Here is a 112338-nt window from a genome sequence, read left to right as displayed (position 1 = left end):
GCGTGCCATTCCTGCCCGGCACCGCCAATGCCGCCGACATCATGCTCGGCCTGGATCTCGGCCTCACGCATTTCAAGTTCTTCCCGGCGATGGCGGCCGGCGGCCTGCCCGCGCTGAAGGCGCTCGCGGCGCCGTTCAACCAGTGCAGCTTCTGCCCGACCGGCGGCATCACCGAAGCGACTGCGCCCGAATGGCTGGCGTTCGATCCCGTCCTGTGCGTCGGCGGAAGCTGGGTGCTCGGCGGAACACCGGCCGAAATCGAAGCCAAGGCCCGCGCGGCGGTCGCGCTGCGCGGCTGACCCGGCCCCGGCGGGCGTTTAGATGCCGTGTTCCTTACGGAACGCCCGCCACTTCATCACATTGGCGTTATGCTGGTCGAGCGTGTCGGCGAACACATGCCCGCCCGATCCGTCCGCCACGAAGTACAGCGCGTTCGACCGTGCCGGGTTGAGCACCGCGTCGATGCTCGCCCGACCGGGATTGCAGATCGGTCCGCTTGGCAGCCCCACCATCGCGTAGGTGTTGTAGGCATTGACCTCATGTATCCACGGCGGCGGGATGCGCCGTCCGAGCGGGCGGCCGAAGGTGTGCGGATAAATGATGGTCGGATCGGCCTGAAGCATCATGCCGCGCTTGAGTCGGTTCGAATACACCGCAGCGACCATGCTGCGCTCGCTCGGCTTGCCGGTCTCCTTCTCGACGATCGACGCGAGGATCAGCGCCTCACGCGGCGTCTTCACGACGATACCGGGCGCGCGCTTCGCCCACGCGTCGGCAAGGTAACGGTTCATCGCCTTCTGCATCCGCGCGACGATCCCGGCGCGGGTATCCCCACGATCGAAGCTGTAGCTGTCGGGCATCACCGAGCCTTCGGCCGGCGCGGCGATATTGCCCTTGAGTTCGGTCGCCTTCATCAGCACGTCGCGGACGATCACCGAGGGAAGCCCCTCGGGGATCGTCACGAAGCGCTGGAGCGTGCGACCGCCCTGAAGCAGCTTCAGGATATCGGCCTGGCTGAGATGCGCCGGTATGCGATACTCGCCGGCCTTGATCGGCGCGCTCGCCCCCAGCACTTTCGCGAGGATGCGAAAGCGGCTCGCCGAGGTGATCGCCCCGGCCTTCTGCAATTGCTCGGACGCGCCCGCCAGCGTGCTGCCCTGCGCCACCGTTACGGTGACGTTGCGGGTGAGCGGGCCGCGCCCCGACCACATATGCAGCACGCCGAAGAACCCGATGATCGCCGCCAGGACGATCAGCAGCGTGAAGCAGCCGAGCTTGCGCACCTTGCCTAGATCGCCTTCATCACCAGCGAGGCGTTGGTGCCGCCGAAGCCGAACGAGTTGTTCAGCACCGCCTTCACCTTACGCTCCTTGGCCTTGTGGGGCACCAGATCGACGCCCACGCAATTCTCGCTCGGATTGTCGAGATTGAGCGTGGGCGGCACGATCTGGTCGCGCATCGCGAGGATGCAGAAAATGCTCTCCACTGCGCCCGCACCGCCGAGCAGATGCCCGATCGCGGATTTGGTCGACGACATCGAGACGCCATCGAGCGCGCTGCCGAACAGCCGGCGCACCGCGCCGAGCTCGAGCTCGTCGCCGAGCGGGGTCGAGGTGCCGTGCGCGTTGATATAATCGATGTCCTCGAGCGCGAGACCCGACTTGCGCATCGCCATCTGCATCGAGCGGAACGCGCCCGAGCCCTCGGGATGCGGCGCGGTGACGTGGTACGCGTCGCCCGACAAGCCGTAACCGATCACTTCGGCGTAAATCTTCGCGCCGCGCGCCTTGGCGCGTTCATACTCCTCGAGCACGACCACGCCAGCGCCCTCGCCCATCACGAAGCCATCGCGGTCGCGGTCGTAAGGACGGCTGCCGCGCCATGGCTCGTCGCGAAAGCCGGTCGAAAGCGCGCGCGCCTGCGCGAAGCCGGCGATGCCGATCGGGCAGATCGCGCCCTCCGAACCGCCCGCCAGCATCACGTCGGCATCGTCCATCGCGATCATCCGCGCGGCATCGCCGATCGAGTGCGCGCCGGTCGAGCAGGCGGTGACGACCGCATGGTTCGGCCCCATCAGCCCGTATTTGATCGACACCTGACCCGAGATGAGATTGATCAGCCGGCCATGCACGAAATGCGGGCTGACCCGCTTCGGCCCCTTGGCGGCGAGCACCAGCGATTCGCTCTCGATACCCGGCAGACCGCCGATCCCGGCGCCGATCGAACAGCCAGCGCGGAAACGCTCTTCCTCGGTCATGTCGAGAAGGCCCGCGTCCTCGATCGCCTGCCCGGCGGCATCGATACCGTAGATGATAAACGGATCGACCTGGCGCTGGACCTTGTGATCGACGCGCTTGCCGGGATCGAAGCCATATTCGTGACCGGCGGGCTTAACCTCGCAGGCATAATTCATCTGGAAATCGGTAGCGTCGAAGCGCGTGATCGTGCCCGCGCCCGATTTCGCGGCGATGAGGTTGCTCCACGCGGTCTCGACATCCGCGCCAAGCGGCGTGACGAGGCCCAATCCGGTTACGACGACACGGCGCATGGCCATCTCCGTTTCTTATTTGCTCTTTAAAACGAAACGGCTCCCCGCCCCTATATGAACCCTGGGACGGGGAGCCGATCCTATATCCTCAAGGCCCCGATGCGGGCCGGGCACCGCGCGCTGGCGGTACCCGCTCGATCAGCCCTTGTGCTCGTCGATGAAGGTGATCGCATCCTTCACGGTCGCGATCTTCTCAGCGGCGTCGTCGGGGATTTCGACTTCGAACTCCTCTTCGAACGCCATCACGAGCTCAACGATATCGAGGCTGTCGGCGCCCAGATCATCGATGAAGCTCGCATCCTCCGTCACCTTGTCGGCTTCGACGCCGAGGTGCTCGACGACGATCTTCTTTACGCGATCGGCAGTCTCGCTCATGTTCATGTCCCTCTCATGAAGTGTGGGGTCTAAATACCGGTTTGCACGTAGAGCGCGGTTCCGGCCCGCGCAAGGGGCTGTGACGTTTCGGGGCAGCGCCGAAGCGCAACCCGACCCGTCAGATCATCGCCATGCCGCCGTTGACGTGCAACGTCTGGCCGGTGACGTATCCCGCTTCCTTGCTGGCCAGGTAGACGACGGCGGCGCCGATGTCAGCCCCCTCGCCCATCTTGCCCGCCGGTATCTTCGCGTTGAGCGCATCCTTCTGCGCGTCGGGCAGCACGTCGGTCATCGCGGTGCGGATGAAGCCGGGCGCGACGCAATTGACGGTGACGTTGCGGCTAGCCAGTTCCTGCCCGATCGCCTTGGACATGCCGACGATGCCGGCCTTGGACGCAGCATAATTCGCCTGGCCGGGGTTGCCGGTCGTGCCGACGACCGAGGTGATCGAGATGATGCGGCCGAAGCGCGCCTTCATCATCGGCTTGGCGGCAGCGCGCATCAGCCGAAACGCGGCCTCGAGATTGACGCGGATCACCTGATCCCACTCATCATCCTTCATCCGCAGGATGAGGTTGTCGCGCGTCACGCCGGCGTTGTTGACGAGAATGTCGAGCTTGCCGAGCGCGGCCACGGCCTGCGGCACCAATCCATCCACCGCCGCGGCATCGGACAGATCGCAGGGCAGCGCGACATGCTCGTCCCCCAGGCTGGCGCGAAACGCTTCCAGCTTGTCAGCATTGGACCCCGAGACCGCCAGCCGGGCGCCCTGCCCGGCCAGTGCCTGCGCGATCGCCGACCCGATTCCCCCGCTCGCACCGGTCACCAGCGCCGTCATACCTGTAAGGTCGAACATCAATTCCTCCGTCGCCCCGGCGAAGGCCGGGGCCGCTATGTTGTAGAGCGCGCGTTCGCCACGCAGCGACCCCGGCCTTCGCCGGGGCGACGCTTACAAGCTTTTCGCCAGCGCTTCGATATCGGCCATCGTCACGACACTCATGGTATCGACATCGGCGGCGGTGCGCTTGACCATTGCGGTCAGCACCTTGGCGCCGAACTCGACGAAACGTTCCACGCCGGTATCGGCCATCGCCAGCACCGATTCGCGCCAGCGCACCATGCCCGTCACCTGCTCGACAAGAAGCCGGCGGATCGTGTCGGGATCACCGACCGGGCTTGCCGTCACGTTGGCGAACACCGGCACCAGCGGCGCGTCGATCCGCGCCTCGGCGAGCGCCTTTTCCATCGCGTCGGCGGCAGGCTGCATCAGCGCGCAGTGGAACGGCGCGGAGACCGGCAGCAACACCGCCTTCTTCGCCCCGAATTCCTTGGCAATCGCAATCACGCGGTCGATCGCGCCCTTCGCCCCCGACAGCACGACCTGCGAAGGATCATTGTCGTTGGCGACTGTACAGATCTCGCCTTCGCTCGCCGCGTTGGCGATGATGCGCGCTTTCTCCAAGTCGGCACCAAGCAGCGCCGCCATCGCGCCCTCCCCCACCGGCACCGCCGCCTGCATCGCAAGGCCGCGATGCTTGAGCAGCAGCGCGGTGGTCGGCAAATCCAGCGCCCCCGCCGCGCAGAGAGCGGTGTATTCGCCGAGCGAATGGCCCGCGACATAATCAGCCTTGTCGGCGAGGCGGATGCCGCCTTCCTTCTCAAGCACGCGCAACGTGGCGATGGCGTTCGCCATGATCGCCGCCTGAGAATTTTCGGTCAGCATCAGGTCTTCCGCCGGCCCCTCGGTCATCAGCCGGAAGAGATGCTGGCCGAGCGCGTCATCGACCTCCTGGAAGACCTCGCGCGCGACCGCGCTCGCCTCGGCAAGCGCCTTGCCCATGCCGACCGCCTGGCTGCCCTGCCCCGGAAAAATGAATGCCCGCATCGTTCATGTCCTTCAGATCAGGCGCGTCGCCCTAGAAACCTGAACGAACTTACGCAAGCGGGCACACTTTGCGACCCTTTACCGTTCTTGTCGGGACGGGCCTGATACAATCGCACCCTAGATTGCTCTCGACGCCGGGAGAAGGCGCCGTTGAAAAACAGGAGCTGAAACGTGAAAAAGTTCATCCTCGCCGCGCTGGCAACATCGATCCTCGCCAGTCCGATCGCGATGGCACCCGCCGAGGCGCAGGGCCGTCAGGATCACCAGGAGCGCCGCACCACCATCGTCCGCGAGGGACCGCATGGCCGCACCGTCACGCACCGCACGGTCGTCAACAACCGCAATCCGTATCGCCGCTGGAACAAGGGCCAGCGCTTCGATCACCGCTATGCGCAGAACTATCGCGAGATCAACGACTGGCGGGCCTATCGCGGCCGTCGCCTCTATGCGCCGCCGCGCGGCTATCATTGGGTGCGTTCGGGCAATGACGCGGTGCTCGTCGCCGTCTCAGGCGGGCTGATCGGCGCGGTGCTGGCGGGCGCTTTCAACTAAGGAACACTTGCTTCCTGCGCCAAAATCGCTAAGGAACCACGCTCCGGGGTGGAAGGCGCACGCTTTCCGCCCCGGTTGCTATTGAAGACGACAGTCGGAGGGGCGTTCGCATGGTGCGGGCGTCAGCGATCGGCCAAGATAAAGGTAATGCACGCATGGCTCTGTACGAGCATGTGTTCCTTGCGCGCCAGGATCTGGCACAGGCGCAGGTGGATGCACTGGCGGAAATCGCCACCAAGATCATTCAGGACAACAATGGTCGGGTCGTCAAGACCGAGACCTGGGGCCTGCGCAGCCTCGCGTACAAGATCGCGAAGAACCGCAAGGCGCATTACGTGATGCTCGAGATCGACGCCCCCGGCTCGGTCGTCGTCGAGCTGGAACGCCAGATCCAGATCAACGAAGACATCATCCGCTACATGACCGTCAAGGTCGACGAGCTGGAAGCCGGCCCGACCGTGATGATGCGCAAGAGCGAGCGGGACCGCGAACGTCGTGGCGACCGTGAAGGTGGCCGTGGCGGTGATCGTCCCGACCGTGGTGAGCGCAGCGAGCGCCCGCGTCGCGATTTCGACGGCGAATAAGGAGTTATAGACAATGGCACGCCCATTTTTCCGCCGCCGCAAGAGCTGCCCGTTCTCCGCAAAAGACGCTCCCCGGATTGATTACAAAGACGTCCGGTTGCTCCAGGGCTTCGTGTCCGAGCGCGGCAAGATCGTCCCCTCGCGCATCACCTCGGTGAGCGCGAAGAAGCAGCGCGAGCTCGCCCAGGCGATCAAGCGCGCCCGTCATCTGGGCCTGCTGCCCTACATCGTTAAGTAAGGAGCGACCCACATGGATGTGATCCTGCTGGAACGAGTCGAAAAGCTCGGCAACATCGGCGACGTGGTGAAGGTGAAGGACGGTTTCGCCCGCAACTTCCTGCTGCCGAACAAGAAGGCGCTTCGCTCGAACGAAGCCAACCGCAAGGTGTTCGAAAAGAACCGTGAGCGCATCGTGGCCGAGAATGCCGCGAAGCGTGGCGAGGCCGAGAAGGAGTCGAAGACGATCGACGGCCTGACGATCACGCTGATCCGTCAGTCGTCGAACACCGGCCAGCTCTACGGTTCGGTCGCGGTGCGCGATCTGATCGAGGCGCTCGAGGCCGAGGGCCACAAGGTGCCGAAGGCGGCGATCGTGCTCAACAAGCCGATCAAGGCGATCGGGCTGTACGAGGTCAAGGTCGCGCTGCACCCCGAGGTGTCGGTGACGGTCAAGATCAATATCGCGCGTTCGCCCGAAGAAGCCGAAATGCAGGCGCAGGGCGTCGATGTCATGTCGGCCATGTTCGAGAAGGACGAGGCCGGCTTCGTCGAAGCCTATGATCCCAACGCAGAACCAGGCGCGACCGCCGAGGTTTCCGCCGAGGAGCCGACCGAGGGCTGATCGCCTTCGCCGTCAGGTACAGAAAAGGGCCGTCCGGAGTGATCCGGGCGGCCCTTTCCTTTTGACGAACGTTCACCACCCAAACGTCATGCCAGCGCAAGCTGGCATCTCTCCCAGCGGGAGCGCTCGCCATCACGAGAATACCCCAGCTTTCGCTGGGGTGACGCATAGAGGCGATCCGCGCTCACCACAGCACGCCGTCCTTATCTGGAGCGAGCGGCTCCGGCGCCTCGTCGCCGATCGCCTGCAACAAATCGATCTCGATCGTGCGGCACATCGCCGAGAGCGGAACATCGTGCAGCGTGTTGGCGAATGGATCGACGAGATCGTCGCCGATCGCCAGAATCGCAAGGAACATCAGCCCCGCGATCGTCGATCCAAGCGGGGTCGCGAAACCCAGCGTCTCGACCAGACCGATCGGCAGCAGGATGCACAGCATATGCGTGAACACCATCGGGAAGAAACGGTACTGGTTGGGCAGCGGCGTGTTCTTCAGCCGTTCCATCCCGCCTTGCGCGTTGGCGATATCGACCAGCACATTTTCCATCGCGGCCTGCTGGATCGTGTCGATCAGCCCCTGACGCCGGGCGATGTCGATGCGCCGCCCGGTGCCATCGACAATGCCATTCGCGACGTTGGTACGCTTCAGCGCCGGCGTTGCTTCGCCTTCGGAGAGGAAGCGCAGTACGTCCGTGTCCGGCTTCTGGCGGCGCAACTGGCAGCGCAGCGCGTTGACATAGGCGATCTGGCGCAGGACGATCGTCCGCTTCAGGTCCGTGGCCTCTTCTGGCAGGAAGTTGCGCGCCTGCCGCGCCAGGCTGCGGCTGGCGTTGATCATCAGCCCCCACATCATGCGCCCTTCCCACCAGCGCTGATAGGCCGAGTTGCTGCGGAAACCCAGCACCAGCGCCAGCGCCGAGCCGAACAGGGTCAGCGGCAGCGACGGCGCGGTGAAGGGCAGGACATAATAGGTCGCGGTGACGGTGACGTCCCATACGAACAACACTGCGAGCGGCTTCCAGATTTCCCGGATCACCTGTTTGGCGCCGGGGACGGCAGTAACGATCATAGAGCCTCAACCTGCGAAACAAACTGGACGTGCTTTGCCTATCACGGCTTCGCCGGATCGGCGTCGCCCTTCTTCGCGGCGCCGGCTTCGGCGGAGCTGGCAAGCGCGATCGCAGTGCCCGTGGCAGGACGCAGGACGAACCATTGCGGCCGCTCGATCGCGACGAGATAGGCGAGAACGACCAGACCGAAGGCGAGAAATTTCCACGACCCGCGCCAGGTTTCGAGGGCGGCGTGATGGTTACGATCGTCGGGTTGGTGCATGAATGTCCTCCATTGTCACGGCACCGCCAAGCTAGGGAGGACCGTCGGGCCGCGCATGAACCAGGCGTAACGTTATATTGCTGCACCGCAGCATTGCGACAAAACGCAATGTATTCAGGTCGAACCGCGACAAACCGCAACCGAGGCCGGTTCGGGAACCGTTGTGCGCTCCCCGAACCGTCACACCCGCTCAGGCCGGCGCATGTTCCTCGGCCAGCGCGGCGCGGACCGCAGCGACAGCGTCGACCGCTTTTGCGCCATCCGGGCCGCCACCCTGCGCCATGTCGGACCGGCCACCACCGCCCTGCCCGCCCAGCACCGCGACTGCGATACGCAGCAGATCGACCGCGCTGCGCGATTCGGCCACATCCGCCGTCAGCCCGACGGCAACCGAGGCACGGCCTTCGTTGACCGCTACGATCATCGCCACGCCCGAACCGATTCGTCCCTTAACATCGTCGACCGCGCCGCGAAGCGACTTGGGATCGAGGCCTTCGATCACCTGCCCCACGAAATTGACGCCACCGATCTGCTCCGGCCCCGCCGGCGCGGCGCCAGCACCGCCGCCGAGCGCGAGCGCCTTCTTCGCCTCAGCCAATTCGCGTTCGAGCTTACGGCGCTCCTCGACCAGCGCCGCCACGCGGGCGGGCACGTCGTCCGGCGTCGCCTTGAGCGCTGCAGCAGCTTCGCGCAGTTTCTCGTCGCGCGCGCTGAGATAGGCGCGTGCCGCCTCGCCGGTCAGCGCCTCGATCCGGCGCACCCCGCTCGACACCGCGCTTTCCGAGACGATCTCGAACAAGGCGATGTCACCGAGCGCGTTGACGTGCGTGCCGCCGCACAGTTCGACCGAATAGCTGGCATCGGCGTCGCGGCCCATCGACAGCACGCGAACCTCGTCGCCGTACTTTTCGCCGAACAGCGCCATCGCACCGGCAGCGATCGCGTCGTCGGGAGTCATCAGCCGCGTCGTCACCGCGTCGTTGCCACGGATGTGCCGGTTCACATCGGCCTCGACATCGGCGATTTCCTGCGGCGTCATTGCACTGTTGTGCGAGAAATCGAAGCGCAGCCGATCCTCGGCAACGAGGCTCCCTTTCTGCGTGACATGCCCCCCGAGCCGCCGTCGCAGCGCCGCGTGCAGCAGGTGAGTCGCGCTGTGGTTGGCGCGGATGCGGGCACGACGATCGACATCGATCGCCAGCCGCACGGTATCGCCGACCGCGACCGCGCCGCTGTCGATCCGCGAGCGATGCGCGAACAGCCGGCCGAGCGGCTTGGCGGTATCTTCGACGGTGATCGAGACGGCATCGCCGGTGATCGTGCCGGCATCGCCCATCTGGCCGCCGCTCTCGCCATAGAACGGCGTCTGGTTGACGAGGATGTCGACCGTGTCGCCCGCCTCGGCTCGTTCCACCCGCGCGCCGTCCTTGATGATCGCGATGACCTGCCCCTCGCCGGCATCGGTCGCATAGCCGATGAATTCGGTGCTGCCGAACGCCTCGGCGATGTCAAACCACAGATCGTCCGAAGCGCGCTGGCCCGAACCTTTCCAGGCAGCCCGCGCCGCACGCTTCTGCTCGGCCATCGCCGCATCGTAGCCGGCGCGATCGACGCTGATCCCCTGCGGACGCAGCGCATCCTCGGTGAGATCGTAAGGGAATCCGAACGTGTCGTAGAGCTTGAACGCGGTTTCGCCGGGCAGGACCGCGCCTTCGCCGAGCCCGGCGGTCGCCTCGTCCAGCAGCCGCAACCCGTTGGTCAGCGTGCGGCGGAACTGCGTTTCCTCCTGGAGCAACGTCGCCTCGATCAGCGGCTGCGCGCGCACCAGCTCAGGGAAGGCTGCGCCCATCTCCGCGACGAGCGACGGCACCAGCCGATGCATCAGCGGGTCTTTCGCGCCGAGCAGATGCGCATGCCGCATCGCCCGCCGCATGATCCGGCGCAGCACATAGCCGCGCCCTTCGCTCGCCGGCAGCACGCCGTCGGCGATCAGGAATCCCGACGAGCGCAGATGATCGGCGATGACGCGGTGGCTGGCCTTGGCGTCGCCCTCTGCCTGAGTGCCGGTCAGCGCGACCGAGGCGGCGATCAGCGCCTTGAAGGTGTCGGTATCGTAATTGTCGGTGACGCCCTGCAGGACAGCGGCGACTCGCTCCAGCCCCATGCCGGTGTCGATCGACGGGCGCGGCAGTGGATTGCGCGTCTCCTTGTCGACCTGCTCATATTGCATGAACACCAGGTTCCAGATCTCGACGAAGCGGTCGCCATCTTCCTCGGGGCTACCGGGAGGACCACCCCAGATGTGGTCGCCGTGATCGTAGAAGATCTCGCTGCACGGCCCGCACGGCCCGGTGTCGCCCATCGACCAGAAATTGTCGTTGGTGGCGATGCGGATGATGCGATCCTCGGGCAGACCCGCGATCTTGCGCCACAGATCGAACGCCTCGTCATCGGTATGGTACACCGTGACGGTCAGCTTCTCCGCCGGGATACCCCATTCCTTCGTCAACAGGTTCCAGGCGAGCGTGATCGCACGCTCCTTGAAATAATCCCCGAACGAGAAATTGCCCAGCATCTCGAAGAACGTGTGGTGCCGCGCGGTGTAGCCGACATTGTCGAGATCGTTATGCTTGCCGCCGGCGCGCACGCATTTCTGCGAGGAGGTCGCGGTCGAGTAAGGCCGGCTCTCCAGCCCGGTGAACACGTTCTTGAACGGCACCATGCCGGCATTCACGAACATCAGCGTCGGATCGTTCTGCGGCACCAGCGGCGCGGACTGGATGCGGGCGTGCCCCTCGCGCTCGAAATAGTCGAGGAAGCTGCGGCGAATGTCGTTTGTCGAGATCATCCCGCCGACTTAGGCGAGGCCGCACATCTTCTCAAGCGTGGCGCTGTCGCGACGAGCCGTGCATCTTCGCTTTGCTGGCAACGGCAATCCACCGGCTGTAAGGCCAAGCCGCCACCCGACGACACCAGGCGCACAGGGAGAAGATCTTGCGAAAATTGGCAGTCCTGCTTGCGATCACGATGCCATTTGCCGTCGCGGCCGCCCCCGTCGCCGCGCAAGCGCCGCTACCGGCCCCGACCGAGCGGCAACGCCTGATCGTGCTGAGCGACATCGAGGCCGATCCCGACGATACGCAATCCTTCGTTCGGCTGTTTCTCTATTCGAACGAGATCGACCTCGAAGGTTTGGTCGCGACGACCTCGATCCACATGAAGACGGCGATCCATCCCGACTCGATTCGCCGCATCATCGCGGCCTATGCCAAGGTGCAGCCCAACCTGTCGAAGCACGAGGCCGGCTATCCGACGCCCGACCGCCTTCGCGCACTCGTGCGCGAAGGCCAGCCCGGCTATGGCATGGCGCTGGTCGGCGCCGGCAAGGACACGACCGGGTCGCGTCTGATCGTCGAGGCAATGGAGCGCAACGACCCGCGCCCGCTGTGGATTTCGGTGTGGGGCGGCGCCAACACGCTCGCGCAGGCGCTGTACACGATCCGCGAAACGCGTTCGCCGGACGTGGCGCGGCGGTTGATCGCGAAGCTGCGGATCTACACGATCTCCGATCAGGATGATGCCGGCGCGTGGCTCCGCAAGACCTTCCCCGATCTGTTCTACGTCGTCAGCCCGGGCGGCTATGGCGCCGGCACCTGGACCGGCATCCACACGCTGATCGACGGCGCGGACAACCACACGATCAGCAATGCCTGGCTGCGCGACAACATCCAGCAAGGGCATGGGCCGTTCGGCGCGATCTATCCCGATGTATCCTATGGCATGGAAGGCGACACGCCTGCTTTCCTGTCGCTGATCCCCAACGGCTTGAGCAATCCCGATCACCCCGATTGGGGCGGCTGGGGCGGCCGGTACGAACTCTACACCCCTCCTGTCGCGACGACCGATCCGAGCGGGTTCAGCGGGGTGACGATCGCGCCGGAGACGCGTCCGATCTGGACCAACGCGATCGACAGTTTCACGCCGCAGGTCGCGCGCGAATTCGGTCGCGCAACCACCCCCGGCGACCGGCAGATCAAGGATTTCCGCGCCGGGCTATGGCGCTGGCGCGACGACATCCAGAACGATTTCGCCGCGCGCATCGAATGGACGGTGCGGCCGTTCTCGCAAGCGAACCACCCGCCGGAAGTACGGCTCGCCGGGCCGGATCGGCTGACCGTGAAGTCGGGCCAGCGCTTCGTGTTGAGCGCGGCCGACAGCACCGACCCCGATGGCGACAGCCTGAGCTTCCAATGGTTCCACTATCAGGAGATCGGCCATTGGCAGACGCCGATCCTCAACGGCATCGCCGCCAACATCCACACGGTCGACTTCACCGCGCCCACCGTCACCGAACCGCGCGAGGCGCATTTCATCGTGCGCGTGACCGACAAGGGCACGCCGCCGCTATCCCGCTACAAGCGCGTGATCGTAACGATCACGCCCTGATCGTCACCCCAGCGGCTCGTCGATCGAGACGGGCGGGACCGAGAACCATTTCGGCCCCGTCGGGGTCATGTGGAAACAATCTTCAAGCCGAACGCCGAACTTTCCGGGGAGATACAGCCCCGGCTCGTCCGAAAAGCACATGCCGGCCGCGAGCGGCGTCGTCTCGCCGTGGACGAGATTGACCGGTTCATGCCCGTCGAGCCCGATGCCGTGGCCGGTGCGGTGCGACAGCCCCGGCAGGCGGTAGCGCGGTCCGTAACCGAGGCTTTCGTAGAAGCCGCGCACCGCATCGTCGACCGCGCCTGCCGGCGTGCCGATCCGCGCCGCGGCGAACGCCTTCGCCTGGCCGGCGCGGACATGCTCCCAGACCGTGCGTTGCTCCTTGCTGGCGGCGCCGAACACGAAGGTACGCGACACGTCGGACTGATAGCCCTGCACCGTGCAGCCGCAGTCCATCAGCACCACTTGCCCGTCCGCCACAACCTGCGGCGCGCGGCTGCCGTGCGGATAGGCGGCCGCTTCGCCGATCAGCACCAGCGCGAATTCGGGATCGCCGCCAAGCTTGCGCGTGGCGGCGTTCATCAGCGCGGCGATCTGCTCGCGCGTCATGCCTTTCTCGATGCGCCGATGAACCCAGCGGTAGGCGGCGATCGTCACGTCGGTGGCGCGCTGCATCAGTGCGATCTCGGGCGCGGTCTTCACCATCCGGCAGCCGCGCACGACCGGATTGGACGAAACGATCTTCGCATCGGGCAACGCACGCGCGAGGCCATCGACCGCGAAATAGCGCACCGTCTCCTCGATCCCGACCGATCGCCCGGCGAGCCCACGCTCGCGCAAGAAGCCGGCGACCAGCTTGAGCGGGTCTTCATCCTCCTGCCAGACTCGCACATCGCACGGAATCGCGAGCGTCTGGCGGACCGAGGGTTCCTCGAAAAACGGCGTGACGATGCAGGGATCGCCCTCGGCTGGCAGAACCGCAGCCGTCAGCCGCTCGCTGCGGTGCCATTCGACGCCGGTGAAATAGACCAGCGACGATCCCGCCTCGACAAGCACCGCACCGATGCCGTTCGCCTTCATCAGCGCCTGCGCGCGGGCGATCCGCGCGAGCCGCTCGGTGGCGGTGATCGGGGCCACGTCTTTCGTAATGTCGGCGAGACCGGCGAGATCCGGCTCGGCCGCGCGAACGGCATGCGCGGCGGCGAGCAAGGGCAAGGCCCCCGCTATCTTCAACACGCGACGACGGCCTGAGAAACTATCTTGCTGCATCGGAACACGATAGGGCGCTTGACGGCGCCGGGGCAATGCCCTTGCTATGCGAGGGGCTAGCGGGAGAACAGACTTGGCGAAGCGGTTGACGTGGTACATTCTCGGCGGGCTGGTGCTCGGCATCGTGCTCGGCTGGGCGATCCACGCCGGGATCGACAATGGCACGCCGGAAGCGACCGCGCGGCTCAAGGGCATCGCTGGCTGGTTCTCGATCCTGACGACGGTGTTCCTGCGCCTCATCAAGATGATCATCGCGCCGCTGGTGTTCTCGACGCTGGTGGTCGGCATCGCGCACATGGGCGATACCGGTGCGCTCGGGCGGGTGGGGCTGAAGGCGGTCGGGTGGTTCATCGGCGCAAGCCTCGTATCGCTGACGCTCGGGCTGCTGCTGTTCCATCTCACTTCGGACCTCGGCGACATGCTGGGACTCAGCCCGCATCTGACGCCGCCGCCCGTCAACGCCGCGGTCGGGCTCGACGCGAGCGGGTTCGATCTCGCCAAGATCATCACGCATATCGTGCCGAGTTCGATCGTCGAGGCGATGGCGACCAACGAAATCCTCCAGATCGTGATCTTCTCGGTGTTCTTCGGGGTCGCGATCACCGCCGTCGGCGAGCGCGCCGCGCCGTTGGTGACAGCGGCCGAGGGGCTTGCCGCAGTGATGTTGCAGATCACCGACTACGTGATGCGACTCGCGCCGATCGCGGTGTTCTCGGCGATCACGGCGGCGCTGACCGAACATGGCCCGGGGCTGATCTTCAAACTCGCCTATTTTATGGGGAGCGTGTATTTCGGGCTGGCGACGCTGTGGATCGTACTGGGTGTGCTCGCCTTCGCGGTGATCGGGCGGCGTGCGGGCATGTTGTTTCGCTACATCCGCGAGCCGGCGCTGCTCGCCTTCTCGACCGCGTCGTCCGAAGCGGCGTTCCCGCGCACGCTGGAGGCGCTCGACCGGTTCGGCGTTCCTGCCAAGATCGCGAGCTTCGTGCTGCCGCTCGGCTATTCGTTCAACCTCGACGGCTCGATGATGTACATGACGTTCGCGTCGCTGTTCATCGCCAAGGCTTATGGCATCCACCTGGCGCTCGGCACACAGATCGCGATGCTGCTCACGCTGATGGTGACCTCGAAGGGGATCGCCGGCGTGCCGCGCGCGAGCCTCGTCGTGATCGCCGCGACGCTCGGGCAGTTCGGCATACCCGAGGCCGGGTTGCTGCTCATCATCGGTGTCGATCAGTTTCTCGACATGGGGCGTTCGGCCACCAACGTCGTCGGCAATGCGATCGCGGCGAGCGTGGTGGCGCGGTGGGAGGGCGACCTCGATCCGCCCGAGCCGGCCGAGATCGAGCCGCCGCATGCGCCGAGCCACGGCTTCACGCGTCACGCGTAGGCGTAAGGCCCACCCTGGGCGAGCGCGGCCTGATAGGCGGGGCGCGCGTGGATGCGGTCGAGCCAGGCGATCGTCGCCGGGCGTGAGGCGTCGAGGCCGGCGCGGCTGCGGGCGGCTTCGAGCGGAAAACTCATCATGATGTCAGCGCCGGTGATCGTGTCGCCGGCGAACCACGGCTGAGTCGCGAGAACGGTTTCGACATAGTCGAGATGGACGTCGACCATCGGCTGGAAGCGCCGACGCGCGGTGCGGCCGAACAGCGGCACGCGGCTGAGGACGAGCAGCACGAAGAGCGGCGGCATTAGCGAGCCTTCGGCGTAGTGGAGGAATTGGCGGTAGCGAAGCGCCGCATCGCGGTGCGCTGGCGCGGCGAAGCGGCCGTCGCCTTTCTCGACGAGATATTCGACGATCGCGCCCGTCTCGACGAGGACGCGGCCGTCGTCCTCGATCATCGGCGACTTGCCGAGCGGATGGAGGCGTTTGAGCGCTTCGGGCGCGAGCATCGTCTTGGGGTCGCGCGCGTAGCGGCGGACTTCGTATGGCAGTTCGAGTTCTTCGAGCAGCCAGAGGATTCGCTGCGAGCGCGAATTTTCGAGGTGGTGAACAATGATCGTCATGGCGCTCTCAATCGCGGATCGATGCGATCGGTTCCACCACGCTGAAAGGCCCGCGACGTGGGCGGGCCTTTCCGGGCTTTGCGACGCTGGACGAACGCCGCGTTAAAAATCGCTAAGGTTGCTCACATATCGACGTCGTCGTCCTCGGGGCCGGCCATCATCTCTTCGGCGACCTTGTCGGTGCGGCTGCGGATGGCCTTTTCGAGACGATCGCACATCTCGCTGTTTTCCTTGAGGAAATTCTTCGAGTTTTCGCGGCCCTGGCCGATGCGGACGCTGTCGTAGCTGAACCATGCGCCCGATTTCTCGACGAGGCCGGCCTTGACGCCGAGATCGAGGATTTCGCCGATCTTGGAGACGCCCTGCCCGTACATGATGTCGAATTCGACCTGCTTGAACGGCGGCGCGACCTTGTTCTTGACGACCTTGACGCGGGTGGTGTTGCCGATGATCTCCTCGCGATCCTTGATCTGCCCGGTGCGGCGGATGTCGAGGCGGACCGAGGCGTAGAATTTCAGCGCGTTGCCGCCGGTGGTCGTCTCCGGGTTGCCGTACATCACGCCGATCTTCATGCGGAGCTGGTTGATGAAGATCACCATGCAGCGCGAGCGGCTGATCGAGCCGGTGAGCTTGCGCAAGCTCTGCGACATCAGGCGGGCCTGGAGGCCGACATGGCTGTCGCCCATCTCGCCCTCGATTTCGGCACGCGGCACTAAGGCCGCGACCGAATCGACCACCAGCACGTCGATCGCGTTCGAGCGCACCAAAGTATCGACGATCTCGAGCGCCTGCTCGCCGGTGTCGGGCTGCGAGACGATCAGCTCGTCGATGTTGACGCCGAGCTTCTTGGCATAGACCGGATCGAGCGCATGCTCGGCATCGACGAAGGCGGCGGTGCCGCCGCCCTTCTGCGCCTCGGCGATGACGTGAAGCGCGAGCGTGGTCTTGCCCGAGCTTTCCGGGCCGTAAATCTCGATCACGCGGCCGCGCGGGAGGCCGCCGACGCCGAGCGCGATGTCGAGGCCGAGCGAGCCGGTCGAGATCGTCTCGACCTGCATCGTCTCCTTCGATCCGAGCCGCATCGCCGAACCCTTGCCGAACGCACGGTCGATCTGCGCGAGCGCGGCTTCGAGTGCTTTTTGCCGCTCATCAGCGGCCTTTGTGTTGGATGCTGCCATTTTGGTGTCGATGACCTTCAAAGATGCCGCCAAGATAGCCTCCGTCGCTAAACCGATGTGCCTGCGCATTCAATGCGTGTTGGAAGCTGCGTATCCTATTTGTTCTTTTGGAACAAGAGCGGAACGGAGAATTTTGTTGGAAATCGTGCGCGCGCTTGGCGGGGTGGCGCGCAGGGGCACACCCTTCGACTTCGCTCAGGGCGAGTGGGGTGGTGTTTTGCGGTGGTTCCGCGCCACATTCAGCGGCCCCGGCCTTCGCCGGGGCGACGGGATTAGGCCAGCGCTTCCAAAGCCTTTGCCACGCCGTCCATCGTGAAGGGCTTGGCGAGCGAGGGGCGATCACGGAAGCGTTCGGCGACGCTGTCGTGCGAGCCGCCGGTGGCGAACACGAAGGGGATGTTCGCCGCCGCGAGCGCATCGGCGATCGGCAGGCTGGTCTCGCCACCGCGCAGATTGAGATCGAGGATCGCCGCATCGATGCCGCCGGCTTCGATCAGGCTCATCGCGCCCGATACGCAATCGGCACTGCCGACCGCAACCTTGTCGAGAATTTCGAGGAAATCCTCGAGCATCATCGCGATGAGGGGTTCGTCCTCGACGATCAGGATGTTTTTCGGCGCGGTCATGACGGGTCCATAACCATCAACCCCCGCCCGCGCCAAGCCCTTTCGCGGACATCATCGCGCGCACCGCCTCGGCAAGCTGCTGTACCGAAAAGGGTTTGGCGAGAAACGCGACGTTTTCGAGGTCGATCGACTTGCGCAACGTCTCCTCGGCATAGCCCGACATGAACAGGATCGGCAGATCGGGATACAGTTTCCGCGCGCGCCGCACCATCGTCGGGCCGTCCATCAACGGCATCATCACATCCGAGACGAGCAGATCGGGGCGGGGCTGGCTGGCGAGCAGGTCCAGCGCCGCCTCGCCATGTTCGGCGGTGAGCACGGTATAACCCTGGCGGGTAAGCGCGCGCTCGGCGACGGCACGGACCATGTCCTCGTCCTCGACGAGCAGGATCGTACCGCTGCCCCACAGATCGAGCGGCTTCTTCGGCGGGGCGATCACCGTGTCCGCGACGGGCGCGGACGCGGTGTGGACGGGCAGATACATGCTGAACACCGCCCCCTGCCCCGGCTTCGAATCGGCGAAGATGTAGCCGCCCGATTGCTTGACGATGCCGTACACGGTCGAAAGGCCGAGCCCGGTGCCCTTGCCGACATCCTTGGTGGTGAAGAACGGCTCGAAGATCTTGGGCAGCACATCGGGCGGGATGCCGGCGCCGTTATCGACCACTTCCAGCCCGACGTAATCGCCAACCGGCAGGATATCCGATCCCATCCGCCGCACATCGGTCGCGGTCATCGCGAAGGTACGGATCGAGAGCACGGCGCCACCTTTCGGGGGCTTGGCGAGCATCGCGTCGCGCGCGTTGACCGCGAGATTGACGACGACCTGTTCGAGCTGGCCCGGATCGGCGCGCACCGGCGCGAGATTGCGGCCATGCTTGACCTTGAGGGTAATCGATTCGCCGAGCAGCCGCTTGAGCAGTTGCGACACTTCGGAAACGACATCGGGCAATTGCAGCACTTGCGGGCGAAGCGTCTGCTGGCGCGAGAAGGCGAGCAATTGCCGGGTGAGCGAGGCGGCGCGGTTCGAATTGGCGCGGACTTGCTGGATATCGTCGTAATCGCTGTCGCCGGGCGAATGACGCATCAGCATCAGGTCGCAATGCCCGATGATCGCGGTGAGGATGTTGTTGAAATCGTGCGCGACGCCGCCGGCGAGCTGGCCGACCGCCTGCATCTTGGTGGCCTGTGCGACCTCGCGCTTGAGCCGGGTCTCCTCGCCATTGTCCTTGAGGCTGAGCAGCACCGCCGCATCGCCGAGGCCACGCGCGCCGGCGATCGACAGCGCGACCGGCTCGTCGGGATGATCCTTGAGGCGGATGGCGAGATCGGTCGAATGCGTCGCGCCACTGGCGAAGCGGCGCACCGCATCGGCGATGACGCCCTTGTCCTCGCGCACGACGAGATCGCCGGGGTAAACCGGCGGCGCGGCGGGATCGACCAGCGCGGCGCGCGCGAAAGACTCGTTCATCTGGAGGAAGCGCCCGTCGTTGCCGACGAGCGCAACGCCAAACGGCATCAGCGCGACGAGCGTCTGGACATGCGCGCTGGCGCTCGCGCCGACCGGGGGCGCGCCGCTCTGCTCCTCGTCGATCAGCGCGACCAGCATCGGCGCGTCGTCACCCTCCACGAAGGGGATTTGCAACACGCGCAGCGGGTTCTTGAGCATCCCCTCGCGCTCGAAGCGGACCATGCCGCGTTCGTCGGTGATGAGGAAGCGCGCGAAATCGCGGCCGGTGATGGCGGCATCCGCATGCCCCATCGCACGCGCGCGCAGAACGCTGTTGGCGGCGATGACGCGACCGTCGTGCCCGATCAGCGTGACCATGATGCCGGCGCGCCCGAACTGCTCGCCGATACGCCCGGCGACAAGCTCCTCGACCGTGGCGGCGAGGTTGACGCGGACGGTCTGGCGGAAACGCCACACCAGCAGATCGCCATCCTCGCCAGCGCAGGCGATGTCGGCGACGATGCCTGAGCCACGTGCGACGAGCCGGTCGAGCGTGGCGGTGCCGTCTCGCCAGGCATGCCGGCCGGCGACACCGAGCCGCTCCGCACCGTCGCCATCGAGCGGCAGGCCGGGCGGGGTCGGGAAGCCGCCGAACAGCGCTTCATACTGATCGTTGGCGCACACCAGCCGCCCGGCCCGATCGGTGACGGCGACCGCATCGGTGCTGGCCGCGGCGAGCGTGCGGGCGAGCGCCCAATCGGGTTCGCCGCCCTCGCCCGCACTGGACGGGAACAGGCGGCGAAAGGCAATCATCCCGCCAACCGCGACGATCGCGGTGGCGAGGAAGGCGGCGGCGACCACGATGTTGCCGAGCAGCCCGAGGATGACGAGCGCGGCGGCGATGCCGGTGGCGCCGGCGATCAGCGCCGCATCGCGCGCCGGGTGGGAGTCGGGGGACTTGAGGATAGGAAGGCTGGCCATTCGTATCCTTCTTTGGCTGGGGTTGGTCTGCGAGGCTATCACATATCGGCGTGCGATGATCACTCGCTGCCAATACAACTCCGTTCGTGCTGAGTAGCCGCCGAGTAGCCTGCGCAGCAGGCGTATCGAGATGAGCAGGTGAACATGCCCCCGGCATGTTCAGGATCATCCGGGGGATGATCCGACCTGCTCATCGTATCGAAGCACACGCCCCGCGCGCAACCTGTGCTTCGATACGAGCTCTCGATACGGGCCTTCGGCCCTACTCAATCTCTACTCAGCACGAACGGGTGAATGGAACGTCACCGGACTTGAGCAACCTTGTTCTCCCGCGCAGGCGGGAGTCCAGAGCCTTAGGAGCCGCAGGACACGGTTCTGCCTGGCTCCGGGTTCCCGCTTTCGCGGGAACACTGGATTGGGATACGGTGCGTCCTGCTACCAGATCCGCACGCGCTGGTCGGGCGCGAGGTACAGTTTCTCGCCCGGCTTGGGCTTGAACGCTGCATACCACGGATCGAGATTGCGGACGACGGCGGCGCGCTGCTCGGAGGGGCTGTGCGGATCGGTGAGCAGCCGCTGGCGCAGGTTCGCCTCGCGGTAGCTGCGCCGCCACACCTGCGCCCAGCCGAGATAGAAGCGCTGATCGGCACTGAACCCGTCGATCACCGGCGGTTCCTTGCCGGCGAGCGAGGCGCGATAGGCGTCGTGCGCGATCGTCAGCCCGGCGAGATCGGCGGTGTTCTCGCCAAGCGTGAGATGGCCGTTGACGTGCATGCCGGGCAGCGGCTCATAGGCGTCATATTCCTTGGCGAGCGCCTCGGTACGCGCATTGAACGCCTTGACGTCGGCGGGCGTCCACCAGCTCGCGAGCTGGCCGTGTTCGTTATATTTCGCGCCCTGATCATCGAAATGGTGGCTGAGTTCGTGGCCGATCACCGCGCCGATGCCGCCATAGTTCACCGCCGGGTCCGCCGCCGGATCGAAGAACGGCGGCTGGAGGATCGCGGCGGGGAAGACGATCTCGACCATCGGCGGGTTGGCGTAGGCGTTGACCTCCATCGGCGTCATCCCCCACTCCCAGCGCTGGAGCGGCTTGCCGAGGTGGCCGACGTTATAGGCGTGGCTCCACTGGTTCGCGCGCCATGCGTTGCCGAACGCATCGCCCGCCGTGATGGTGAGCCCGCTGTAATCCTTCCACTGGCTCGGATAGCCGATCTTGGGGGTGAAGGCGGCGAGCTTGGCGTGGGCGCGGCGCTTGGTCTCGGGCGTCATCCAGTCGAGCTTGTCGATTCGCGTGTCCATCGCGGCGATGATGTTGTGGACGAGCGCGTCGGCCGCCGCCTTGGTCTCGGGCGGGAAATATTTGGCGACGTAGAGCTTGCTGACCTCGTCGTCGATCGCGCCGGTGGTGAACTGGACGGCGCGCTTCCACCGCGCCTCCTGCTCGGGCGTGCCCGACAGGATGGTGCCGTAGAAGGCGAAATGCTCGTCGTCGAACGTCTTCGGCAGCACGTCGGCATAGGCATCGAGCGAGCGGACCAGCAGTTGATCGCGCAGCACGCCGAGCGGCGCGGCGGCGATCAGCCGGGCGATGCCGGTGACGGCGCTCGGCTGCGCGACGATGACGCTGTCGACGGGCGTACCGAGGCCGGCGAAATAGCCGGCGAAATCGAAGCCGGGCGCGGACTTGGCGAGCGCGGCGACGGTGAGCTTGTTGTAGGTCTTGTCGGCGTCGCGGCTGTCGGTGCGGGTCCAGCTTATCGTGGCGACCTGGGTTTCATAATCGACGATCGCCTTGGCGCGGGCCTCCGCATTGGGTTCGCCGGCGAGCGTCAGCACCTTGGCGATGTGAGTCTGGTACGCGGCCTTGGCTTCGGCGAGCTTGGCGTCCTTGCTCAGATAATAATCGCGGTCGGGCAGGCCGAGGCCGGATTGCTGGAGGCCGAGCGCATAGACTTCGGGGTTCTTGTCGTCCTGATTGACGCCGGCCGCGAACGGGCCGTCGATGCCGGCGCGCGCGGCTTCGGCGACCAGCGCCGCATAGCCGGCACGGGTGTTAAGCGCCTTGATCTTGCCGAGCCACGGCTGGATCGGCGCGAGGCCCTTGGCGTCGATCGCGGGGCGATCGAGGAAGGTGGCGTAGGCGGTGCCGATCTTCGAGCCCGGGTCTTTGGCGGCGGCTTCGAGGATGCCGCGCGTGCGCGCTTCGGACAGGTCGGAGAGCAGGTTGAACGAACCGTAATTGGACTTGTCCGGCGGGATCGGCGTGGTCTTGGCCCAGGTGCCGTTGCTGTATCGGTAGAAATTGTCGCCGGGCGCGACCGAACGGTCCATGCCCGCCTCGTCGAAGCCGAAGGTGCCGAACTGCGGCTTGGCGGTGGCAGGTGCCTGGGTCGGCGTGGCGGTCTGGCTGGCGAGCGGGCTGATCGCGACGCCGGCGAGGATCGTGGCGGACAACAGCATGGCGAGGGAGGAGGATCTAAGCATTACGCACCCCGAAAAGTTTGGATGCGGTGTTCTACGCGAATGTTACAGCGCGGGTCCAGCCCGGCGCAACGCCCGCGCGCGCCACTTGCGCACGATCCACCAGCGCCAGCCGAGCGCGCTCGCCGCGAAACCCGTCACCGCGAACGTCGCCGTGAGGGTGAGCAGGCCGACGACCAGCGACGGGCCAGCCTGCGAGACGAGCCAGTGAAGCCAGGTCTCGCCGACGTGGACGGTCGCGCCCTCGTAGCGGAGCAGGCGGCTGCCGATCCAATAGGCCGCGACCCACAGCGGCGGCGTCGTCAGCGGGTTGGTGATGAAGGTGGTCAGCGCCGCGGTCGGGATGTTGGCGCGCAAGGGGAGCGCGAGCAACGCCGACAGCGGCACCTGCGCGACCGGGAACAGGATGCCCGTCACCATGCCGAGCGCGACGCCACGCGGCACCGATCGGCGCGTGAACCGCCACAACGCTGGCTCCAGCACACGATGCGCGACCGGGCGGAGCAGGCGATTGCGCTCGAGGCTCTCGCGGGTCGGCAGGTTGCGGTGTGCCCAGGCGGCGGCCTTCGCGAACATCGTCAGCCGCGATCGCGCATCAGGCGGCCCTGTTCACGCTTCCAGTCACGCTCCTTGGTGGCCTCGCGCTTGTCGTGATCCTTCTTGCCCTTGGCGAGCGCGAGTTCGACCTTCGCGCGGCCCTTCGAGTTGAAGTAGATCATCAGCGGGACGAGCGTCATGCCCTGCCGCGCGACGGCGCCGTGCATCTTGTTGATCTCGCGTTCGTGGAGCAGCAGTTTGCGTGGGCGCTTGGGCTCGTGGTTGAAGCGGTTGCCGTGGCTGAACTCGGGGACGTTCGAGTTGATCAGCCAGACCTGATTATCCTTCACCTCGGCATAGCTCTCCGCGATCGAGCCGGTGCCAGACCGCAGCGACTTCACCTCGGTGCCGGTCAGCGCGATGCCGGCCTCGTACACCGTCTCGATGGAATAGTCGTACCGCGCGCGCCGGTTCTCGGCGACGATCTTGGTCTTTTCGAAAGCGGGGGGTTTGGGACGGGCCATAAGAGACGGGCATGTAAGGTGCGGTTCGGGGTATGGGAAGGCCGGAGTTGTGGGCGATCCACCCGCTCCCCGATTGAAGGCGACCGTTCGGCAAGGCATAATGAAATGGTGACGATCACCCCCGCCGTCCTCAGCCAGCTACCGCTTTCGGCGATCGAGACTGTCGTCTTCTACAAACGCGACGAGATCACGACGGACCTGATATGCTGCGACGTTGAAGTGGCACGTCGCGTCTGGACGTTCCATGAGGAGGCCACGGGTTGGGCGGGCTTGATCGCGCACCTGTCGGCCTTGCCGGGTTTTCGTGACGACTGGTATGAAGCGGTCGTCAAACCTCCCTTCGCGACCAGCGAGACCGTGGCGTTCAAGCGGCAATGATCGCCCCACTAGCGGACATCAAGGCCCTGGCTATTCGCGCTGCGATCTATGTGTGAGCCTCCACATCCGGCTGGCTCTCCACGAAGTCGTCGTATATTCAACACACGCAACTTCGCGAGTGCACTTCACCGTTTTCCTAACGAGATTACGAAGGGCCAACACTTTCGCGCACGAAGAATGACGATCAAATATAAGTACCATATTTGAAGGGTTCGCGCGGACGAATTCAATGTACTTATTTAGATTTTCATCGCTAACTGGTGACCAGTTCCAAAAGACGGTTAAATTTTTAAGGCTAATCGCGTTAGTCGAAGCCTCATTCAGATATTCTGCGCCAACTCTCTGCCATCCGGCAGGCGCTCCCCCGCAGCGAGCCGAGCCATAGACATCTGCGCTGGCGTGGGCGGCGTTGGCATGGAAACCAGCTAGCGCGATCAAAGCAGCAGCACAGGCACTTCGAACATTTTTGAAGGCGGTGACCATCGCGAAATGTATCACACAACGGCAGCTTGCCACCACCTCCACACGTTCCGCGTTACGCCACCGCAGCCATCGCCGCATCGACGGCCGCGCGGGCGGTTTCGCTCGGCCAGGTCATCGGCAGGCGGAGCGCGGTCGGGAAGCCTGGGATGACCTTCGACACCGCATATTTGACCGGGCCGGGCGAGGCATCGGTGAACATCGCCAGGTGCAGCGCGAACAGCCGGTCGTGCAGGCCGAGCGCGGCGGTGTAATCCTCGTCGTCGGTGGCGGCCTGAAACTCGGCGCACAGGCGCGGGGCGACGTTGGCGGTGACCGAGATGCACCCTACCCCACCCATCGCGTTGAAGGCGAGCGCGGTTTCGTCGTTGCCCGAGAGTTGCACGAAAGCGGGGCCGCACGCAGCGCGCTGCTGCGAGACGCGGGCGAGCGCGCCGGTCGCGTCCTTGACGCCGACGATGCTCTCAGGAAACGCCTCGGCGAGCCGGCCCATCGTCTCGGGCAGGATATCCGTGACGGTGCGGCCGGGCACGTTGTAGAGCAGCACCGGCAGGTCGCATGCCTCGACGATCGCGGCGAAGTGGCGGAAGATGCCCTCCTGGCTCGGACGGTTGTAATAGGGCGGGACCATCAGCGCGCAATCGGCGCCGGCATCCTTCGCCGCCTTGATATTGCGGATCGCGACGCGCGTATCGTTGCTGCCCGCGCCGGCGATCACCGGCACGCGGCCGCGCGCCTGATCGACGCAGGTCTTCACGACGCGGAAATGCTCCTCGAAATCCATCGTCGCGGATTCGCCGGTGGTGCCGCACGGCACCAGACCGGCCGAGCCTTCCACGATCTGCCATTCGACGAAATCGCGGAACGCGCTTTCGTCGAAGCTGCCGTCTTCGGCGAAGGGGGTGACGAGAGCGGGGATCGAGCCTGTGAACATCGCGCCGCCCTACAAGCGCCGGCGGCGAAACGAAAGCCCGTTCGTCCTGGTGACGGTGCCGAGATGCGCACGCTCGCGCATCTTCAAAAAACCTTACGCGGTGAAGCGCTTGGTGAAGCCCTTGGGCGCGCGCTCGGTATCGACGCGGGCCTCGACATTGTCGATCCGCGCCTTCTCCGGTCCCTCGCGAACCGCCTCGACCATGCCGTCGACCGCCTCTTCCTCACCGGCGACGAGCAGTTCGACCCGGCCGTCGCGGAGATTGCGCACCCACCCCGACACGCCGAAATCCCGCGCGCGGCGCACCGCCCAATCGCGCAAACCGATGTTCTGAACCTTGCCACTCACGAAAACGCGCTGAACGACTTGCATTGCGACCTGACTTCCCTTGCACATGGCCCGCACACCGCACGAGCCGCAGGCGACGCCTAGCACGCGCGGCCGACAAGACCATAGAGTGTGTAGCGACTTGTCGCAAAGCGGGGTGCGCCGGTCGCTTGGGTGGCGCTGACGTGTTCGAGCGATGCCTATGGCCGCAGCATGGATCGGCGGAAAATGCGTATGCGTCACAGATACGGAATAGCGGAAATGGTGGTGAGCGGACATTAGCGAGGCCCGGTTTCCCAGCCGATAAATGCAACTTTTACCCGGTTTATTTCGACCCAACGCATCAGGCACGCGCTCTGTGGTCCAGGCATCGGCATGCTATCAGCGCTTTTCCTCCCAAACGCGAAGGTGCCTTCGGCGGTAACCGACCAAGCAATGCTTTCCGGCACGATGCCACATCGAATTAGCGCGGATCTGGCCTCGGCAGCAGTAGTTTCATGGCGCGGAAGCATCACGCGAATGAGATCGCATCCACCGAGGAACAGGGCGACGGCGCCTATGACAAATGTGCGGCTTTTCATTTCGCGAGATTAGCCCAGCGCCCAACGTCTGCAACTGGCGACATCTGCCGGAATAGCAGATCTCCGGCACATGGATTGGCGAATTAGCCGATGGATAGATACCTACGCATATGCAGATGCCTTATACCGAAAATAATGGCAAACTGTTGAGCCTCGTCGAGAACCATGGTATTTTGCGCCTTATGCTTGCGATATTATTCCTTTTTGCCGCTATGGCATCGCCACAGGACATGGTCTCCGCTGATCCTGTTCCTGGCATGTTGCCCAATGGCGTGGGGACCGATGAAGTGGCCATCTCGTCTATTACCGATGCCGCCGTGCAAAGGTGCGTGCAGTTTTTTGAGCGAGAACTGGCTCCCCAGGCAGGAATGCGCATTGAGCGGCGTGCCATGACATCGAGTCCGAACCTCGGACAAATCTGGCGCGCAGATGCGGTGAGTGTGAGCAAACCTATTCGGGCTTCAAGATTTTTCTGTACGAACGCTAGTAAATCAATCGAGCCGCTTGATACGGCAGGCACGGAGTAAGCCAGGCGCCCGCCGCCGTTCGCGCTCATATGGTGGACTGCGGAACGGCTGCTTGTGATGAGGCGGGCGGAGGGTTAGCGGACACGGAACGCGGCGATCAGCACGCAGGCAAAAATGCCGACAAGCGTTATCGCCAGCCACAGCCGCCACGTTCCACGATCGGGGCCGCCAATGGCAATGAGATACTCGAAAATGGCATCGACCAACACGGGGCCTCCGAACGTCCGCTCTTAGGGCTATCGATTAGAAGCAGTTCGACGGCAAGTGGGCGACCCCGGACGGGCTGCTTTTCTGCCCGATAGCCGCCCGGTGGTTTTCGGGCGATGCAATAGGCGCGAAGGCGTCGGAACGGCTTCAGATGGTGGCAAGCCGCCATTGGCGGCGAGCATCCCGCCCGTTATGCTCCAAAGCCCTATCGGAGCGCTGTCGGGCCGGTCACCTCAGTCAAGAAGACCGATTACCAAGCCTGATAGTGCACAAGCGCCTGCCGAAAAAAGCAAGAGGATTCTAAACTCACATTTGTGAAGCTCACCGACTACCCGGTCCATGATCCACTCTCCGCCTGGTTCGCTCTAAGGGCGATCACTCAGTTTCTTGAGGATGATCCTGAATCAGTTAGCGGTCAATGCCTTTCATCTGTCTCAGCAGAGATGTTGCGGGGGCGTATCAAGACCCCTGCTTCAAGCGCAGCCATGAGCTGACATCGCTTAGGCCTGATAATGGGCGGGAGCCGACGGGCCGCTTTAATCCAGCGTCGATCGCCAGCGGGAACGGGGAAAAGTGGTGGAAGGCGGACGAGAAGCGGATTAGCTTGCCGCCAATGCGCAACGCAAAGCGAACAGAAGTTGGAGTGATTTCGGTAGACGGCGAGGACTTCGCGTGGCGGCTGCATCGTGAGCCGCAGTGGTGCACCACCGACGGGTGGCGCGGAATGGTCCTCGCTGTTCGTCATGTGGACGGACAACGCGAGGCATTCGTGGAATGGCCGATGCCAAAGGTCGCGAGCAACAGCGTACCATATCGTAAACGACCGAAGATCGATGCTCCATTGCTCAATCAGGCCGTGAGTGCCGCCATCCAGGCCGGCTGGGAGCCGCTTTCGCGCGGCAGGCCGCTTAGCATACTGGTAGTATAGGTCCGGAGATGGTGGATTGCCGAGAGGCAGCTTTTAATCTCACATCGAGGATAGCTGTCGTTTGAAAGGCATCTGAATGAAGTTGCTCCTTGCGATGATCCTCGTGTTACCATCAATCGACGCCGAATGTGCGGCATCGTTGAAGCTGCGGGGTGTAGGGCAAACGGCGGCCCGCCAAGTACGACCCTACGCCGATTGCTTAAATTCAAGGCTCGGAACGCTGGAACAACTCCGAGCGGCATGCAGCACACCACGGGCGCAAGCCGTGGCTTATCGCGGCTCCAGAACGGGCAACTCCAAGGTCGTCCGCGCCGTCCGATGGCTCGACGCGATGGCGCGCGAGCGAACGCTTTGCGAAACCCACCTCGAAGTAATTGGCTGACGGTTTGCAACATCCGCTAGTGGGATAGGTATCACGCCCGGCAATGTCCGACTTTGGGCGGGCGCTGCCGATCGTGCCGAGGTCGGCGCCGCAAGGAAACGGGCGGTTCCTCGAGGTTAGGCGATGGCAGTCCGGGGAGCCTGAAACCGCCAGAAAACCCGCCGTGAAAATCAGTGCCATTTTGCCGTATGCGAGTGGTTTTTTCTGGGACGCAGTCCGCATCCCGCACGGCTTGGCGAACATCTCGCGTCCGTCGCATCGAAGTGGTTTGCGTCCTTACGAACGCGTGTCGGTCGAGCGTCAGCGCCTCATGTCATCCGAGCCGGAGATGGCCTCCATCGCAGCTCCGGTGTCTCATCATCGCGAACAGCCACATGTACGCGGCGTCGCGCGGCGCAGCGTTTCCGCCGGACGATCGAGACTATTTGCCGCCCTTCTCGAAAGCCTCCATCGCCATGCGATCCTCGTCGGAGACAAGCTCGCAGGCCAGCAGCGTCTTGTCTTTCATCGCCGCGCCTTCCCGAGCGACAATGGAGATCAAGCCGAGCCCCTTCATGGCCTGCTGCGCATCCGGCAGCAGGCGCGCGAAACCTTTGGTCGAAGTGCCCATCACATGGCTTTTCTCGGGCGCCAGCCGATATTGCGCTGCCAGACTGTCGGCGACGTTGCCATCGATCAGCACGCCGATCGCCGAACCCGCGAAGACGACCTCCCGGGTCGTAAAGCCGTCCCGGCTGATGGGGGTTGGCAGATGATAAATCGCCGCACCTAAGGAGGACGTGTCGGGCTTGCCGAGTTTTTCGGCTGCTTCGTAGAGCGCGGTCGCCTCGGCTACTGAATAGGGCGGCTCGCAAACCGCGGCCGCGAAGAAATCCGGCGCCGGCCGGTCGGCTGCGAGCAAAGGCGCCAATGGCGGAACGAGGAGAGAAGCGAGCGCTATGCCGAAGCGAATTGCATATCTTGCCATCGCTTCGCCCTAGGCGATCGATATCCACCCCTCAAGCATCCCGACCCATCGACAAATGGCGATAGCGGCCACTCGTTTGCGGCAGAGTTCCCATGTCATGGTGACGTCAGGATTGATGACGACATCTCCTGCGGGGCGGAGCCGACTCGGGCCGGGTCCGGCGGGGCAGAATGCTCTTAGATCCCCCGCCTAATCGGAACCAACGACACCCCTAACCGCCGGCTCCGGATACGAAATCGCGATCACCTCATATTCGCGCTCGCCCGCCGGCAGCACGACGCGGCGCACATCCCCGACCGCCGCGCCGCGTAAGGCGCGGGCGAGCGGGGCGTTCCAGCCGATCCGCCCTGCCCCGGCATCGGTTTCGTCGTCGCCGACCAGAGTCAGCACACGCTCGGCGTCGTCCTCGTCGGCGATGGTGGCGGTCGCGCCGAACCAGATGCGGGTGCGGTCGGCCTGCGCTGACGGATCGACGATCTTGGCGGCTTTCATTCGCCTTGCGAGGAAGCCAAGCCGCCGGTCGATCTCGCGCAGGCGCTTGCGGCCGTAGATATAGTCGCCGTTCTCGGATCGGTCGCCATTGCCCGCCGCCCAGGAAATGACATCGACCAGTTTCGGGCGCTCATCGCCCAGCAAGGCGTCATATTCCGCGCGCAGCACCGCATAGCCGGCGGGGGTGATGTAATTGGGTCGATCGGTCATCCCGCGATGCGATACCGCAGGATCATGCCGGGTCAACGCGCTGTCGCGCGCGCTTACGGGCTGTACGGGCAAGAATTCCCCTTCGCGCGAGAACAGTCCGGGCGATTGGGGCCGCTCGCGCGCTTCCCCGCGGCGCGGCGGCGCTCGGCTTCCTGCTGGCGGCGTCGGTTGATCGACGCCTGCATCGCCCGAAACATGGCATGATCGACGGCTTTGGCGGGGGCGGGTGGCGCAGCGGCGGGCTTTTGCGCGCCAGCTTCGCCGGTCATCGCCAAGACAAAACTTACGAAAAGTCCCAATTTGGATACAGTGCTCATAGTCATGGCGTGCGCGATCCCCATTTGGAACAAGTCAGGCCGGCGCAATACCAATTAGAGACGCGACGACCCGCCGCGGGGAAGACACTTCTCCTCCCGCGATCTCCCAACAGAAAATTTTTTGCTTATTTACAGATATTCAGCCGTTTAGGCTGCATGTTCATTACTTGAGCGTAACGTGCAGTCAACAGCAGGGTATACGATATTCGTATTTCATTGGCCGTTTCGCGGCGGATATCGCCACAGGTGCGATAAGCCGCGTCGTCAATCAGCCCGGCCGGCCCTTGCCGAGATACCAGCTTATCCGGTTCGCGCCGCGCGAGCGGGCATGCTGGGGATTCATGAGATCGTAGACCACCGCGTTTTCGAGTACGCGCTGGACGTAGTTGCGCGTCTCGTAGATCGGGATCGCTTCGATCCAGTCGACGATATCGACGCTGCCGGTGCGCGGATCGCCGTTGGCGCGGAGCCATTTGTTCACGTTGCCCGGCCCGGCGTTATAGGCCGCGACGGCGAGCGGATAGCTGCCGAACTGATTGTAGATCCGCGCGAAATAGGCCGAGCCGACCATGATGTTGTAATCGGTATCGGTGGTGAGATTGTTCGCGTCATAGCCGACGCCGAGCTTGGTGGCAGTTTCCCGCGCGGTACCGGGCATCAACTGCATCAGCCCGCGCGCGCCGGCATGGCTGATCGCGGCGCGATCGAACTGGCTTTCCTGCCGCGCGATGGCATGGACCATCACCCAATCGTCGTTGGCGCTGGCGGGGACGCGCACGGTCGGGAAGCCGACCGTCGAATAATCGCTAAGGCCGTTCTGGAGAGCGCTGCGGCCGACCATCACGCCGAGATCGGGGCGGCCGAGCGTGCGCGAGAGTTCGGTGGCGAGGACGTGATCGCTGTCGGTCTTGGCGTCGTTGGCGATCTGGCGGACGAAGGCGCTCTGGTCCTGCCAATTGCCGGCGGTGCCGAGATATTGCGCGGCGCGCACCGTCTCGCGGGCGTAGAAGGCCGCGCGCACGGCGGGATCGACGGGGCGCATCACCGGCGCGCCGGGCGCGGCGAGCACACGGCCGAGCCGTTCGGTGGCGAGCTGGCCGTAGAACATGTCGGGGAAGCCGGCGGCCTGGTTGTAATAGCCGGTGGCGAGGTCGCGCTGTCCGGCGGCTTCGGCGGCACGGCCCGCCCAGTAATAGCCCTTCGATTGCGTGGTCGGCGATTTGGAGGCGTGAGCGTAGCGCGCGAACAGGGTGCTTGCGTCGGCGGCGCGGCCGAGGTTCTTGAGCGCGGTCTGCCCGGCGAGCCAGACGAGGCTCGTGTAATCGTCGCGCTCGCCGTAAGGCTGGCCGCTGACATCGGTGCCGGCGGGATAGGCGTCATCGACCTGCCGGGCGATGTCATAGGCGGTGGCATATTGCGCATCCGCCGCCGCGCCGCGCGCATTGGTGAGCAGCGCCTCGTACCACGCCTCGACATTGGCGGGGCGGGTGGCGAGCGCGGGGCGGCGGGCGAGCAGCTCGCGCGCGCCGAAGCCGCCGTTGTTGCGAAGCCACGTCGCGCGATCGGCGAGCCAGCCCGGATCGGCCATGCCCCAGCTCTGCGTCGAAGCGGCTTGCGTGGACGCGTCGGGCGCGTTGGTGCGGAACGCGAGCCGTGCCGCGAACACCGGCCGCCGCGCGGCGCTGGTGAGCGCGAGCTGGCGTTGCGCCGCCGAAGTCGCGCCCTGCCACAGCAGCATGTCCATGCGCGTATCTTGATCGGCCTGGCTCAGCGCGCCCGAAAAGCCGGTGATGACCTTCGCTTCATCAGCGACGGCGAGAGTGCCCGACACCCAGGCGCTGCGCGCGGCGAGATTGGCTTCGTCGCGGTAGCCCGATGCGGCGAGCGCCTCGGCGAAGCGGACCTTGCCGGTGCCGGTGAGCGGCGGGAAACGACGGAAGAATGCGACCGTCGTGGTCGGCGAGACCGGCGTGGTGCCGTCGATCGCGCGCTCGGCGGCGCGGCGCAGCGTCATCTCGGCGGGCCAGCCGGGGTGCGCGATCAGGAAATTGGCGTAGCTTTCGAACGGATAGCCGCTGGTCTGCTGGAGCGACTTCCACTGCGCGATGGCGGCGGAGAGCGCGGCACCCCGGGCGGGGTCTTGCTGGGTGAGCGCCTGCGTGGCGCGTCCCCAGCCGAGCTGATCCTGCGCGACGCCGGCAACGGCGAACGCGCCGGACGCACCGGCCGCCAGCAATACGAATTTCACCACGCCTGGAACCATGCCGATACTATAAAGAAGCGGCGTTAAGTTGTCTCGTATCAAAAGCGAAAATGCGGTGGGCGGTTGGTCTGGCCTGGAATGGCGCGACCGGATTGGTGTCGCGCGGCGGTCGTGATACGATGCGGATCATGACGGCGCAGGATGTCATCACCGTTCCTCAGAAGGCGAAGCTTCGCGTCGCCGATTTCCTGCTGCTCGCGGACGCGGGGGCGTTTCAGGATTATGCGCGCACCGAGCTGATCGAAGGGGAAATCTGGGTCGTGAACGCGATTCATACGCGGCATGCGCGCGCGCATTCGACGCTGACCGTCGAATTGGGGGTTGCGCTGAAGGCGATCGGGTCGCCGCTGTTCCTCTACACCGCACCCTCGACCGAACTGTCGGACGATTCCATGCCTGAGCCGGACATCGCCATTGCCGACCCCAACGATGCGCGGACCTTGCAGGGCGGTTCGGTGAGGATCGCGATCGAGATTTCGGATTCGACGCTCGACATCGACATGGGCCGCAAGGCGCGGCTGTATGCGCGCTACGGTGTGCCCGAATATTGGGTGGTTGATGTCGAGGGGCGCGTCGTCCATCAGATGTGGCGCCCGGAGGGCGACGCCTATGCCGAGCGTCGCGACATCGCGTTCGGTGGACGGATCAGCGCCGCGACGGTGACGGACCTAAGCGTCGACTCCGCGGCGTTATGCTACGGCAACTGACATGCCCTGCCGAAGCTGATACGATGCGTCGATGAGCGAAATCGTGCCTCTCACGATCGAACCCCTGCCCGTCAAGCTGCGGGTCGAGGACTATCTCACGCTCGACGAACTCGGCGCTTTCGACGCTTACGGCAAGACCGAGCTGATCGAGGGGGAAATCGTCTATATCAACGCGCAGCACCGGCCACATGCGCGGATCAAGTCGCGGCTGTATCGCCTGATCGCGGATGCGTTGGATGAGATCGGTAGCGATCTGGAGGCGCTGGTCGAAGGCTCGATCGCGATGCCGCCGCACAATGTGCCCGAACCCGACATCTCGCTGACCGCGGAACCCGAGGGCAAAGGGCTGATCCCGCTTGCCTCGCTCGCGCTCGTGATCGAAGTGGCGGACGCCACCGTGAAGAACGATCTCGGTCGCAAGCTGCGCATCTATGCGCGCGAAGGCGTGTCCGAATATTGGGTCGTCGATGTCAGCAAAGCCCGCATCCATCAGATGTGGACACCCGCCGGCGACAGCTACGCGGAATGCCGGGAGATCGCCTTTGGCGCGCGCATCGTTGCCGCGACGATCGAGGGGCTGGCGGTCGAGACGAACACGCTCTGACCGCCAGCCCGCGCGGTCAGCGGGTCAGCTTCTTGTACGCCAGACGAGTCGGGCGATCGGCGGCGTCGCCCAGACGGCGGCGCTTGTCTTCCTCGTAGCTTTCGAAATTGCCTTCGAACCATTCGACGTGGCTGTTGCCCTCGAACGCGAGGATGTGCGTGGCGAGGCGATCGAGGAAGAAGCGATCGTGGCTGATGACCACGGCGCAGCCCGCGAAGCTTTCCAGCGCCTCTTCGAGCGCGCGCAGCGTCTCGACGTCGAGATCGTTGGTCGGTTCGTCGAGCAGGAGGACGTTGCCACCCTCCTTGAGCATCTTCGCCATGTGGACTCGGTTGCGCTCACCGCCCGAGAGCTGGCCGACCTTCTTCTGCTGGTCCTGCCCCTTGAAGTTGAACGCACCGACATAGGCGCGCGTGCCGAGTTCCTGCTTGCCGAAGCGGAACACGTCCAGACCGTCCGAGATTTCCTCCCAGACGTTCTTGTTGGGGTCGAGATCGTCGCGCGACTGATCGACATAGCCGAGCCGCACCGTCGAGCCGACGTCGAGCGTGCCTTCGTCGGGCTGCTCCTGCCCGGTGATGAGCTTGAACAGCGTCGACTTGCCTGCGCCGTTCGGCCCGATCACGCCGACGATGCCGCCGGGCGGCAGCGTGAATTCGAGATTTTCGAACAGCAATTTGTCGCCGTAGGACTTGGTCAAGCCCTTCGCCTCGATCACCTTGCCGCCAAGCCGCTCGGGGATCTGGATGAGGATCTGCGCCTTGCCGATCGAACGGTTCTCCTGCGCGGCCATCAGTTCGTCGAACGCGCGGATACGCGCCTTGGACTTGGTCTGGCGGGCCTTGGGGGTCTGGCGCATCCAGGCGAGCTCGTCGGCGATCGCCTTCTGCTTGCCCTGCTCCTCGCGTTCTTCCTGACCCAGCCGCTGCGACTTCTTTTCGAGATAACCCGAATAGTTGCTCTCATAGGTATAATAACGGCCGCGATCGAGTTCGAGCACCCAATTGACGACGTTATCTAGGAAATAGCGATCGTGGGTGACGAGGATGACGTTGCCGGTATAATCCTTGAGGTAATTCTCCAGCCACTGCACGCTTTCGGCGTCGAGATGGTTGGTCGGTTCGTCGAGCAGCAGGATGTCCGGCTTTTCGAGCAGCAGCTTGCAGAGCGCGACGCGGCGCTTTTCACCGCCCGACAGGTTGGTGACGGGGCTGTCGCCGGGCGGGCAGCGCAGCGCTTCCATCGCCTGTTCGAGCTGGCTGTCGAGGCTCCAGCCGTCGGCGGCGTCGATCTTGGCCTGGAGATCGCCCATCTCCTCCATCAGCGCGTCGAAATCGGTGTCCTCCTTGGGATCGCCCATCTCGGCCGAGATCGCATTGAAGCGCGCGAGCATCGCCGCGATCGGGCCGGCGCCGTCGCGCACGTTGCCGATCACGTCCTTGGTCGGGTCGAGCTGCGGCTCCTGCGGCAGATAGCCGACCTTGATACCCTCGGCAGCCCAGGCCTCGCCGGTGTAATCGGGATCGATCCCGCCCATGATCTTCATGAGTGTCGACTTGCCCGAGCCGTTGGGGCCGATGATCGCGATCTTCGCGTCGGGCAGGAACTGGAGGTGGATGTTGTTGAGGACGGGCTTGGGCGCGCCCGGGAAGGTCTTGGTCAGGCCCTTCATGACATAGGAATATTGGACGGCCATTCGGGGTCGTGCTCCGGGGCTGAAGATTGCGGGGATTTGGCTGGGTATTTAGGGATGTCGGGGTCGATTGGCAACGGACGCGCCCGGGGCTAGACTGGCGCGATGGAACGGCTCGAATTCCGGTGGACGGTGTGATTGAAAGCTGGCTCAGCGCGATCGACCGTGGCGACGAGGTCGTGTTCGTTCGCGACGGCGAAGCGGTTGCCGAGTTGAAGGCGATTCTGACGGATACTGCGGGATCGCTCGAACGCTAAGCACGAGAAGCGGTACAGTCGCTTCGAGTTTCTGCGGCGCGGCCGGTACGCGCCCCCCCCCCCGTCAGCCGGACTTGTTCCGGCATCCACCGCCGGGCAAACCTCAAGCCGTTGATTTCGCGCCGCCGTGGACCCGGGAACGAGTTCGGCGTGACGTTTGTGGTGATTTCGGCGCCAATTTTACTGGCGCCGTTCACATCACGATTGCCGAATGGCGCGGTCTTCCCTTACTCACGTCCGACCGCCAGCAGTTCGTGGCGGCGCGTTCGCTCGGGCTTTCGCCCATCCTGCCAGCCAATCCGGATTAGCCAATGAACCCCTTGCGTATCGCGCTGCTCTCCTGTGCCCTCACCTTCCCCGCTGCCGCGCTCGCTCAGCGCGTGATGCCGGCTGCGGTCGCGCCTGATGCGAAGGTGGCGGCGCTTCGCGATGCGGCGCTGAAGGACGATGTCGCGTGGGATATCGTGTCGGGCATCACCACCGAGGTCGGGCCGCGTCCCGACGGCTCTGCGCAGGAAGCGCGGGCGCGCGACTGGGCGGTGGCGAAACTCAAGAGTCTTGGCTTCAAGAACGTTCACGTCGAGCCATACGACCTCCAGAATGTCTGGGAGCGCGGCGCCGAGACCGCCGAAGTGGTCGCGCCCTACCCGCAGCCGCTGCGGCTCGCAGCGCTCGGCAATTCGGGCGCGACGCCGCCTGAGGGGCTGACCGCGCCGGTCGTCTATTTCGAAACCGTCAACGATCTGCTGCTCGCGCCCGATGGCAGTCTCGCCGGCAAGATCGCCTTTGTATCGAACGCGATGCAGCCGACTCAGGACGGATCGGGCTATGGCAGCAACGGCCTCGCCCGCTTCCTCGGCCCGACCGTCGCCGCCAAGAAGGGTGCGGCGGCGATCGTAATCCGTTCGATCGGGACCGATCATGGCCGGGGGCCGCACACCGGCGTCACCAATTTCGCGCCGGGCGTAGCACCGATTCCGGCCGCCGCGCTGTCGGTCGCCGATGCCGAAAATCTCGAGCGGATGGTCAAGCTCGGCAAGCCGGTGACGCTGCATCTCACGCTGACGCCCAGGTTCGTCGGCACGCGCGCCTCGGGCAACGTCGTTGCGGAGGTGCCGGGCACAGACCCCAAGGCTGGCATCATCACGATCGGCGGGCATCTCGATAGCTGGGAGCTCGGCACGGGCGCGATCGACGACGGTGCCGGTATCGCGATCACGGCGGCGGCCGCAAAGCGGCTGATGGAAGCGGGCAAGCACCGCCGCACGATTCGCGTTGTGTGGTTCGGCGATGAAGAGACCGGCGGGTTCGGCGGCCTCGCTTATGCCAAGGCCCATGCCAACGAGCGCCACGCGCTCGCCGCCGAATCGGATTCGGGAGCGGATCTGGTGTGGAAGTTCAGCACGAGCTTCGCGCCCGCCGCCAAGGCCGTCGAGGATCGGCTGGCGGTCGCGCTCGCGCCGATCGGCGTGGTGCGCGGGCGCGACGCGGTTCATGGCGGCACCGATGTCGAGCCGACGCTCGCGCTCGGCGTAGCGGGAATCGACCTCCACCAGTCGGCGCTCCGCTATTTCGACTGGCATCATACGCCCGAGGATACGCTCGACCGGATCGACCCGGAGCAGTTGCGCCAGAACGTCGCCGCATGGACCGCGATGCTCGCTGTCGTCGCGGACGCGCCGGAAGAGATTGCGCCGGCGCCCGCAGCGCAATAAAGCCAGCCCGCGCAAGACGTAATGCACCAAACCCGCGATGTTCCGATCGAGGGATATGAATGGGCGTTGGAACGTTACGGCTTCGCGTTGGTTACACTTCGCTTCGCGACGGCATCGGGCTGGCCGCGAAAATACAGACTGCTTTGGGAGCAACCGCATGAAGAAAATCGCCCTTGTTCTCGTCGCCGCCGGCCTGATGTCGCTCGCCGCCTGCAACAAGAACCCGGAAGCCGCCGCCATCGAGAACAACGCCGACATGGTCGCCGACAACATCGATTCGGCTGCCGACAACATGGACGCGATGGCTGACAACACTTCGAACGCCGCCGCTTCGGACGTGCTCTCGAACGCAGCCGACAACGCGCACGACACGGCCGACAACGTCCGTGCCGATGGCGACGCGAAGGCAGACAACGTTACCAAGTAACGGTCTTCCGAGGCTGCCATACGGCAGCTACGGTGATGAGGGCGCTCCGGGTTCGGGGCGCCCTTTTTACGGATAGGTTCTTTTCGCCACTGGGGGGTTCACGATGAAGACAATGATTGCCTTCGATCTCGACGGGACGCTCGCCGAGAGCAAGCAGCCGATTGGCGACGACATGTCCGTATTGCTCAAAAACCTGCTCGACGTGGCGCAGGTCGCGGTGATTTCGGGCGGCGACTGGCCGCAGTTCGAGAAGCAGGTCGTGGGCCGGATGCAGGCCGATGCGAAGCTCGAGCGGCTGTTCATCATGCCGACCACCGGCACCAAGCTGTTCCGGTTCCAGGACGGCGTTTGGAACACCATCTACAACGACGCCTTCTCGCCCGAAGAGCGTGACCAGGTGCTCGACGCGCTGAACAAGGCCTGGGATCAGGCCGGCTTCGGCGGCGAACAGACCTGGGGCGAGCGGATCGAGGATCGCGGCAGCCAGATCACGCTGTCGGCGCTCGGCCAGCAGGCACCGCTCGAGGCCAAGGAACATTGGGACCCCAAGCAGGAGAAGCGCCGCCAGTTGCAGGCGATCCTGCGCACGATGATACCAGACCATTCGATCAACATCGGCGGCGCGACCTCGGTCGACATCACCCGCAAGGGCATCGACAAGGCTTACGGGATGCGCCGGTTGTGCGAGCATGCCGGTATCGTGTTCGAAAACATCCTTTTCATGGGCGACGCGATTTACCCGGGCGGCAACGACGATCCGGTCCGCGCGGCTGGGATCGATTCGATCAAGGTGCGGGACGTCGCGGATACCTCAGTCGCGATCACGGCGGTGATCGCCTGTTTGAAGGCCTGACGCCGTAACCGTCGCCCCGGCGCAGGCTGGGGCGACGATGGTTCCGAAGGAACGCCGATGCCGCTTTACGCCTTCGAGGGGCAGCAGCCCGCGCTTGCCGATACCGCCTGGATCGCGCCGAGCGCTGAGCTGATCGGCGACGTGCAACTCGCGGAGCAGACGAGCGTGTGGTTCGGGGCGGTGATCCGTGCCGATAACACCACGATCGCGGTCGGCGCGCGCAGCAACGTGCAGGAAGGCGCGATGCTCCATTCCGACCCGGACGCACCGCTGACGGTGGGGGCGGATTGCACGATCGGGCATCATGCGATCCTGCACGGCTGCACGATCGAGGACGGCGTGCTGGTCGGCATGGGCGCGACGATCCTCAACCGCGCGGTGATTGGTGCTGGATCATTGGTGGGCGCGGGCGCGCTCGTCACCGAGGGCAAGAGCTTTCCGCCCGGCAGCCTGATCGTCGGCAGCCCTGCCCGCGCCGTGCGCGACTTGGGCGACGAGCAGATCGCCGGACTGCGTGCATCGGCGGCGGGCTATGTCGACAAGGCGCGGCGGTTCGCGACGGGGCTTGTGCGCTGCGGATGATTTCCTGACGGGATATTTGTTTTCCCGGCGTCTGGACAGCCTTACGTTCCTGTGGTGTGATCCGACTCACGGAACCGGAGCGTGCGTAGTGCGACTCCAAGGGGCCGCCGTCCGTTTGGTCGTCGCGGGAGACGCGGCCTGACGACGTGTGAAAACAGGGAGCGCATGATGACGACCGATTTACTCGACCGCGAAGCACGGGAAGACCTTCACGATCGCGGCTATTCGCGCCGCCAGATCGGCCGAATCGCGATGCTGCTCGGCGCGGGGGCGACCGCCAGTCAATTCCTCACCAACGGCGCTCAGGCGCAGCAATCCGCCAAGGCCGTGATCGGCGCGGTGCGGATCGGCTCGAACGAATGCTGGACCGGCCCCTTCCCCGAAGGTGTGCAGGCTGCATCGGCGATCGCGTCGCTCGGCAACCGCTACGAGCCGGATAACGAGCATGCCAAGCTCGCCGCCGCTGTCGCGCAGGTCGAGGGCGTTACGCCCGAGTGCATTCTGGCGTGGCCGGGATCGAGCGATCCGCTCAACCGCGCGGTCATCACCTTCTGCTCGCCGCAGAAGGGGCTGGTGACGGCGAACCCGACCTATGAACAGAGCTGGCGCACCGCGGCGTGGCTGAGCGTCAAGCCGACTCGCGTGCCGCTCACCGCCGATTACCGGCATGACGTGAAGGCGATGCTTGCCGCCGACCCCAATGCTGGCCTCTATTACATCTGCTCGCCCAACAACCCGACCGGCACGCTGACGCCGATCGCGGACATCGAGTGGCTGCTCGCCAACAAGCCGAAGGATTCGGTGGTGCTGGTCGATGAGGCCTATATCCACTTCGCCGGCACGCAGAGCGCCGCCAAGCTGGCCTGCACACGCAACGACGTGATCGTGATGCGGACCTTCTCCAAGCTGTTCGGCATGGCCGGCATGCGGCTCGGGCTGACGATCGCGCATCCCGATCTCTACAAGAAGATGATGCGCTACGACGGTGGCCAGGTGACGAACATGCTGCCGATGACCGCGGTCGCGTGCGGCACGGCCGTGCTGCCGCTCGCCGACAAGATCACCGCGCGCCGCAACGAAATGATCGCGGTGCGCGAAGAGACGTTCGCACACCTCAAGAAGCGCGGGCTGAAGTATATCCCGTCGCAGGCGAACATGTTCATGGTCGATTGGGGTGCCGGCAAAGACCCCAAGGCGATGCAGGCGGCGTTCGTCGCCGAAGGCGTTCAGATCGGCCGTTCGTGGGACGCCTATCCGACGATGAACCGCGTGACTGTCGGCTCGGCGGAGGACATGGCCAAGTTCCGCGCCGCGCTCGACAAGGTCATCAAGGCCTGAACCGATTCGGGCGCGACCGGCGACGGCCGCGCCCGACATTTTATTCCAGAGCGCGCGATTCGAACGCCGCCAGCGCATCGATGAAGGGCAGGTCGGCGGGCGGCATCGCCAAGTCGCGCAAGGCGGACGGGCGGCGCCAGTCGAGCGCGTCGGCGTCGATCGGTTGCGGTTCGCCCTGCCAGCGGTCACAACGGTAAAGCAATAGCAGCAGCGTTCGCTCGCCGACTGGCGCGGTGGCGAAGGCGAGCGGCGTGAGATCCTCCGTCGCTACGTTGACGCCGAGTTCCTCGGCGAGTTCGCGCACCAGCGCCGCCTCGGGCGCCTCGCCCGGCTCGACCTTGCCGCCGGGGAATTCCCATAGCCCCGCCATCGCCTTGCCCGCCGGACGACGCTGCACGAGGATTTGCCCTTGCGGATCGGTCAGCGCTGCCGCGACGACGAGCAGGACGGCCGTGTTGTCGATCACCCGCATCCCTTCGCCATTCGTTAAGACCGAGCTTCTAGCCAGAGCGCGAAATTCGCGCCGGGGGCAAGTCGCATGTTCGCCACGATCGTCAAAAACCTGCGGCGCGACCGGCGTGGGGCGACAGCCGTCGAATACGGCTTTATCCTCGCGCTCATCGTGGTCGTGGTCTTCACCGCAATCGCCGGTCTGGCGCGCGTCACGACGACCATGTGGAACGACGTCGCCAGCAAGGTCGAAGGCGCCACGTCGGGGCGGTGACGGAAATCCGATTTGGTTCCCAGACCACCTTAAACTTTTATCAAGACTGCCCGCGTACACACATCTCGCTGACCCGGTACTTCCGGTTCGGCCGGGTAACTGAAGCTACTGAATCACTGGAGACCGGACGTAATGCAGACCATCCGCAAGTTCATCAAGAACACCAAGGGCGCGACCGCCATCGAATACGGCCTCATCGCCGCTCTGATCGCCGTTGCTGCGATCGTCGCGATGAAGAGCGTTGGCACGACTTTGAACTCGACCTTTGCCAACGTCCAAAGCGCCATGAAAACTTCGTAAGCTCGAAACTTACGAAAAGGGCGGCGGAACCAACGTTCCGCCGCCCTTTTTCTATCGAATTCCCAATACTCCACAGCGCCCTTTGGCCGGTTAGAAGCGGCCCATCGCCAGGAACTTCTCCTGCCGCGCACGGCGCAGCGCAGCGGCATCCAGCCCGCCCAACTCGGCAAGCGATTCCGACAGAGCATTACCCAGCGCGCTGATCGCCGCCGCCGGATCACGATGCGCACCACCGAGGGGCTCGGGAACGATGGTATCGATCACACCCAGCCCTTTCAGATCCTGCGCGGTCACCTTCATCGCCTCTGCGGCATCGGCGGCGCGTTCGTTGGTGCGCCACAGGATCGCGGCGCAGCCCTCGGGCGAGATCACCGAATAGACCGCATTCTCGAACATCAGCACGTGGTTCGCCGCCGCGAGCGCGATCGCGCCGCCGGAACCGCCCTCGCCGACGATCGCGGCGATCATCGGTACGCCGAGCGCGAGGCATTGCTCGGTCGAGCGCGCGATCGCCTCGGCCTGGCCGCGCTCCTCGGCCTGAACGCCGGGGAACGCGCCCGAGGTATCGACCAGCGTCACCACCGGCAGGCCGAAGCGATCGGCCAATTGCATCAGCCGAATCGCCTTGCGGTAGCCCTCGGGTTTGCCCGAGCCGAAATTGTGGCGGATGCGAGTCGCGGTGTCGTGCCCCTTTTCGTGGCCGATCACCATCACGCGCTGGCCGCGAAACCGCGCGAAGCCGCCCAGAATCGCCTGATCGTCGCCGAAGGCGCGATCCCCGGCGAGCGGGATGAATTCGTCGAACAGTCCGGCCACATAATCGCGGAAATGCGGGCGCTCGCCGTGCCGCGCGACCAGCGTCTTCTGCCAGGGCGTGAGCTTGGTGTAGGTGTCGCGCAGCAGCTTGTCCGACTTGGCCTGGAGCCGGGCGACATCGGCGGAAATATCCACCGTACCGCCGTCAGCGGTTGTGCGCAGTTCGTCGATGCGAGCCTGAAGCTCGGCGATCGGCTTTTCGAAGTCGAGGAAGGTTGCCATCAGGCCGTGTCGGTTACGGCGTGAGGGCGAACTTGGCAATGGTTCGTAACGGGCATGTTGCGCGCGCGACCTACTCCCCTCCCTGAAAGGGAGGGGTCGGGGGTGGGTCGGCTGGTGGTTAGCGTAGCGCATCCTCGCAGACCAACCCACCCCCAGCCCCTCCCTTGTTCAAGGGAGGGGAGAGGTCTACATCCGCTTCGCGGTGACCCGCCTTTCATCCGTGCGGGCGCGTGCTTCGGCGAGCGGATGGCGTTCGTTGACGAGCGCGACGAGGCGGCTGGCATCGACATGCGTGTAGATTTCGGTCGTCGCGATGTCGGCGTGGCCGAGCATCGTCTGGAGCGCGCGCAAGTCGGCGCCGCCCGCCAGCAGGTGGGTGGCGAAGGCGTGGCGAAGCACGTGCGGGCTGATCCGGTCGGGCGGGATACCCGCTTCGGCGCCGAGCGCGCGGAGCAATTGGAACAGCCGAACGCGCGACAGGAAACTCTTACCCGAGGGAAATAGCCACGGCTGGTCGGCGGGAACGTGGGCGCGCCACGCGGCGACGGCGGCGCGGGCGCGATCCGAGATCGGCACCAAGCGCTCGCGCCCGCCCTTGCCGCGCAGGATGCAATAGGGCCGGTCGGGCGCGACCGCGTTCCGGGGCAACGAGACCAGTTCGGTCGCGCGCAAGCCCGAGCCGTAGAGCAGTTCCACCAGCGCCGCGAGGCGCAGGTCGCGGATGTCGAGCGGCTCGGTAGCAAGGCGTTCGGCGATCACGGTGAACAGCCGGTCGACATCGGCGAGGCTCAGCACCTTGGGGAGCGGCCGGCGCGTGCCGGGCCGGGGCAGCGCCGCGCCGGGATCGTCGGTACGGTGGCCTTCGTCGGCGAGGAAGGCGAAGAAACGTCGCAGCGCGGCGGATTTGCGCGCGACGGTGGCGTGCGAAAGGTCGTTCCACGTCGCCGACAGCCGAGTCAGATCGTCGGCGGTCGCGGCCACGAGCGCGCCTTTGAGGACTTCGGAGGCGAGCGCGAGATCGCTGCGGTAGGCGGCGAGCGTGTTCCTGGCCGCCCCCCGCTCCGCCGCCATCATCTCGAGGAAGCGCTCGATCAGCGCGCGGTCGGCGCCGGGCTGCGCCGGATCGGTCAAAGCCGGGCGATCGCCTCGGCGGCGATCATCCGCGCCTCGCCCTCAAGCCCGACCGCGCGGAGCGCCGCGATGATATGGTAGAGCGCTTCGGGAGACACGCCCGACCATGCTGGCGTCTGCATGCCGACCGCTGCGAGCAGCACAACCGTGCCGGGCTGGTTCGCCGTCGCGGCGCGCGCAAGCGCGCGGGTCCAGGCGTTCTCCTGCCCGATCCGCACGTCGAGCGCCTGCGCGCCCTGCTCGATATCGCCCGGCGATATCCGGCCAAGCCCGGCGAGGCCGGCGAAGAACATCTTGCGCTTGAGCGTCGCGTCGCCGGTGCCGGCGTAATTGCTCACCGCCGAATAGGCGTAGCGCCGCGCTTCGGGATCGGCGAGCGCGAGCATCGCCCAGGCATCGCTCGATGTCGCCACCGCGCCGCGCCATTTCTGGGCGGTCACATCATGTCCGGCGGCGAGCATCGATGCGACGAGACGGTCGGCATCGGCGCCCTGTGCGCGGACCGGCACGCGCGCCGCCGCGCCCGCGGTGAGCACCAGCCGGGCGTAGCGTGCGCTTGCGCTCTTGGGCGCATCCCACAGCGATTTGATCGCGGCGAGCCGGGTCGCGATATCGCCGCCGCTATAGGCGGTCTGGAGATCGCGCGCGATCGCGGCCTCGGGCAGCGAATCATCGCCTTCCTCCGCCACCGCGCCGTAGAGATCAACGAGCGCGGCGCTCGAGAACACGCCGCGCGCCGCCGCGATCTCGGCGGCGGGTGCCCGCACGTGCGCGGCGAGCAGCGGCGACTGCGCGCGCCACGCCATCACGTTGCGCGAGGCACCATCGAGCAGCGGCGTCGGGATTTCGGTCGCCGAGGCCATCGCGAGGCCATAGCGCCAAGCCGTGAGGCGATCGACGCCGTCCCATTCGATCGTCACCGCTTGCCGGCCGCGCGCGCCCGAGCCGGCGATCTTCTGCGCGAGCAGCAAATCGATTCCGGTCGCGACTCGGTTCTTGCCCGCCGCCGCGATCAGCGGCTGCGCCTTGCCGGGGAGACCGGCCAGCCCGGCGCACATCGCGCGCGCCAGCACCCACCCGCGTTCGAAGCCGAGCGCATAGCCGCCCTCGGCGAGCGGGCACAATTCCGCGGGATCGCCATTGGCGAGCGCGGACTGCATCGCGATTTCGTAGAGCTTGGGCGTGTAATCCTGATTGTCGACGCTCTGCACCACGGCGCGACCGGCGACCGATTCGCCCATCCGCAGCAGCAGCCAGGCACGTTCGGCGGCGAAGTCCGCGCCGTTGATGCCCGGAGGCGTATCGACATGCGACACCAGCGCGCGCCGCAACGCGATCGACAGCCAGCGCGAGGCGATCGGCAGGTTCAGCCCGCGCATCAGCGCTTCGACATAGCGGCCGGGCGCGGTGCCGAACGCGGTCGCGGGCAAGCCGCCGGCGGCGAGATCGATCGGGCCGACCCGGCCGATCCAGCGGCGCGCATAGGACGGCATGTCGTAGCGCACCGGATTCGCGATCACGCCGGGCGTCGGTGTGCCGGTCGGCATTGGCGTCGGTGCCGCAGAGGCGAGCGGCTCCGGCGGCGGCGCGCCATTGCTATCCGGCAGCTGCGGGGCGAGCGGACTCGGCGGCGTGCGGATCACCGCGCTGACGGGTGCCGCGGCGCGAGGAGTCGCGCGCGGCGACGGCGCCGGCGCGGGCTCGCCGAAACCGGGCGGCAGGATCGATTGCGGCGAACTCTGGCCGAGCGCGGGTATCCCCACGCCCAGCGCGATTACCCCCGCAAGTGCCCCGACGAAAACGGGGAGCGCAAGATCAGCCCTGGAGATTCGCAAGCGTGACAACTTTCTCGACATGGGTCAGGGGCTTTTCGTGCGCGCGGCCACTCAACACAAACATTCCGCCGACAACCACGACGACCACGACCAGAAGCACAACCAGCGAGCGGGACATTGGCAAACCTTGTAACAAATGGGCGGAACCGGCCCGGCAGGCCCTTTTGCCCGAGCGGCAGGTGCGCTGTATAGCCCGTTTCCCATGTTGCAAAGCCCCGCCCCAAACCCTGTCTGGCACGGCCAGCCGATCGTCCTCGTCGGACTGATGGGCGCGGGCAAGTCGACCGTCGGCCGCCGCCTCGCGCAGCGGCTGCATCTGCCCTTCGTCGATGCCGATACCGAAATCGAAACCGCGGCGGGGATGACCGTCTCCGACATCTTCGCGCGGTTCGGCGAGGCGCACTTCCGCGACGGCGAACGGCGCGTGATCGCGCGACTCATCACCGGCGAGCCGCGCGTGATCGCGACCGGCGGCGGTGCGTTCATCCAGGACGAGACGCGCGCGCTGATCCTCGACAACGCGCTGTCGGTGTGGCTCGACGCCAGCCCCGAGGTGCTTGTCGCGCGAGTCGCACGGCGCGACACGCGGCCGCTGCTGCGCGAAGGCGATCCACGCGCGATTCTCGAAGCGCTGGCGCGGGTGCGCAATCCGATCTACGCGCAGGCGCATCTCCGTATCGTCAGCCAGCAAGCGCCACACGATGCCACCGTCAACGCCATCCTCAAGGCCATCGGATTATGACGACCGTCCGCGTCGGACTCGGCGAACGCAGCTATGATGTGGTGATCGAGGCCGGGCTGCTCGCCCGCGCCGCCGATCGCCTCCTGCCGCTCGCGCGCGGACGGGTGATGCCGATCGTCACCGACGAGAACGTGCTGCCGCATCTCGAAACCTTGCGCGCGGCGTTGGGAGCGGCTGGCGTCGCCAGCGAGGCGATCGTGCTGCCGCCGGGCGAATCGACGAAGAGCTGGGCGATGCTGGAGCAGCTCAGCGACCGGCTGCTCGATCTCGGCGTGGAGCGTGGCGATCATGTCATCGCGCTCGGCGGCGGGGTGATCGGCGATCTGGTCGGCTTCGCGTGCAGCATCCTCAAGCGCGGCTGCGGGTTCGTGCAGGTGCCGACGACGTTGCTCGCGCAGGTCGATTCGTCGGTGGGGGGCAAGACCGCGATCAATACGCGCGCCGGCAAGAACCTGATCGGCGCGTTCCACCAGCCGGCGCTGGTGCTGATCGATCCGACCGTGCTGGAGACGCTGCCGCCGCGCCAGGTGCGCGCGGGCTATGCCGAAGTCGTGAAATACGGGCTGATCGACGATGCCGATTTCTTCGCCTGGTGCGAGGCGAATGGCGCTGCGCTGCTCGCCGGTGATCTGCCTCTGCGCGAACATGCCATCGCCTATTCGGTCGCGGCCAAGGCGCGAATCGTCGCCGAGGACGAGCGCGAGACGCGCGGGCGGCGGGCGTTGCTCAACCTCGGCCATACCTTCGGGCATGCGCTGGAGGCGGAAACGGGCTTTTCCGAGCGGCTGTTCCACGGCGAGGGCGTCGCGGCCGGGATGGCGCTGGCCTATGGCTTCTCGGCGGCGCAGGGTATCGCGCCGCACGCGGCCGCAGCGCGCGTGACCGAGCATCTGCGCGCAGTCGGGCTGCCCGATGGGCTTGCCACGGCGGGCGTATCGGCGAGCGGCAAGACCCTGGTCGGGCACATGCTCCACGACAAGAAGATGGACGCGGGCACCCTGCCCTTCCTGCTCGCGCGCGACATCGGCGAGAGCTATGTCGACAAAGCGGTCGATCTCGGCGCGGTCGAGGCGTTTCTCGACGCGCAGGGGCGGTGATGCCGGGAACGGGATCTGATCAAACCGATCGCCCGAAATACCCGTTCGCACTGAGCGAAGTCGAAGTGCGTGCCGCAAGCGCTGCGCTCCGGGCACGTGCTTCGACTTCGCTCAGCACGAACGGAGTGGTGGCGATTCGACGGTCATCTCGTGCTATCGCCGCCGCGCTGCTGCTGGCGACAAGCGGTTGCGTTACCATCCCGCGTGAGGATTTCACGCAGGCCGAACACGCCATCGCCTATCCGGTCGGCTTCCCGCACGTCCGCTACGCGATCAACGATCCGGCGGTGCGCGCGATGTTCCGGCCCGATGCCGCGGGCAACCCGCCGACGATGCTGGCTTTGTCCGGCGGCGGCGCGAACGGGGCGTTCGGCGCGGGCGTGCTGTACGGCTGGACCGAGGCGCACACCCGCCCCGAATTCAGCGTCGTGACGGGGGTGAGCACGGGCGCGCTGATCGCGCCGTTCGCCTTCCTCGGGCCGAAATGGGATGCCGAGCTGAAGAAGGGCTTCACCGACGGCACCGCGTCGCACCTGCTGCCGTTTCCATTCGTGCAGCCGCTGTTCCGCGACAGCATCTACACCGGCAAGCGGCTTCGCGGGCTGGTCGACAGCTTCGTCACGCCGACACTTATGGCGGCGGTCGCGCGCGAGCAGGCACGCGGGCGCCGGCTGCTGGTCGCCACCACAGATCTCGATAGCCAGGATCTCGTGGTGTGGGACATGGGCGCGATCGCCGCGCGCGGCGGCCCGGCGGCGCGCGACCTGTTCGCGACCGTGCTCACCGCCTCCGCCGCGATCCCCGGCGTGTTCCCGCCGGTGATGATCGAGGCGCAGATGGGCAACCACACGGCGCACGAACTGCATGTCGATGGCAGCACGATCGGCGCGTTCTTCGCGTTGCCCGACACCGCGCTGATCGCGCCGGTCGGGCGCGGATCGGGCGGAAGCATCTACGTGCTCGTCAACGGCAAGGCCGACGACGAATTCGCGGTAACCAAGCGCTCGTTGATGTCCCTGCTGTCCCGCAGCTTCGACACCGCGAGCAAGGCGACACAGCGCACCTCGCTCGCGACGGTGGCGGCGTTCGGCCAGCAGAACCATGTCGCGACGTGGGTTGCGGCGGTGCCACCCGACGAGACATCCTCCTCGCTCGACTTCCGCCAGCCGGCGATGCAGGCATTGTTCGAGCTTGGCCGGGCGCGGATGGTCGCCGGCACGGCGTGGACGGATCTGCCGACGTCGCTGAAGACTCCCGTAAAGGCGCCCTGAGCCGGTTCAGCCGCGCGCCATCGCCAGCGTGCGCCGTGCCGCCTTGAGATGGGGCAGATCGTACATCTTGCCGTCGATCCCGATCGTGCCGACCGCCGGCGCGGCCTCGAACGCGGCGACGACACGGCGCGCGAAGGCGATGTCTTCCTCGCTCGGCGAGAAGGCGGCGTTGATGCCACCGACCTGCGCGGGGTGAATCGCGAGCCGCCCCGAGAACCCTTCCGCGCGCGCGGCGCGGCTGGCGGCACGTAGCCCTTCGTCGTCGCGGAAATCGACGTATAAGGTATCGATCGCAGGCACGCCGGCGGCGTGGGCGGCGAGCAAGGTCAGCGAGCGCACCATCTGATAGGTGAATGCCCACGCGCCGTCCGCGCCGAGATTGGTGCTGGCGCCGATCGCCGCCGAGAGATCCTCCGCGCCCCAGGTGAGACCCGCGAGTCGCGTCAGCCCGGCGGTGGCGAAATCACCCAGCCGGAACGGTGCGATCGGCGTTTCGGTCGCGACCGGCAGGATGCGGATGACGCCGGGGGCGAGGCCGTGCTCGGCTTCCAGCGTGTCGAGGTGCGCGGAGAGGGTGCGGACATCGTCGGGGCCATCGATCTTGGGCTGCATGATGCCGTCGGGATCGCCGGCCACGATCGCGGCGAGATCCTGAGATGTCAGGCCGGAGTCGAACGGATTGACGCGCACCCACAATTGCACGGTGCGCCCGTCGCGGGGTCGCGCCTTCAGGAACGCGGCGACCAGATCGCGCGCCGCGCCCTTGTTGGCGGGTGCGACCGAATCCTCGAGGTCGAGGATCACCGCATCGGCGCCGCAACCATCCACCTTGGCGAGCTTCTTCTCGCTGTCGCCGGGGACGAACAGGAACGAGCGCAGCGGCCTCATGCCGGCTTCTTTCGTTGCAGGCCCGAACGGCGGCACGTCGCGACCAGTTCGTCGCGCTGGTTGTAGGCGCGGTGGAGGAAGGTGACGATGCCGGCGTCCGGGCGCGACTTCGAGTCGCGCAGCTCGGCCACTTCGGTTTCGATGTGCAGCGTGTCGCCGATAAACACCGGCGCCGGGAAGCGCACCTCGTCCCAGCCGAGATTGGCGATCGCCGTGCCGAGCGTGGTGTCGCCCACCGACACGCCGACCATCAGGCCGAGCGTGAAGGTCGAGTTGACGAGGATGCGGCCGTAATCGCTGTCCTTCATATATTCGGCATCAAGGTGCAGTTGCGCCGGATTGTGTGTCAGCGTCGAGAACAGCAGATTGTCGGTCTCCGTCACCGTCCGCCGAATCGCATGACGGAACACCTGGCCGATGCTCAGTTCGTCGAACCACAGACCGGCCATTAGCGCTTCCCCGTTCTGGCGATCTCGCCCGCGTTGCCGGTCATGGTCCTGCTCCTCATTGATCGTTGACGTAGGGCTATAACGGCGATCGTTCCGGTTCTCCACTACAGGCCCAGTAGCAGCTCGCGATCTGCGGTGGCCGCGCCGACGAGCCAATCGACGAAGGCGCGGGTGCGGGGCAGCGCGATCACGTCGCGGTGGGTGGCGAGCCAGAACGACCGGGTGATGCGGACATCGTCGAGCACGCGGACGAGATTCGGATCGGTGTCTCCGATGAAGCACGGCAGCACCGCCACCCCCGCCCCGGCCGCCGCCATGCGATGCTGTGCGTTGATGCTCGACGAGCGCAGCCGGGGGCTGAGCTGCGGGTCGATCTCTTCGAGATAGTCGAGTTCGGGCGCGTAGAGGAAATCGGGGATGTAGCCGATCAGCGGATGCGCGCGCAGCGCGGCTTTCGAAGCGATCGGGCTACGCTCCGCATAGGCGCGCGATGCGTACAGCCGCAGCGCGTAATCGGTCAGCCGCCGTGAGACGAGCGGGCCTTTGCGCGGGCGCGCCAGCACGATCGCAATGTCGGTCTCGCGCCGCGACGGGCTGAGGAAGCCGCTGTTCGCGACCAGATCGACGTTGAGGCGCGGGTAGTGCGCGCTGAACGCGCCGAGCCTTGGCGCCACGAACCACGTCCCGAACCCCTCCGACGCGCTGACCCGCACCACGCCTTCGAGCGGATGCGCGCCCTGCTCGGTCACGTCGGACATGGCGCGTTCGAGCGCGTCGGCCTTGGCCGCGAGCCGCTCGCCCATTTCGGTGAGGTGCTGGCCGTCGCGCCGCTGCTCGAACAACGTGTGGCCAAGCGATTGTTCGAGCCGCCGGATTCGCCGCGTGACGGTGGTGGCATCGACGCCGAGCTGGACGGCGGCGCGCGCGATCTGGCCGGCGTGGGTGACGGCGAGGAAGAAGCGCATGTCGTCCCAGTTCATGACCTGCGTTATTGCAGCTTAACGATGCAAGTCTACCCGTTGCTTTTGCAGCCCTTGCTGGCAAGGAGGGGCTGCGGCACAAGACCCGCGACCAAGGAGAGCTTCGGCATGGCAACCGCGATCCGCGACATCGACCACCTCATCGTCGGCCAGAGCGCCACCGCATCGGGGCGAACCGGCGATGTGTTCGATCCCAACACCGGCGCGGTGCAGGCGCGCGTCGCGCTCGGCACGCAGGCCGATCTCGACCGGGCGGTCGCCGCCGCGCAGAAGGCGCAGCCGGGCTGGGCCGCGACCAATCCGCAGCGCCGCGCGCGCGTGATGTTCGCGTTCAAGGCTCTGGTCGAGAAGAACATGGAGGAGCTGGCGCATCTGCTCTCCTCCGAACACGGCAAGGTGATCGCCGATTCGAAGGGCGACATCCAGCGCGGGCTCGAAGTGATCGAGTTCTGCTGCGGCATCCCGCACGTGTTGAAGGGCGAATATACCCAGGGCGCCGGCCCCGGCATCGACGTCTATTCGATGCGCCAGCCGCTCGGCATCGGCGCCGGCATCACGCCGTTCAACTTTCCGGGGATGATCCCGCTGTGGATGTCGGGCGTGGCGATCGCGACCGGCAACGCCTTCATCCTCAAGCCCTCCGAGCGCGATCCGTCAGTGCCGGTGCGGCTCGGCGAACTGTTCCTCGAAGCGGGCTTGCCAGAGGGCATTTTGCAGGTCGTCCACGGCGACAAGGAAATGGTCGATGCGATCCTCGACCATCCCGCGATCAGCGCGGTGAGTTTCGTCGGCTCGTCCGACATCGCGCACTATGTCTATCGCCGCGGCGTCGCGGCGGGCAAGCGCGTGCAGGCGATGGGCGGCGCCAAGAACCACGGCATCGTCATGCCCGACGCCGATCTCGACCAGGTCGTCGCCGATCTGGCGGGCGCGGCGTTCGGTTCGGCGGGCGAGCGCTGCATGGCGCTGCCGGTGGCGGTGCCGGTTGGCGAAAAGACCGCCGCAGCGCTGCGCGAGAAGCTGATCCCCGCGATCGAGAACCTCCGCGTCGGCGTCTCGACCGACAGCGACGCGCATTACGGCCCGGTGGTCACCGCGATCCACAAGAAGCGAATCGAGGACTGGATCCAGACCGGCGTCGACGAGGGCGCCGAACTGGTGGTCGATGGGCGCGGCTTCGAATTGCAGGGGCATGAGGGCGGCTTCTTCGTCGGCCCAACCTTGTTCGACCATGTCACCACCGGCATGAGCGCCTACAAGGAGGAAATCTTCGGCCCGGTCCTCCAGATCGTGCGCGCCGACGATTTCGAGCACGCGGTACGGCTGCCGAGCGAGCATCAATACGGCAACGGCGTCGCGATCTTCACGCGCAACGGCCATGCCGCGCGCGAGTTCGCCGCGCGTGTGAATGTGGGAATGGTCGGCATCAACGTGCCGATCCCGGTGCCGGTCGCCTATCACACCGTCGGCGGCTGGAAACGCTCGGCGTTCGGCGACACCAACCAGCACGGCATGGAAGGCGTGAAGTTCTGGACCAAGGTCAAGACGGTCACGCAGCGCTGGCCCGACGGCGGAGTCGGCGATACGGCGAATGCCTTCGTCATTCCGACGATGGGGTGAGGTGCTACGGGAATGAAGCGTCGCGTGAGTAGTAGTTCGCCGCTGGAGCCGATCCTGGGGTTTTCGCGCGCGGTGCGGACAGGCAATCAGATCATGGTCGCCGGCACCGCGCCGATCGAGCCTGATGGGTCGTCCACACCGGGCGACGCGGCGGCGCAGATGGAGCGGTGTTGCGCGATCGTCGCCCAGGCGATCGCCGATCTCGACGGCGATATTGCCGACACGGTCCGCACGTGCATCTATCTGACCGACCGCGCCGACTTCCCCTCGGTCGCGGCGGTGCATGGTCGCTGGTTCGGCACGGCGCGTCCGGCCACGACGACGCTGATCGTGTCGGGATTCATCCGGCCGGAGTGGCGCGTTGAAATCGAAGCGGAAGTGATGTGCGTATGAACCAGTTCGACCTGACCGACGACCAGCGCGAAATCCAGGAGCTGGCGCGGCGCTTCACCGCCGATCGTATCACGCCGTTCGCGGCGGAATGGGACGAAAAGCATATCTTCCCGCGCGACACGATCCGCGCGGCGGCGGAACTCGGCTTCGGGGCGATCTACGTTTCGGAAAGCAGCGGCGGCATCGCGCTGGGGCGGCTGGAGGCGGCGCTCATCATGGAGGCGATGGCCTATGGCTGCCCCTCCACCTCGGCGTTCATCAGCATTCACAACATGGCGTCGTGGATGATCGACACGTTCGGTGGCGCTGACGTGAAGGCGAAGTACCTGCCCGATCTCGTCGGGATGGCGCGAATCGCGAGCTATTGCCTGACCGAGCCGGGGTCTGGATCGGACGCGGCGGCGCTCAAGACGCGCGCGGTGCGCGATGGCGATTCGTATGTCGTCACCGGCTCGAAGCAGTTCATCTCGGGCGCGGGCGAAAACGAAGTCTATGTCGTCATGGTCCGCACTGGCGAGGATGGGCCGAAGGGCATCTCCTGCCTCGTTATCGAGAAGGACATGCCCGGCGTCAGCTTCGGCGCGCAGGAGCGCAAGCTCGGCTGGCATTCGCAGCCGACCGCGCAACTGATCCTCGACTCCGTGCGGGTGCCGGCGGAGAATCTGCTCGGCGCAGAGGGCGAGGGTTTCAGGATCGCGATGAGCGGGCTCGATGGCGGACGGCTCAACATCGGCGCGTGTTCGCTCGGCGGCGCGCAACGCTGTCTCGACGAGGCGGTGGCGTACACGAAGGATCGCAAGCAGTTCGGCAAGGCGATCGCCGAGTTCCAGAACACCCAGTTCACGCTCGCCGACATGGCGACCGATCTGGAGGCAGCGCGCGCATTGCTCTACATGGCGGCGGCGAAGGTGACCGGCGGCGCACCCGACAAGACCCGGTTCGCGGCGATGGCGAAGCGGCTGGCGACCGATACCGGTTCGGCGGTGGCCGATCGCGCGCTGCAACTGCACGGCGGCTATGGCTATCTGATGGACTATCCGATCGAGCGCTTCTGGCGGGATTTGCGGGTGCATTCGATTCTGGAGGGCACCAACCAGGTGATGCGGATGATCATCGGGCGGGATTTGCTGAAGTGACCGACGTCCTCACGCTGACCGAGGGCGCGGTGCTGCGTATCCGCCTCAATCGGCCCAAGGCGATCCATGCGCTCAACACCGGGATGTGCGTGGGCATGCTCGACGCGCTGAATGCCGCCGAGGGCGATCCGGCGATCGAGGCGGTGATGATCGACCATGCCGAGGGGCGCGGGTTTTGCGCGGGCGGGGATATCCGCATGATCGCGGAGAGCGGTGCCGCCGACGGCAGCGCGGCACGGGACTTCTTCCACATCGAATACCAGCTCAACCACCGGCTGTTCACCTATCCCAAGCCGATCGTCGCCTTCATGGACGGGATCACGATGGGCGGCGGGGTCGGCATCTCGCAGCCGGCGCGTTTCCGGGTCGCGACCGAGAACACCAAGTTCGCGATGCCCGAGACCGGCATCGGCCTGTTCCCCGATGTCGGCGGCGGCTGGTATCTGTCGCGGCTGCCGGGTCGGATCGGGCAGTATGTCGCGCTGACCGGCTACCGGCTCGATGGCGCGGAGTGTCTCGCGCTCGGCCTCGCGACGCATTTCGTTCCTGCCGCCGCGCTCGATGCAGTCAAGGCTGCGATCGGTGCGACACCGCAGGCGTTGGCCGCGATCCTCGATGACGCGAGCACGGTCGCCGCCAGCGCGGCGATCCTCGCACACCGCGCTGATATCGACCGCCTGTTCGCCTCGGACCGGCTCGAAAACGTGCTGGCCGCGCTCGCCGCCGATCCGGGCGAATGGGCGGCGGCGCAGCGCGCCACGCTCAGCGCCAAGTCCCCACAGGCGATGAAGGTCTCGCTCCGCCTGCTTGCCGAAGCGTCGGCGATGACCGACTTCGCCGACGAGATGCGGCAGGAATATGCGGTCGCCACCCGGGTTGCGCAGCGGCACGACTTCATCGAGGGCGTGCGCGCGCTGATCGTCGACAAGGACAATGCGCCGCGCTGGAACCCCGCCACGCCCGAGGGCGTGAGCGACGCCACGATCGACGCGATCTTCGCACCCCTCCCCGCACATGAGGCCTGGACACCGGCATGACCTATCAAAACATCCTCGTGGAACGTCACGACGCCGTCACGCTCATCACGCTCAACCGTCCGCAGGCGCTCAATGCGCTCAACACCGCAGTCCTGGCGGATCTGATCGACGCGTTCGCAGCGTTCGACGCCGACCCCGACCAGCGCTGCGCGGTTCTGACCGGTAGCGGCGAGAAAGCGTTCGCCGCGGGTGCCGACATCAAGGAGATGGTCGACAAGCCCGCCGCCGATTTCTTCCTGCAGGATTTCTTCTCCGGCTGGCAGCGCGGCGTGGTCGGCACGCGCAAGCCGTGGATCGCGGCGGTCAACGGCTTCGCGCTCGGCGGCGGGTGCGAACTGGCGATGATGGCGGACTTCATCCTCGCCTCGGACACTGCCAAGTTCGGCCAGCCCGAAATCAAGCTCGGCGTCGCGCCGGGCATGGGTGGCTCGCAGCGGCTGACGCGCGCGGTCGGCAAGGCGAAGGCGATGGAAATGTGCCTGACCGGACGGATGATGGGTGCCGAGGAAGCCGAGCGCTCCGGGCTGGTCGCGCGGATCGTGCCCGCCGCCGATCTGCTCGCCGACGCGCTCAAGACCGCCGCGACGATCGCGGCAATGCCGCCGCTCGCCGCGATGGTGAACAAGGAAATGGTCAACCTCGCGTTCGAAAGCGGGCTGGCGCAGGGCATTCAGAGCGAGCGCCGGCTGTTCCAGCTCCTCACCGCGACCGAGGACAAGCGCGAGGGCATGACCGCCTTCGTGGAGAAACGGCCGGCTGTCTGGGTCGGCCGCTAAGGGGAGAGAGACATGGCACGCGTCGGCTTCATCGGACTCGGCAATATGGGCGGCGGCATGGCCGCGAACCTCGCGAAGCACGGGCATGACGTGCGCGCTTTCGATCTCTCCGCCGAGGCGCTCGATCGCGCCAGGGCGGCGGGCTGCGTGCCGGTCGCCAGCGCAGCCGAAGCGTGCGACCGCGCCGACGCGGTGGTGACGATGTTGCCCGCCGGCCGCCATGTCGAGTCGGTCTATGCCGACAGCGTGTTCGGTGCCGCGCCCGTGGCCGCACTGCTGATCGATTGTTCAACGATCGACGTCGCCACCGCCAAGCGCGTTGCCGAAAGCGCCGCGGCGAAGGGCTTCGCGATGGTCGATGCGCCCGTTTCGGGCGGGATCGCGGCGGCGAATGCGGGTACGCTGACCTTCATGGTCGGCGGCACCGACGACGCGTTCGCGCGCGCGAAAGTCTATCTCGCGCAGATGGGCAAGGCGGTGATCCATGCCGGTGCGAGCGGGGCTGGCCAGTCCGCCAAGATTTGCAACAACATGGTGCTCGGCGCCGAGATGATCGCGACGTGCGAGGCGTTCCTGCTCGCCGACAAGCTCGGACTCGATCCACAGAAGTTCTTTGAGATCGCCAGCGTCAGCTCCGGGCAAAGCTGGTCGCTGACCAGCTACGCGCCGTGGCCCGGCGTCGGCCCGGAGACGCCGGCTGACCGCGACTATCAGGGCGGCTTCGCAACCGCGCTGATGCTCAAGGATTTGAAGCTGGCGATGGAAGCGGCGGCTTCCGTCGGTGCCGACACGCCGATGGGCGCGCGGGCGGCCGACCTGTACCAGCGCTTCGCCGATGCCGGCAACGGCGCGCTGGATTTCTCGGCGATCGTGCGGCTGCTCGACGGCAAGGGCACGGTCAAAGTCTGAAACCTTGGCTCAGCGCGAACGGGTTTTGGTTTGAGGACGGCACGCACATCATGAAGCTGCTCGCGAGCTGAAGCGCGACGAGATCCGGCTGGCTTCCGTTCGTCCCGAGCGCAGGTGCCTCGACTGCGCTCGGCATGAACGGGTGTGATAAACGCCGGAGCGACTTACCTTACCAAGCCGCGCCCCACGCCAGCCACAGCCATCCCGCAATCAGCAGCACGCCGCCGATCGGCGTCACCGCACCGAGCCAGCGCGGCAGGCCGAGCGCCATCAGGTACAATGTGCCTGCAAAGATGAACGCGCCGGCGACGAACAGCCAGCCGGGCCCGCGCGCGCCAAGTTGTGCCGCCACGAGTGCCGCGACCGCGTGGATCAATTGATATTCGCCGCCCGTCTTGAGCCACGCCTGCGCCTGCCCGCTCGCCCCGTGCGCGCCGAAAGCGCCCGCGCCGACCGCGAGCGCCCCCGATAGTGCCGCCGCGATTACCAGCCAGTTCATCAGCCGCCCTCCCGCAATTCTTCCCGGACATCCTGTACCAGCATCCGCGCCGCCTCGGTGCGGAAATCGCCGCTGTCGAGCTGCGCCTTGAGCCGCTCCTTGTCGCGCGCGCGGTAATGCGCCTCGCTGCGGTTGATCTCCTCTTCGTCGATGTCGAGGCTGGCCATCGCCAGCCGCGCCATCTTCACCGCCGATTCGAGCACCTCACGCACCACCGCCGCCGCCGGGCTTCCCTTGAGCTTGATGAGCGAGCGCCGATCATAGGCGCGCACGAAGATACCCGCCTTGGGGAATGCGGTGTGGACTGCCTCGACCAGATCGAGCGTCACCTGATCCTTGTCGATGCAGAACAGGATCAGTTCGGCCTCGCTCGCGCCCGCCTGGCGGAGCAGATCGAGCCGGGTGCCGTCGCCATAATAGACCTTGGCGCCGAACTCGCCGGCGACGTCGATCATCTCGATGTCGGTGTCGATCAGCGTCACGGGAATGCCCTGCGCGATCAGCATCTGCGCGACCGTCTGGCCGAAGCGCCCATAGCCGACGATCAGCGCATTGGCACCATCGGCGCGCGGCCCCTCGCGGTCGCCGGTGGCGACGATCGGCTCGGTACGCAGCCGCTGGGTCAGCGCCATTAGAAACGGTGTCGTCGCCATCGACAGCGTGACGATCGCGCCGAACAGGCTCGCCGCCTCGGGCTTGATGAGCCAGGCGTTCTGCGCCTGCGCGAACAGCACGAAGCCGAACTCACCGCCCTGGCTCAGCAACAGCCCGAGCGCGAACGCCTGCCGCCACGTCATGCGGAACAGCAGCCCGATGCCCATGATGATCGCGGTCTTGGTGACGATCAGCGCCGCCGCCATACCCACCACGAAGAGCGGTCGCGCGGCGATCGCGTGCAGATCGAGCATCATGCCGACCGCGACGAAGAACAGCCCGAGCAGCACCGAGCGAAACGGCTCGACATCGCTTTCGATCTCGTGCCGATAGGGGCTGTCGGCGAGCATCACGCCCGCGACGAACGCACCGAGCGCAGTCGACAGCCCGAGCGATTCCATGATCGCCGCCGCCGCGACGACGGTGAACAGCGCGGCGAAGACGAACATCTCGCGCTCGCCGAGATTGCCGATCACGCGGAACATCGGCCGCATCAGGAAGCGTCCGGCCAGCACCAGCCCGACGATCGCGAGGATGGTGTAGAGGAACAATTGCCAGCCGGGTGGCCCATGCGCGTCGGCAGGATTGCGCGACAGCACCGCGACGATGGTGATGAGCGGGACGATCGACAGATCCTGAAACAGCAGAATCGAGAAGGCACGTTCGCCGAACGGGGTACGCAACCGGCCGGCGGATTGCAGCATCGGCAGCACCTGCGCGGTCGAGGACAGCGCCAGCGGCAGGCCGAGCGCGAGCGCGGAGGCGATCGAGAAGCCGGCGAACAGCCACACCACGCCCGTCACCGCGAGGCCGCAGAGCACGACCTGAAGCAGCCCCAGCCCGAAGATTTCCTTGCGCAGACTCCATAGCCGCGACGGGTTGAGTTCGAGACCGACGATGAACAGCAGCAGGGTGATGCCGAGTTCGGCCACGCCGATCTTCTGCTCGGCATCGCCCACCAGCCCGAGCACCTGCGGGCCGACGACCGCGCCGGCGACGAGATAGCCCAGCGTCGCACCCAGCCCGAACCGGCGGAAGATCAGCACGAACAGCAGCGCGAAGCCGCCGAGCACGGCGCCGGCGCCGAGCAGGCTCTCCGTCATGCCGCGCGCTGCAGCGACGCCGCCGCGGCCGCTTCCGCCGCAGCCTCGAAGGCGAGCCGGATCGAGGCGTGGCGCGCGCTGTGCGGCAAGGCGGGCGTGAAGATATCGAGACCGGGCCAGTCGGGCACTGGCCCGGTGCCCGCGAGCCAATCGGTGAGCGCGTCGCGTGCCGCCGCCAGTTCGGCAGGCGAGCGACCGATGACGCTGGCCGCGAGCAGCGACGAGGAAGCCTGACCAAGTGCGCAGGCGCGCACGAGCATGCCCACTTCGCTGACTCGACCCTCGGCATCGGTGACGACATCGACCGTCACGCGGCTGCCGCAGATCGGCGAACGTTTTTCCGACGACGCCATCGGTTGAGCGAGCCGCTCCTGATAAGGGATGGTCGCGGCGAGGCGGAGAATCTCGGTATTGTAGAGCGGTGCGGTCATGCGCCCGATGTAAGGCGGGATCGGCGGTCCGTCACCCCGCCGCCGGCCATAATGCCGCTGCCGCAACCATTTTCGCAGCGGTCCTCACCACGGCACCGACTCCCGGCGTGACCGGCATCAATCGGTGCGGTTCTCCGCCGTTTCGCGTGTCAGCGGCGCGATCTGGCCGAACACCGGCACCCCCTTACGCCGGCGATCGACGAAATCGGCGATTCCCGCGCTGGTTGCGTTGAGCAGAGGATAGGTCTTCGAGGCCGTCAGCCATTCGGGCCGGTGCGCCGGGCCGCCGTGGACGGTGTCGGTCATCAGCACGATGAGCAGGAAGCCGAGGCTCGTCAGGATCAGCCCCTTGAGCGCGCCGAACCCGAAGCCGAGCGCGCGGTCGAGCGGGCCGACCACCGAATCGCGGATTCGCCCGCCGATTGATCGCGCGACCAGCCGCCCGCCGAAATAGGTGACTCCGGCGAGGATCGCGAACGCCAGCACCGCCGCGCCGGTCACCGTACCGACGATGCCGGTCAGCGCGTGCGCTAAGGGCACATGGAACAGCTTGACCGCGAACACGATCGCCACCCAGGCGAACAGCGACAGCACCTCGGTGACGAAGCCGCGCACCAGCCCGAGCAGCGCCGCGGCGCCGATCGAAATAAGAACGATGATGTCGAGCGCGGTCAGTCCCATGCGGGCGCGCTTACGATGCCGGAGCGGTGTGTGTCGAGTGTGTTGTCTATATATGACACAACGGCGTCGTGGATGCCTATGTTGCGCACTCAGTGTGGTCGAGGCGCGGTACTAGCCCAGTTTTCCAAGGCAGGTTGAAATGCGGGCGCCAGTAAACGCGCCCTTACCGCGAGAGATTCCGCCACAACCGGTCGCCGGAGCGCGGCGGCGACGGTCGCCCGCTCTCGGGCATCGAAGTGGCTTTCGGGCTGCATCAAGACGAAAACGTCAGATAATGGTATTGCCGTTGCGAGTTGTGCGACGAACTCGTCTGCCAGAGAGGCGTCGTCATGCATGCACACAAATCCGTTGATCCTCGCTTGCGCCTCGACCGCCCGATCCGGTGAGCGCGGCGTTCCGGCATCGATCTGCGCCATCAAGGAACGCGCTTTTTCATGTTGCCCTAAGCCATCGAGTGCGCACGCCTTGATCCACGCGAAATTCGCCTCGCTCGACGGAACCTTGAAGGACTCCTCTGCGTCCGCGTTCTGTGCGTCGAACCGGCGCCAGGCATCGTTTATAACGACGAACGCGGCTTGATATTGCCCAGCACGCGCTTGCAACATCGCCTGGTTAACGTCGATGTTGAGCTTATACTCGCCTTCCAACGACGCATCCTGAGCCGCTCGCTCCAACAAGTCGATCGCGGCCTCACGCTCACCGGCATCGAACCGAATGATGGCTTCACGCGCGAGCAGAAATATCCGGGAGGCAGCCTGAGCAGGATCCTTGGTAAAGGTTGCATACCGTTGCTCGAGGAGCGTGACTGCATCTTGTGGTCGACCAGCATCCGCGACGACTTTCGCATAATGCAACACGCCCTCCAAAGCCGGGTCGCCCATCCATTGTTCGTTCGACGTCGCGTTCATCGTCGCCGCAAGGAACCCCGCGTCGGCGGCAAGCTTGCTCTGCCACCTCCCGATCCCGCAGCAGAACCAAATCCGGACCAGCCCAAGCGAGCAACGCCGGCCAAAGCGGCGCGAGCCTTCGATCTGCCAGCATCTTCAATGCGCCGGTCGGACTCTCGATCTTGCCGATTGGACCAATCTGGCCGTCGGGCATGCGCGCGGACAGCACCGCCATCTCGCCGCTCGCATGAAATTCGACAACAACATCGCCGCCGTACGGAAGTTTGATCGTGCCGTGCGGGGCTGTCGGTAACGCTGGCGTGTCGGCATAGGCTGGCCCGGCCATGTACAGCCCTGCTGCCACGAACATCCACCAATATGCACGTCTGCCCATCATCGCCCCCAATCCGCCCCCGCAGGCGTTCCCCTTAGCAGTATAAAGCATGCGATGCGATCGGGCGCCTCGCCTACCGCCCGAGCATATGCTCGACCAACTGGCCGAGCGTGCGAAAGCCCGTCAGCGACAATGTCGTCTTTTCGCCCGTGCTCGCCGCCGGCACCAGCGCGCGTTCGAAGCCGAGCTTGGCGGCTTCCTTCATGCGCAGCGGGCCGTGTGCGACGGGGCGGACTTCGCCTGACAACGCGATCTCGCCGAATGCGACCGCATCGACCGGCACCGGCCGCTCGGACAGCGCGGACACCAGCGCCGCCGCGACCGCGAGATCGGCGGCGGGATCCTGCACGCGGTAGCCGCCGGCGATGTTGAGATAGACTTCGCACGCCGAGAAGCTGAGCCCGCAGCGTGCCTCCAGCACGGCGAGGATCATCGCCAAACGGCCGCTGTCCCAGCCGACCACCGCTCGTCTTGGCGTCGCGCCGCTCGCCAGTCTCACCACAAGCGCCTGAATCTCGACCAGCACCGGGCGCGTGCCCTCCAGCGCGGGGAAGACGGTGGTGCCGGTCACGCCCTCGTCGCGCTGGGTGAGGAACAGTGCCGAGGGGTTGGAGATCTCGGTCAGCCCTTCCGCCACCATCGCGAACACGCCGATCTCGTCGGTGCCGCCGAAGCGGTTCTTCACCGCGCGCAGGATGCGATACTGGTGGCTGCGCTCGCCCTCGAAGCTCAGCACGGTATCGACCATATGTTCGAGCACGCGCGGCCCGGCGATGCTGCCGTCCTTGGTGACATGTCCGACCAGCACCACTGCGGTGCCGCGTTCCTTGGCGAAACGGATCAGTTCCTGCGACGACGCGCGCACTTGGCTGACCGTGCCGGGCGCGCCTTCGATCAGGTCCGAATGCATCGTCTGGATCGAATCGATCACCAGCAGATCGGGCGGCGTGCCCTGCGACAGCGTCGTCAGGATATCGCGCGTCGAGGTCGCCGAGGCGAGTTGCACCGGCGCGGTGCCGAGACCGAGCCGCCGCGCGCGCAGCCGCACCTGATCCGCCGCTTCCTCGCCCGAGACATAGGCGACGCTCTTGCCGGCGAGCGCCATCTTCGCCGCCGCTTGGAGCAGCAGGGTCGATTTGCCGATGCCCGGATCGCCGCCGATCAGCGTCGCCGACCCCTCGACGAAACCGCCGCCGAGCGCGCGGTCGAACTCGGCGATGCCGCTCGCCATCCGTTCGGGCAGTTCGACGTCGGCGTCGAGACCCGACAGCATGATGAACCGACCGCCGCCCTGAAGGTTATGCTTGGCCTGGAACGGCGTGACGACGCCGCTCACCTCCTCAACGAGCGTGTTCCACTCCGAACAATCGCCGCACTGCCCCGCCCAGCGATGCGACACCGAACCGCAGGATTGGCAGACATAGCGCTTCTGGGGTTTTGCCATGCGCCCATGCTAAACAAAACGGAACGATAGGGGAACAGAATTCTCGTCAGGATGGACACCGTTGCCAAAGTGGGGAATGGGCCGGGCATGCCAACCACCGCCAAGATCTGTGGCCTGTCCACGCCGACAACGCTTGATGCCGCCATCTCCGGCGGGGCGAGCCATGTCGGCTTCGTGTTCTTCGCGCCGTCGCCGCGCAATCTCTCGCGCGATCTGGCGGCGCAGCTCGCGGCGCGCGTGCCGGCGCATGTCAGGCGAGTCGGCGTCTTGGTCGACCCCGATGACGCGCTGATCGAGTCGGTGGTTGATGCCGGGCAGCTTGACGCGCTCCAACTCCACAACACCAGCCCCGCCCGCGCCGCCGCGATCCGTGCGAAAACCGGCCGCGAAATCTGGGCCGCCGTCGCAATCCGCACCCGCATGGACCTCGCCGCCGCCGCCAGCTTCATGGGCGCGGCCGACCGCATCCTCTACGACGCCAAGACCCCGCCCGGCGCCGCGCTGCCCGGCGGCATGGGGGTGCGGTTCGACTGGAGCCTGCTCGACGGCTTCCGCCACCCGCTGCCCTGGGCGCTGTCGGGCGGGCTCGATCCTGCGAACGTGCGCGACGCGATCACGCGAACCGGCGCGACTCTGGTCGATGTGTCCTCGGGCGTCGAAAGTGCGCCGGGGATCAAGGATGTGGCCAAGATCAGGGCGTTTCTGGAAGCGATCAGAACCGCCTGAACTTTCGTCGCCCCGGCGCAGGCCGGGGCCGTTATGTTTGTGGCACCCGGCTCGCGCAAAACACAGCGGCCCCGGCCTTCGCCGGGGCGACGGCAACGCGACGGCGGGGGCGTGACAGCGCGCTCGCCCCGCTTTAAGGCCTCGCGGCTATGAACGTCCCAAACTCCTTCCGCGCCCAGCCCGACGATCGCGGGCATTTCGGTGATTTCGGCGGCCGCTACGTCGCCGAGACGCTGATGCCGCTGATCCTCGAACTCGACACCGCCTATCGCACCGCCAAGGCCGATCCCGCGTTCCACGCGCAGTTCGACGATCTGCTCGAACATTATGTCGGCCGCCCCAGCCCGCTGTATTACGCCGAGCGGCTGACCGAGGCGCTGCGCGAGTCCGCGCCGGAAGGCTATGGCGCGCAGGTCTGGTTCAAACGCGACGAACTCAACCATACCGGCGCGCACAAGATCAACAATTGCATCGGCCAGATCCTGCTGGCGATGCGGATGGGCAAGACCCGCATCATCGCCGAGACCGGCGCCGGCCAGCACGGTGTCGCCACCGCGACCGTGTGCGCGCGTTTCGGCCTGCCCTGCGTGATCTACATGGGCGCCAAGGACATCGCCCGGCAGGCGCCCAACGTGTTCCGCATGAAATTGCTCGGCGCGGAAGTTCGCCCGGTCACGACCGGCTCGGCATCGCTCAAGGATGCGATGAACGAGGGGCTGCGCGACTGGGTCGCCAATATCCACGACACCTTCTACATCATCGGCACCGCCGCCGGGCCGCACCCCTACCCCGAGCTGGTCCGCGATTTCCAGAGCGTGATCGGCAAGGAAGCCCGCGCGCAGATGCTGTCGCGGATCGACCGCCTGCCCGACCTGCTGGTCGCCGCGATCGGTGGCGGATCGAACGCGATCGGGCTGTTTCACCCGTTCCTCGACGATGGCGACGTGATGATGCTCGGCGTCGAGGCGGCGGGCCGCGGGCTCGACAAGGAGCATGCCGCCAGCCTCGCCGGTGGCGCACCCGGCATCCTCCACGGCAACAAGACCTATCTGCTCCAGGACGAGGACGGCCAGATCACCGAAGCGCATTCGATCTCGGCTGGGCTCGACTATCCCGGCATCGGGCCGGAGCATAGCTGGCTGCACTCGATCGGCCGCGTCGAATATACCTCGGCGACCGATACCGAAGCGCTCGACGCGTTCCAGTTGCTGTGCCGCACCGAAGGCATCATCCCCGCGCTCGAACCGAGCCACGCCATCGCTGCGGTGGCGAAGCGCGCGCGCGAGATGCGACAGGACCAGATCATCCTCGCCAATCTGTGCGGGCGCGGCGACAAGGATATCTTCACGGTCGCGGAAGCGCTGGGGGTGGCGATATGATCAGCGTGCGGAGTCTTCTCACCGGGATCGTCGTCGGCGCGATCACCGCCGCGCTCGTTCGCGAGATCACCCAATACGGGCTGGGCTTCGCCAACTGGGGTCTGCGCGCGCCGCGCCTCGGTGAAGCGCTCGCGACGGGCGCTATCGTCGGTGCCGTCTCACAGATCGTCGCGCAATCGCGGGGGCGTCGATGACCATTCTCTCGGACGCCTTCGCACAAGGTCGCCCCGCGCTCGTCGCGTTCGTCACCGCCGGCGATCCGTCGCCCGACGCCACGCCCGCCATCCTCGACGCGCTGGTCGCGGGTGGGGCTGACGTGATCGAACTCGGCATGCCCTTCACCGATCCGATGGCGGACGGCGCGGCGATCCAGTCGGCCAATTTGCGCAGCTTCGCAGCCGGCACCAAGACCGCCGACGTGTTCGCCATCGCCAAGACCTTCCGCGCCCGGCATCCGCATGTGCCGCTGGTGCTGATGGGCTATGCCAATCCGATGACGGTGCGCGGCCCCGAATGGTTCTCCGCCGCCGCTGCTGATGCGGGCGTGAGCGGCGTGATCTGCGTCGATATCCCGCCCGAGGAGGATGCTGACCTCGGCCCCGCGCTCCGGTCCGCCGGGATCGACCTGATCCGCCTCGCCACGCCCACCACCGATGCGGCGCGCTTGCCGCAGGTACTCGATGGCGCGTCGGGGTTTCTCTATTACGTTTCGGTCGCGGGCATCACCGGCAAGCAGCAGGCCGCACAGGCCTCGATCGAAGAGGCCGTCGCCCGCCTCAAGGCCGCGACCGATCTGCCCGTCGCGGTCGGCTTCGGCATCCGCACACCCGAACAGGCCGCCGCTGTCGCACGCGTCGCCGATGGTGTCGTGGTCGGCTCGGCGATCGTCGAGCTGGTTGGACAGCACGGCGCGAATGCGCCCGAGCCGGTGCGCGCCTATATCGCCTCCCTCGCCGCCGCCATCGCGTCGGCCCGTCAGGACATCGCCGCATGAGTTGGCTCGACAACGTTCGCAACGCCCTGTCGCTCGTCGTCCCCAAGAAGGTGGACACGAGCACCGACAACCTCTGGCACAAGTGCAAGGGGTGCGGTCAGATGGTGTTCGTCAAGGAACTGGAGGACAACCTTCACGTCTGCCCGCATTGCGATTTCCATGAGCGGATCGGGCCGGCGCTGCGCTTCGAATATACGCTCGATCCGGGCTATACCGTGCTGCCGATCCCCAAGGTGCCCGAAGATCCGCTCAAGTTCCGCGACACCAAGCGCTATTCCGATCGCCTCAAGGCCGCGCGCGCCGCGACCGAGGAAATCGACGCGCTCGCCACCGCCAAGGGCAAGATCGAGGGACTTAAGGTCGTCGTCGGCGTGCAGGATTTCGCCTTCATGGGCGGATCGATGGGGCTTGCCGTCGGCGAAGCGTTCGTGCGCGGCGTCGAGGCGGCGATCGCGGAGAACTGCCCGTACATCATCTTCACCGCCGCCGGCGGCGCGCGCATGCAGGAGGGCATTCTCAGCCTGATGCAGATGCCGCGCTCGACCGTGGCGATCCAGATGCTCCACGATGCGGGCCTGCCCTATATCGCGGTGCTGACCGACCCCACCACCGGCGGTGTGACGGCGAGCTACGCGATGCTCGGCGACGTCCAGATCGCCGAACCGGGCGCGCTGATCGGCTTCGCCGGCCAGCGCGTGATCGAACAGACCATCCGCGAGAAGCTGCCCGAGGGCTTCCAGCGCGCGGAATATCTGCTCGAACACGGCATGCTCGACATGGTCAAGCACCGCAAGGATCTGCGCGCGACGCTGGCAAGCGTCGTCGATTTCCTCGGCGCGAAAGCGGCGGCGTAAGCAAAACAAACGCCCTCTCCCCGCCGGAGAGGGCTTTAGGTATTTGAAATGCCGGATCACGCCACCTCCTCCGCCCCCGCCGTACAGACGCAGCTCGACCGGCTTTGGGCGCTGTCGCCCGGTGCCGATATCCTCGGGCTGGAACGGATCACCGCCCTGCTCGCCCGGCTCGGCGACCCGCACCTGCGGCTGCCGCCGGTGTTCCATGTCGCCGGCACCAACGGCAAGGGCTCGACCTGCGCGTTCCTGCGCTCGGCGATCGAGGCGGCTGGCCTTTCAGTCCATGTTTATACCAGCCCGCACCTCGTCCGTTTCAACGAGCGCATCCGCATCGCCGGCGCGCTGATCGAGGACGATACGCTCGCCGCGCTGCTCTCCGAAGTGCTCGACGCGGCTGAAGAGGGCGCCGACGGCATCAGCGCGAGTTTCTTCGAGGTGACGACCGCCGCCGCCTTCCTCGCCTTCGCGCGCACACCGGCGGATGCGTGCATCATCGAGGTCGGTCTGGGCGGTCGGCTCGATGCGACCAACGTCATCCCCGCGCCCGCCATCACCGGCATCGCGCAACTCGGCATCGACCATCAGGCATTCCTCGGTCATTCCGCCGAGGACATCGCCGCCGAAAAGGCCGGCATCGCCAAGCCGGGCGTGCCGCTGGTGACGATGGCTTACGCGCCCGGCGTGACCGAGCGAATCGCCCGCGCCGCCGAACATGCCGACGCGCCGGTAATCGCGCTCGGCCGCGACTGGCGCTACAGCGTCGGCGATCAGCTTCGCTACGAAGACGCCGCCGGTGCCCTCGTCTTGCCGATGCCGCGCATGGCCGGGCCGCACCAGCCGGGCAATCTTGCGCTCGCCGTCGCGATGCTGCGCCATCAGCGCGCGCTCGACATTCCGACTGAGGCCTATCGCGCCGCCGCGCTTCACACGACCTGGCCGGCCCGGATGCAACGACTCGCGCCCGGCCCGCTTGTCGATCTGCTGCCGCCGGGGAGCCAGCTCTGGCTCGATGGCGGGCACAATCCGGCGGCGGCGGGGGTGATCGCCGCCACGCTCGAGTCGCTGGCGCATCCCGGCATCGGGCGCGGCGAGGTGCATCTTGTACTCGGCATGCTATCGAACAAGGATGCCGCCGGGCTGCTCGCGCCGTTCGCGTCGCTGGCCACCACTTTGTACGCGGTGCCGGTGCCCGATCATGAACATCACGCGCCGGCTGCGCTCGCCGGGGTGGCGCGCTCGTTGGGCATCGCCGCACATACCGCCGAGGATGTACCCGCCGCACTTGCCGATATCGCGCAGATCGCCGACCCGGCCGAGCCGCCGATCGTGCTGATTCTCGGATCGTTGTATCTCGCCGGCGGCGTGCTCGACGCGAATGGCGAGCGGCCCGACTAATTGCGATTGACTTGCAATAGCTGAAACGTCAGTCTCTCTTGCGTTGCAGGAGAGCAGTTGATGACGATCGCCCCGACCACCGCGCTGACGCTTCAAGATATGCCAGCATGTGACCATGCGCGCCTGTTCCTGTTCGCCTTCCGCCGCATGGGCGCGCACGGCCTGAACGACGCGACCGCCGCGCATGCGATGCTGCGCGGATTTGGCAAGGCGTATCGCCGCCCGCTGATGCTGATGCGCGCACTGATGGCCGATGTCGCGACCCAGACCAGCGTCACGATCGCGATCGCGCCGTGTTGCTTCTCGCGCATCACTCACGCCGAGGCGGCGATGCTGACCGTGCTCGCCCGCGTTGAGCGCGAACCGGCGGCGGCGGCGCTGCTGCTCGCCGACCTGCTTGGAATGCGTTGCGTTGACGGCGTGCTGGCGAGCACGACGGCGGTGGCGGCCGCGTTCGCCGACGCAGGGCACCCGATCGGGCGGGGTTGAGAACCGAGTCCGGTCTCCGACCGGCCCAATGATGGCGAGCCGGTCTACCCGCGATAGTCGCCGAGCGGCGGGCGAGGCGGCAGGCCGACGGTGACGGGCGACGTTCGGCCATCGACCGAACGACGCCGCGTCCAGCGGTAGATCGCGCGGACGATCCAGAACACGACCATGAAGGGCAGGACGTGCATCGCTCAGGCCGCCTCGCCCGTACCCCCTGCTTCCGCCACGCGCGCCACGCGTGACGCGCGCCACCACTCGAGCAGCACGAACACGATCGCCAGCAGCCCGACTGCCGCGACATAACGGAACACCGTCGCATAGCCGAGCGTGTCGAACATCTCGCCGGCGAGTCCGCGTCCCAGCGAGCCGATCAGGAAGGTCAGCGATGACAGCACCGCATATTGCACGGCGGCGAACTTCTTGCTGACGATGCTCGAAAGGTATGCGACGAACGCCGCCAGCGCGAGCCCCGTCGAGACGTTCTCGTAGCAGATCGCCAGCAGCAGCCGTGCCATGCGCTCGTCACTGCCGAGCGCGACCGCGAGATGGTCGAGCTGGAGCGCGCCGAGCACCATATCGATGTACGGCGATCCGTCGGCGAGATCGGCGTAGAGGAAATTGCCGAAGATCGGCAGGATCGCCCCCACCAGCACCGTCGGGAAGCGCCCGACCTTGACGAACAGGAAGCCGCCGAGCGCGGTGCCGAGGATCGTCATGACGATGCCGAACACCTTCGAGGCGAACGCCACCTCGTCCTTGGTGTAGTGCAGGAAATCGAGGTAGAACGGGTACGCGAACGACGCCCATACGTTGTAGCAGAGCGCATAGGTGAGGATCAGCCCGATCACGATCAGCACGCCCCAGCCGAGCCGCTCGGCAAGGTCGGCGAGCGGGGCGATCAGCGCGCCGTAGAGATGGTTCGCCGCGATCCGCAGCGGCGAATGCGAGACATCGGCGAGCGCTTGCACGCCATGCCCGCGATCCTTGAGCCAATTGACCCAGCCCGCGACGCCAAGCGGCACCAGCACCGTAGCGACGACAATCGCCGGGCCGTAGAATTTGAGGAAATCCGCTGGCGACGGCCTCGGCACGCCGGGCACCGGTTCGGCCAGCATCGAGACCATGAAGCTGACCAGAGTCACGATCGCCCATGTCCAGCTCGCGCCGACGATCAACAGCGCCACCGCGCGCAGCCCCGGTTTCACTTCGCCTGCGTCGGACAGCGCATCCACTGCCGCGTTCGAAGGGCGCTTCGTATCGGGCGCGGCGAGCGCGAGGAGAAGCATCAGCGTCATCACGCCGGCCATGACGAGATACACCGTCGGCCACGACATCCGCGACGCCATGTAGAGCGCGATCGCGCCACCGACGATGCTCGCCACACGGTAGCCGAGCTGATTGATCGCCGAGAGCAGTTCGACCGGCGTGGTCTCGTCGGCGACGTCGATCCGCCAGCCGTCGATCGCGATATCCTGCGTGGCGAACGCGACCGCGCCGAGGAAAGCGAAGCCCGCGAAATGCGCGATATCCACGGCGGGATTGGTCGTCACCAGCCCGAGCAACGCGATGATGATGATCGATTGGCACAGCACGATCCAGCTCTTGCGGCGCCCGAGCCGCCCGAGCAGCGGCAAGCGCAAGCGATCGACCAGCGGCGACCACAGGAATTTGAACGCGGTGGCGAGGCCGATCCACGACAGCACGCCGATCGTGGCGAGCGTGATGCCGACTTCGCCAAGCCAGGCGTTGAGCGTGCCGATCAGCAGCGCGAACGGCAACCCCGAGGAGAAGCCCAGCGCCAGCATTGACGCGGACTTTCGTGTCCGCAGCGCCGCGACGAACAGCCGCCAGCCCTTTGGTCGCTCAATCGCCAACCTTCACCCCCACAGATATGCCTCGCGTGGGTCTAGGCGGCGGCGGCGCTCAGGGCAACCGGTGCCGTCAGTCCTTCACCCGCCGCGCGCTCACCACCGCGACGGGTGTTTCGGGCACCTGCCCCTGGAAGGCGCCGCGCCGCGTCGCGGTCGGCGAGACCGGCGCGTCGAGGATCTTCACCACCACGTCCATGCCTTCGACGACATGGCCGAACGCGGCATAGCCCTGACCGTCGGCGGGCTGGCCATGCCCCGCGTCGAGCGACGGTGTCTGGTCGCCGACGCTGATCGTGAAATCGCCGCGCGCGGTGCCGAGGCCAAGCCGCGCGACAGAGATCGTGCCGTCGGTATGGTGCAGCCCGGTTTCGCTGGTCGGCTCATGCTTGATCGGCGGCAGCGTCCGCTTGGCATCGCCATCGGTGCCGAACTGGACGAAACCGAAGCGATCGGCGACCTTCACGTCGCGGTAGAACACCACGCCGTCGAGCTTCTTCTGATCGACATAGCGCAGGAAATTGGCGGCGGTGATTGGCGCCTTGACCGTCTCGACTTCGATCACGATCCGTCCCGCGCTCGTCTCCAACGCGACCCGTGGCAACGCGGGCGCTGGTATTGCGAGCGGCGCCGGGCTGGTCTGCGCAGCCGCCGGCAGCGCAAGCGCCGCCAGCAGTCCGGCCACGACCAGCCGCCGCATCATGCCAGCGCCGTCTTGAGCAGTTCGTTGACGACCTGCGGATTGGCCTTGCCGCCCATCGCCTTCATCGTCTGGCCCACGAAGAAGCCGAACAACGCCTCCTTGCCGCCCTTGTACTGCGCGACCTTGTCGGCGTTCTTGGCCAGCACGTCGGCGATCACCGCCTCGATCGCGCCGGTGTCGCTGGTCTGCTTGAGCCCGCGCTCCTCGACGATGGCAGCGGCGCCCTGCCCGGTTTCGAGCATGATCTCGAACACCTGCTTGGCGAGCGTGCCCGACAGCGTGCCGTCCGCCACCAGCGCGAGCAATTCCGCCGCCTGCGCCGGACTGACCGGCGAGGTTTCGATGCTCTTGCCCGTGCGGTTGAGAGCACCGAACAACTCCGAGGTCGTCCAGTTCGCCGCCGCGACCGGCTTGGCGCCTGCTTCCAGCAGCGCATCGAACCAGCGTGCCGCCTCGACTTCCGCGGTCAGCACCGCCGCCTGATAGGGCGTGATGCCCGCACTTTCATAGCGACGGCGCTTGGCGTCGGGGAGTTCCGGCAGGCTGGCGCGGCATTCCTCGAGGAACGCCTCATCGAGTTCGAGCGGCAGCAGATCGGGATCGGGGAAGTAGCGATAATCGTGCGCGTCTTCCTTCGACCGCATCGAGCGAGTCTCGTTACGATCGGGGTCGTACAGCCGGGTTTCCTGCACGATCCGTCCGCCGCTCTCCAGCACCGCGACCTGCCGCTTGGCCTCCTGCTCGACCACCGCCATCACGAAGCGCACCGAGTTGACGTTCTTGGTTTCGGTGCGCGTGCCGAACGGCTCGCCCGGCTTGCGCACCGAGACGTTGACGTCGGCGCGCATCGACCCCTGATCCATATTGCCGTCGCACGACCCGACATAGCGCAGGATCGAACGCAGCTTGGCGAGATACGCACCCGCCTCCTGCGGCGAGCGCATGTCGGGCTTGGAGACGATCTCCATCAGCGCCACGCCCGAGCGATTGAGATCGACATAGGAGCGCGTCGGATGCTGGTCGTGCATCAGCTTGCCGGCATCCTGCTCGACATGGATTCGCTCAACGCCGATCGTCTTGCCCGAGGCGTCGGGATTCTTGTCGTCGAGGCTGATATCGATCGCGCCCTCGCCGACGATCGGATGGTAAAGCTGACTGATCTGATAGCCCTGCGGCAGATCGGCATAGAAGTAATTCTTGCGATCGAACCGCGACCAGCGGTTGATCTGCGCGTCGATCGCCATGCCGGTCCGCACCGCCTGACGGATGCACTCGCGGTTGGGCACCGGCAGCATCCCCGGCATCGCCGCATCGACGAGGCTGACCTGCGTGTTCGGCTCAGCCCCGAACGCAGTCGCCGCGCCCGAGAACAGCTTGGCGTTCGATGTGACCTGCGCATGGACTTCGAGGCCGACCACGACCTCCCACTCGCCGGTTTCGCCTGTGATGGTGTAGGTGGAGGCTTCAGTCATCTGCTCTTCCGTCTGTTCGCACGCTCATTGGCGCGCCGGTCCAGAATTTTCTGCCGTTTACGCGTTAAAGGCCTAGACGAAATGCGGCCAAACTTAAGACGCCTAAACAAAAAGACGATTCCCGCTTCAGCGATCTCGAACAGAGACTCGCCGATCAAACTCACCACCACGCCTCCGGCCGCGCTATGAAGCCAGCGCGTTGCTCGATCGCCAGCCCCGCGTTGAGCACGCCCTGTTCGTCGAGCGGGCGGCCGATGATCTGCAAGCCCAGCGGCAACCCTTGCGCGTCGAGCCCGCCCGGCACGCTCATCGCCGGCAATCCGGCGAGCGAGGCAGGCACGGTGAACACGTCGTTGAGGTACATCGCGATCGGATCGGCCTGCTTCTCGCCGAGCGCGAACGCCGCCGACGGTGCGGTCGGGGTCAGCAGATAGTCGCACTTCTGGAAAGCGTGTTCGAAATCGCGCGCGATCAGCGTGCGGACCTTGGAGGCCTGGGTGAAATAGGCGTCGTAGAAGCCCGCCGACAGCACATAGGTGCCTATCATGATGCGGCGCTTGACCTCGTCGCCGAAACCGGCGGCGCGGGTGGCGGCGTACATGTCCTGCAGGTTCGCGCCCTCGGGGAGATCACGCAAGCCGTAGCGCACGCCATCATAACGCGCGAGGTTCGATGACGCCTCCGCCGGCGCGATGATGTAATAGGCCGGAAGCGCGTACTTCGTATGCGGCAGCGACACCTCGATCACCTCGGCGCCGGCGTCCTTCATCCAGGCGATGCCCTGCTGCCAGAGCGCGTCGATCTCGGGCGGCATGCCCTCGACGCGATACTCTTTGGGAATGCCGATCGTCTTGCCGCGAAGATCGGCCGACAATCCCGCTTCCCACGCCGGCACCGCCAGATCGAGCGAAGTCGCGTCCTTGGCGTCGAACCCGGTCATCGCTTCGAGCAGGATCGCGCAGTCGCGCACGTCATGCGCCATCGGCCCGGCCTGATCGAGCGACGATGCGAACGCCACCACGCCCCAGCGCGAGCAGCGGCCATAGGTCGGCTTGATGCCGGCGATGCCGGTGAAGGCGGCGGGCTGGCGGATCGAGCCGCCGGTGTCGGTGCCGGTCGCACCCGGGCACAGCCGCGCCGCGATCGCCGCCGCCGAACCGCCCGAGGAGCCGCCGGGGGTCAGCGCGGCATTACCGCCATCGTTGCGCTTCCACGGCGATATGACGTTGCCGAACGCGCTCGTCTCGTTCGACGAGCCCATCGCGAACTGGTCCATGTTGAGCTTGCCGAGCATTCCCGCGCCGGCCGCGAACAATTTGCCCGAGACGGTTGACTCATACGTCGGCGTGAAGCCGTCGAGGATCAGGCTGGCGGCGGTGGCGGGCACGCCCTTTGTGCAGAACAGATCCTTCATGCCGATCGGCACGCCGGCGAGCGGCTTGAGCGTCTCGCCCGCCGCCTTGGCGGCATCGGCCGCGTCGGCGGCGGCGAGCGCATGATCGGGCGTCTCGACGAGGAAGGCGTTGAGCGCCTTGGCGGCGCTGACCTTGGCGACGAACGCTTCGGCAACGTCGCGCGCGGAGAAGCTGCCGTCGCGAACGCCGTCGCGGATGGCGGCAACGCCGAGATCGGTGAGGTCGGTCATCGGTTCAGTCCTTCCCGTTCCCCCGCGAAAGCGGGGGTCCAGAGCCACGCATGCAGAGTCTTCGTCTTCTGGATCCCCGCTTGCGCGGGGATGATCGAGTGATGTCGTACCGTCATCACTCGATCACCTTCGGCACGGTGAAGAAGCCATGCTCCGCCTGCGGCGCGTTCGCCAGCACCGCGTCGCGCACGTTGCCGTCGGTCACGACGTCGTCGCGCAGGCGCAGATGGTTGGGGATCACGGCGGTCATCGGCGCGACATCGGCGGTGTCCACCTCGCCGAGTTGCTCGATCCAGCCCATGATATTGTCCAGCTCCGGCGCAAGCCGGGCGGCGTCTTCTTCGGTGATCGCGATGCGGGCAAGGCTCGCGATCTTCTTCACGGTGGCGATATCGACTGACATGGCCGTGCGGCTAGCATCGCCAGCGGAACCCATCAACCTCTACGCGGGCGATTGCGTAATGCGCATCCTTGCGCCAACCATTCGGCTCTCGCCCGCCGTGATGGACCAGCACGCCCTATGGCACGTAAGTTTCTGTATGCGTTTGCCGTCCTCATCATGCTGACGGTCGCCGGGGGCTTCGCGCTCAACGCCTTCCCGACGCTGTTCATGCGCATGACGATGGTGCCGGGGGGCGGCGTCGACGCGTTACCGCCGCCACCCTCCTACGACGACGCGAAGATGTGGCTCGCGCGGCCGGACAAGCCCGGCAACCCGGCGCTGTGGACGCCGGCCGGCTACACGCCGGGCGCGCAGCCGCAGGCGGCGGTGTTCTTCATTCACCCGACGTCATATCTGGTCCGCACCCATTGGAACGCGCCGCTCGATGACCCCGAGGCGAATGCGCGCGCGGCGATCTTCCTCAAGGGGCAGGCGAGCGCGTTCAACGGCATCGGCGCGATTTGGGCGCCACGCTATCGGCAGGCGGCGTTCGGAGCGTTCCTGACGTCTCAGGCCGACGCGCAGAAAGCGCTCGATTTCGCCTATCGCGATGTCGTCGCCGCGTTCGAGGCGTTCTTGCGGCAAGCGGGTGACCGGCCGATCATCCTCGCCGGCCACAGCCAGGGCGCGCTGCATCTGACGCGGCTGCTGCATGAGAAGATCGCCGGCACGCCGCTCGCGAAGCGGATCGTCGCTGCCTATGTGGTCGGCTGGCCGGTGTCGCGGACCGCCGATCTGCCCCGCATGGGGTTGCCCGAATGCACGAGTGCCGCTCAAGCCGGCTGTATCCTGTCGTGGCAGAGTTTCGTCGAACCGGCCGATCCGTCGCTGATCCTCGACACGTTCGATGCCTCGACGGGCTTCACCGGCGCGCCCCGCAAGGGCAGCGCGATGATCTGTACCAATCCGCTCACCGGCACGCCCGATGCAACCGCGCCGGCCACCGCCAATCGCGGTACGCTCCTGCCGTCGAGTGATCTGAGCACCGCCGATATCGTCGCGGGTCGAGTCGGCGCGCGCTGTGCAGGGCGCGGGCTGCTGATGATCGGCGCGCCGCCGGCGATGGGCGGGTTCGTGTTGCCGGGGAACAACTACCACGTCTACGATTACAGCCTGTTCTGGGCGAACGTCCGCGCCGATGCCGCGCGGCGGCTGGCGGCGTTTGAGGCGCGATAACCAACCGTTCGCCCTGAGCTTGTCGAAGGGCGTGTTCCGGGGCACGTGCCCTTCGGCTGGCTGGCAAGCAGCCGCTCAGAACAGGCTTCGACAAGCTCAGCACGAACGGGTACTTACGCCGATGATCACCACCGACCCCGCCGCCTTCCGCGAGGCGCTCCCCACCGGCGGTCGCCTGCTCGGACTTGATGTCGGCACCAAGACGATCGGCACCGCTTTATGCGACTCGGAATGGTCGTTCGCCTCCCCCGCGCTGCTGATCCGGCGCACCAAGTTCACCGCCGACAAGGTCGCGCTGGTCGCCATGATCGCCGAGCAGCGCGTCACCGGCCTCGTCATCGGCCTGCCGATCAACCTCGACGGCAGCGAAAGCCCGCGCTCACAGAGCACCCGCGCCTTCGCGCGCAACCTCGCCGATCTCGAACTGCCGATCCTGCTATGGGACGAACGGTGGTCGACCCAGGCGGTCGAGCGGCAGATGATCGCCGAGGATATCAGCCGCGCCAAACGCGCCGAGCGAGTCGACAAGCTCGCGGCCAGCTATATCCTGCAAGGCGCGATCGACGCGCTAGTGCGCGTCTGATCGATCGCGCTCACGCCCGCCCGGTTTCGTTGCCGAGCAAACGCGGATCGATGCCGATTCGCTTGAAACCACGCTCCCACCGCGCCTCGGCCGGGTTGTCGAACAGCAGATCGGCGTCGGCCGGCGCGTTGAACCAGCCGTGGCGGGTGAGTTCGCCCTCCAACTGCCCCGCGCCCCAGCCGGCATAGCCGAGCGCGACCAGCCAGCGGCTCGGCCCTTTACCCTCGGCGATCGCGCGCAACACGTCGATCGTGCCCGACAACGACCAGCGACCGGCGACGTCGATCGTATCCTGCCCGCCCCAATCGGACGTATGCAGCACGAAACCGCGCTGCGGCTCGACCGGACCGCCGAAATGCACCGGCGCATCGGGCGCGTCGCCGGGCGCGATCTCGAACTGCGCCAGCAGCGCATGCAGCCCGAGATCAGCGATCACCGCGCCGGTGCCGACACCGACCGCGCCATGCGCGTCGTGCGCGCACATCGCGATTGCCGCACGTTCGAAACGCGGATCGCCGATGCCCGGCAGCGCGAGCAGCATTTGTCCGGTGAGGTAAACTTCTGTCTGCATCCGCGCGATCATAGTCCGGCCCGCGCGAGCGTCACGCTTGAAATGCCATCGTGAAGCGGCGACTTAGGCGCGACGACCCTTCCAAGGAGATTTTCATGACGATCACCATCGGCGACCGCATCCCCAGCGTCACGCTCACCAAGGTTACCGCTGATGGGCCGGACCAGATCAGCTCCGACGACTATTTCGCAGGCCGCAAGGTCGCGGTGTTCTCGGTGCCGGGCGCGTATACCCCGACCTGTTCGGCGCGCCATCTGCCCGGCTATGTCGACAAGATCGACGCGCTGAAGGCGAAGGGCGTCGACGAGATCGCCTGCACCGCCGTCAACGATGCGTTCGTGCTGAAGGCGTGGAGCAAGGATTCGGGCGCCGACGCCATCACCATGCTCGCCGACGGCAGCGCCGATTTCGTCACCGCGCTCGGTCTGACGATGGACGCGTCCAAGTTTGGCATGGGCACGCGCGGCCAGCGTTTCTCGATGCTCGTCAATGACGGCGTGGTCGAGCAGCTCAATGTCGAGGCGCCGGGTGAGTTCAAGGTTTCCGCCGCCGAATATCTGCTCGACGAAATCTGATTGGTCATTGCGGTCATGGAACGCCCGCGCGCCCGATCCGTTGATCGCGCGACACAGAGGAGGGTTGTTCCATGACCGACACCACCAACACCGACGCTAGCGCCAACACCGATACGCCCACGACCGAATCGATCATCGATCAGGCGAGCGCCACCGCACAGGAAGCCGCCAAGACCGTCGCCGACACCTCGGCGTCGCTGCTCGGCCAGGCCAAGGATGCGATCGGCCAGGCGGTCGAGACGACGATCGGGGCCGTGAAGGAGCATCCCGTTGCGGCGGCCGCGATCGGCGCCGGCGTTGCAGCGACCGTCGCGGGCGCGGCTTATGGCGTGTCGAAGCTGCTCGAAGAAGACGAGACACCGGCCAAGGGCACCAAGGCCAAGGCGAAAGCCTGACCGCTTCGAGAGCGGCGTCGCTTGCGCTGTCTTGCCAGCGTAACGGCGCTGTTCTAGCCCCGGTGGATGACGACAGCATCCACCCCAGCCGTGAAAATCGTCGCCGAACTGGAGCGGCTTTATGCCGCTTCGGTCGCGCGGCTCCAGGCGGCGTTGAACGCCTATCTCGATACCGGCACATTACCCGATCCGGCGAGCCGCAGCGATGGCAGTTTCGCCTATCCCGAAATCCACGTCCGCTATGACGGCGGCGCGACGACGGTGCCCCCGCGTTCGTTCGGACGGCTGGTATCGGCGGGCGAATATCGGATCAGCGTAACCAAGCCGGCGATGTTCTCCGACTATCTGACCGAGCAGCTCACCTTGCTGATCGAGGATTACGACGTCTCGGTCGAGGCGGTCGAGGGTCGGCAGGAGATCCCCTTCCCCTATGTGCTCGACGCCGGCTATGCGCTGCGGCTCGATACCATCTCCACAACCGAGCTGGCGCGCTACTTCCCGGCGACCGAACTTGCGCATATCGGTGACGAGATCGCCGACGGGCTGTACGCGATCCCCGACGGTATCCGTCCGCTCGCTTTGTTCGATGGCCTTCGCACCGATTTCTCGCTCGCGCGGCTGCGGCATTATACCGGCACGCCGCCGGAGCACGTTCAGCGCTTCGTACTGTTCACCAACTATCACCGCTATGTCGATGAATTCATTCGCTGGGCATTCGGTCAGCTTGGCGAGGGCTCGCGCTTCGTCGCGGTCTCCGGTGCGGGCGGGGTGATGCTGCGCGCGGGCGACGATGTCGAAGCGTTCATGGCGGATACCAGCGCGTGGCGGCGGCATCAGATGCCGGCCTATCACCTGATGGCGGCGGACGGCACCGGCATCACTTTGGTCAACATCGGCGTAGGGCCGGCGAACGCCAAGACGATCTGCGACCATCTCGCCGTGCTGCGGCCGGAGGCATGGCTGATGATCGGCCATTGCGGCGGTTTGCGGCCCAGCCAGCGAATCGGCGATTATGTGCTCGCCCACGCCTATCTGCGCGACGACCATGTCCTCGACGACGTGCTGCCGCCCGAAATCCCTGTGCCCGCCATTGCCGAGGTGCAGCTCGCGATGGCGCGTGCGGCCGAGACGATCTCCGGACAGTCGGGCGAGGAGCTTAAGCGTCGGCTGCGCACGGGTACGATCGTCACCACGGATGACCGCAACTGGGAGCTGCGCTACTCGAAGTCAGCGCTGCGCTTCTCGCTCAGCCGTGCGGTCGGCATCGACATGGAAAGCGCGACGATCGCAGCGCAGGGCTATCGCTTCCGTGTGCCCTACGGGACGTTGTTGTGCGTCTCGGACAAGCCGCTCCACGGCGAGCTGAAGCTGCCGGGCCAAGCCAACCGCTTCTACGAGCGCGCGATCGCCGAGCATCTCAAGATCGGCATCGAAGCGTGCGAGGAACTCCGCCGCGAGGGCGCCAAACTGCACTCGCGCAAGCTGCGCGCGTTCAACGAGCCGCCGTTCCGTTAAGACGAGGGAAACTCGTGGGCGTCCGTGCGTTACGGTGGCTCAACGATTACAGGATAGAGCGATGGCCGACGACGACACCAAGCCAGCCACCACGACCAAGAAGACCGCGCGCAAGCCGGCGGCGGCCAAGGCGGCATCGCCTAAGCCCGCGTCGACCAAGCCAGCGGCTTCGAAGAAAACCGCATCCAAGCCCGTCCGCGCCAAGGCTCCAGCCAAGCCGAAGGCGACGACGGCCAAGAAAGCCGATGCGAAGACCGGCTGGTCCACCGCCGCCATCGCTGGCGGCGCGGTCGCTGCCGTGGCGGCTGCGGGTGCCGCTGTATTCGCTCTGCGTAAGCCCAAGGTGATCGAGAACGCGATCGAAAAGGTCGAGGAAGCGGTCGGTCTTGGCGGGTCGACGACCGACGAAGCGTAAGTCTGTCGGAAGCGCCGGCGGATGGTTGAGCTCGGCTCGCCATCTGCCGGGCCAGCGACTTTTGCGCTCAGGCGATCATACCGTCGCCATACCCCTTGGCGAGCACCCGACCGATCGCGTCGAACAGCGAATCCATTGCGACCGGCTTGAACAGCACTTCATCGGCGCCGGCGGCGAGACAGCGCTCGCGCAAGTCGATCGCCGTGTCGGCCGTGAGCACGATGACGGGCAGGTCGGCCTTTGCGTCTTTTCGGCCGCGAATGTGCTCGAGCGCGGTCAGCCCATCCATGCCGGGCATGCGCAAATCGAGCAGTACGATATTGAAGTCGTTATCGTCGATCAGGGCCAGCCCGATCTCTGCGGATTCGGCGCCGGTCATCACCGCGCCAGCAACGTCGAGCATGTCGTTGACAACCCGACGATTCATCGGATCGTCTTCGACGAACAGGATCCTCATGACCGGGGTCCGGCAAGGGAATACGAAAGAGACCGTGCACACTTCATAAGAGGCTCACTACCGATCATGCCGCACGCGTTACAAGCCCGGTGTCGGACACATTGTGCTCGTTTTGGCTGTATATCAGTTCGGTCAGTCGCGCGCCGGCGATCGGCTTAGGCACCAGTTGATCGATCATCGCATCACTGGCGCGCTTATGGTCCTGCGGATCGGGCGCCGACCATAGCAAAGTGGTATACGCTCCCGCCGCGACGGCGGCCTCGCCGATTACCTCCAACGCCGCGGCGATATCGTCTGCCGCCTTGATCGTCGCATCGTCGATCAGCACCTGGGCGATGCCTCCCTCGCCGAGACGCGCAGTCGCCTCCGCCGCATTGGCCGCGAACGACACGCTACCTGCATGTGGGGCCAGCATCGCGCGCAGCATCGCGCGCGTGATCGGGTTGCGATCGACGATCAGCAAGCCGTTCGAACCGGTCCCGGCGACGTGGTCGGCCGCTGCGACACGTATCCACGGCAGGTCGACCGTGAAGGTCGAACCCTGCCCCTCCACGCTCTCGACCGAAACGTCGCCGCCCATCGCGCGCGCGAGATTGCGGCAAATCGACAGGCCAAGGCCGGTGCCGCCGAACCGGCGCGTCGTACCGGCGTCGACCTGACGGAACGACTCGAAAATCATACCCAGTTTGTCGGCCGGGATGCCGATGCCATTGTCACTCACCGCGATCCGCATCCGCTCGCCGGTGCCGTCGACGTCGGTGGTGACGGCGAGCCGAATTGTACCCGCATCGGTGAACTTGATCGCATTGGACAGGAGGTTGAACACGATCTGCCGCAACCGAGCCACGTCGCCCTCTATGCCACGCGGCGCGTCTTCGAGGTCCAGCGCGAAGCTCAACCCCTTGTCGCGGGCCTGCTCCTGCCACAACCGACAAACATCGCGAAGCATCTCCTTGAGATCGAACGGCGCCTGCTCGACCGAGAGGTTCCCGGTCTCGATCTTCGCCACGTCGAGGATATCGTCCACGAGAGCGCGCATCGTAACGCCGGCGGAGTGGACGATGCCGATCCTGTCGCGCAGCGCGCCGTCGAGTTTCGCGTCGGCCAGCATCACCTGAGTCATCCCGAGAATGCCATTGAGCGGGGTGCGGATCTCGTGGCTGGTGGTCGCGAGGAACTCGGTCTTTGCGGCGAGCGCCTTGGCGAGCGCGACGTTGCTCGCGGCGAGATCGACGTTGGCGGCGCGCACCTCGTTGCGGCTACGGCGGATCACGATCAGGCTGGCCGCCAGCAGTGCGACGACGATGACCGTTACGATCGCGGCGGCCGCGAAGATCATCCGCTGCGTCTCGACGCGGCTGCGCTCGAACGCGTTCTTGCGTGCCAGGTCGTCGTTGCGCAGCTTGGCGATGCGCAATTCCTGGTTGGCGAAATCGAACCGCGCTGCGGCAAGTGCGGTGTTGGTTGACGCGGCCAGCTTGGACGTCTGGTCGTCGAGGTTCTTGAGCGCTTCGAGGTGAGTGAGCGCTTGTTTGTCGTCGCCGATTTGTTTGAACGCCTGGTAGGCGGTCTCGTGCGCCTCGCGGTCCAAGAGATCGACACCCGTGAAGCCGCGCACGATCAATTCCGTCGCCTTGCCGACGTTACCACGCTGAAGCGCCGATCGCGCTGCAAGCGCCCAGAATTGGCCGATCTCGCCCGCGGCATCGGGCGCGCGGCGATAGGCAAATCCTTGCGAGATCGTTCTATCGGCGGCGTCGAGTTGTCCCGCGCGCAACTGGCTCCGCGCGACGTTGCTCAGCACGCGCGCTTCGAATGCAGGACTATGCATCGTTTTGGCGAGGGTGAATGCCTCACGGAACTGCTGTTCAGCCGCGTCGTAGCGACCGAGCTCCTTCAGGGCATTGCCACGGTTATTAAAGATCGACAGCAACAACTGCGGATCAGCACTATAAATATCGCGCGCCTGATCGTAATATCGCAGTGCAGTTCTGTAGTCGCCAGCTTCCTGATATAGCAAAGCGATACTTAACAATGCAATTGCGCGACTTCGCGTTTCGCCTAGATCGCGAAACAGATTGTGCGCCTTCTGGTAATCGGTGAGAGCTGCGGCGACTTGCGCGGTAGCGGTGTGCAGACCACCGCGCGAAAGCAAAATATCGCCTGTCAGCTTGGTCGCAGGCCCGGCCGAGGCGGTGGCGAACGCCTGGTCGATCAGCGGCCGCGCATGTACGACATCCCCGAGCCGCAGATAGGCCTCGCCTTGCAGCCACTGCGCAGCGGCGATGCCGATCGTGCGGCGGCCCCCGGGGAGCGCGCCGGCGAGCTGTTGCGCGGCCTTGGCTTTGTCGATCGCTTGCGATGGATTGACCAGCATCGCCGCCTTGGCGTCCGCAACCAGCGCATCAAATTGCTCGCCGACGCTGACTGCCCGTGCCGCAGCCGGGTACAGACTCAACGCACACCACAGCATGACAACGCACAGCAAGCGGGTCGCGCGACTATTGAAAAAGGCGATGCTCATCGTGCCGCCTTAGCCGATCACCGTTAATACGCAGCTAAACGCCTTCGTCAGCATGGCATACCCACACGTTCAGGCGGTGCGCCAAAAGCTCGCCGGGCGCTTGAACATCGATTGGCGGAGATCGCCGCCGAGTTGGAGGTTGTCGTCGCGCAGAAATTGGCGGAACGCTTCGATCGAAACCGGACGGCTGATGAGATAGCCCTGCACCATGTCGCAGCCCATCACCGACAGCAACGCGAGCGCCGCCTGTGTCTCGACTCCTTCGGCGGTGACTTCCATTTCGAGTGCATGCGCCAGATCGATCGTGGACCGCACGATGAGCGGATCGCGATTGCTGCTGGTGAGTTGCAGGATGAACATCTTGTCGATCTTCAATTCCCGCGCCGGCAGTTGCTTGAGATAGGCGAGCGAGGACAGCCCGGCTCCATAATCGTCGATGGCGATCGTGATGCCGACGTCGTCGAACCTGCACAGATTGGCGATGGCGCTCTGCGGATCGCGGATCACCGCCGTTTCGGTGATCTCGAAGCCGATCCGGACACCACCTGCGCCGACTTTTCGGCATGCTTCGGCGACGAACTCGGCATCGCCGAGCAACTGGCCGGAAATGTTGATGAAGATGGTGAGGTCGCGGCCGTCGCCGCACAGCGTCTTTTGGTCCGCGATCACCTGATCGAGCGTCCAAAGCGTCAGCGCGCTAATCTGGCGTGCGTCTTCCGCAATGGTGATGAAATCGCCCGGCAGGATCAGCCCGCGCTGTGGGTGCTGCCAGCGGATCAGCGCCTCCGCGCTCGATATCGCCTGACGACGGACATGGACCTTGGGCTGATACTGCAGGAACATTTCGCCATTGGCGATCGCCGCCGGCAGGTCGCGGATCAGCGAAAGCCGGTCGAACGCGGGCGTGCCGTCTGAGAGATCGCGAACGACCGTGCGAAGATCGATGCGCGCCTGTTCGAGTGCGCCCTCCGCCTCCTCGACGAGCCGGACATCCTCGGTACTGCCGACCGGCGCGACGGCGGCGGCAAGCACGATCTCTACGCAGTGCAGTTCACCATCAAGGTCGAAGGGCGCATCGAAGGCAGTGCGCAGCACCTCGACCATGATTTCGATGGCGGCGAGGTCGATCGCGTCGAGTTCGAACTCCGCTACCGTGCGACCCGCCCCGACAGACCGGATACCCGGCACGCAATCGGTTGCGCGATCGATGAGATCGAGCACCAGTCGATCCGCGCGGGGGCGACCAAGGTGGCGCCGCAAGCCCGCGAAGTTCGTGACTTCCGCGAGCACGATCGCCTGCCACGCCAATATCGCCACGGGAGCATCGGACCCGCTGGCGCTCGGGCGCTGATAGCTGCCACCCCTGGCATCGTGAACAGGCAAGCTGGACGAACGCGCCTCACCACGCTCGGAGAGCAAGCCGCCATGCGGCGCGGTGGGAGCGCCGAAAACGTGCTGGATCTGGAGAGCTCGCGCCATGCGCGCAGACTTACCCGCGAGCCTTAAAGGAACCGTTAAGCGCAACTCCCAACATGTGGGAAATTCCCTAAACGAAATTGCGACATGCTTAATTTTTCGTTAAGAAATGAGTCGCCCAACTGGGCATAAATGGGAGAAAGCAAATGCTTCGTTTCATCCTCGCGCTGATCTACGGCAACAATATCCGTCCTTGGTAAATTCCTGACCCGGCCCGGCGTGATGCAGAATTATTCTTTAAACAGAATATGTTAGCATCTCGTCGGGGCGGACTTCCATGCTCCTGCCCAGCCGCGTTCGAGGTTGGTCGGCCTTCGTAAAGTCACCAAATCGTCGGCATCTGCGCGCTTCGCGTGGGCGAGCGGCCATGTCCGCGCGGGCATCGGTCTTCTCCTTCAGGTCGTTACGCACATTCCACGCTTGTTCCATTTTGGGACTCCCGGGTTCCGCCGTTGAAGTGCGGCGTTATGGAAATTCACGCCGAAGCGCGTCCGCCGGCTCTCATCGTAACGCTTCGTCGAGCCGGGCCATGAAGGCTGCGCCACGTTCGAACTGCGCCACTTCCAGATATTCATTCGGCTGGTGCGCCTGCTCGATCGAGCCGGGGCCGCAGATGATCGTCGAGAAGCCAGCCTCCTGGAATTGCCCCGCCTCGGCTGCGTAGGACACCACGCGCGGCGCGCCATTGTCGCCCGCCAGCCGCCGCGCCAGCGCCTCGGCGGGACTGCCCCGTTGAAGCGCGAAGGAGGGAGTCAACGACCGCCGCGCGATCTCCACCCCGGCATCGGGGAAGCGCGCGCGTATCGCCGCGTCCTCAGCCGCGCACAATGCTTCGAAGGGCGCGATGATCGCCTTGGGATCGGTTCCTGACGGCGTGCGCAGGTCGAACACGAACACGCACTCGCGCGCGAGGATATTGACGGCGGTGCCGCCGTGAATCGTCCCGATCGTCAGCGTGGCATGGGGCGGATGATAGGGCGAGTGCGGGTCGGCACTGCACTCCAGTTGCGCGGCGATCTCGCTGAGCGCGTGCATCAACTTCACCGCAATCATGTTTGCGGACACGCCGAGATGCGTCAGGCTCGAATGCGCCTCGTGCCCGCGCACCGTCACGACCCAGCTTGCGATGCCCTTGTGCCCGCTCACCACCTCCATGTTGGTCGGCTCGCCGACGATCACCGCGAGCGGCGACGGAAGATCGCGCACCAGTTCGCGGATCATCGACGGCGCGCCGAGGCAGCCGACCTCCTCGTCATAGGATAAAGCGAGGTGCAGCGGCCGCGTCACACTGCCCCGCGCCACCTCGGGCACGATCGCGAGCGCGAGCGCGATGAAACCCTTCATGTCGCACGTCCCGCGCCCATACAGCCGGTCACCGCGCCGGGTCAGCGTGAACGGGTCGCTCGCCCAGTCCTGTCCGTCGACCGGCACGACATCGGTATGCCCCGACAGTACGACCCCGCCCGCCACCGCCGGGCCGATCGTCGCGTAGAGATTGGCCTTGCGCCCGTCGTCATTGGCGACGCGGTGCGACGCGATGCCATGCTCACGCAGGAAATCCTCCACATAGCCGATCAACGCGAGGTTCGAATCGCGCGAGGTGGTGTCGAACGCGATCAGCCGTTCGAGATGCGTCAGCGCGGCGGCGGCGATGTGCGAGGTGTCCATCACGGCACCTTACCGGGTGTTCGAGGCAGGTCAAAACACCTCCCGGCGCTACGGCGCCGGGGGCGCGTTCTCCTCCCAGCCGCCACCGATCGCCTTGAACAGCGATGCGGTGTCCTCACGCAGCTGCATGTCGCTGGCGGCGACCTGTTCGCGCGCCGAGGCGACGCGGATCTGCGCGTTGAGCACCTCGTCTTGCGCGACGAAGCCGGTGCGATAGCGCGCTTCGACCGATCGCGCGCTGCGCTCCTCGTCCTTGACTGCGCGCTTCAGCGCCGCGTTACGGCGCCGCTCGGCGTCGATCCGGGCGAGCGGATCTTCGACGTCACGCAGCGCGCCGAGCACGGTCGCCTTGTACCGCGCATACGCCTCTTCGGCCTGCGCTTTGCGGATCGCCACGGTGGCCTTGCGCCGGCCCCAGTCGAGTAGCGGGAAGTTCACGCCGCCGGCCACGCTCGCCTGCAAGCTGTCGCTGCTGAACAGATTGCCGAGCGAGGTGGAGAGCAGTTCGCCAAGGCCGGTTAACTGGAACTTCGGATACAGGTCAGCGACCGCTACGCCGATATCGGCGGTCGCGGCGGCGAGGTTTCGTTCGGCGGCGCGAATGTCGGGCCGCCGACGCAACAGGTCGGATGGCAGTCCGGCCGGAACGTCGGGCAGGCCGAGCGTCGCGCCGGGCGCGGCGCTCAGTTCCGCGTCGAGCGTCTCGGGCGCCTCGCCGAGCAGGATACCGAGCGCGTGGATGCGCGTGCGGACATCCGCCTTGAGCGGCTCCAGCCGCGCTTCCAGGGTGGTCAGCGAACCGCGCTGCCGGGTCACGTCGCTCTGCGGAACCAGCCCCGCGCGCGCGACATGGCCGGCGATCGCCAGCGCGCGCTTCTCGCGCGCGATTTCGTCGGTGACGATCGCGATCTGGGTCTGGTCGAGCCGGAGCGAGAAATAGGCCTGCGCGACCTCGGCGGCGAGCGTCACCGCTGCGTCGCGCTGGTTCCACACCGCCTGCTCGGTCCGCGCGACCGCACCCTCGACCTGCCGCCTGCCGCCGCCGAACAGATCGATCTCCCAGCTCGCGTCGAAGCCAGCCGCATAGGTCGTGATGCCCGTGCCTGGCAGCGCGATACCGCCGCCAGACCCGCTTCCGCCCGACGAACCACCCGAGAACAACTGTGCGATCTGCGAGATGCCACTGTTCTTGCTCAGCTCGATATGCGTGGCGTTGGCGGTCGCATCGACCGTCGGGCGTCCCACGCCGCGCGCGGCCACCTCGGACAGTCGCGCCTGCTGCACGCGCGATGCGGCGACCGCGATGTCGGGGTTGCCCTTCAGCGCGCGCTCAACGAGCCCATCGAGCTGCGGGTCACCAAACGCGCTCCACCAGCGCGCCGGGTCCACCCCCGCACCAGGTAGCCTGGCCTGCGCCTCGCCGAAGCTCGCCGGTACAGGCATATCGGGAGCGTGGTAGTTCGGGCCGACCGTGCAGGCGCCCGCGAGCAGCACCGCGGTCAACGCGGCCAGCGTGGATTTCCGGATCAATGCGCCATTCCTCCGCCGCCGCCACCCGTCTTGCTGGGGCGCATCAAGAACACCGCTGGCGATACCACCAGCACGATAATCATCAGCGATCGGAAAACGTCGAGGAACCCGAGCATCGCCGCCTGCCGCTGCACCTGACTGTACAGGAGCGCGAGCGGCGTGGTCGTGTCGCCCACGCTGCCGACCGCGCCCTGCGCCTTGGTGAGCCATTCGGTATAGTTGAAGTTGAGCGGATTAAGCCCCTGCACCAATTCGGTCTGGTGGCGCTGCATCGCGTTGGACAGCATCGATTGCGAACTCGCGATACCGATTGTGCCGCCAAGGTTGCGCGCGACGTTAAGCAGGCTCGATGCCTGCGCCGTCTTGTTCTGCGGCAGGCCGGCATAGGCCACTGCGCTCAGCGGCACGAACAGGAACGGCAGGAACATCGACTGATACAGCCGCGCCATCGCCGCATCGAAAAAGCTGAGGTCCGCGGTCAGATGCGACATGTTCCAGAGTGCGAAGGCTTGTCCGATAATCGCCGGAAACAGCAGGAAACGGACATCGACGAGGCCACTCAACCGACCTGCGAATGGCACCATCACCAACGTCATGAACCCGCCAGCGGTCAGCGCCAGCCCGGCATCGAACGAGGTATAGCCGACCACCTGCTGGAGCATCTGCGGGATCAACTGGGTCGTGCTGAACAGGATCATACCGGTCAGCCCCATCACCAACAGCGTCGCCGCGAAATTGCGGTTGCGGAGCAGCTTCACGTCCACGACCGGATCGTCATGCTGGCTTTCCCACAGGATCAGCCCGATCAGCGCGACCGCCGAAATCGCGGCGGTGGCGACGATGAACCCGCTGGAGAACCAGTCTTCGCGCTCACCGCGATCGAGCGTCAGTTCGAGAAACCCGAGGCCGAGCGCGACCAGCAGCACGCCGATATAATCGATGCGGATGCCGCGTTTGATGAGCGCGGCGCGGTCGTTTTTGATCGTATCCGGCTCATCGACGAAGATGTTGACCGCGATCAGCGACACGATGCCGATCGGCACGTTGATGAGAAACACCCAATGCCACGACCATGTCTCGGTGATGTAGCCGCCGATCGTCGGCCCGAGCACCGGCCCGACCACCACCACGATCGCGAAGGCGGCAAACGCCATGCCGCGCTGCGCCGGCGGGAAGGTGTCGGCGAGCATCGACTGTTCGACCGGCGCCAGCCCGCCCCCGCCGATTCCCTGAAAAATGCGCGCGATCACCAGCGTGCTGAGGTTCGGCGCGAGGCCGCACATCAGCGATGAGATCGTGAACAGCGCGATCGAGATCATGAAATAGCGTTTCCGCCCGATCACGTCGGACAGCCAGCCGCTGATCGGGATGACGATCGCGTTGGCGACGAGGTAGCTGGTCAGCACCCATGTCGCCTGATCGCTCGAAATCGAGAGGCCACCGGCGATATGATCGAGCGAGACGTTGGCGATCGAGGTGTCGAGCACCTCCATGAAGGTCGGGATGCTGATGAGCGCCACGATCAGCCACGGGCTGTACGGCCCCGCCGCGGACCGCGTCGGGTCCCAGCCGTCCTTGCGCGGGGCGGCGCTCGCCACGCTCAGCGCACCTTGACGGTGGGGACGACCGACATACCCGGGCCGATCGGGTATTTGCGCGGATCGGGCGAATCCTTGTCGCGGTCGAACTCGATCCGCACCGGCACGCGCTGCACCACTTTGACGTAATTGCCCGTCGCGTTCTGGGGCGGCAACAGCGCGAATGCCTGCCCCGCCCCGCGCTGGACCGAATCGATATGGCCGTGGAACTTGATGTCGGGATAGGCATCGACCTTGATCTCGACCGGCTGGCCGATCTTCATATCGCGGAGCTGCGTTTCCTTGAAGTTCGCGGTGATCCAGACGTGATCGGGCACGATCGCCATCAACTGCGTGCCCGGCCCGACATAAGAGCCGACATTGACCTGCCGGTTGACCACCTGCCCCGCCACCGGCGCGGTGAGGCGCAGATAGCCGAGCGTGACGTTGGCCTGCTTCACCTGCGCCTGACGCGCACCGATCACCGCCTCCGAGGCGGCAACCTGCCGCCTTGCGACCTCGACCTGCGCTTGTGCGCTGGTGATCTCGCGCCGCGCCGCATCAGCGGCGGCGGCGGCGGAGCGGGCGGCGGCACGCGCCGCATCGAGCTGTTGCCCGGCGACAGCCTGCGCGTCGATCCGCTGCAACGCTTCGTACCGGGCGAGATCCTGCGCCGCCTTCTGCGCATCGGCAAGCGGTCCCCGCGCCTGATCCTCCGCCTTGGCGGCGGCGGCTTGGGCGGCGACGACCTGCGCACGCGATTGCTCGACCTGCGCCTGCGCCTGACTGACATTGGCTTGCGCCTCCGCCAGCGACGCCTCGGGTCCGTTTGGCTGGATCACCGCGAGCAGCCGCCCCGGCGTGACGTGGCGGTTGTCGAGGTCGGCGACCTGGATCAGCGTGCCGGCGACGTTGGGCGCGATCCGCACGATATGCGCATCGACGAAGGCGTCGTCGGTCGATTCATATTGCCGCGCGTCGAGGAAGTAGAAGGTGCCGACGATCGCGAACACCGCGACCACGCCGATGACGCCGAACCAGAACAAAGGACGCTTGAGCAGCGATGGCTTCTGCGGCGTGACCTCGCCAGACGGCGTCTGATCCGCGCGCTGATCCTCCCCTCGGTCATCGGGTCCGGTGCCGGAGTGCTGGGCCTGATCTTCGGTCATGCGGTCTCCTGACATTCGGCGCGCGGCCGGTCGAACGTCGCGTCCGTTTCGAGGACGACTTGGTGTGCGTGAAATACGGCGAAGGCGGGTGCGCGATCCAGACCTTCTCTGCCGCCATCATGATGGATTGGCGATGGCATCTTTAAGCCCGCCGCGCCCGGTATGCCATGCGCACCAACGCCGGCGAGACCTTGCCCGTCGCACGCACGAATCGCTGCGCCTGAAAATCGCCTTGAGCCATAGCGTCCCAGCCCTAATCAATCACACGAGCGCGGCAACGCTTTTTGTGCAGTGCGGTAGCTTGTGAGCGTCCTCGCGTACCCGTGGTCTTCGCTCGTTCAAATCATGATACCGTCGTTTTCGGGTTGGAAAATTCCAAGTCCCGATCGACCCGGCTGAACCGCAACCCGAGCAAATCCGCCACGTAATTCTGACGCATACGCCAGGGTCGCCGGTCACCCTGCTTGGGCAGCTTGCCAGCGGCCCGCGCGATATACCCCGATGTGAAATCGACGAACGGTAGCGCCGACACCGGCCTACCGCCGAGCCGCGGCGTGACCTGTCGCGCGCCGCGCCGACGCATCGTGTTGAGCAGGCGGCAAACATAGCTGCTGGCGAGATCAGCACGCAACGTCCACGACGCATTGGTATAGCCGAACACGAGCGCGAGGTTCGGCACGTCGCTGAACATCACCCCCTTGTAGCTGTAGCGGTTGGCAAGATCGACGGCGTCACCATCCACCGACAGCGCGATGCCGCCGAGCAGCAGGATTTCGAGCCCGGTCGCGGTGACGATGATGTCGGCGGGCAATTCCACACCCGATTCGAGCGCCACCCCGTAGCGGGTGAAGCGCGCCACCCGGTCGGTCGCCACCGCTGCCTTGCCCGCGTTGATCGCGTCGAACAGATCGCCGTCGGGGGCGAGGCACATGCGCTGGTCCCACGGATCGTAGCTCGGCGTGAAATGGGTGGCGACGTCATAATCAGGCCCAAGCCGCGCTTGCGCCATCGCGGCGAGCTTGGTTCGCATGGCTGCGGGGCGCCAGCGTGCCAGCCGGTAGAACGCCATCTGCACCACAATACTGCGCGCGCGGATGACGCGATGCGCGAGTCCAGCCGGCAGCCACGCCCGGATGCGCCGCGCGAACGCATCCTCGGCAGGCAGCGCCACCACATAGCTCGCGGATCGCTGGAGCATCGTCACGTGTGCGCCCTTCGCCGCCAGCGCGGGCACCAGCGTCACCGCCGTCGCGCCGCTGCCGATCACCACCACGCGCTTGCCGGCAAATTCGAGATCGTCGGGCCAGAATTGCGGATGGACGATCCGCCCCGCGAACGACTCCGCACCGGCAAAGTGCGGCGCGTGGCCGCGCGCATAATCATAATAGCCGCTGCATCCGACGAAAAACGCGCAGGTAAACGTACGTGCGCCCTGCGGCGTGTCGACCTCGACGGTCCACAACGCGTCCGCGCTCGACCACGCGGCGCTGCGGATACGGTGGCCGTAGCGGATGTGGCGATCGATCCCGAACGTGCGCGCCGTCTCGCGGATATACTCCCGGATCGAGGCGCCGTCGGCGATCGCCTTAGTACCGGTCCAGGGCCGAAAGCCGTAGCCGAGCGTGAACATATCCGAATCCGAGCGGATGCCGGGATAGCGGAACAGATCCCACGTGCCCCCGATCGCATCCCGCGCTTCGAGGATCACGTACGAGCGATCCGGGCATTCGGTCTGCAGATGATAGCCCGCGCCGATCCCGGACAGCCCAGCGCCCATCACCACCACGTCGAAATGTTCTGTCGCCACACCCGCCTCCACGGGCGCGGCGATAGGTCATCGCGCGCGGATCAGAAATCCCTCTTGTAGCGCACGCTCACGTTCGATCCGCCGAACGTGCCCGCCTGCGACAGCGCGCTCAGCCCCTTGGTCAGCGCGATCTCCAACTGCGTGGCGGTGAAGCCGCGCGCGTCAGTGATGATCTCCACATAGATGTTCTTGGTGATGTACTTGCCTGCCGCGAGCGAGGTGCCCTGCCCGGTCGCCTTGTCGCCGCCGACGATGCGCAGCCGATCGAACCCGGTCGCCGAGCGCAGCTTGCCGAGTGGGTTGAGACCGCCGCCACCACCGCGCAGCGAGTTGAGCGCCGCCGCCAACTGGATCGCCTCGGTCGCGGACAGATCGGTGACGGAGGTGCCGAACAGCAGCCGGCTGAGCACTTCGTCCTGCGGCAGCGTCGGCGTCGAGGTGAAGGTGATCTGCGGATGCTGGCCGGTGCCGCCGATCGCGATGATCGCCGATACGGTATCGACCGTCGTCGTCGCGCTGATGTCGAGCTGCGGATCGGACAGCGCGCCACCGTTGAAGCGAACGATGCCGCGATCGATATCGAACCGCTTGCCCGAGAAGGTGTAGGTGCCACGCACGATCGTCGCATTGCCGACGATCTTGGGGTTCGCCGAGCTGCCGGTGACACGCATGTCGGTCGACCATTCGGACTCCAGCCCCATGCCGCTGACGAACAACTGATCGGCCGCGCGCACGCGAATGTCGAGCTGGAACAGCCCGACCGGCGCGGCGGCGGGCGGTGCCTGTCCCGCCGCGCCGGCCTTCACCAGATCGCTCTTGCGGCGCACGCCAGTCAGTTCGAGCACTTCGGCCTGCCCCTGTGTGACGATCTCATAGCGCGCATTGGGGATGCGGATGTCGCCGGTGATTTTGCCGCCGGCCGCCTTGCTGTTGGTGATCTTGATCGTGCCGCTTGCGGTCGCGCCGAGCGCATCGCTCTTGGCAAGTTGCGCTTTGTCGAGCGTCGCCTGGATGTTGATCGGGAAGCCCGAATCCGCCGCGAAGCCAACCGACCCTTGCGCCTGCACCGTACCGTCGCCAGCCTTGGCGCTCATCTGCGTGATCTCGAGCCGGTCGTTGGTGAAGCGGCCGGCGATCTTCATATTGGTCAGGCGCGTGCCGTAGGTGTCGTTGTCATAGGTCAGGTTGTCGGCGCGGATCAGGCCGTTGAGCTGCGGCGCTGAGACGCGGCCGGAGAAATCCGCCGCCACCGCGACCGGCCCGCTCAACTGCTGGTCGGCGAGACCCGCCAGCGAGAATAGCACCGCCGACGGGCCATTGTAGCGGATACCGCCCGCCAGCGGCGCCGACATCAGCCGCGTCGTCCAGCTTCCCGAACTCGACCCGAGCGGACGCAGCGTCGCGACCATCCGGCCAACGGTGGTGCCGCCGCGCGTGATGATCGCGCGCGCGTCGCCGCCATCAGGCAGCAGCTTGCCGACGAAGACGATGCCGACCGGCTCGGATACGGTGGCAAGGCTCGACCGGGTGAAGTTGGCGATGTTCAGGCGGGCGGTCGCCTGCGGGAAGCTCGTCCCGGTAGGCTGGCTGAAGTCCAGGCCGCCGGTCGCCGTGCCGCCAAGCCCGAGGTTGGGCACCAGCGCGTTGACCATCGACAGGTCCATCCGGTCGAGTCGCGCCTGTACGGTCATGCCCTTGCCGTAGCTGCCCGCGATCCGCGCCGAGCCGCCGCCCGCGCCGCCGAAATCGATCCGGGTCGGCTGGAGTGCGTAGTTGCTGCCGTCGATCGCGATCCGCGCCGGATTGACGGTCTTGAAGTCGATGCCGTTGGCCTGGCCCTGCAGCGCCGCGAGCCACAGCTTGGGGCTGAGCTTGGCGTTCGCAGCCAGTCGGAACGGCACGCCGCTCGACCCGTTGGCGAGGAATTGGGCCGTACCGGCGCCACCGGCGTAATTCACCTTGGCGCGCGCAGCCGTGATCACCGCCTCACCATAACGAAGGTTGCCGATCTGCGCGTCCGCGATGATCTGCGGCGCCTTGGGATACAGGATCGCCTGCGCCTTGATGATCGCGCGGCCGATGGTGAACGCGGTCGCACCCGGAATCTTCGCGTTAGTCGCAGTCGCGGCGATGTCGGCGCGCTGCACGGACCCTTGCGCCCCCAGCACCGCCGCGCCGGCGATGCCCGCTCCGGCGAACTGAACCCGGCCCGAGAACGGACCGGCCTTGAGTTGCTGAACCTTGCCGCTGGCGACGACACCGGCGAACTGCACGCGGCGGATATCGACGGTCAGCGTCGGCGCGGTTGCCGCGACCACGTCGGCGGTGAACGGCCCGTAATTGGTGCCGCCCTTGGCAACGATCGCATAGGCCGAGCCGGTCCCACGCACCTGCGCCTCGAGATTGACGAGACCCACGCCAACGCCCGGCCGCGGCGCGCGCAGCAGCACCACCGGCTTGGCGACCGTGCCGGTCACCCGTGCCGTCAACGGGCCATATTGCTTCGAATAGGCATCGGCATTGACCAACAGCGGTCCGGCCGGATCGTAACGCCCCTCGCCGCGGGTCACCGAGAAATCGGGCGCGGCGAGCTTGAGGTTGCGGAAGGTGATGATTCCGGTGGGATCGTAACCGACATCCGCCTTCACGATTGCGTTGCCGCCGAGGAAGTTGCGCGCGCCTTCGTTGAAGATCTGCGACGTCCGCGCGACGACGTGGCCGGTGATGCCGAACCCGCCCTTGGGCGCGGTCACCAGCTTGGCATCCGTGGCAAGGCTGACGATGCCGAAGCCTTCGATCCGGTAATTGTTGACCTTGCCGTTGAGCGCACCGCGATACGTGCCGCTCGACAGATCCGCGACGACCAGCGCGGTTGCGTCGATCTTAGAGGAGCGGATGCGCAGATTGTCCGACAGCACCTTGTCGCCCGAGATCGCGAAACTGCCGTTGATCGCGACGTTCTGGAGCAGGCCACCCGCCGCCGCGTTCAGCCCGACCACCCGAGACGCGCGCGCGTTGACCGGGATCAGGATATGCTTGGCATCGACCGTCGCCAGCCCCGAGGCATAGACATTGTCGACCCGGATCGCGCCGAAGCCGATCGACGCGCCCTGCACGACATAATTCACGGTCGGCGTCGCGAACGGACCGTCGAGCACCACGCTCGCCACTACGTCGCGGCCGTTGAGGTTGGGCGCGATCGCCCCGGGCGTCAGCAATTTGGCATCGACCTTGAGCTGGCCGAACCTGCTCGCGGCGAGATCAAGCCGCCCCTGCCCGGCCAGCGCGAGCGCAGCAGAACGCAACGTCAGCTTGGTATCGACGACACGCTTGTTCATCACCGCGTCGAGCGCGATGTCGAGCTGCGGCGCGGTCAGCCGCGCGACCGGGTTGACCGGAGTTGCCGCGTCCTTGGGCGCGCCACTCGGATAGAGGCCGGGGTGGGCGTTGCCGCGCAGCTTGAACGTGCCGTCATTGGCGGTGAGCGTCAGGTCGGCGAGCGAGGCGCCGCCGAGCGTGCCGGCGATTCTGCCGTTCCACGCCTTCCAGCTTCCGGTGCCGCCGATCGTCAGGTCGAGCGGTGCGGTCAACTTGCCGATCGTCGCGACGACGCCGCCCGCCGGCGCGGCGAGCTTGGCGTCGATGTCGAGTTTGTTGTCGTCGGGCACGGCATCGAGCTTCACCGCGAGCCGGTCACCGCCGGCGATTCCCTGTCCGGCGAGCGCCGCGACGTTCGCCGTCACCTGCGCGCGCCGGTCCGCGATGTGCGCGAGGCCGTCGATCGCGATGATATGCGCCTGCCCCGTAACCGGCTTCTGCATCACGAACCGGTCGATCTTCAGCCGGCCGACATCGATGTCCATGCTCGGCAAGGTCGGCGCGTTGGGATCGGTCGGCGTCGGCTTCATCACCGGCATGCGCGTCATGGTGATGAGCTGCGCGGTCGCGCTCTTCACGTCGGCGTGATTGTTGACGAACGCGAACGGTCGCCAGTCGACCGCGATCGCCGGCGAGGTCAGGAACACCCCCTGCTGATCGCGCACGCGAACGTCACGCAGCACCATCGCGCCGTAGATCGAGCCGTCGATCCGCCCGACCGTCACGTTCAGGCCAGAGGCGAGCGTATAGCCGCCGATCGTGTTGGCGAGGAAGCGCCGCCCCGGCTGGGTGTTGATACCAAACACAAGTGCGACGACCAGCAACGCCAGCACGGCGAGCGCGAGGCCAACCCACTTGGCGATACGCTGCCACAGCGGCGCGCGCGCGATGACGATCTGATCGGGGGCTTCGCTGGCCATCAGAATGCCTGCCCGATCGAGATATAGAGGGCTATCAAACCGTCGCCCTTGCGTTTGTTGAGCGGCGTCGCGACGTCGAGGCGCAGCGGGCCGAAATTGGTGTAGAACCGCCCGCCGATACCCGCGCCGAAGCGCAGATCCTGCCCCTTGGGCAGCACGCTCTCATAACTGTTGCCGCCATCGAAGAACGGCACGATGCCGAAATTGCCGAAGCGGTAGCGCGCCTCGATCGAGAATTCGTTGAGCGAGCGCCCGCCGACCGGATCGCCCTTGGGGTCGAACGGTCCGAGCCGCTGATAACCATAGCCGCGAACCGATCCGCCGCCGCCGCCATAATAGCGCCGCGACGGCGCGAGATCGTCGCGAGATACGCCCGCGATCGAGGCGGCGCGCACCCGCCCGGCCAGCACTATGCTGTCGCTGATCGGATAATAGCCGCTCACCTCGGCAAGCGAACGAACATAGGGGCTGATATTGCCCTGCACCGATGTCTCGGGGCTGAGGCTCAGTTTGACGCGATATCCTTTGGTCGGATTGAGCAGGCTATCGGTCGTGTCCCATTGCGCCTGCCCGGGCAAAGCGGCGATGAAATAGGTTCGCCGCACGTCGCGCGCGCGGCCGAAATCATACACGCTTTCGTTGGTGCCAGTCAGTTCGACGCCCAGCGCCCAGGTGAACTTCTTCTGCCAGATCGGCGTGGAATCATACGACATCCGCGCGAACACCGTGCCGGTGAAGGCGTTGTACGCATCGTAGTTCGAATGATCGGCGGTCACGCCCGCGCTGAAAGTGCGGTCGCGCTTGCCCGCGTTCGATCGCTTGAAGGTCGCGCCGGCGCCCTGCTCCTGCGAGCCGCCGACCACGTTGAGGATCAGCGCGCCTTCGGGCGGGAACAGGTTGCGGTTGGTGAAGCTGCCTTCGAGCTTGAAACCCTCGCCGGTCGAATAGCCGCCGCTCACCGACAGCGAACGCTTCGGACCGGCGACCTGCCGCACGAGCAGATCAACCTGCTCGGTGCCCTCCGGCCCTGGCTTGCCGGTCTTGACCGGCTCCACCGACGCGGTCGAGAACAGCCCCGTCGCGATCAGCGCCTGGCGCAGATCATCGACCTTGCGGCTGTCATAGATCTGCCCCGGCTTGAACCGCGCCAGCACGCCGACATGATGCGCGTCGAACGCCAGCTTGCCGGTGGTCGTATACCCGCCGAACGTCGCGCGCGGCCCGGTATCGATCGGCAGCGTATAGTCGCCGGTGGTGGTCAGTTCGTCGAGCAGGATGTCGCGCTGGCCGACCTTGGCGAACGGATAGCCGTTCTGCGGCAGCACCGTCGCGATATTGGCCTCCGCGCCCTGCACGCGCCCAGCCTCGATCGGATCACCCGTCTTGAGGGCGAGCGCGTTGGCGATCAGGTCCGATGGTACGGTCGGCTGTGCATCGACCTTGACCGCGCCGAGATGATAGAGCTTGCCAGGCGTCGCGTTGATGCGCGCGCGCACGCGACCGGGTTCGTTGGGGATCGTCTCGATCGTGCCGACGGCGGTGCCGTCATAATAGCCAGCCGCGCGCATCACCCGTCCGGCCAGTTCCTCATCCTCATGCGCGCGCGCCGATACGACCGCCGCATTGGCGGCCTTGCCTTTGCCCTTGAGGACCGAATGCGCCTTGAATTCGTCTTCGAGGCCAACCTTGTCGAGCCCGGCGACGACGGTTTCGTAGCGGATCTCCGGGTTCTTCTCGGCCTTGTCCGCGACGGTGACGAGGGGAACCGAATCGAAGCTCGCGAGCGGCGGTAGCGGCTGATCGAGGTCCACCGGCGCCGGAACAACGGTAGCGGGCGTAGGCTGAACCGTCGCGGTGCCGTTCGTAGCCGGCGGTGTGGCGGCCACGGGCGGCGGCGTACCGACCGGCTCAAGCGTTATCTGTTCAAGCGGTGCGTTGATGTCGCTGCTCAGCGGCGGCAGCGCCTTGTCGAACTCGGCTTCGGGCACGATCGGCTGTTCGGCCGCGCGATCATCGGATTGCGCGGATTGCGGCGGAGCCGGCACCTGCTGCGCGGATGAAACCTGCTGCGGCGCGGCGCCCATCACCGCAATCGCCAACCAACTTGTCGAAAAACCCGGCGCGATCAAACGGTTCTGCCCCCTGCGTGGAAGCAGACCCTCATGGTTCCACCCCAGTCAATTGCCAACGCGCGAAGCGGGATTTGGTTTCCCGGGAAAACGCATTGGCATGCGCCGCAGCAATATTCGTCTATTGCCGCGGCGCGGTAGTCCTATTGCTTGGTGGCGGCACTCTTCGCGGCCGAGACACCGGCCGTCGCGAGAGCCGTGAGCACGGTCAGGACCAACTTGCCCGCCGTGTCGCTCGCCGCCGCCCGGCTGAGGCCGATCCCGGCGAGCTCAGCCTTGCCGGCATCTTTCGCCGCCTCGACCGCGCCACGCGCGGTATCGGTGATTTTGCGGCCGACCGGCTTGAGCAGCCTGGTCTCGCTGTCACCACGGGGGATCAGCGCACCAGCCAACACACCGAGCGCGACGCCGCCGACCAGCACCGAGAGCGGATTCGCCTCGATCCCTTCCGCCGTCTTCCGCGCGGTCTCACGCGCGGCTTCGCTGGCCGTTACCAGCGCCTTGTTCGCGGATTCCTTGGCGGTATCCAGCGTGGTCTCGATCGTATCGCGAATGGTCGCTTTCGCCGGCGTGGCGTCCGACACTTCCGCGGTCAGGGCGTCATCGGTCTGGGTCATTGCGGCTTTCCTTTCGCGCCCTCGCGGGCAGTGTGAGTGATTGAATGCTTGGGCGCCACCTTCGTATCCTTGCGGCGTCGGCGAAACAGCGCCAGCACCGGCCGGCGCGCGATCAGCAGCCCCGCGACCGCGAGCGCACCGGCAACGATGCCCGGGTTGCGCCGCGCCGCAGCCGCCGCCGCCTCGCCCTGCTCGCGCAGGCCCTCGGTGGCGTTCCTCGCGATCGTGCGCGGGTCGACTCGCTCGCGCAACGCGGCGACCGAAGTCTCCAGCCGCGCGCGCGCCATGCGTGCCCGCTCCTGCGCGACCACGACCGGATCGACAGCGTCGCTCATCGTGCCTTCCCTTTCGCGCTGACGATCGACACCGCGATCCACACGAGTACCCCCGCGACCAGCAGCGCCCCGCCGACCGTGATCACCGTCGCCCAGATCGGCCCGAGCGCCTGCGCGACGCTCAGGATGATGCCGACCAGAAGCGCGATGACCGCTGCGTGTGCCAGGATCAGCGCGGCCACACCGAGGATCGCCGCGGCGCGATAATCCGCCACGGCTTTCATCAGGCGCGCGCGGTACACCGCGATCTCGGCGAACGCGAACGCCTTGGCGTCTTCGACGAGCCGCGAGATCAGCGTGCCGATGCCGTCGTCAGTGGTGTTTTCCGCCATGCTTCCCCCGAAACCGTGGTGGTCGATCAGGCTTGATCGACGGTATCGGGGGTAAGCCCCGAGGCGACAAGGCGCGCCACAACAAAGCCGATCGCCGCCGCCGTGCCGATCGCGATCGCCGGACTCTTCTGGACGAAACCGCGTGCGTCCTCGATCAGATCCTCGAGATCCTTCGCCTTGAGCTGCTCGGAGAAGTTGCCGATCGTCTCGGCCGCCGTCCGCGCATATTGGCCATATTGCGGACCGACCTTCTCATCGACGGTATCCGCCGCGTCGGAGATCATCTTGGTCAGCTCGTCGAGCGCACCACCCGCACGCGCCTTGCCGTCCTCGGCGAAGGTGCGCGCCCGGTCGGTCGCTTCCTTGGCGAGCTTCGCCGCGCCATCCTTGAGCGTCTGAGTCACATTCGGCGCCTCCGCCTCGGCGCTGGTCTTCGCGGACGGCTCAGTGCTTTCTGGCGTATCGATCGGCGCATCGTTCAGCACGCCGGGGGTCGGTTCGTTTACGGTTTCATCGGCCATGAGATGCCCTTTCCAAATCCATTACGGCCTCAACCGGCGGGGCAAGGCGCGGTTCCATTACGGCAACGAATTGCCGCCCGTGGCGATTGCAGATACAGGCCCCGCCAAGCACGCCTGACGCCAACGATAGAAGGATCGTTTCGTGACCGCAATCATCGACATCCACGCTCGCCAGATCATCGACAGCCGGGGCAATCCCACCGTCGAAGTCGATGTCATGCTCGAAGACGGCAGCTTCGGCCGCGCCGCCGTTCCCTCGGGCGCGTCGACCGGCGCGCATGAAGCGGTCGAGCGCCGCGACGGCGACAAGAGCCGCTGGTCGGGCAAGGGCGTTCAGGGCGCGGTCGATGCGGTGAACGACGACATCGCCGACGAAGTCGTCGGTCTCGACGCCGAGGATCAAGCCGATGTCGACGCCGCGATGATCACGCTCGACGGCACCGAGAACAAGGGTCGGCTCGGCGCCAACGCCATCCTCGGCGTCAGCCTCGCGGTGGCGAAGGCGGCGGCGGATGCGCGCGGGCTGCCGCTGTACAAGTACGTCGGCGGCGTCTCGGCGCATGTCCTGCCGGTGCCGATGATGAACATCATCAACGGCGGCGAGCATGCCGACAACCCGATCGACTTCCAGGAATTCATGATCGTGCCGGTCGGCGCGTCGTCGATCTTCGAAGCGGTGCGCTGCGGATCGGAAATCTTCCACACGCTCAAGAAGGGCCTGCACGACAAGGGCCTCGCCACCTCGGTCGGCGACGAAGGCGGCTTCGCCCCCAACATCGCCAGCACCACCGACGCGCTCGACTTCATCATGTCGTCGATCGAAAAGGCCGGCTACACGCCCGGCGACGACGTGATGATCGCGCTCGATTGCGCCGCCACCGAATTCTACAAGAACGGCAAGTACGACATCTCGGGCGAGGGCAAGATCCTCGACAGCCACGAAATGGCCGGTTACCTCGCCGATCTCGTTGCGCGCTACCCGATCTTCTCGATCGAGGACGGCATGAGCGAGGACGATTGGGAGGGCTGGAAGGCGCTCACCGATCTGATCGGCGACCGATGCCAGTTGGTCGGCGACGACCTGTTCGTCACCAACCCTAAGCGCCTGAAGCGCGGCATCGACGGCGGCTACGCCAACTCGCTGCTCGTCAAGGTCAACCAGATCGGCACGCTCACCGAGACGCTCGAAGCCGTGTCGATGGCGCAGCGCGCGCGCTACACTGCGGTCATGTCGCACCGTTCGGGCGAGACCGAGGATTCGACGATCGCCGATCTCGCCGTCGCCACCAACTGCGGTCAGATCAAGACCGGCAGCCTCGCCCGCTCCGACCGGCTCGCCAAGTACAACCAGCTCATCCGCATCGAGGAAGAGCTGGGCGATGCGGCGGTTTATGCCGGCCGGGGCGTGCTGCGTAAGTAATTCGCCGTATCGTAAAGAAAGTCGTTAATTCGGGGTTGATCCGCGAGTCGCGATGCGCGAGAATCGCGACATGGTAAAGCGTACAACCCCGAAACGGACGTCGTTCCGGACGGTCCTGCGAAAAGCGGGGCCGCCTGCGGCCCTGCTGACCGTGGGCGCCTTCTTCGGCGCCTACGCGATCATCGGCCCGAACGGCGCGCTGGCCTATGGCGACATCGAGAAGCATCTCGAGCGCAAGCGCACCGAGCTTGCTGCGCTCACCAAACAGCGCGAGGTGCTCAAGAACCGTGTCGCGCTGCTCGACCCGAAGAACGCCGATCCCGACATGGTCGACGAACTGGTCCGCAAGGATCTGAACGTCGCACACCCTGACGAAGTGATCGTCCCGCTGAAATAACCAAAATACCGTCGCCCCGGCGCAGGCCGGGGCCGCTGCGTTTTACGCGGTTCGCCCGCCAGAGTACACCGCGGCCCCGGCCTGCGCCGGGGCGACGATCATGGTTTCGCGCTCTACTTCACGGAATGATCGGCGCGAGTTGCGGGTTGAGCAACTGCTCGCGCTGGATTTCTTCCTCGAACGTGTTCGCTTCTTCGATCGTCGGCTTGTGGCCGAGGAAGGTCAGCAGATCGCGCGTGAAGCGGTCGCGCTCGGTGATCGTCAGCGCGTGCGGCGCGCCGTCATATTCGACGAGCTGCGACTGGCGAATCGCCTTGGCGGCAACCCGTGCGGTCGCGTCGATCGGCACCGTCTTGTCGGCGGTGCCGTGGACGATCAGCGTCGGCACACGGAACGCCCCCAGATCAGGGCGGAAATCGGTGAAACTGAACGATTCCGCGCAGGCGAGGATCGGCTTCAGTCCAGCCATGTTGGCGGTCTGCTGCGCCCAGGCGAGCACTTCGTTGCTGACCGGCGAGGAGATGAACCCCATCCCGAAGAACTGCTTGAAGAACGTCGCGAAGAACCCGTAACGATCCTGTTTGATGCTCTCGACGATCTCGGTCAGTTGCTCGACGGGCGCGCCGTGCGGATTATCCTCGGCCTGCGGCATATACGGCACGACCGACGAGATCAGTCCGGCGCCGATCACGCCCCGCCCGTCATGGCGGCTCATGTACCGCGCAACCTCGCCACCGCCCATCGAGAAGCCGATCAGCGTGGCATCCTGCGCGCCCGTGGCGTCCAGCACGTCAGCCAAATCATCGCTCAACGTATTATAGTCGTATCCCGAAAACGGCTGGCCCGATCGCCCGAACCCGCGCCGGTCATAGGCGATGGCGCGGAAGCCCGCGTCGGCGAGCGCCAGCGCCTGCGCGTCCCAACTGTCCGACGACAGGGGCCAGCCGTGGATCAGCACAACCGGACGGCCCTCGCCCCAGTCCTTCACATAGAGGTCGGTTCCGTCGCGTGTCTTGATATACGGCATCGGTCATCTCCATCGGATCGAAGCCAGAACGATCCGGCCGGAACCCCGTTCCCCGGGGGCTGGCGCGTGCCGCTGCAAGCTGCCAGCATCGGCACGCAACCCGAATCGGAGTGTCCATGCGTACCATCTGGCTGGCCAGCGCCGCCGCCCTTGCTCTTGCGGGCTGCACCGCCAAGTCCCCCACCCCATCCGCCACCGCCGTAACGCTCGCGCCGCTGCCGACCGGAAACTGGACCGCGTTCCGCGACGCGTTCATCGAGGATTGGTTCAAGGTCTCGCCGGCGGACGCGGTCTATCAGGGCCGTCACGATTTCGACGGTGGCCTGGGCGACTGGAGCGCCGCCGGCCTCAAGCGGCAGGGCGATTTCCTGCGCGACGCGGTCGCCAAGGCGAAAGCGTTCGATCCCGCGAAGCTCGACAAGCAGGCCGCGTTCGAACGCGAGTATCTGATCACGGTCGCGCAGGGCAAACTGTTCTGGCTCGAAGATGCCGATCAGCCGCACCACAATCCGGCGTGGTATGTGAACAGCGGTCTCGATCCCAACGTGTACATCGCGCGCAACTATGCCGATCCCGCGACGCGGATGCGCGCGATGATCACTTTCCTTCACAAGATTCCGCAGGCCGCCGCCAACATCCGCGCCAACCTCAAGACGCCGATGCCGGCGAGCTACATCGATTTCGGCACGGCGGCGTTCAAGGGCTTTGCCGATTACTACAGCAACGACGCGAAGAAGGCGTTCGCCGGCGTGAACAGCCCGGCGTTGCAGGACGAATATACCAAGACGGCGGCCGCCGCGAGCAAGGCGATGAACGATCTCGCCGCCTGGCTGGAGAGCCAGCGCCCGACCGCGACGCAAGGCTTCGCGCTCGGCGCAGACCGCTTCTCGCGAATGCTGAGCATGACCGAAGGCGTCGACGTGCCGCTCGACACGCTCGAAGCGGCGGGCAAGGCCGATCTCGAACGCAACCGCAAGGCGCTGGTCGCGGCGTGCGCGGAGTATGCGCCGGGTGCGACCGTGCCGGCCTGCATGACCAAGGCGAATGCCGACAAGCCCGCCAACAACGATCCCGTCGCAGAAGCGCGCAAGCAGATTCCCGAACTGCGCGCGTTCGTGCTGGCGAACGATATCGTCTCGATCCCCGATACCGAGCAGGCGCTGGTTGAGGAAAGCCCGCCCTACAACCGGCAGAACTCCGCCTATATCGATCCGCCGGGGCCGTTCGAGAAAGGCATCCCCTCGGTCTATTACATCTCCCCGCCCGATCCGGCGTGGAGCAAGCAGGTTCAGCTCGATTTCATCCCCGGCAAGAACGACCTGCTGTTCACCACCGTCCATGAGGTGATGCCCGGCCACTTCCTTCAGTTCCGCCACGCCAACCATTCGCCGTCTTTGTTCGGGCGGCTGTTCGTCGGCTATGCTTTCGCCGAGGGTTGGGCGCATTATGCCGAGGAGATGATGTGGGAAGCCGGCCTCCACAAAGGCGATGCCGAGACTCACATCGGCCAGCTTTCCAACGCTTTGCTGCGCGACTGCCGCTACCTTTCGGCGATCGGGATGCACGCGCGCGGCATGACTCAGGAACAGTCCCGCAAGATGTTCGTCGAGCAATGCTATCAGGACGAAGGCAACGCCCGCCAGCAATCGGCGCGCGGCACCTATGATCCGGCGTATCTCAACTACACGATGGGCAAGCTGATGATCCGCCGCCTGCGCGCCGACTGGACCGCCAAGCACGGCGGCCGCGCCGGCTGGAAGGCGTTCCACGACACCTTCCTCAGCTTCGGCGGGCCACCGATCCCGCTCGTGCGCAAGGCGATGCTCGGCGGCGACGGCAAGGCGGTGTTTTGAGGCGCCGCCCTCGACGCCAGCGGGTAGCTTAGCGCCAGCCGAGTGCCGGCGCGACGTGAGTCAGGATGGCGTCGAGGACGTGCGCGTTGTAATCGACGCCGAGCTGGTTGGGCACCGTCAGCAGCAGCGTATCGGCTTCGGCGATCGCCTCGTCCTCGCGGAGTTGCTTGACGAGGGCGTCGGGCTCGGCCGCATACGAACGGCCGAACACCGCGCGCATATTATCGATGATGCCGATTTGATCGCTGCTGTCGCCGCGTCCGAAATAGGCGCGGTCACGATCGTTCATCAGCGCGAAGATCGAACGTGACACCGAAACGCGTGGCTCCCAATCGTGCCCGGCGGCCTTCCACGCCTCGCGGTAGAGGCGGATCTGCCTGGCCTGCTGGACGTGGAACGGCTCACCGCTTTCGTCGGCCTTGAGCGTCGAGCTTTGCAGGTTCATGCCGTGCTGTGCAGCCCAAAGCGCGGTGGCGTTGGCACCAGACCCCCACCAGATCCGCCGCCGAAGCCCCGGCGCATGCGGTTCCAGCCGGAGCAGGCCGGGCGGATTGGGGAACATCGGGCGCGGCGCTGGCTGCGCGAAGCCCTTGCCGTCGAGGAGATCGAGAAACACCTCGGCATGGCGACGGCCCATGTCGGCATCGCTCTCACCCTCGGCGGGCGCATAGCCGAAATGCCGCCAGCCCTCGATCACCTGTTCGGGTGATCCACGGCTGATGCCGAGCTGGAGCCGCCCGCGCGAGATCAGGTCTGCCGAGCCGGCATCCTCGACCATGTAGAACGGGTTCTCGTACCGCATGTCGATCACGCCGGTGCCGATCTCGATCCGGCTGGTCTTCGCGCCAACCGCCGCGAGCAGCGGAAACGGCGAAGCGAGCTGCTGCGCAAAATGGTGGACGCGGAAGTACGCGCCGTCGGCACCGAGTTCCTCGGCTGCGACAGCGAGGTCGATCGATTGCAGCAGCACGTCCGAGGCCGAGTGCGTCGCCGATTGCGCGGAGGGCGACCAATGGCCGAACGAGAGAAATCCGATGCTCTTCATGGCGAATGTCCTTGCGTGTTGCGCTTCAGGTCGCCCCTCGCGCGTGCCGGCGCAACCCCGCTATTTGAGCGATAACGGCAACCCTGCGGTGACGAGAACGACCGTATCGGCGGCGGCGGCGATCCGCTGGTTGAGCAGCCCGGCATGATCGCGGAACCGCCGCGCGAGCGCGTTGTCGGGGACGATCCCCAGCCCGACCTCGTTGGCGACGAGGATCACCGCGCCGGGCGCGGCGATTACGGCCCGGTCCAGCGCGGCACTCGCGGCGTCGATATCGTGTTCGCCGAGCAGAAGGTTGGAGGTCCACAGGGTCAGGCAATCGACCAGCAGCACCCGTCCGGGCGCGCTATATTCGACGATCGCCTCCGGCAGCGCGAGCGGCGCTTCGACCGTCCGCCAGCGCACGTCGCGGTCGGCGCGGTGGCGGGCGATGCGGTCGGTCATCTCGGTGTCGAACGCCTGCGCGGTGGCGATGAAGATCAGTTCGCCCGGCATCGCCTCGGCGCGCGCCTGCGCATAGCGGCTCTTGCCCGATCGCGCACCGCCGAGCACGAACAGCGACGTCATGCCGCGTCGCGCGCGAGCGCGAGGATCGCGTCGATATCGAGGTGGCGCTCCAGTTCGGCGGCGATCTCGTCGAGCGCGGCATCGACGCTGGCATGGTAATCGCGTCCGCTCGCCTCCGGGCCGAGCCGCGCGAGCATAGCCGCGCGCTGCTGCGGATCGGCGAGCAGGCCGTGGACATAGCTGCCCATCACCCGGCCGTTCGCGCTGATCGCGCCATCGACGCCACCATTGTCGAACGTCGCGAACGCGCGTTCGGCATCCGGGCCATGCGTCTCGCCCATGTGCATCTCATAGCCGTGGAACGGCGCGCCGTGCGCGCGGCCCGTCACCGGGCGCAGCGCCTTGCCGGCGGTCAGCACCGTCTCGACGTCGAGCAGACCCAGCCCCGCCGCCTCGCCCGCCGGGCCTTCGATGCCGTGCGGATCGACAACGCGGCGGCCGAGCATCTGATAGCCGCCGCACAGACCCAGCACCGCGCCACCCCGCCGGTGATGCGCGAGGATGTCGATGTCCCAGCCTTCGCGGCGAAGCGCGGCGAGATCGGCGATCGTCGCCTTCGATCCAGGCAGGATGACGAGCGCAGCTTCCGCCGGGATCGCCGTACCGAGCGGCACCATCCGCAGGTCCACGGCCGGCTCCAGCTTCAACGGATCGAGATCGTCGAAGTTCGAGATGCGCGGTAGGATCGGACACGCGACCACCAACGCGCCCGAGGGCGACCCACTGGAGCGTTCGAGCACGACGGCATCCTCGCTCGGCAACCGCGCGGTGGCGGCGAGCCACGGCACCACGCCGAACCCGGGCCAGCCCGCCAAGGCCTCGATCTGGCGATAGCCATCCTCGAACAGCGCCGGATCGCCACGGAACTTGTTGATGACGAACCCCCGGATCATCGCCGCGTCGGCCGGGTCGATCACCGCGCGCGTGCCGACGATCGCGGCGATCACCCCGCCGCGATCGATATCGCCGATCAGCACGACCGGCACGCCCGCCTCGCGCGCGAACCCCATGTTGGCGATGTCGCCGGCGCGCAGGTTGATCTCGGCGGGCGAGCCGGCGCCCTCCACCACGACAACGTCGCACGCGCTTTGCAGGCGGCGGTAGCTCGCCATCACCTCGCCGAGCAGGCTCCCGCGCGCCTCGCGGAAATTCCCGCCGCCGATCGTGCCGCGCACGCGACCGTGGACGATCAGTTGCGAGGTGCGGTCGGCCTGCGGCTTGAGCAGCACCGGGTTCATGTCGGTGTGCGGTTCGACACGACATGCGAGCGCCTGAAGCGCCTGCGCGCGGCCGATTTCGCCGCCGTCGACGGTGACGGCGGCGTTGTTCGACATGTTCTGCGGCTTGAAGGGGAGCACGCGGAGGCCACGGTTGGCCAGCGCCCGGCACACGCCCGCGACCAGCACCGACTTGCCGACATCGGAGCCGGTGCCCTGAAACATCACAGCGCCCATGCGACGACTCCTGCTACCAGCCACAGCGCGAGACAAGCGCGGACATACAGCGCGAGCGCATGGCCGATGTCACCCGCATCGGCATCGCGGCGGCCGTCGCCGATCCACGGTTTCGCTGCGACGACATTGTCATAGGCGATCGGGCCGGCGAGGCTGAGGCCAAGCGCGCCAGCCATCGCCGCCTCGGTCCAGCCGGCATTGGGCGAAGCGTGCTTGCCCGCGTCGCGCCACAGCGTCCGCCAGCCGCCCGCGCCGACGAGGCACAACAGCACACCAGCGAGCCGCGCCGGGATCAGGTTGAGCGCATCGTCGGTGCGCGCCGCCGCCCAGCCGAAGGCACGCCAGCGCGGCTCGCGGTGGCCGATCAGGCTGTCGGCGGTGTTGATCGCCTTGTAGACCCACAAACCCGGCAATCCCCCGACGAGCAGCCAGAATAACGGCGCGGCGACGCCGTCGCAAAAGCTCTCGGCGAGGCTCTCGATCGCGGCGCGCGCCACGCCGGCGGTGTCGAGCGTTCGCGTATCGCGGCCAACGATCATGGCGACGGCGCCGCGCGCCCGTTTGAGATCGCCGTTCAGCAGGGCGATCTGCACCGCGCGGACATGATCGAACAGGCTGCGCTGCGCCAGCCCGGGCACCGCGAGCAACGCGCAGGCGACCCAGCCCCATTCGCCCAACATCGCGGACCCGCGTTGAAGCCCGAACGCCGTGCCGCCGACGAGCACGGTCAGCACCAGGACGACACCGACGCCCGCCATCCGCCGTGCCGCGAAGGGCCGTGATGGCCGGTTCAACCGCGTCTCGCAGCCCGAGATGATTGCCGCGAACGCGCCGACGGGATGGCCGATGCGGGCATACAGTCCCGCCGGCCAGCCGACCGCCGCCTCCACTGCAAGCGCGACCAGCGCGACCGGCTCAGCCATCCGCCAGCGCCCGTTCGAGGCGGTCCAACGCGGCGGCGCTCCCCGGCAGACCGAGACGGAGCCAGCGCGGATCATAGTCGAACGGTCGCGTCAGGATCGCGTGGCGGGCAAGCCGCGCGAAGGTCGCACTGGCATCCGCCACATCGACGAGCCGAAACAGCGGGCACGCGCCGATCGCCACAAGGCCGCGCCCGAGCAGCATGCCGTCGAGATCGGCAGCGTCCTGCGCCAGCCGTTCGCGCATCGTCACGATCCAGTCCGCATCGCGGTATGCGGCAGAGCCGATCGCGATGGCAGCGGCGGACACCGGCCACGCGCCGAGCAGCGCGCGCACCTTCGCGATCATTGCGCGCGGCGCGATCACGAAGCCGAGCCGCATTCCTGCCAAACCGAAGAACTTGCCGAACGAGCGGAACACGATCAGCCGGGTGCCGTCGGCGACGTGCGGGGCGACGCTGATCGGTGCGTCGGTCACACAGGCATCGGCGAAGGCTTCGTCCACCACCAGCCAGCCGCCGCGCGCGCGCAGGCGATCATGCGCTGCCAGCAGAGCCTGCGCAGGCAGGACGCGCCCATCGGGATTGTTGGGATTGGCGACGATGACGATTCCGTCCGAAGCCGCCGAAAGCGAATCGATCGGCACACTGTCCGCGACCATCTCGGCATGCGTGCGGTAGGTCGGTGCGAGGTGTCGCGCCGGACCCGACAGCAATGTCCCGATCAGCCTCAGGCCGATCTCGGTACCCGGCAGCGCAGCGACATAATCTTGATCGACGCCGAAATACGCCGCCGCCGCAGCCTCCAACGCGCGCAGTTCGCTCTCATCGGGCAGGCGCGCCCAGTCGATCGCCACCTCGCCGGCCCCAGGCCACGCGTGGGGATTGATGCCCGTCGACAGGTCGAGCCACGTTGCGCCGGTATCGCCGAACGCTGCCCGCGCTTCGGCCAGCCGGCCGCCATGATGCGTCCAGCTCACAGCAACGCCGCCACCAGCAAGGCGGTCTCGACCAGTTCGATCCCCGCGCCGTGGCCATCGCCCGAAATGCCGCCGATCGCGCGGCGCAGGTATAGCGCCCATCCCGCCAGCAGTAGCGGGGTGACGAGGATCGCCGGCCATACGAACGCCACGCTCACCAGCACCACCATCCAGACCGCGATATCCACGCGCCGCACCGCCGCCCGAAACCTCGAGGCGAGCCCCGCGTGCAGCGGCGGCAGCCAGCGAGTCCACACCAGCGGCCCGATCCGCGCCGCGAACGGGATCAGCACGAGCGGCGCCCACAGCCCCGCCGTCACCAGCGCATGCAGCAGCACCAGCTTGGCGACGATCTGCAAGACGAGCGCGACCACGCCGAAGCTGCCCACATGCGGATCGGCGAGGACCGCGAGCAGCCGCGCGCGGTCGCCATGCGCCGCGCCGCGCGCGTCGGTCAGGTCGGCGAGACCGTCGAGGTGCAGTGCGCCGGTCACGCCGATCCACACCGCCAGCGCCGCCAGCGCGCCGATCCAGGCATCGCCTCGCGCCAGCCAGCCAGCGCCCGCGACCAGCGCGCCGATCAGCAGCCCGACCAACGGGAACCAGCGGATCGACGCGGCGAAATCCGCATCGCTCGCGGTTCCGCGCGGCGTCGGCAACCGTGTCAGGAACTGGATGGCGAGCAGCAGCCCCCTCACGGCCACAGCGCCATGATCTGCGCGGTGCGCGGGCTTCCCGGCCATATCTTGAGGCTGAGCATCGCCGCATAGGGCAGGTCGAACGCCCAGAGCTGGCGCTGTTCGAACCCGCACGACACGGCAAGCGCCGCGCGCATCGCCCCGCCGTGGGTGACGATCAACGTCGTGCGTGGCGGCAAGGCGGCGATCGCCGCCGCCACGCGCGCCGCCAACGCCGACCAGCGCTCGCCGTCGGGCGGTGGCGCGGCATCGGGATCGTCCCAGAAACGGCCGAGCGCGACCGGATCGATCTGACTGGTCGCAAGCCCATCCCACGCCCCGAAATCGAGTTCACGCCAGCGCGCGTCGATCGCGACCGGCACGCCGAGATCGCCGCCGATCGCCTGCGCAGCGAGCCGGGCACGGGCGAGGTCGGAGCTTACCACAGCCTCGATATCCAGATCGCGGGCCTGATCGCGGCAGGCGCGGATACCCTCGTCAGTCGGCGCGACATCGGTGCGGCCGATCAGCCGCCCGGGGATCTCGGGGGCACCGTGGCGTAGCAGGTGCAAAACGAACGGCGTCATCCCGCGCCCGACACGCCGGCTTCGGTGAAGGTCGCCATGCCGTCATGCGCGGCCAGCGCCGCGCGGACGACCCCGGCCGCGACCGCCGCGCCGCTCGCCTCGCCGAGCCGCATGTCGAGCTGGAGGATCGGCTCCAGCCCGAGCGCGGCCAGCAGGCGCGCGTGCCCCGGCTCGGCCGAACAATGGCCGGCGAGACAATGCGCGATCGAAGCTGGTGCCGCCGCAGCGAGCGGCGCGACCGCCGAACAGCAGATAAACCCATCGAGCAGCACCGGCACGCGCAATTCCCGCGCCCGCAGTACCGCACCCGCAATCGCCGCGATCTCACGCCCGCCGACCCGGCGCAGCGTCTCGAACGCCGTCATCGGTGCGTCGGCGTGGTGCGCAATGGCGCGGTCCACCACCGCGACTTTGCGCGCGATGCCGGCGTCGTCGATTCCCGTGCCCGGCCCGACCCAGGTCGACCCGTCGCCACCCAGACTCCGCGCGCACAACGCCGCGGCGGCGGTGGTATTGCCGATCCCCATTTCGCCCAGCACGAGCAGGTCCAGCCCGGCCTCGACGGTTG

The 112338-nt window shown here is 66.3% G+C and carries 113 protein-coding genes (2 of these 113 only partly in view); 45 read left to right on the top strand and 68 right to left on the bottom strand.

Going from position 1 to position 112338, the window contains the following annotated elements; translation table 11 throughout:
• Positions 1-299, top strand: partial view of a bifunctional 4-hydroxy-2-oxoglutarate aldolase/2-dehydro-3-deoxy-phosphogluconate aldolase gene (gene eda, locus J0A91_RS13955; protein WP_069207328.1) — the 3' portion only. Its footprint begins 286 nt before the window's first position; the window shows 299 of its 585 coding nt (coding positions 287-585); its start codon lies beyond the left edge, outside the window; it ends in the stop codon at positions 297-299.
• 18 nt (positions 300-317) lie between these two features.
• Here eda and mltG read toward each other — a convergent pair whose 3' ends face one another.
• The 5 genes from mltG to fabD all read right to left on the bottom strand — a co-directional run bounded on the left by mltG (position 318) and on the right by fabD (position 4808).
• A complete protein-coding gene (mltG, locus tag J0A91_RS13950; protein WP_069205419.1) occupies positions 318-1283 on the bottom strand; it encodes an endolytic transglycosylase MltG in 966 nt (321 codons plus the stop codon).
• A 5-nt stretch (positions 1284-1288) separates the two neighbouring features.
• On the bottom strand, positions 1289-2548 hold the full coding sequence (gene fabF / locus J0A91_RS13945) for a beta-ketoacyl-ACP synthase II (protein ID WP_069207326.1): 1260 nt from the start codon (positions 2546-2548) through the stop codon (positions 1289-1291).
• A 138-nt stretch (positions 2549-2686) separates the two neighbouring features.
• On the bottom strand, positions 2687-2923 hold the full coding sequence (locus J0A91_RS13940) for an acyl carrier protein (protein WP_069207325.1): 237 nt from the start codon (positions 2921-2923) through the stop codon (positions 2687-2689).
• 118 nt (positions 2924-3041) lie between these two features.
• Positions 3042-3779: a 3-oxoacyl-[acyl-carrier-protein] reductase gene (gene fabG, locus J0A91_RS13935; RefSeq protein ID WP_069205418.1), complete on the bottom strand. Its 738-nt coding sequence runs from the start codon at positions 3777-3779 to the stop codon at positions 3042-3044.
• Positions 3780-3872: 93 nt separating this feature from the next.
• Entirely contained in the window at positions 3873-4808 is a 936-nt protein-coding gene (gene fabD / locus J0A91_RS13930; protein WP_069205417.1) for an ACP S-malonyltransferase, read from the bottom strand.
• 171 nt (positions 4809-4979) lie between these two features.
• Here fabD and J0A91_RS13925 point away from each other — a divergent pair, with 171 nt between their 5' ends.
• The 4 genes from J0A91_RS13925 to rplI all read left to right on the top strand — a co-directional run bounded on the left by J0A91_RS13925 (position 4980) and on the right by rplI (position 6785).
• Complete coding sequence (locus tag J0A91_RS13925) at positions 4980-5360, top strand: RcnB family protein (protein WP_240502015.1); 381 nt, start codon at positions 4980-4982, stop codon at positions 5358-5360.
• 155 nt (positions 5361-5515) lie between these two features.
• Positions 5516-5944 carry a 30S ribosomal protein S6 gene (rpsF, locus tag J0A91_RS13920; protein WP_069205416.1) on the top strand — a complete coding sequence of 143 codons (429 nt, stop codon included), beginning with the start codon at positions 5516-5518 and terminating at the stop codon, positions 5942-5944.
• A gap of 13 nt (positions 5945-5957) precedes the next feature.
• Positions 5958-6182 carry a 30S ribosomal protein S18 gene (rpsR, locus tag J0A91_RS13915; RefSeq protein WP_010543816.1) on the top strand — a complete coding sequence of 75 codons (225 nt, stop codon included), beginning with the start codon at positions 5958-5960 and terminating at the stop codon, positions 6180-6182.
• 12 nt (positions 6183-6194) lie between these two features.
• Positions 6195-6785 (top strand): 50S ribosomal protein L9, encoded by a 591-nt coding sequence (rplI, locus tag J0A91_RS13910; protein WP_069205415.1) that lies wholly within the window; start codon positions 6195-6197, stop codon positions 6783-6785.
• A 184-nt stretch (positions 6786-6969) separates the two neighbouring features.
• Here the strand turns inward: rplI and J0A91_RS13905 are convergent, their stop codons facing one another.
• The 3 genes from J0A91_RS13905 to alaS form a co-directional block, all read right to left on the bottom strand.
• On the bottom strand, positions 6970-7854 hold the full coding sequence (locus J0A91_RS13905) for a bestrophin family protein (RefSeq protein ID WP_069205414.1): 885 nt from the start codon (positions 7852-7854) through the stop codon (positions 6970-6972).
• Positions 7855-7895: 41 nt separating this feature from the next.
• Positions 7896-8117 (bottom strand): hypothetical protein, encoded by a 222-nt coding sequence (locus tag J0A91_RS13900; RefSeq protein WP_069205413.1) that lies wholly within the window; start codon positions 8115-8117, stop codon positions 7896-7898.
• A gap of 190 nt (positions 8118-8307) precedes the next feature.
• On the bottom strand, positions 8308-10965 hold the full coding sequence (alaS, locus tag J0A91_RS13895) for an alanine--tRNA ligase (protein WP_069205412.1): 2658 nt from the start codon (positions 10963-10965) through the stop codon (positions 8308-8310).
• A 146-nt stretch (positions 10966-11111) separates the two neighbouring features.
• Here alaS and J0A91_RS13890 point away from each other — a divergent pair, with 146 nt between their 5' ends.
• A complete protein-coding gene (locus J0A91_RS13890) occupies positions 11112-12563 on the top strand; it encodes a DUF1593 domain-containing protein (RefSeq protein ID WP_240502014.1) in 1452 nt (483 codons plus the stop codon).
• Between the two features lie 3 nt (positions 12564-12566).
• Here J0A91_RS13890 and J0A91_RS13885 read toward each other — a convergent pair whose 3' ends face one another.
• A complete protein-coding gene (locus J0A91_RS13885) occupies positions 12567-13832 on the bottom strand; it encodes a M24 family metallopeptidase (RefSeq protein ID WP_069205411.1) in 1266 nt (421 codons plus the stop codon).
• Between the two features lie 73 nt (positions 13833-13905).
• On the opposite strand from J0A91_RS13885, the gene J0A91_RS13880 reads away from it, so the two are divergent.
• On the top strand, positions 13906-15222 hold the full coding sequence (locus J0A91_RS13880; RefSeq protein ID WP_069205410.1) for a dicarboxylate/amino acid:cation symporter: 1317 nt from the start codon (positions 13906-13908) through the stop codon (positions 15220-15222).
• Here the strand turns inward: J0A91_RS13880 and J0A91_RS13875 are convergent.
• The 7 genes from J0A91_RS13875 to smpB all read right to left on the bottom strand — a co-directional run bounded on the left by J0A91_RS13875 (position 15213) and on the right by smpB (position 23619).
• Positions 15213-15839, bottom strand: a complete 627-nt coding sequence (locus tag J0A91_RS13875; protein WP_069205409.1) for a glutathione S-transferase family protein — start codon at positions 15837-15839, stop codon at positions 15213-15215. The two genes, J0A91_RS13880 and J0A91_RS13875, sit on opposite strands and share 10 nt — an antisense overlap.
• Positions 15840-15961: 122 nt before the next feature.
• A complete protein-coding gene (recA, locus tag J0A91_RS13870) occupies positions 15962-17050 on the bottom strand; it encodes a recombinase RecA (RefSeq protein WP_420852800.1) in 1089 nt (362 codons plus the stop codon).
• 239 nt (positions 17051-17289) lie between these two features.
• The gene (locus tag J0A91_RS13865; protein ID WP_069205408.1) at positions 17290-17643 is read right to left on the bottom strand and encodes a response regulator; all 354 of its coding nucleotides are present in this window, start codon (positions 17641-17643) and stop codon (positions 17290-17292) included.
• Between the two features lie 16 nt (positions 17644-17659).
• Positions 17660-20074, bottom strand: coding sequence for a hybrid sensor histidine kinase/response regulator (locus J0A91_RS13860; protein WP_069205407.1), 2415 nt, complete (start codon positions 20072-20074; stop codon positions 17660-17662).
• A 435-nt stretch (positions 20075-20509) separates the two neighbouring features.
• Entirely contained in the window at positions 20510-22561 is a 2052-nt protein-coding gene (locus J0A91_RS13855; protein ID WP_069205406.1) for a M13 family metallopeptidase, read from the bottom strand.
• A 42-nt stretch (positions 22562-22603) separates the two neighbouring features.
• A complete protein-coding gene (locus J0A91_RS13850) occupies positions 22604-23134 on the bottom strand; it encodes a DUF2062 domain-containing protein (RefSeq protein WP_069205405.1) in 531 nt (176 codons plus the stop codon).
• A 2-nt stretch (positions 23135-23136) separates the two neighbouring features.
• Positions 23137-23619 (bottom strand): SsrA-binding protein SmpB, encoded by a 483-nt coding sequence (gene smpB / locus J0A91_RS13845; protein ID WP_069205404.1) that lies wholly within the window; start codon positions 23617-23619, stop codon positions 23137-23139.
• 105 nt (positions 23620-23724) lie between these two features.
• Here smpB and J0A91_RS13840 point away from each other — a divergent pair, with 105 nt between their 5' ends.
• Positions 23725-23997, top strand: coding sequence for a hypothetical protein (locus J0A91_RS13840; RefSeq protein ID WP_240502013.1), 273 nt, complete (start codon positions 23725-23727; stop codon positions 23995-23997).
• Positions 23998-24532: 535 nt separating this feature from the next.
• On the opposite strand, the gene dapA is transcribed toward J0A91_RS13840, so the two are convergent.
• The 3 genes from dapA to J0A91_RS13825 form a co-directional block, all read right to left on the bottom strand.
• On the bottom strand, positions 24533-25411 hold the full coding sequence (dapA, locus tag J0A91_RS13835; protein ID WP_069205403.1) for a 4-hydroxy-tetrahydrodipicolinate synthase: 879 nt from the start codon (positions 25409-25411) through the stop codon (positions 24533-24535).
• Between the two features lie 93 nt (positions 25412-25504).
• Positions 25505-25759: an acylphosphatase gene (locus J0A91_RS13830; protein ID WP_338056872.1), complete on the bottom strand. Its 255-nt coding sequence runs from the start codon at positions 25757-25759 to the stop codon at positions 25505-25507.
• Positions 25760-26016: 257 nt separating this feature from the next.
• A complete protein-coding gene (locus J0A91_RS13825) occupies positions 26017-26319 on the bottom strand; it encodes a hypothetical protein (RefSeq protein ID WP_169833144.1) in 303 nt (100 codons plus the stop codon).
• Between the two features lie 116 nt (positions 26320-26435).
• Here J0A91_RS13825 and J0A91_RS13820 point away from each other — a divergent pair, with 116 nt between their 5' ends.
• Positions 26436-26846 carry a hypothetical protein gene (locus J0A91_RS13820; protein ID WP_150126918.1) on the top strand — a complete coding sequence of 137 codons (411 nt, stop codon included), beginning with the start codon at positions 26436-26438 and terminating at the stop codon, positions 26844-26846.
• Between the two features lie 74 nt (positions 26847-26920).
• On the opposite strand, the gene J0A91_RS25065 is transcribed toward J0A91_RS13820, so the two are convergent.
• The 3 genes from J0A91_RS25065 to greB form a co-directional block, all read right to left on the bottom strand.
• Positions 26921-27055 (bottom strand): hypothetical protein, encoded by a 135-nt coding sequence (locus J0A91_RS25065; protein ID WP_276204573.1) that lies wholly within the window; start codon positions 27053-27055, stop codon positions 26921-26923.
• 1729 nt (positions 27056-28784) lie between these two features.
• Positions 28785-29330, bottom strand: a complete 546-nt coding sequence (locus tag J0A91_RS13815) for a hypothetical protein (RefSeq protein WP_069205400.1) — start codon at positions 29328-29330, stop codon at positions 28785-28787.
• Positions 29331-29519: 189 nt separating this feature from the next.
• Complete coding sequence (greB, locus tag J0A91_RS13810) at positions 29520-30032, bottom strand: transcription elongation factor GreB (protein WP_069205399.1); 513 nt, start codon at positions 30030-30032, stop codon at positions 29520-29522.
• Positions 30033-30232: 200 nt separating this feature from the next.
• Here greB and J0A91_RS13805 point away from each other — a divergent pair, with 200 nt between their 5' ends.
• Positions 30233-30520, top strand: coding sequence for a hypothetical protein (locus tag J0A91_RS13805; RefSeq protein ID WP_150126917.1), 288 nt, complete (start codon positions 30233-30235; stop codon positions 30518-30520).
• A gap of 97 nt (positions 30521-30617) precedes the next feature.
• Here the strand turns inward: J0A91_RS13805 and J0A91_RS13800 are convergent, their stop codons facing one another.
• On the bottom strand, positions 30618-32612 hold the full coding sequence (locus J0A91_RS13800) for a lytic transglycosylase domain-containing protein (protein WP_069205397.1): 1995 nt from the start codon (positions 32610-32612) through the stop codon (positions 30618-30620).
• A 50-nt stretch (positions 32613-32662) separates the two neighbouring features.
• On the opposite strand from J0A91_RS13800, the gene J0A91_RS13795 reads away from it, so the two are divergent.
• Complete coding sequence (locus tag J0A91_RS13795) at positions 32663-33319, top strand: Uma2 family endonuclease (protein ID WP_083224677.1); 657 nt, start codon at positions 32663-32665, stop codon at positions 33317-33319.
• A 31-nt stretch (positions 33320-33350) separates the two neighbouring features.
• Positions 33351-33923 (top strand): Uma2 family endonuclease, encoded by a 573-nt coding sequence (locus tag J0A91_RS13790; RefSeq protein ID WP_069205396.1) that lies wholly within the window; start codon positions 33351-33353, stop codon positions 33921-33923.
• A gap of 16 nt (positions 33924-33939) precedes the next feature.
• On the opposite strand, the gene ettA is transcribed toward J0A91_RS13790, so the two are convergent.
• The gene (ettA, locus tag J0A91_RS13785; RefSeq protein WP_069205395.1) at positions 33940-35619 is read right to left on the bottom strand and encodes an energy-dependent translational throttle protein EttA; all 1680 of its coding nucleotides are present in this window, start codon (positions 35617-35619) and stop codon (positions 33940-33942) included.
• Positions 35620-35741: 122 nt separating this feature from the next.
• On the opposite strand from ettA, the gene J0A91_RS25060 reads away from it, so the two are divergent.
• The 6 genes from J0A91_RS25060 to J0A91_RS13760 all read left to right on the top strand — a co-directional run bounded on the left by J0A91_RS25060 (position 35742) and on the right by J0A91_RS13760 (position 40788).
• Positions 35742-35873, top strand: coding sequence for a hypothetical protein (locus J0A91_RS25060; protein WP_276204572.1), 132 nt, complete (start codon positions 35742-35744; stop codon positions 35871-35873).
• Positions 35874-36184: 311 nt separating this feature from the next.
• Positions 36185-37588 carry a M20/M25/M40 family metallo-hydrolase gene (locus J0A91_RS13780; RefSeq protein ID WP_069205394.1) on the top strand — a complete coding sequence of 468 codons (1404 nt, stop codon included), beginning with the start codon at positions 36185-36187 and terminating at the stop codon, positions 37586-37588.
• A gap of 157 nt (positions 37589-37745) precedes the next feature.
• Positions 37746-38015, top strand: a complete 270-nt coding sequence (locus J0A91_RS13775; RefSeq protein WP_069205393.1) for a hypothetical protein — start codon at positions 37746-37748, stop codon at positions 38013-38015.
• Positions 38016-38118: 103 nt separating this feature from the next.
• Complete coding sequence (locus J0A91_RS13770) at positions 38119-38868, top strand: HAD-IIB family hydrolase (RefSeq protein ID WP_069205392.1); 750 nt, start codon at positions 38119-38121, stop codon at positions 38866-38868.
• Positions 38869-38925: 57 nt separating this feature from the next.
• Positions 38926-39450 carry a gamma carbonic anhydrase family protein gene (locus J0A91_RS13765; protein WP_069205391.1) on the top strand — a complete coding sequence of 175 codons (525 nt, stop codon included), beginning with the start codon at positions 38926-38928 and terminating at the stop codon, positions 39448-39450.
• A gap of 168 nt (positions 39451-39618) precedes the next feature.
• The gene (locus tag J0A91_RS13760; RefSeq protein ID WP_150126916.1) at positions 39619-40788 is read left to right on the top strand and encodes a pyridoxal phosphate-dependent aminotransferase; all 1170 of its coding nucleotides are present in this window, start codon (positions 39619-39621) and stop codon (positions 40786-40788) included.
• Positions 40789-40828: 40 nt separating this feature from the next.
• On the opposite strand, the gene J0A91_RS13755 is transcribed toward J0A91_RS13760, so the two are convergent.
• A complete protein-coding gene (locus J0A91_RS13755; protein WP_276204614.1) occupies positions 40829-41251 on the bottom strand; it encodes a (deoxy)nucleoside triphosphate pyrophosphohydrolase in 423 nt (140 codons plus the stop codon).
• Between the two features lie 75 nt (positions 41252-41326).
• Between J0A91_RS13755 and J0A91_RS13750 the strand changes: the two genes are divergently transcribed.
• Both J0A91_RS13750 and J0A91_RS13745 read left to right on the top strand, forming a co-directional pair.
• Positions 41327-41512 (top strand): Flp family type IVb pilin, encoded by a 186-nt coding sequence (locus tag J0A91_RS13750; protein WP_069205388.1) that lies wholly within the window; start codon positions 41327-41329, stop codon positions 41510-41512.
• 132 nt (positions 41513-41644) lie between these two features.
• A complete protein-coding gene (locus J0A91_RS13745; protein ID WP_069205387.1) occupies positions 41645-41812 on the top strand; it encodes a Flp family type IVb pilin in 168 nt (55 codons plus the stop codon).
• Between the two features lie 90 nt (positions 41813-41902).
• Here the strand turns inward: J0A91_RS13745 and J0A91_RS13740 are convergent, their stop codons facing one another.
• From J0A91_RS13740 to J0A91_RS13725, 4 genes are all read right to left on the bottom strand, one after another.
• Positions 41903-42850, bottom strand: a complete 948-nt coding sequence (locus J0A91_RS13740) for an acetyl-CoA carboxylase carboxyltransferase subunit alpha (RefSeq protein WP_069205386.1) — start codon at positions 42848-42850, stop codon at positions 41903-41905.
• A 186-nt stretch (positions 42851-43036) separates the two neighbouring features.
• Positions 43037-43981 carry a tyrosine-type recombinase/integrase gene (locus tag J0A91_RS13735; RefSeq protein WP_069205385.1) on the bottom strand — a complete coding sequence of 315 codons (945 nt, stop codon included), beginning with the start codon at positions 43979-43981 and terminating at the stop codon, positions 43037-43039.
• Entirely contained in the window at positions 43978-45744 is a 1767-nt protein-coding gene (locus J0A91_RS13730) for a hypothetical protein (RefSeq protein WP_338056871.1), read from the bottom strand. Before J0A91_RS13730 ends, J0A91_RS13735 begins: the two co-directional genes overlap by 4 nt.
• Positions 45745-45796: 52 nt before the next feature.
• A complete protein-coding gene (locus J0A91_RS13725) occupies positions 45797-45934 on the bottom strand; it encodes a hypothetical protein (RefSeq protein ID WP_169833143.1) in 138 nt (45 codons plus the stop codon).
• 84 nt (positions 45935-46018) lie between these two features.
• On the opposite strand from J0A91_RS13725, the gene J0A91_RS13720 reads away from it, so the two are divergent.
• The 3 genes from J0A91_RS13720 (at position 46019) to J0A91_RS13710 (ending at position 48926) form a co-directional block, all read left to right on the top strand.
• Positions 46019-46558 carry a shikimate kinase gene (locus tag J0A91_RS13720; RefSeq protein WP_069205383.1) on the top strand — a complete coding sequence of 180 codons (540 nt, stop codon included), beginning with the start codon at positions 46019-46021 and terminating at the stop codon, positions 46556-46558.
• Positions 46555-47655 (top strand): 3-dehydroquinate synthase, encoded by a 1101-nt coding sequence (gene aroB, locus J0A91_RS13715; protein ID WP_069205382.1) that lies wholly within the window; start codon positions 46555-46557, stop codon positions 47653-47655. The genes J0A91_RS13720 and aroB overlap by 4 nt, the downstream gene beginning before the upstream one ends.
• 128 nt (positions 47656-47783) lie before the next feature.
• Complete coding sequence (locus J0A91_RS13710; RefSeq protein WP_169833142.1) at positions 47784-48926, top strand: patatin-like phospholipase family protein; 1143 nt, start codon at positions 47784-47786, stop codon at positions 48924-48926.
• A gap of 6 nt (positions 48927-48932) precedes the next feature.
• Here the strand turns inward: J0A91_RS13710 and J0A91_RS13705 are convergent, their stop codons facing one another.
• The 3 genes from J0A91_RS13705 to J0A91_RS13695 form a co-directional block, all read right to left on the bottom strand.
• Complete coding sequence (locus J0A91_RS13705) at positions 48933-49814, bottom strand: HpcH/HpaI aldolase/citrate lyase family protein (RefSeq protein ID WP_069205381.1); 882 nt, start codon at positions 49812-49814, stop codon at positions 48933-48935.
• Complete coding sequence (locus tag J0A91_RS13700) at positions 49811-50263, bottom strand: MaoC family dehydratase (RefSeq protein WP_069205380.1); 453 nt, start codon at positions 50261-50263, stop codon at positions 49811-49813. Before J0A91_RS13700 ends, J0A91_RS13705 begins: the two co-directional genes overlap by 4 nt.
• Before the next feature lie 104 nt (positions 50264-50367).
• A complete protein-coding gene (locus J0A91_RS13695; protein WP_069205379.1) occupies positions 50368-51243 on the bottom strand; it encodes a LysR family transcriptional regulator in 876 nt (291 codons plus the stop codon).
• A gap of 120 nt (positions 51244-51363) precedes the next feature.
• Between J0A91_RS13695 and J0A91_RS13690 the strand changes: the two genes are divergently transcribed.
• The 6 genes from J0A91_RS13690 to mmsB are packed head-to-tail and all read left to right on the top strand — an operon-like array spanning position 51364 to position 57114.
• Positions 51364-52863, top strand: a complete 1500-nt coding sequence (locus J0A91_RS13690) for a CoA-acylating methylmalonate-semialdehyde dehydrogenase (RefSeq protein WP_069207317.1) — start codon at positions 51364-51366, stop codon at positions 52861-52863.
• Positions 52864-52887: 24 nt separating this feature from the next.
• A complete protein-coding gene (locus J0A91_RS13685) occupies positions 52888-53256 on the top strand; it encodes a RidA family protein (protein ID WP_240502011.1) in 369 nt (122 codons plus the stop codon).
• Positions 53253-54392 carry an acyl-CoA dehydrogenase family protein gene (locus J0A91_RS13680; protein WP_069205377.1) on the top strand — a complete coding sequence of 380 codons (1140 nt, stop codon included), beginning with the start codon at positions 53253-53255 and terminating at the stop codon, positions 54390-54392. The genes J0A91_RS13685 and J0A91_RS13680 overlap by 4 nt, the downstream gene beginning before the upstream one ends.
• Positions 54389-55429 carry an enoyl-CoA hydratase/isomerase family protein gene (locus J0A91_RS13675; protein WP_069205376.1) on the top strand — a complete coding sequence of 347 codons (1041 nt, stop codon included), beginning with the start codon at positions 54389-54391 and terminating at the stop codon, positions 55427-55429. The genes J0A91_RS13680 and J0A91_RS13675 overlap by 4 nt, the downstream gene beginning before the upstream one ends.
• Positions 55426-56205 carry an enoyl-CoA hydratase-related protein gene (locus tag J0A91_RS13670; protein WP_069205375.1) on the top strand — a complete coding sequence of 260 codons (780 nt, stop codon included), beginning with the start codon at positions 55426-55428 and terminating at the stop codon, positions 56203-56205. Before J0A91_RS13675 ends, J0A91_RS13670 begins: the two co-directional genes overlap by 4 nt.
• 12 nt (positions 56206-56217) lie before the next feature.
• Positions 56218-57114, top strand: coding sequence for a 3-hydroxyisobutyrate dehydrogenase (gene mmsB / locus J0A91_RS13665; protein WP_069205374.1), 897 nt, complete (start codon positions 56218-56220; stop codon positions 57112-57114).
• Positions 57115-57283: 169 nt separating this feature from the next.
• On the opposite strand, the gene J0A91_RS13660 is transcribed toward mmsB, so the two are convergent.
• From J0A91_RS13660 to radA, 6 genes are all read right to left on the bottom strand, one after another.
• Positions 57284-57613, bottom strand: coding sequence for a DUF423 domain-containing protein (locus J0A91_RS13660; protein WP_069205373.1), 330 nt, complete (start codon positions 57611-57613; stop codon positions 57284-57286).
• Positions 57613-59370: a cation:proton antiporter domain-containing protein gene (locus J0A91_RS13655; protein ID WP_069205372.1), complete on the bottom strand. Its 1758-nt coding sequence runs from the start codon at positions 59368-59370 to the stop codon at positions 57613-57615. The genes J0A91_RS13660 and J0A91_RS13655 overlap by 1 nt, the downstream gene beginning before the upstream one ends.
• Complete coding sequence (locus J0A91_RS13650) at positions 59367-59801, bottom strand: iron-sulfur cluster assembly scaffold protein (protein ID WP_069205371.1); 435 nt, start codon at positions 59799-59801, stop codon at positions 59367-59369. The genes J0A91_RS13655 and J0A91_RS13650 overlap by 4 nt, the downstream gene beginning before the upstream one ends.
• Before the next feature lie 117 nt (positions 59802-59918).
• Positions 59919-60482, bottom strand: a complete 564-nt coding sequence (locus J0A91_RS13645; RefSeq protein WP_069205370.1) for a CvpA family protein — start codon at positions 60480-60482, stop codon at positions 59919-59921.
• Positions 60483-60571: 89 nt separating this feature from the next.
• Complete coding sequence (locus J0A91_RS13640) at positions 60572-61390, bottom strand: hypothetical protein (protein WP_069205369.1); 819 nt, start codon at positions 61388-61390, stop codon at positions 60572-60574.
• 446 nt (positions 61391-61836) lie between these two features.
• Positions 61837-63207, bottom strand: a complete 1371-nt coding sequence (radA, locus tag J0A91_RS13635) for a DNA repair protein RadA (RefSeq protein WP_069205367.1) — start codon at positions 63205-63207, stop codon at positions 61837-61839.
• Between the two features lie 87 nt (positions 63208-63294).
• On the opposite strand from radA, the gene J0A91_RS13630 reads away from it, so the two are divergent.
• The 7 genes from J0A91_RS13630 (at position 63295) to J0A91_RS13600 (ending at position 69044) form a co-directional block, all read left to right on the top strand.
• Entirely contained in the window at positions 63295-63933 is a 639-nt protein-coding gene (locus J0A91_RS13630) for a phosphoribosylanthranilate isomerase (protein ID WP_069205366.1), read from the top strand.
• Between the two features lie 149 nt (positions 63934-64082).
• Positions 64083-65312, top strand: coding sequence for a tryptophan synthase subunit beta (gene trpB / locus J0A91_RS13625; protein ID WP_069205365.1), 1230 nt, complete (start codon positions 64083-64085; stop codon positions 65310-65312).
• Positions 65309-65506, top strand: coding sequence for a hypothetical protein (locus J0A91_RS13620; protein WP_069205364.1), 198 nt, complete (start codon positions 65309-65311; stop codon positions 65504-65506). The genes trpB and J0A91_RS13620 overlap by 4 nt, the downstream gene beginning before the upstream one ends.
• Positions 65503-66306: a tryptophan synthase subunit alpha gene (gene trpA, locus J0A91_RS13615; RefSeq protein WP_069205363.1), complete on the top strand. Its 804-nt coding sequence runs from the start codon at positions 65503-65505 to the stop codon at positions 66304-66306. The genes J0A91_RS13620 and trpA overlap by 4 nt, the downstream gene beginning before the upstream one ends.
• On the top strand, positions 66303-67160 hold the full coding sequence (accD, locus tag J0A91_RS13610; protein WP_069205362.1) for an acetyl-CoA carboxylase, carboxyltransferase subunit beta: 858 nt from the start codon (positions 66303-66305) through the stop codon (positions 67158-67160). The genes trpA and accD overlap by 4 nt, the downstream gene beginning before the upstream one ends.
• A 48-nt stretch (positions 67161-67208) precedes the next feature.
• Positions 67209-68555: a bifunctional folylpolyglutamate synthase/dihydrofolate synthase gene (locus J0A91_RS13605; RefSeq protein WP_069205361.1), complete on the top strand. Its 1347-nt coding sequence runs from the start codon at positions 67209-67211 to the stop codon at positions 68553-68555.
• A gap of 60 nt (positions 68556-68615) precedes the next feature.
• Entirely contained in the window at positions 68616-69044 is a 429-nt protein-coding gene (locus J0A91_RS13600) for a DUF6628 family protein (RefSeq protein WP_069205360.1), read from the top strand.
• Between the two features lie 44 nt (positions 69045-69088).
• Here the strand turns inward: J0A91_RS13600 and J0A91_RS13595 are convergent, their stop codons facing one another.
• From J0A91_RS13595 to gatC, 6 genes are all read right to left on the bottom strand, one after another.
• Complete coding sequence (locus J0A91_RS13595) at positions 69089-69232, bottom strand: hypothetical protein (RefSeq protein ID WP_169833141.1); 144 nt, start codon at positions 69230-69232, stop codon at positions 69089-69091.
• Positions 69233-69235: 3 nt separating this feature from the next.
• Positions 69236-70918 (bottom strand): AmpG family muropeptide MFS transporter, encoded by a 1683-nt coding sequence (locus J0A91_RS13590; RefSeq protein WP_069205359.1) that lies wholly within the window; start codon positions 70916-70918, stop codon positions 69236-69238.
• Positions 70919-70985: 67 nt separating this feature from the next.
• Complete coding sequence (locus J0A91_RS13585; RefSeq protein WP_083224675.1) at positions 70986-71615, bottom strand: peptidylprolyl isomerase; 630 nt, start codon at positions 71613-71615, stop codon at positions 70986-70988.
• A complete protein-coding gene (gatB, locus tag J0A91_RS13580; RefSeq protein ID WP_069205358.1) occupies positions 71612-73087 on the bottom strand; it encodes an Asp-tRNA(Asn)/Glu-tRNA(Gln) amidotransferase subunit GatB in 1476 nt (491 codons plus the stop codon). The genes J0A91_RS13585 and gatB overlap by 4 nt, the downstream gene beginning before the upstream one ends.
• Before the next feature lie 160 nt (positions 73088-73247).
• Positions 73248-74732 (bottom strand): Asp-tRNA(Asn)/Glu-tRNA(Gln) amidotransferase subunit GatA, encoded by a 1485-nt coding sequence (gatA, locus tag J0A91_RS13575; RefSeq protein WP_069205357.1) that lies wholly within the window; start codon positions 74730-74732, stop codon positions 73248-73250.
• A 115-nt stretch (positions 74733-74847) separates the two neighbouring features.
• On the bottom strand, positions 74848-75135 hold the full coding sequence (gatC, locus tag J0A91_RS13570; RefSeq protein WP_069205356.1) for an Asp-tRNA(Asn)/Glu-tRNA(Gln) amidotransferase subunit GatC: 288 nt from the start codon (positions 75133-75135) through the stop codon (positions 74848-74850).
• Positions 75136-75252: 117 nt separating this feature from the next.
• Between gatC and J0A91_RS13565 the strand changes: the two genes are divergently transcribed.
• Complete coding sequence (locus tag J0A91_RS13565; protein ID WP_069205355.1) at positions 75253-76350, top strand: DUF3089 domain-containing protein; 1098 nt, start codon at positions 75253-75255, stop codon at positions 76348-76350.
• Between the two features lie 121 nt (positions 76351-76471).
• Positions 76472-76933 (top strand): Holliday junction resolvase RuvX, encoded by a 462-nt coding sequence (gene ruvX, locus J0A91_RS13560; RefSeq protein WP_069205354.1) that lies wholly within the window; start codon positions 76472-76474, stop codon positions 76931-76933.
• Positions 76934-76943: 10 nt separating this feature from the next.
• Here the strand turns inward: ruvX and J0A91_RS13555 are convergent, their stop codons facing one another.
• On the bottom strand, positions 76944-77504 hold the full coding sequence (locus tag J0A91_RS13555) for a YqgE/AlgH family protein (RefSeq protein ID WP_069207315.1): 561 nt from the start codon (positions 77502-77504) through the stop codon (positions 76944-76946).
• 95 nt (positions 77505-77599) lie between these two features.
• Here J0A91_RS13555 and J0A91_RS13550 point away from each other — a divergent pair, with 95 nt between their 5' ends.
• The 4 genes from J0A91_RS13550 to J0A91_RS13535 all read left to right on the top strand — a co-directional run bounded on the left by J0A91_RS13550 (position 77600) and on the right by J0A91_RS13535 (position 80404).
• Positions 77600-78079: a peroxiredoxin gene (locus J0A91_RS13550; protein WP_069205353.1), complete on the top strand. Its 480-nt coding sequence runs from the start codon at positions 77600-77602 to the stop codon at positions 78077-78079.
• Between the two features lie 71 nt (positions 78080-78150).
• Complete coding sequence (locus J0A91_RS13545; RefSeq protein ID WP_069205352.1) at positions 78151-78474, top strand: hypothetical protein; 324 nt, start codon at positions 78151-78153, stop codon at positions 78472-78474.
• Between the two features lie 66 nt (positions 78475-78540).
• The gene (locus tag J0A91_RS13540) at positions 78541-79989 is read left to right on the top strand and encodes an AMP nucleosidase (RefSeq protein ID WP_069205351.1); all 1449 of its coding nucleotides are present in this window, start codon (positions 78541-78543) and stop codon (positions 79987-79989) included.
• 61 nt (positions 79990-80050) lie between these two features.
• Positions 80051-80404 (top strand): hypothetical protein, encoded by a 354-nt coding sequence (locus J0A91_RS13535; RefSeq protein ID WP_069205350.1) that lies wholly within the window; start codon positions 80051-80053, stop codon positions 80402-80404.
• A gap of 67 nt (positions 80405-80471) precedes the next feature.
• On the opposite strand, the gene J0A91_RS13530 is transcribed toward J0A91_RS13535, so the two are convergent.
• The 14 genes from J0A91_RS13530 to J0A91_RS13465 form a co-directional block, all read right to left on the bottom strand.
• Positions 80472-80861 (bottom strand): response regulator, encoded by a 390-nt coding sequence (locus J0A91_RS13530; RefSeq protein ID WP_069205349.1) that lies wholly within the window; start codon positions 80859-80861, stop codon positions 80472-80474.
• 64 nt (positions 80862-80925) lie between these two features.
• Positions 80926-83385: an ATP-binding protein gene (locus J0A91_RS13525; RefSeq protein WP_240502010.1), complete on the bottom strand. Its 2460-nt coding sequence runs from the start codon at positions 83383-83385 to the stop codon at positions 80926-80928.
• A 69-nt stretch (positions 83386-83454) separates the two neighbouring features.
• On the bottom strand, positions 83455-84864 hold the full coding sequence (locus J0A91_RS13520) for an EAL domain-containing protein (protein WP_083224674.1): 1410 nt from the start codon (positions 84862-84864) through the stop codon (positions 83455-83457).
• Between the two features lie 498 nt (positions 84865-85362).
• Positions 85363-86529 (bottom strand): acetylornithine deacetylase, encoded by a 1167-nt coding sequence (gene argE, locus J0A91_RS13515; protein ID WP_069205348.1) that lies wholly within the window; start codon positions 86527-86529, stop codon positions 85363-85365.
• Positions 86530-86577: 48 nt separating this feature from the next.
• Positions 86578-88059: an efflux transporter outer membrane subunit gene (locus J0A91_RS13510; protein ID WP_240502009.1), complete on the bottom strand. Its 1482-nt coding sequence runs from the start codon at positions 88057-88059 to the stop codon at positions 86578-86580.
• Entirely contained in the window at positions 88056-89657 is a 1602-nt protein-coding gene (locus J0A91_RS13505) for a DHA2 family efflux MFS transporter permease subunit (protein ID WP_069205347.1), read from the bottom strand. Before J0A91_RS13505 ends, J0A91_RS13510 begins: the two co-directional genes overlap by 4 nt.
• A gap of 2 nt (positions 89658-89659) precedes the next feature.
• Positions 89660-90805 carry an HlyD family secretion protein gene (locus J0A91_RS13500; protein WP_069205346.1) on the bottom strand — a complete coding sequence of 382 codons (1146 nt, stop codon included), beginning with the start codon at positions 90803-90805 and terminating at the stop codon, positions 89660-89662.
• A 343-nt stretch (positions 90806-91148) separates the two neighbouring features.
• Complete coding sequence (locus J0A91_RS13495; RefSeq protein WP_206365050.1) at positions 91149-92582, bottom strand: flavin-containing monooxygenase; 1434 nt, start codon at positions 92580-92582, stop codon at positions 91149-91151.
• Between the two features lie 71 nt (positions 92583-92653).
• Positions 92654-96910 (bottom strand): translocation/assembly module TamB domain-containing protein, encoded by a 4257-nt coding sequence (locus tag J0A91_RS13490; protein WP_069205345.1) that lies wholly within the window; start codon positions 96908-96910, stop codon positions 92654-92656.
• Complete coding sequence (locus J0A91_RS13485) at positions 96910-98994, bottom strand: autotransporter assembly complex protein TamA (RefSeq protein ID WP_069207310.1); 2085 nt, start codon at positions 98992-98994, stop codon at positions 96910-96912. The genes J0A91_RS13490 and J0A91_RS13485 overlap by 1 nt, the downstream gene beginning before the upstream one ends.
• 188 nt (positions 98995-99182) lie before the next feature.
• Complete coding sequence (locus tag J0A91_RS13480) at positions 99183-99656, bottom strand: hypothetical protein (RefSeq protein WP_069205344.1); 474 nt, start codon at positions 99654-99656, stop codon at positions 99183-99185.
• Positions 99653-99991, bottom strand: a complete 339-nt coding sequence (locus J0A91_RS13475) for a hypothetical protein (protein WP_069205343.1) — start codon at positions 99989-99991, stop codon at positions 99653-99655. The genes J0A91_RS13480 and J0A91_RS13475 overlap by 4 nt, the downstream gene beginning before the upstream one ends.
• Positions 99988-100323 carry a phage holin family protein gene (locus J0A91_RS13470; RefSeq protein WP_069205342.1) on the bottom strand — a complete coding sequence of 112 codons (336 nt, stop codon included), beginning with the start codon at positions 100321-100323 and terminating at the stop codon, positions 99988-99990. The genes J0A91_RS13475 and J0A91_RS13470 overlap by 4 nt, the downstream gene beginning before the upstream one ends.
• Positions 100324-100349: 26 nt before the next feature.
• Positions 100350-100844, bottom strand: a complete 495-nt coding sequence (locus J0A91_RS13465; RefSeq protein ID WP_069205341.1) for a hypothetical protein — start codon at positions 100842-100844, stop codon at positions 100350-100352.
• Positions 100845-100986: 142 nt separating this feature from the next.
• Here J0A91_RS13465 and eno point away from each other — a divergent pair, with 142 nt between their 5' ends.
• Together eno and J0A91_RS13455 are read left to right on the top strand one after the other, a co-directional pair.
• Entirely contained in the window at positions 100987-102264 is a 1278-nt protein-coding gene (eno, locus tag J0A91_RS13460) for a phosphopyruvate hydratase (protein WP_069205340.1), read from the top strand.
• A 52-nt stretch (positions 102265-102316) separates the two neighbouring features.
• On the top strand, positions 102317-102661 hold the full coding sequence (locus J0A91_RS13455) for an FtsB family cell division protein (RefSeq protein WP_240502008.1): 345 nt from the start codon (positions 102317-102319) through the stop codon (positions 102659-102661).
• A 118-nt stretch (positions 102662-102779) separates the two neighbouring features.
• On the opposite strand, the gene J0A91_RS13450 is transcribed toward J0A91_RS13455, so the two are convergent.
• The gene (locus tag J0A91_RS13450; RefSeq protein WP_083224672.1) at positions 102780-103688 is read right to left on the bottom strand and encodes an alpha/beta fold hydrolase; all 909 of its coding nucleotides are present in this window, start codon (positions 103686-103688) and stop codon (positions 102780-102782) included.
• Between the two features lie 116 nt (positions 103689-103804).
• On the opposite strand from J0A91_RS13450, the gene J0A91_RS13445 reads away from it, so the two are divergent.
• Positions 103805-105541, top strand: a complete 1737-nt coding sequence (locus J0A91_RS13445) for a DUF885 domain-containing protein (RefSeq protein WP_069205339.1) — start codon at positions 103805-103807, stop codon at positions 105539-105541.
• Positions 105542-105569: 28 nt separating this feature from the next.
• Here the strand turns inward: J0A91_RS13445 and J0A91_RS13440 are convergent, their stop codons facing one another.
• The 8 genes in view from J0A91_RS13440 to cobT are tightly spaced (at most 60 nt apart) and all read right to left on the bottom strand, a layout consistent with a single transcriptional unit that may run on beyond the window.
• Positions 105570-106586 (bottom strand): LLM class flavin-dependent oxidoreductase, encoded by a 1017-nt coding sequence (locus J0A91_RS13440; RefSeq protein WP_069205338.1) that lies wholly within the window; start codon positions 106584-106586, stop codon positions 105570-105572.
• 60 nt (positions 106587-106646) lie between these two features.
• Positions 106647-107153, bottom strand: coding sequence for a bifunctional adenosylcobinamide kinase/adenosylcobinamide-phosphate guanylyltransferase (gene cobU, locus J0A91_RS13435; RefSeq protein WP_069205337.1), 507 nt, complete (start codon positions 107151-107153; stop codon positions 106647-106649).
• Positions 107150-108607, bottom strand: a complete 1458-nt coding sequence (locus tag J0A91_RS13430; protein ID WP_069205336.1) for a cobyric acid synthase — start codon at positions 108605-108607, stop codon at positions 107150-107152. Before J0A91_RS13430 ends, cobU begins: the two co-directional genes overlap by 4 nt.
• On the bottom strand, positions 108595-109530 hold the full coding sequence (gene cbiB, locus J0A91_RS13425) for an adenosylcobinamide-phosphate synthase CbiB (protein ID WP_069205335.1): 936 nt from the start codon (positions 109528-109530) through the stop codon (positions 108595-108597). Before cbiB ends, J0A91_RS13430 begins: the two co-directional genes overlap by 13 nt.
• Positions 109523-110506 (bottom strand): threonine-phosphate decarboxylase CobD, encoded by a 984-nt coding sequence (cobD, locus tag J0A91_RS13420; RefSeq protein WP_069205334.1) that lies wholly within the window; start codon positions 110504-110506, stop codon positions 109523-109525. The genes cbiB and cobD overlap by 8 nt, the downstream gene beginning before the upstream one ends.
• A complete protein-coding gene (locus J0A91_RS13415; protein ID WP_069207308.1) occupies positions 110503-111204 on the bottom strand; it encodes an adenosylcobinamide-GDP ribazoletransferase in 702 nt (233 codons plus the stop codon). The genes cobD and J0A91_RS13415 overlap by 4 nt, the downstream gene beginning before the upstream one ends.
• A complete protein-coding gene (locus J0A91_RS13410) occupies positions 111201-111770 on the bottom strand; it encodes a histidine phosphatase family protein (protein ID WP_069205333.1) in 570 nt (189 codons plus the stop codon). The genes J0A91_RS13415 and J0A91_RS13410 overlap by 4 nt, the downstream gene beginning before the upstream one ends.
• On the bottom strand, positions 111767-112338 hold the 3' portion of the coding sequence (gene cobT, locus J0A91_RS13405; protein ID WP_069205332.1) for a nicotinate-nucleotide--dimethylbenzimidazole phosphoribosyltransferase. It continues 442 nt past the right edge of the window; 572 of the gene's 1014 nt are visible here — the last part of the coding sequence; its start codon lies off the right edge, out of view — the gene reads right to left on this strand; it ends in the stop codon at positions 111767-111769. The genes J0A91_RS13410 and cobT overlap by 4 nt, the downstream gene beginning before the upstream one ends.

Source organism: Sphingomonas panacis, assembly GCF_001717955.1.
Lineage (GTDB): Bacteria > Pseudomonadota > Alphaproteobacteria > Sphingomonadales > Sphingomonadaceae > Sphingomonas > Sphingomonas panacis.
Note: the sequence above shows the minus strand (reverse complement) of the source record. Positions and strands in the feature narration are given on the sequence as shown.

Coding starts and splice junctions, on each gene's coding strand:
- fabF (WP_069207326.1), bottom strand. CDS start 2,548: ATGCGCCGTGTCGTCGTAACCGGATTGGGCCTCGTCACGCCGCTTGGC.
- J0A91_RS13940 (WP_069207325.1), bottom strand. CDS start 2,923: ATGAGCGAGACTGCCGATCGCGTAAAGAAGATCGTCGTCGAGCACCTC.
- fabG (WP_069205418.1), bottom strand. CDS start 3,779: ATGTTCGACCTTACAGGTATGACGGCGCTGGTGACCGGTGCGAGCGGG.
- fabD (WP_069205417.1), bottom strand. CDS start 4,808: ATGCGGGCATTCATTTTTCCGGGGCAGGGCAGCCAGGCGGTCGGCATG.
- rpsF (WP_069205416.1), top strand. CDS start 5,516: ATGGCTCTGTACGAGCATGTGTTCCTTGCGCGCCAGGATCTGGCACAG.
- rpsR (WP_010543816.1), top strand. CDS start 5,958: ATGGCACGCCCATTTTTCCGCCGCCGCAAGAGCTGCCCGTTCTCCGCA.
- rplI (WP_069205415.1), top strand. CDS start 6,195: ATGGATGTGATCCTGCTGGAACGAGTCGAAAAGCTCGGCAACATCGGC.
- J0A91_RS13905 (WP_069205414.1), bottom strand. CDS start 7,854: ATGATCGTTACTGCCGTCCCCGGCGCCAAACAGGTGATCCGGGAAATC.
- J0A91_RS13900 (WP_069205413.1), bottom strand. CDS start 8,117: ATGCACCAACCCGACGATCGTAACCATCACGCCGCCCTCGAAACCTGG.
- alaS (WP_069205412.1), bottom strand. CDS start 10,965: ATGATCTCGACAAACGACATTCGCCGCAGCTTCCTCGACTATTTCGAG.
- J0A91_RS13885 (WP_069205411.1), bottom strand. CDS start 13,832: ATGCAGCAAGATAGTTTCTCAGGCCGTCGTCGCGTGTTGAAGATAGCG.
- J0A91_RS13875 (WP_069205409.1), bottom strand. CDS start 15,839: ATGACGATCATTGTTCACCACCTCGAAAATTCGCGCTCGCAGCGAATC.
- J0A91_RS13865 (WP_069205408.1), bottom strand. CDS start 17,643: ATGACCGCGCCGAAAAACATCCTGATCGTCGAGGACGAACCCCTCATC.
- J0A91_RS13860 (WP_069205407.1), bottom strand. CDS start 20,074: ATGGCCAGCCTTCCTATCCTCAAGTCCCCCGACTCCCACCCGGCGCGC.
- J0A91_RS13855 (WP_069205406.1), bottom strand. CDS start 22,561: ATGCTTAGATCCTCCTCCCTCGCCATGCTGTTGTCCGCCACGATCCTC.
- J0A91_RS13850 (WP_069205405.1), bottom strand. CDS start 23,134: ATGTTCGCGAAGGCCGCCGCCTGGGCACACCGCAACCTGCCGACCCGC.
- smpB (WP_069205404.1), bottom strand. CDS start 23,619: ATGGCCCGTCCCAAACCCCCCGCTTTCGAAAAGACCAAGATCGTCGCC.
- J0A91_RS13840 (WP_240502013.1), top strand. CDS start 23,725: ATGGTGACGATCACCCCCGCCGTCCTCAGCCAGCTACCGCTTTCGGCG.
- dapA (WP_069205403.1), bottom strand. CDS start 25,411: ATGTTCACAGGCTCGATCCCCGCTCTCGTCACCCCCTTCGCCGAAGAC.
- J0A91_RS13825 (WP_169833144.1), bottom strand. CDS start 26,319: ATGAAAAGCCGCACATTTGTCATAGGCGCCGTCGCCCTGTTCCTCGGT.
- J0A91_RS13820 (WP_150126918.1), top strand. CDS start 26,436: ATGCCTTATACCGAAAATAATGGCAAACTGTTGAGCCTCGTCGAGAAC.
- J0A91_RS13815 (WP_069205400.1), bottom strand. CDS start 29,330: ATGGCAAGATATGCAATTCGCTTCGGCATAGCGCTCGCTTCTCTCCTC.
- greB (WP_069205399.1), bottom strand. CDS start 30,032: ATGACCGATCGACCCAATTACATCACCCCCGCCGGCTATGCGGTGCTG.
- J0A91_RS13805 (WP_150126917.1), top strand. CDS start 30,233: ATGATCGACGGCTTTGGCGGGGGCGGGTGGCGCAGCGGCGGGCTTTTG.
- J0A91_RS13800 (WP_069205397.1), bottom strand. CDS start 32,612: ATGGTTCCAGGCGTGGTGAAATTCGTATTGCTGGCGGCCGGTGCGTCC.
- J0A91_RS13795 (WP_083224677.1), top strand. CDS start 32,663: ATGCGGTGGGCGGTTGGTCTGGCCTGGAATGGCGCGACCGGATTGGTG.
- J0A91_RS13790 (WP_069205396.1), top strand. CDS start 33,351: ATGAGCGAAATCGTGCCTCTCACGATCGAACCCCTGCCCGTCAAGCTG.
- ettA (WP_069205395.1), bottom strand. CDS start 35,619: ATGGCCGTCCAATATTCCTATGTCATGAAGGGCCTGACCAAGACCTTC.
- J0A91_RS13780 (WP_069205394.1), top strand. CDS start 36,185: ATGAACCCCTTGCGTATCGCGCTGCTCTCCTGTGCCCTCACCTTCCCC.
- J0A91_RS13775 (WP_069205393.1), top strand. CDS start 37,746: ATGAAGAAAATCGCCCTTGTTCTCGTCGCCGCCGGCCTGATGTCGCTC.
- J0A91_RS13770 (WP_069205392.1), top strand. CDS start 38,119: ATGAAGACAATGATTGCCTTCGATCTCGACGGGACGCTCGCCGAGAGC.
- J0A91_RS13765 (WP_069205391.1), top strand. CDS start 38,926: ATGCCGCTTTACGCCTTCGAGGGGCAGCAGCCCGCGCTTGCCGATACC.
- J0A91_RS13760 (WP_150126916.1), top strand. CDS start 39,619: ATGACGACCGATTTACTCGACCGCGAAGCACGGGAAGACCTTCACGAT.
- J0A91_RS13750 (WP_069205388.1), top strand. CDS start 41,327: ATGTTCGCCACGATCGTCAAAAACCTGCGGCGCGACCGGCGTGGGGCG.
- J0A91_RS13745 (WP_069205387.1), top strand. CDS start 41,645: ATGCAGACCATCCGCAAGTTCATCAAGAACACCAAGGGCGCGACCGCC.
- J0A91_RS13740 (WP_069205386.1), bottom strand. CDS start 42,850: ATGGCAACCTTCCTCGACTTCGAAAAGCCGATCGCCGAGCTTCAGGCT.
- J0A91_RS13725 (WP_169833143.1), bottom strand. CDS start 45,934: ATGTCCCGCTCGCTGGTTGTGCTTCTGGTCGTGGTCGTCGTGGTTGTC.
- J0A91_RS13720 (WP_069205383.1), top strand. CDS start 46,019: ATGTTGCAAAGCCCCGCCCCAAACCCTGTCTGGCACGGCCAGCCGATC.
- aroB (WP_069205382.1), top strand. CDS start 46,555: ATGACGACCGTCCGCGTCGGACTCGGCGAACGCAGCTATGATGTGGTG.
- J0A91_RS13705 (WP_069205381.1), bottom strand. CDS start 49,814: ATGAGGCCGCTGCGCTCGTTCCTGTTCGTCCCCGGCGACAGCGAGAAG.
- J0A91_RS13700 (WP_069205380.1), bottom strand. CDS start 50,263: ATGGCCGGTCTGTGGTTCGACGAACTGAGCATCGGCCAGGTGTTCCGT.
- J0A91_RS13695 (WP_069205379.1), bottom strand. CDS start 51,243: ATGAACTGGGACGACATGCGCTTCTTCCTCGCCGTCACCCACGCCGGC.
- J0A91_RS13680 (WP_069205377.1), top strand. CDS start 53,253: ATGAACCAGTTCGACCTGACCGACGACCAGCGCGAAATCCAGGAGCTG.
- J0A91_RS13670 (WP_069205375.1), top strand. CDS start 55,426: ATGACCTATCAAAACATCCTCGTGGAACGTCACGACGCCGTCACGCTC.
- mmsB (WP_069205374.1), top strand. CDS start 56,218: ATGGCACGCGTCGGCTTCATCGGACTCGGCAATATGGGCGGCGGCATG.
- J0A91_RS13660 (WP_069205373.1), bottom strand. CDS start 57,613: ATGAACTGGCTGGTAATCGCGGCGGCACTATCGGGGGCGCTCGCGGTC.
- J0A91_RS13655 (WP_069205372.1), bottom strand. CDS start 59,370: ATGACGGAGAGCCTGCTCGGCGCCGGCGCCGTGCTCGGCGGCTTCGCG.
- J0A91_RS13650 (WP_069205371.1), bottom strand. CDS start 59,801: ATGACCGCACCGCTCTACAATACCGAGATTCTCCGCCTCGCCGCGACC.
- J0A91_RS13645 (WP_069205370.1), bottom strand. CDS start 60,482: ATGGGACTGACCGCGCTCGACATCATCGTTCTTATTTCGATCGGCGCC.
- J0A91_RS13640 (WP_069205369.1), bottom strand. CDS start 61,390: ATGAACGCGACGTCGAACGAACAATGGATGGGCGACCCGGCTTTGGAG.
- radA (WP_069205367.1), bottom strand. CDS start 63,207: ATGGCAAAACCCCAGAAGCGCTATGTCTGCCAATCCTGCGGTTCGGTG.
- J0A91_RS13630 (WP_069205366.1), top strand. CDS start 63,295: ATGCCAACCACCGCCAAGATCTGTGGCCTGTCCACGCCGACAACGCTT.
- trpB (WP_069205365.1), top strand. CDS start 64,083: ATGAACGTCCCAAACTCCTTCCGCGCCCAGCCCGACGATCGCGGGCAT.
- J0A91_RS13620 (WP_069205364.1), top strand. CDS start 65,309: ATGATCAGCGTGCGGAGTCTTCTCACCGGGATCGTCGTCGGCGCGATC.
- trpA (WP_069205363.1), top strand. CDS start 65,503: ATGACCATTCTCTCGGACGCCTTCGCACAAGGTCGCCCCGCGCTCGTC.
- accD (WP_069205362.1), top strand. CDS start 66,303: ATGAGTTGGCTCGACAACGTTCGCAACGCCCTGTCGCTCGTCGTCCCC.
- J0A91_RS13605 (WP_069205361.1), top strand. CDS start 67,209: ATGCCGGATCACGCCACCTCCTCCGCCCCCGCCGTACAGACGCAGCTC.
- J0A91_RS13600 (WP_069205360.1), top strand. CDS start 68,616: ATGACGATCGCCCCGACCACCGCGCTGACGCTTCAAGATATGCCAGCA.
- J0A91_RS13595 (WP_169833141.1), bottom strand. CDS start 69,232: ATGCACGTCCTGCCCTTCATGGTCGTGTTCTGGATCGTCCGCGCGATC.
- J0A91_RS13585 (WP_083224675.1), bottom strand. CDS start 71,615: ATGATGCGGCGGCTGGTCGTGGCCGGACTGCTGGCGGCGCTTGCGCTG.
- gatB (WP_069205358.1), bottom strand. CDS start 73,087: ATGACTGAAGCCTCCACCTACACCATCACAGGCGAAACCGGCGAGTGG.
- gatA (WP_069205357.1), bottom strand. CDS start 74,732: ATGACCGACCTCACCGATCTCGGCGTTGCCGCCATCCGCGACGGCGTT.
- gatC (WP_069205356.1), bottom strand. CDS start 75,135: ATGTCAGTCGATATCGCCACCGTGAAGAAGATCGCGAGCCTTGCCCGC.
- J0A91_RS13565 (WP_069205355.1), top strand. CDS start 75,253: ATGGCACGTAAGTTTCTGTATGCGTTTGCCGTCCTCATCATGCTGACG.
- ruvX (WP_069205354.1), top strand. CDS start 76,472: ATGATCACCACCGACCCCGCCGCCTTCCGCGAGGCGCTCCCCACCGGC.
- J0A91_RS13555 (WP_069207315.1), bottom strand. CDS start 77,504: ATGCAGACAGAAGTTTACCTCACCGGACAAATGCTGCTCGCGCTGCCG.
- J0A91_RS13550 (WP_069205353.1), top strand. CDS start 77,600: ATGACGATCACCATCGGCGACCGCATCCCCAGCGTCACGCTCACCAAG.
- J0A91_RS13545 (WP_069205352.1), top strand. CDS start 78,151: ATGACCGACACCACCAACACCGACGCTAGCGCCAACACCGATACGCCC.
- J0A91_RS13540 (WP_069205351.1), top strand. CDS start 78,541: ATGACGACAGCATCCACCCCAGCCGTGAAAATCGTCGCCGAACTGGAG.
- J0A91_RS13535 (WP_069205350.1), top strand. CDS start 80,051: ATGGCCGACGACGACACCAAGCCAGCCACCACGACCAAGAAGACCGCG.
- J0A91_RS13530 (WP_069205349.1), bottom strand. CDS start 80,861: ATGAGGATCCTGTTCGTCGAAGACGATCCGATGAATCGTCGGGTTGTC.
- J0A91_RS13525 (WP_240502010.1), bottom strand. CDS start 83,385: ATGAGCATCGCCTTTTTCAATAGTCGCGCGACCCGCTTGCTGTGCGTT.
- J0A91_RS13520 (WP_083224674.1), bottom strand. CDS start 84,864: ATGGCGCGAGCTCTCCAGATCCAGCACGTTTTCGGCGCTCCCACCGCG.
- argE (WP_069205348.1), bottom strand. CDS start 86,529: ATGGACACCTCGCACATCGCCGCCGCCGCGCTGACGCATCTCGAACGG.
- J0A91_RS13500 (WP_069205346.1), bottom strand. CDS start 90,805: ATGACCGAAGATCAGGCCCAGCACTCCGGCACCGGACCCGATGACCGA.
- J0A91_RS13495 (WP_206365050.1), bottom strand. CDS start 92,582: ATGGGCGCTGGGCTGTCCGGGATCGGCGCGGGCTATCATCTGCAGACC.
- J0A91_RS13490 (WP_069205345.1), bottom strand. CDS start 96,910: ATGGCCAGCGAAGCCCCCGATCAGATCGTCATCGCGCGCGCGCCGCTG.
- J0A91_RS13485 (WP_069207310.1), bottom strand. CDS start 98,994: ATGGGCGCCGCGCCGCAGCAGGTTTCATCCGCGCAGCAGGTGCCGGCT.
- J0A91_RS13480 (WP_069205344.1), bottom strand. CDS start 99,656: ATGACCCAGACCGATGACGCCCTGACCGCGGAAGTGTCGGACGCCACG.
- J0A91_RS13475 (WP_069205343.1), bottom strand. CDS start 99,991: ATGAGCGACGCTGTCGATCCGGTCGTGGTCGCGCAGGAGCGGGCACGC.
- J0A91_RS13470 (WP_069205342.1), bottom strand. CDS start 100,323: ATGGCGGAAAACACCACTGACGACGGCATCGGCACGCTGATCTCGCGG.
- J0A91_RS13465 (WP_069205341.1), bottom strand. CDS start 100,844: ATGGCCGATGAAACCGTAAACGAACCGACCCCCGGCGTGCTGAACGAT.
- J0A91_RS13455 (WP_240502008.1), top strand. CDS start 102,317: ATGCGCGAGAATCGCGACATGGTAAAGCGTACAACCCCGAAACGGACG.
- J0A91_RS13450 (WP_083224672.1), bottom strand. CDS start 103,688: ATGCCGTATATCAAGACACGCGACGGAACCGACCTCTATGTGAAGGAC.
- J0A91_RS13445 (WP_069205339.1), top strand. CDS start 103,805: ATGCGTACCATCTGGCTGGCCAGCGCCGCCGCCCTTGCTCTTGCGGGC.
- J0A91_RS13440 (WP_069205338.1), bottom strand. CDS start 106,586: ATGAAGAGCATCGGATTTCTCTCGTTCGGCCATTGGTCGCCCTCCGCG.
- cobU (WP_069205337.1), bottom strand. CDS start 107,153: ATGACGTCGCTGTTCGTGCTCGGCGGTGCGCGATCGGGCAAGAGCCGC.
- J0A91_RS13430 (WP_069205336.1), bottom strand. CDS start 108,607: ATGGGCGCTGTGATGTTTCAGGGCACCGGCTCCGATGTCGGCAAGTCG.
- cbiB (WP_069205335.1), bottom strand. CDS start 109,530: ATGGCTGAGCCGGTCGCGCTGGTCGCGCTTGCAGTGGAGGCGGCGGTC.
- J0A91_RS13410 (WP_069205333.1), bottom strand. CDS start 111,770: ATGACGCCGTTCGTTTTGCACCTGCTACGCCACGGTGCCCCCGAGATC.